At 70.6% G+C, this 112,264-nt stretch carries 108 protein-coding genes and 1 pseudogene (1 of these 109 running past the window's edge); 61 read left to right on the forward strand and 48 right to left on the reverse strand.

The genetic code is table 11. From position 1 onward, the window contains the following. Nucleotides 1-201: 201 nt before the first annotated feature. From ACIBK4_RS38600 to ACIBK4_RS38610, 3 genes are read right to left on the reverse strand one after another with little or no spacing between them, the layout of a single operon-like run. Entirely contained in the window at nt 202-2,763 is a 2,562-nt protein-coding gene (locus ACIBK4_RS38600; protein ID WP_399002686.1) for an ABC transporter permease, read from the reverse strand. Further along, nucleotides 2,760-3,512: an ABC transporter ATP-binding protein gene (locus ACIBK4_RS38605; RefSeq protein ID WP_399002688.1), complete on the reverse strand. Its 753-nt coding sequence runs from the start codon at nt 3,510-3,512 to the stop codon at nt 2,760-2,762. Before ACIBK4_RS38605 ends, ACIBK4_RS38600 begins: the two co-directional genes overlap by 4 nt. Continuing rightward, nucleotides 3,509-3,817: an SHOCT domain-containing protein gene (locus ACIBK4_RS38610; protein WP_399002690.1), complete on the reverse strand. Its 309-nt coding sequence runs from the start codon at nt 3,815-3,817 to the stop codon at nt 3,509-3,511. Before ACIBK4_RS38610 ends, ACIBK4_RS38605 begins: the two co-directional genes overlap by 4 nt. Nucleotides 3,818-4,045: 228 nt before the next feature. Here ACIBK4_RS38610 and ACIBK4_RS38615 point away from each other — a divergent pair, with 228 nt between their 5' ends. From ACIBK4_RS38615 to ACIBK4_RS38645, 7 genes are all read left to right on the forward strand, one after another. Beyond that, nucleotides 4,046-4,612 carry a TetR/AcrR family transcriptional regulator gene (locus ACIBK4_RS38615; RefSeq protein WP_399002692.1) on the forward strand — a complete coding sequence of 189 codons (567 nt, stop codon included), beginning with the start codon at nt 4,046-4,048 and terminating at the stop codon, nt 4,610-4,612. A gap of 12 nt (nt 4,613-4,624) precedes the next feature. Continuing rightward, the gene (locus ACIBK4_RS38620; RefSeq protein ID WP_399002694.1) at nt 4,625-5,020 is read left to right on the forward strand and encodes a cupin domain-containing protein; all 396 of its coding nucleotides are present in this window, start codon (nt 4,625-4,627) and stop codon (nt 5,018-5,020) included. An 11-nt stretch (nt 5,021-5,031) separates the two neighbouring features. Next, nucleotides 5,032-5,616 (forward strand): DUF4865 family protein, encoded by a 585-nt coding sequence (locus tag ACIBK4_RS38625; RefSeq protein ID WP_399002696.1) that lies wholly within the window; start codon nt 5,032-5,034, stop codon nt 5,614-5,616. Further along, complete coding sequence (locus tag ACIBK4_RS38630; RefSeq protein ID WP_399002698.1) at nt 5,610-6,524, forward strand: phosphotriesterase; 915 nt, start codon at nt 5,610-5,612, stop codon at nt 6,522-6,524. Before ACIBK4_RS38625 ends, ACIBK4_RS38630 begins: the two co-directional genes overlap by 7 nt. Nucleotides 6,525-6,603: 79 nt before the next feature. Continuing rightward, a complete protein-coding gene (locus tag ACIBK4_RS38635) occupies nt 6,604-7,011 on the forward strand; it encodes a tautomerase family protein (RefSeq protein WP_399002700.1) in 408 nt (135 codons plus the stop codon). 47 nt (nt 7,012-7,058) lie between these two features. Further along, a complete protein-coding gene (locus ACIBK4_RS38640; RefSeq protein WP_399002702.1) occupies nt 7,059-8,072 on the forward strand; it encodes a permease in 1,014 nt (337 codons plus the stop codon). After that, on the forward strand, nt 8,069-8,797 hold the full coding sequence (locus tag ACIBK4_RS38645) for a TIGR03943 family putative permease subunit (protein WP_399002704.1): 729 nt from the start codon (nt 8,069-8,071) through the stop codon (nt 8,795-8,797). Before ACIBK4_RS38640 ends, ACIBK4_RS38645 begins: the two co-directional genes overlap by 4 nt. A gap of 4 nt (nt 8,798-8,801) precedes the next feature. On the opposite strand, the gene ACIBK4_RS38650 is transcribed toward ACIBK4_RS38645, so the two are convergent. Continuing rightward, nucleotides 8,802-10,271: a ketol-acid reductoisomerase gene (locus ACIBK4_RS38650; RefSeq protein WP_399002706.1), complete on the reverse strand. Its 1,470-nt coding sequence runs from the start codon at nt 10,269-10,271 to the stop codon at nt 8,802-8,804. Nucleotides 10,272-10,359: 88 nt separating this feature from the next. On the opposite strand from ACIBK4_RS38650, the gene ilvY reads away from it, so the two are divergent. Continuing rightward, nucleotides 10,360-11,211: an HTH-type transcriptional activator IlvY gene (ilvY, locus tag ACIBK4_RS38655; RefSeq protein ID WP_399002708.1), complete on the forward strand. Its 852-nt coding sequence runs from the start codon at nt 10,360-10,362 to the stop codon at nt 11,209-11,211. 112 nt (nt 11,212-11,323) lie between these two features. On the opposite strand, the gene ACIBK4_RS38660 is transcribed toward ilvY, so the two are convergent. From ACIBK4_RS38660 to ACIBK4_RS38675, 4 genes are all read right to left on the reverse strand, one after another. Further along, entirely contained in the window at nt 11,324-12,505 is a 1,182-nt protein-coding gene (locus ACIBK4_RS38660) for an SPFH domain-containing protein (protein WP_399002710.1), read from the reverse strand. Between the two features lie 10 nt (nt 12,506-12,515). Then, nucleotides 12,516-12,767 carry a hypothetical protein gene (locus ACIBK4_RS38665; protein ID WP_366429201.1) on the reverse strand — a complete coding sequence of 84 codons (252 nt, stop codon included), beginning with the start codon at nt 12,765-12,767 and terminating at the stop codon, nt 12,516-12,518. Nucleotides 12,768-12,885: 118 nt separating this feature from the next. Further along, complete coding sequence (locus tag ACIBK4_RS38670) at nt 12,886-14,124, reverse strand: ROK family protein (RefSeq protein ID WP_399002712.1); 1,239 nt, start codon at nt 14,122-14,124, stop codon at nt 12,886-12,888. 138 nt (nt 14,125-14,262) lie between these two features. Continuing rightward, on the reverse strand, nt 14,263-14,904 hold the full coding sequence (locus ACIBK4_RS38675) for an alpha-ketoglutarate-dependent dioxygenase AlkB family protein (protein ID WP_399002714.1): 642 nt from the start codon (nt 14,902-14,904) through the stop codon (nt 14,263-14,265). Between the two features lie 77 nt (nt 14,905-14,981). Between ACIBK4_RS38675 and ACIBK4_RS38680 the strand changes: the two genes are divergently transcribed. Further along, a complete protein-coding gene (locus tag ACIBK4_RS38680; protein WP_399002954.1) occupies nt 14,982-16,115 on the forward strand; it encodes a methyltransferase in 1,134 nt (377 codons plus the stop codon). Here ACIBK4_RS38680 and ACIBK4_RS38685 read toward each other — a convergent pair. Continuing rightward, nucleotides 16,105-16,974 (reverse strand): ketose-bisphosphate aldolase, encoded by an 870-nt coding sequence (locus ACIBK4_RS38685; RefSeq protein WP_399002716.1) that lies wholly within the window; start codon nt 16,972-16,974, stop codon nt 16,105-16,107. The two genes, ACIBK4_RS38680 and ACIBK4_RS38685, sit on opposite strands and share 11 nt — an antisense overlap. Before the next feature lie 41 nt (nt 16,975-17,015). Further along, nucleotides 17,016-17,897: an SIS domain-containing protein gene (locus ACIBK4_RS38690; protein WP_399002718.1), complete on the reverse strand. Its 882-nt coding sequence runs from the start codon at nt 17,895-17,897 to the stop codon at nt 17,016-17,018. Between the two features lie 124 nt (nt 17,898-18,021). Between ACIBK4_RS38690 and ACIBK4_RS38695 the strand changes: the two genes are divergently transcribed. After that, nucleotides 18,022-18,801, forward strand: coding sequence for a DeoR/GlpR family DNA-binding transcription regulator (locus tag ACIBK4_RS38695; RefSeq protein WP_399002720.1), 780 nt, complete (start codon nt 18,022-18,024; stop codon nt 18,799-18,801). 37 nt (nt 18,802-18,838) lie between these two features. Here ACIBK4_RS38695 and ACIBK4_RS38700 read toward each other — a convergent pair whose 3' ends face one another. The 4 genes from ACIBK4_RS38700 to ACIBK4_RS38715 form a co-directional block, all read right to left on the reverse strand. Next, nucleotides 18,839-19,429, reverse strand: a complete 591-nt coding sequence (locus tag ACIBK4_RS38700) for a dihydrofolate reductase family protein (protein WP_399002722.1) — start codon at nt 19,427-19,429, stop codon at nt 18,839-18,841. A 122-nt stretch (nt 19,430-19,551) separates the two neighbouring features. Next, nucleotides 19,552-20,004, reverse strand: a complete 453-nt coding sequence (locus ACIBK4_RS38705) for a phospholipase (protein WP_399002724.1) — start codon at nt 20,002-20,004, stop codon at nt 19,552-19,554. Between the two features lie 218 nt (nt 20,005-20,222). Continuing rightward, on the reverse strand, nt 20,223-20,966 hold the full coding sequence (locus ACIBK4_RS38710; RefSeq protein ID WP_399002726.1) for a TIGR03943 family putative permease subunit: 744 nt from the start codon (nt 20,964-20,966) through the stop codon (nt 20,223-20,225). After that, on the reverse strand, nt 20,963-22,006 hold the full coding sequence (locus ACIBK4_RS38715) for a permease (protein ID WP_399002728.1): 1,044 nt from the start codon (nt 22,004-22,006) through the stop codon (nt 20,963-20,965). Before ACIBK4_RS38715 ends, ACIBK4_RS38710 begins: the two co-directional genes overlap by 4 nt. Nucleotides 22,007-22,055: 49 nt before the next feature. Between ACIBK4_RS38715 and ACIBK4_RS38720 the strand changes: the two genes are divergently transcribed. Further along, nucleotides 22,056-22,898, forward strand: coding sequence for a PhzF family phenazine biosynthesis protein (locus ACIBK4_RS38720; protein ID WP_399002730.1), 843 nt, complete (start codon nt 22,056-22,058; stop codon nt 22,896-22,898). On the opposite strand, the gene ACIBK4_RS38725 is transcribed toward ACIBK4_RS38720, so the two are convergent. Next, the gene (locus ACIBK4_RS38725; RefSeq protein WP_366429191.1) at nt 22,895-23,602 is read right to left on the reverse strand and encodes an FCD domain-containing protein; all 708 of its coding nucleotides are present in this window, start codon (nt 23,600-23,602) and stop codon (nt 22,895-22,897) included. The two genes, ACIBK4_RS38720 and ACIBK4_RS38725, sit on opposite strands and share 4 nt — an antisense overlap. Nucleotides 23,603-23,895: 293 nt before the next feature. Here ACIBK4_RS38725 and ACIBK4_RS38730 point away from each other — a divergent pair, with 293 nt between their 5' ends. The 7 genes from ACIBK4_RS38730 to ACIBK4_RS38760 are packed head-to-tail and all read left to right on the forward strand — an operon-like array spanning nt 23,896 to nt 31,149. Continuing rightward, nucleotides 23,896-24,792, forward strand: a complete 897-nt coding sequence (locus ACIBK4_RS38730; RefSeq protein WP_399002732.1) for a proline iminopeptidase-family hydrolase — start codon at nt 23,896-23,898, stop codon at nt 24,790-24,792. Between the two features lie 58 nt (nt 24,793-24,850). Further along, nucleotides 24,851-26,578: an ABC transporter substrate-binding protein gene (locus tag ACIBK4_RS38735; protein ID WP_399002734.1), complete on the forward strand. Its 1,728-nt coding sequence runs from the start codon at nt 24,851-24,853 to the stop codon at nt 26,576-26,578. After that, entirely contained in the window at nt 26,575-27,603 is a 1,029-nt protein-coding gene (locus tag ACIBK4_RS38740; protein WP_399002736.1) for an ABC transporter permease, read from the forward strand. The genes ACIBK4_RS38735 and ACIBK4_RS38740 overlap by 4 nt, the downstream gene beginning before the upstream one ends. A 5-nt stretch (nt 27,604-27,608) precedes the next feature. Then, a complete protein-coding gene (locus ACIBK4_RS38745; RefSeq protein WP_399002738.1) occupies nt 27,609-28,577 on the forward strand; it encodes an ABC transporter permease in 969 nt (322 codons plus the stop codon). After that, nucleotides 28,570-29,643, forward strand: a complete 1,074-nt coding sequence (locus tag ACIBK4_RS38750) for an ABC transporter ATP-binding protein (protein WP_399002740.1) — start codon at nt 28,570-28,572, stop codon at nt 29,641-29,643. The genes ACIBK4_RS38745 and ACIBK4_RS38750 overlap by 8 nt, the downstream gene beginning before the upstream one ends. After that, on the forward strand, nt 29,640-30,647 hold the full coding sequence (locus ACIBK4_RS38755) for an ABC transporter ATP-binding protein (RefSeq protein ID WP_399002742.1): 1,008 nt from the start codon (nt 29,640-29,642) through the stop codon (nt 30,645-30,647). Before ACIBK4_RS38750 ends, ACIBK4_RS38755 begins: the two co-directional genes overlap by 4 nt. Before the next feature lie 34 nt (nt 30,648-30,681). Then, nucleotides 30,682-31,149: a DUF5990 family protein gene (locus tag ACIBK4_RS38760; RefSeq protein ID WP_399002744.1), complete on the forward strand. Its 468-nt coding sequence runs from the start codon at nt 30,682-30,684 to the stop codon at nt 31,147-31,149. 6 nt (nt 31,150-31,155) lie between these two features. Here ACIBK4_RS38760 and ACIBK4_RS38765 read toward each other — a convergent pair whose 3' ends face one another. The 3 genes from ACIBK4_RS38765 to ACIBK4_RS38775 all read right to left on the reverse strand — a co-directional run bounded on the left by ACIBK4_RS38765 (nt 31,156) and on the right by ACIBK4_RS38775 (nt 35,836). Continuing rightward, nucleotides 31,156-32,889: an LCP family protein gene (locus ACIBK4_RS38765; protein WP_399002746.1), complete on the reverse strand. Its 1,734-nt coding sequence runs from the start codon at nt 32,887-32,889 to the stop codon at nt 31,156-31,158. A gap of 187 nt (nt 32,890-33,076) precedes the next feature. Next, nucleotides 33,077-34,831: a hypothetical protein gene (locus ACIBK4_RS38770; protein WP_399002748.1), complete on the reverse strand. Its 1,755-nt coding sequence runs from the start codon at nt 34,829-34,831 to the stop codon at nt 33,077-33,079. Nucleotides 34,832-34,966: 135 nt separating this feature from the next. Continuing rightward, nucleotides 34,967-35,836 (reverse strand): helix-turn-helix transcriptional regulator, encoded by an 870-nt coding sequence (locus ACIBK4_RS38775; protein ID WP_399002750.1) that lies wholly within the window; start codon nt 35,834-35,836, stop codon nt 34,967-34,969. Between the two features lie 145 nt (nt 35,837-35,981). Here ACIBK4_RS38775 and ACIBK4_RS38780 point away from each other — a divergent pair, with 145 nt between their 5' ends. Next, complete coding sequence (locus ACIBK4_RS38780) at nt 35,982-36,854, forward strand: SDR family NAD(P)-dependent oxidoreductase (protein ID WP_399002752.1); 873 nt, start codon at nt 35,982-35,984, stop codon at nt 36,852-36,854. On the opposite strand, the gene ACIBK4_RS38785 is transcribed toward ACIBK4_RS38780, so the two are convergent. From ACIBK4_RS38785 to ACIBK4_RS38795, 3 genes are all read right to left on the reverse strand, one after another. After that, a complete protein-coding gene (locus ACIBK4_RS38785) occupies nt 36,855-37,640 on the reverse strand; it encodes a DUF1963 domain-containing protein (protein WP_399002755.1) in 786 nt (261 codons plus the stop codon). 130 nt (nt 37,641-37,770) lie between these two features. After that, the gene (locus ACIBK4_RS38790) at nt 37,771-39,534 is read right to left on the reverse strand and encodes an esterase (RefSeq protein WP_399002757.1); all 1,764 of its coding nucleotides are present in this window, start codon (nt 39,532-39,534) and stop codon (nt 37,771-37,773) included. A 200-nt stretch (nt 39,535-39,734) separates the two neighbouring features. Further along, nucleotides 39,735-41,411 carry a serine/threonine-protein kinase gene (locus tag ACIBK4_RS38795; protein WP_399002759.1) on the reverse strand — a complete coding sequence of 559 codons (1,677 nt, stop codon included), beginning with the start codon at nt 41,409-41,411 and terminating at the stop codon, nt 39,735-39,737. A gap of 310 nt (nt 41,412-41,721) precedes the next feature. Here ACIBK4_RS38795 and ACIBK4_RS38800 point away from each other — a divergent pair, with 310 nt between their 5' ends. Continuing rightward, complete coding sequence (locus tag ACIBK4_RS38800) at nt 41,722-42,717, forward strand: serine protein kinase RIO (RefSeq protein ID WP_399002761.1); 996 nt, start codon at nt 41,722-41,724, stop codon at nt 42,715-42,717. A 66-nt stretch (nt 42,718-42,783) separates the two neighbouring features. Here the strand turns inward: ACIBK4_RS38800 and ACIBK4_RS38805 are convergent, their stop codons facing one another. After that, on the reverse strand, nt 42,784-43,659 hold the full coding sequence (locus ACIBK4_RS38805; protein WP_399002763.1) for a PhzF family phenazine biosynthesis isomerase: 876 nt from the start codon (nt 43,657-43,659) through the stop codon (nt 42,784-42,786). A gap of 682 nt (nt 43,660-44,341) precedes the next feature. On the opposite strand from ACIBK4_RS38805, the gene ACIBK4_RS38810 reads away from it, so the two are divergent. After that, nucleotides 44,342-45,448, forward strand: a complete 1,107-nt coding sequence (locus tag ACIBK4_RS38810; protein WP_399002765.1) for a sugar ABC transporter substrate-binding protein — start codon at nt 44,342-44,344, stop codon at nt 45,446-45,448. A gap of 72 nt (nt 45,449-45,520) precedes the next feature. Here the strand turns inward: ACIBK4_RS38810 and ACIBK4_RS38815 are convergent, their stop codons facing one another. Beyond that, a complete protein-coding gene (locus ACIBK4_RS38815; RefSeq protein WP_399002767.1) occupies nt 45,521-45,988 on the reverse strand; it encodes a hypothetical protein in 468 nt (155 codons plus the stop codon). 369 nt (nt 45,989-46,357) lie between these two features. Between ACIBK4_RS38815 and ACIBK4_RS38820 the strand changes: the two genes are divergently transcribed. Together ACIBK4_RS38820 and ACIBK4_RS38825 are read left to right on the forward strand one after the other, a co-directional pair. Beyond that, on the forward strand, nt 46,358-47,563 hold the full coding sequence (locus tag ACIBK4_RS38820; RefSeq protein ID WP_399002769.1) for an MFS transporter: 1,206 nt from the start codon (nt 46,358-46,360) through the stop codon (nt 47,561-47,563). 161 nt (nt 47,564-47,724) lie between these two features. Beyond that, nucleotides 47,725-48,540: an SAM-dependent methyltransferase gene (locus ACIBK4_RS38825; RefSeq protein WP_399002771.1), complete on the forward strand. Its 816-nt coding sequence runs from the start codon at nt 47,725-47,727 to the stop codon at nt 48,538-48,540. Between the two features lie 32 nt (nt 48,541-48,572). Here the strand turns inward: ACIBK4_RS38825 and ACIBK4_RS38830 are convergent, their stop codons facing one another. Beyond that, nucleotides 48,573-49,463 (reverse strand): helix-turn-helix domain-containing protein, encoded by an 891-nt coding sequence (locus tag ACIBK4_RS38830; protein WP_399002773.1) that lies wholly within the window; start codon nt 49,461-49,463, stop codon nt 48,573-48,575. 335 nt (nt 49,464-49,798) lie between these two features. On the opposite strand from ACIBK4_RS38830, the gene ACIBK4_RS38835 reads away from it, so the two are divergent. The 6 genes from ACIBK4_RS38835 to ACIBK4_RS38860 are packed head-to-tail and all read left to right on the forward strand — an operon-like array spanning nt 49,799 to nt 55,978. Beyond that, entirely contained in the window at nt 49,799-50,890 is a 1,092-nt protein-coding gene (locus tag ACIBK4_RS38835; RefSeq protein ID WP_399002775.1) for a sugar ABC transporter substrate-binding protein, read from the forward strand. Nucleotides 50,891-50,942: 52 nt separating this feature from the next. Continuing rightward, nucleotides 50,943-52,034, forward strand: coding sequence for a mandelate racemase/muconate lactonizing enzyme family protein (locus tag ACIBK4_RS38840; protein WP_399002777.1), 1,092 nt, complete (start codon nt 50,943-50,945; stop codon nt 52,032-52,034). Next, complete coding sequence (locus ACIBK4_RS38845) at nt 52,031-53,095, forward strand: ABC transporter permease (RefSeq protein WP_399002779.1); 1,065 nt, start codon at nt 52,031-52,033, stop codon at nt 53,093-53,095. The genes ACIBK4_RS38840 and ACIBK4_RS38845 overlap by 4 nt, the downstream gene beginning before the upstream one ends. Next, nucleotides 53,092-54,135: an ABC transporter permease gene (locus ACIBK4_RS38850; protein WP_399002781.1), complete on the forward strand. Its 1,044-nt coding sequence runs from the start codon at nt 53,092-53,094 to the stop codon at nt 54,133-54,135. Before ACIBK4_RS38845 ends, ACIBK4_RS38850 begins: the two co-directional genes overlap by 4 nt. Then, entirely contained in the window at nt 54,132-55,658 is a 1,527-nt protein-coding gene (locus tag ACIBK4_RS38855) for a sugar ABC transporter ATP-binding protein (RefSeq protein WP_399002783.1), read from the forward strand. Before ACIBK4_RS38850 ends, ACIBK4_RS38855 begins: the two co-directional genes overlap by 4 nt. After that, nucleotides 55,655-55,978, forward strand: coding sequence for an L-rhamnose mutarotase (locus ACIBK4_RS38860; RefSeq protein ID WP_399002785.1), 324 nt, complete (start codon nt 55,655-55,657; stop codon nt 55,976-55,978). The genes ACIBK4_RS38855 and ACIBK4_RS38860 overlap by 4 nt, the downstream gene beginning before the upstream one ends. Before the next feature lie 40 nt (nt 55,979-56,018). Here the strand turns inward: ACIBK4_RS38860 and ACIBK4_RS38865 are convergent, their stop codons facing one another. Next, complete coding sequence (locus ACIBK4_RS38865; protein ID WP_399002787.1) at nt 56,019-56,741, reverse strand: GntR family transcriptional regulator; 723 nt, start codon at nt 56,739-56,741, stop codon at nt 56,019-56,021. 91 nt (nt 56,742-56,832) lie between these two features. Then, complete coding sequence (locus ACIBK4_RS38870) at nt 56,833-58,407, reverse strand: MFS transporter (protein ID WP_399002789.1); 1,575 nt, start codon at nt 58,405-58,407, stop codon at nt 56,833-56,835. 569 nt (nt 58,408-58,976) lie between these two features. Between ACIBK4_RS38870 and ACIBK4_RS38875 the strand changes: the two genes are divergently transcribed. The 15 genes and pseudogenes from ACIBK4_RS38875 (at nt 58,977) to ACIBK4_RS38945 (ending at nt 73,406) form a co-directional block, all read left to right on the forward strand. Next, complete coding sequence (locus ACIBK4_RS38875; protein WP_399002791.1) at nt 58,977-60,050, forward strand: phenylacetate--CoA ligase family protein; 1,074 nt, start codon at nt 58,977-58,979, stop codon at nt 60,048-60,050. 4 nt (nt 60,051-60,054) lie between these two features. Continuing rightward, nucleotides 60,055-60,579: pseudogene (locus ACIBK4_RS38880) on the forward strand (prenyltransferase/squalene oxidase repeat-containing protein); the annotation flags it as partial. 92 nt (nt 60,580-60,671) lie between these two features. After that, entirely contained in the window at nt 60,672-61,790 is a 1,119-nt protein-coding gene (locus ACIBK4_RS38885; protein WP_399002793.1) for a prenyltransferase/squalene oxidase repeat-containing protein, read from the forward strand. A gap of 35 nt (nt 61,791-61,825) precedes the next feature. Next, nucleotides 61,826-62,191 (forward strand): hypothetical protein, encoded by a 366-nt coding sequence (locus ACIBK4_RS38890; RefSeq protein ID WP_399002795.1) that lies wholly within the window; start codon nt 61,826-61,828, stop codon nt 62,189-62,191. Continuing rightward, nucleotides 62,184-62,471, forward strand: a complete 288-nt coding sequence (locus ACIBK4_RS38895; RefSeq protein WP_399002797.1) for a hypothetical protein — start codon at nt 62,184-62,186, stop codon at nt 62,469-62,471. Before ACIBK4_RS38890 ends, ACIBK4_RS38895 begins: the two co-directional genes overlap by 8 nt. Further along, complete coding sequence (locus ACIBK4_RS38900) at nt 62,471-63,535, forward strand: AMP-binding protein (RefSeq protein WP_399002799.1); 1,065 nt, start codon at nt 62,471-62,473, stop codon at nt 63,533-63,535. Before ACIBK4_RS38895 ends, ACIBK4_RS38900 begins: the two co-directional genes overlap by 1 nt. Continuing rightward, nucleotides 63,535-64,776, forward strand: a complete 1,242-nt coding sequence (locus ACIBK4_RS38905; protein ID WP_399002801.1) for an AMP-binding protein — start codon at nt 63,535-63,537, stop codon at nt 64,774-64,776. The genes ACIBK4_RS38900 and ACIBK4_RS38905 overlap by 1 nt, the downstream gene beginning before the upstream one ends. Before the next feature lie 16 nt (nt 64,777-64,792). Then, nucleotides 64,793-65,557 carry an SDR family NAD(P)-dependent oxidoreductase gene (locus tag ACIBK4_RS38910; RefSeq protein WP_399002803.1) on the forward strand — a complete coding sequence of 255 codons (765 nt, stop codon included), beginning with the start codon at nt 64,793-64,795 and terminating at the stop codon, nt 65,555-65,557. Next, nucleotides 65,554-67,035, forward strand: coding sequence for an amidase family protein (locus ACIBK4_RS38915; RefSeq protein ID WP_399002805.1), 1,482 nt, complete (start codon nt 65,554-65,556; stop codon nt 67,033-67,035). Before ACIBK4_RS38910 ends, ACIBK4_RS38915 begins: the two co-directional genes overlap by 4 nt. Next, nucleotides 67,035-68,399 carry a hypothetical protein gene (locus tag ACIBK4_RS38920; protein WP_399002807.1) on the forward strand — a complete coding sequence of 455 codons (1,365 nt, stop codon included), beginning with the start codon at nt 67,035-67,037 and terminating at the stop codon, nt 68,397-68,399. The genes ACIBK4_RS38915 and ACIBK4_RS38920 overlap by 1 nt, the downstream gene beginning before the upstream one ends. A gap of 12 nt (nt 68,400-68,411) precedes the next feature. Beyond that, nucleotides 68,412-69,446 carry an aminotransferase class I/II-fold pyridoxal phosphate-dependent enzyme gene (locus ACIBK4_RS38925; RefSeq protein ID WP_399002809.1) on the forward strand — a complete coding sequence of 345 codons (1,035 nt, stop codon included), beginning with the start codon at nt 68,412-68,414 and terminating at the stop codon, nt 69,444-69,446. 31 nt (nt 69,447-69,477) lie between these two features. After that, nucleotides 69,478-70,821, forward strand: a complete 1,344-nt coding sequence (locus tag ACIBK4_RS38930) for a hypothetical protein (RefSeq protein WP_399002811.1) — start codon at nt 69,478-69,480, stop codon at nt 70,819-70,821. Continuing rightward, nucleotides 70,818-71,570, forward strand: a complete 753-nt coding sequence (locus ACIBK4_RS38935) for a gamma-glutamyl-gamma-aminobutyrate hydrolase family protein (protein ID WP_399002813.1) — start codon at nt 70,818-70,820, stop codon at nt 71,568-71,570. The genes ACIBK4_RS38930 and ACIBK4_RS38935 overlap by 4 nt, the downstream gene beginning before the upstream one ends. Next, complete coding sequence (locus ACIBK4_RS38940) at nt 71,567-72,040, forward strand: hypothetical protein (protein ID WP_399002815.1); 474 nt, start codon at nt 71,567-71,569, stop codon at nt 72,038-72,040. Before ACIBK4_RS38935 ends, ACIBK4_RS38940 begins: the two co-directional genes overlap by 4 nt. 370 nt (nt 72,041-72,410) lie before the next feature. Then, on the forward strand, nt 72,411-73,406 hold the full coding sequence (locus ACIBK4_RS38945) for a zinc-binding alcohol dehydrogenase family protein (RefSeq protein ID WP_399002817.1): 996 nt from the start codon (nt 72,411-72,413) through the stop codon (nt 73,404-73,406). A gap of 86 nt (nt 73,407-73,492) precedes the next feature. Here the strand turns inward: ACIBK4_RS38945 and ACIBK4_RS38950 are convergent, their stop codons facing one another. After that, nucleotides 73,493-73,807 (reverse strand): MerR family transcriptional regulator, encoded by a 315-nt coding sequence (locus ACIBK4_RS38950; protein WP_399002819.1) that lies wholly within the window; start codon nt 73,805-73,807, stop codon nt 73,493-73,495. Between ACIBK4_RS38950 and ACIBK4_RS38955 the strand changes: the two genes are divergently transcribed. The 4 genes from ACIBK4_RS38955 to ACIBK4_RS38970 all read left to right on the forward strand — a co-directional run bounded on the left by ACIBK4_RS38955 (nt 73,806) and on the right by ACIBK4_RS38970 (nt 77,463). Beyond that, the gene (locus ACIBK4_RS38955) at nt 73,806-74,894 is read left to right on the forward strand and encodes a hypothetical protein (RefSeq protein ID WP_399002821.1); all 1,089 of its coding nucleotides are present in this window, start codon (nt 73,806-73,808) and stop codon (nt 74,892-74,894) included. The two genes, ACIBK4_RS38950 and ACIBK4_RS38955, sit on opposite strands and share 2 nt — an antisense overlap. Before the next feature lie 286 nt (nt 74,895-75,180). Beyond that, complete coding sequence (locus ACIBK4_RS38960; RefSeq protein ID WP_399002823.1) at nt 75,181-76,392, forward strand: MFS transporter; 1,212 nt, start codon at nt 75,181-75,183, stop codon at nt 76,390-76,392. A 138-nt stretch (nt 76,393-76,530) separates the two neighbouring features. Continuing rightward, a complete protein-coding gene (locus tag ACIBK4_RS38965) occupies nt 76,531-76,734 on the forward strand; it encodes a hypothetical protein (protein WP_399002825.1) in 204 nt (67 codons plus the stop codon). 120 nt (nt 76,735-76,854) lie between these two features. Continuing rightward, nucleotides 76,855-77,463: a carboxymuconolactone decarboxylase family protein gene (locus ACIBK4_RS38970; protein ID WP_399002827.1), complete on the forward strand. Its 609-nt coding sequence runs from the start codon at nt 76,855-76,857 to the stop codon at nt 77,461-77,463. Between the two features lie 87 nt (nt 77,464-77,550). Here ACIBK4_RS38970 and pflA read toward each other — a convergent pair whose 3' ends face one another. The 4 genes from pflA to ACIBK4_RS38990 all read right to left on the reverse strand — a co-directional run bounded on the left by pflA (nt 77,551) and on the right by ACIBK4_RS38990 (nt 82,134). Beyond that, the gene (gene pflA, locus ACIBK4_RS38975; protein WP_399002956.1) at nt 77,551-78,288 is read right to left on the reverse strand and encodes a pyruvate formate-lyase-activating protein; all 738 of its coding nucleotides are present in this window, start codon (nt 78,286-78,288) and stop codon (nt 77,551-77,553) included. A 5-nt stretch (nt 78,289-78,293) separates the two neighbouring features. Further along, nucleotides 78,294-80,552, reverse strand: coding sequence for a formate C-acetyltransferase (pflB, locus tag ACIBK4_RS38980; RefSeq protein ID WP_399002829.1), 2,259 nt, complete (start codon nt 80,550-80,552; stop codon nt 78,294-78,296). 148 nt (nt 80,553-80,700) lie between these two features. Next, a complete protein-coding gene (locus ACIBK4_RS38985) occupies nt 80,701-81,624 on the reverse strand; it encodes a carbamate kinase (protein ID WP_399002831.1) in 924 nt (307 codons plus the stop codon). Nucleotides 81,625-81,627: 3 nt separating this feature from the next. After that, nucleotides 81,628-82,134, reverse strand: a complete 507-nt coding sequence (locus tag ACIBK4_RS38990; protein ID WP_399002833.1) for an amino acid permease — start codon at nt 82,132-82,134, stop codon at nt 81,628-81,630. Nucleotides 82,135-82,518: 384 nt separating this feature from the next. Here ACIBK4_RS38990 and ACIBK4_RS38995 point away from each other — a divergent pair, with 384 nt between their 5' ends. The 4 genes from ACIBK4_RS38995 (at nt 82,519) to ACIBK4_RS39010 (ending at nt 85,295) form a co-directional block, all read left to right on the forward strand. Continuing rightward, entirely contained in the window at nt 82,519-82,893 is a 375-nt protein-coding gene (locus ACIBK4_RS38995; RefSeq protein ID WP_390167723.1) for a hypothetical protein, read from the forward strand. A gap of 207 nt (nt 82,894-83,100) precedes the next feature. Beyond that, on the forward strand, nt 83,101-83,460 hold the full coding sequence (locus ACIBK4_RS39000; protein WP_390167722.1) for an ArsR/SmtB family transcription factor: 360 nt from the start codon (nt 83,101-83,103) through the stop codon (nt 83,458-83,460). A 177-nt stretch (nt 83,461-83,637) separates the two neighbouring features. After that, nucleotides 83,638-84,366 (forward strand): DUF4142 domain-containing protein, encoded by a 729-nt coding sequence (locus tag ACIBK4_RS39005; protein ID WP_399002836.1) that lies wholly within the window; start codon nt 83,638-83,640, stop codon nt 84,364-84,366. A 284-nt stretch (nt 84,367-84,650) separates the two neighbouring features. Further along, nucleotides 84,651-85,295: an FAD-binding oxidoreductase gene (locus tag ACIBK4_RS39010; RefSeq protein ID WP_399002838.1), complete on the forward strand. Its 645-nt coding sequence runs from the start codon at nt 84,651-84,653 to the stop codon at nt 85,293-85,295. A 102-nt stretch (nt 85,296-85,397) separates the two neighbouring features. Here the strand turns inward: ACIBK4_RS39010 and ppdK are convergent, their stop codons facing one another. Both ppdK and ACIBK4_RS39020 read right to left on the reverse strand, forming a co-directional pair. Beyond that, nucleotides 85,398-88,100: a pyruvate, phosphate dikinase gene (gene ppdK / locus ACIBK4_RS39015; protein WP_399002840.1), complete on the reverse strand. Its 2,703-nt coding sequence runs from the start codon at nt 88,098-88,100 to the stop codon at nt 85,398-85,400. A gap of 15 nt (nt 88,101-88,115) precedes the next feature. Further along, nucleotides 88,116-89,054, reverse strand: coding sequence for a universal stress protein (locus ACIBK4_RS39020; RefSeq protein ID WP_399002842.1), 939 nt, complete (start codon nt 89,052-89,054; stop codon nt 88,116-88,118). A 166-nt stretch (nt 89,055-89,220) separates the two neighbouring features. On the opposite strand from ACIBK4_RS39020, the gene ACIBK4_RS39025 reads away from it, so the two are divergent. Both ACIBK4_RS39025 and ACIBK4_RS39030 read left to right on the forward strand, forming a co-directional pair. Next, entirely contained in the window at nt 89,221-90,051 is an 831-nt protein-coding gene (locus ACIBK4_RS39025) for a universal stress protein (RefSeq protein ID WP_399002844.1), read from the forward strand. Nucleotides 90,052-90,319: 268 nt separating this feature from the next. Beyond that, entirely contained in the window at nt 90,320-90,784 is a 465-nt protein-coding gene (locus ACIBK4_RS39030) for a Crp/Fnr family transcriptional regulator (protein ID WP_399002846.1), read from the forward strand. 152 nt (nt 90,785-90,936) lie between these two features. Here ACIBK4_RS39030 and ACIBK4_RS39035 read toward each other — a convergent pair whose 3' ends face one another. The 10 genes from ACIBK4_RS39035 to ACIBK4_RS39080 form a co-directional block, all read right to left on the reverse strand. Further along, nucleotides 90,937-91,632: a hypothetical protein gene (locus ACIBK4_RS39035; protein WP_399002848.1), complete on the reverse strand. Its 696-nt coding sequence runs from the start codon at nt 91,630-91,632 to the stop codon at nt 90,937-90,939. A gap of 241 nt (nt 91,633-91,873) precedes the next feature. Beyond that, nucleotides 91,874-92,383, reverse strand: a complete 510-nt coding sequence (locus ACIBK4_RS39040) for a flavodoxin domain-containing protein (RefSeq protein ID WP_399002850.1) — start codon at nt 92,381-92,383, stop codon at nt 91,874-91,876. Between the two features lie 20 nt (nt 92,384-92,403). Beyond that, entirely contained in the window at nt 92,404-93,135 is a 732-nt protein-coding gene (locus ACIBK4_RS39045; RefSeq protein WP_399002852.1) for a CBS domain-containing protein, read from the reverse strand. A gap of 12 nt (nt 93,136-93,147) precedes the next feature. Further along, complete coding sequence (locus ACIBK4_RS39050) at nt 93,148-95,838, reverse strand: GNAT family N-acetyltransferase (protein ID WP_399002854.1); 2,691 nt, start codon at nt 95,836-95,838, stop codon at nt 93,148-93,150. 150 nt (nt 95,839-95,988) lie between these two features. Beyond that, entirely contained in the window at nt 95,989-97,002 is a 1,014-nt protein-coding gene (gap, locus tag ACIBK4_RS39055) for a type I glyceraldehyde-3-phosphate dehydrogenase (protein WP_399002856.1), read from the reverse strand. 43 nt (nt 97,003-97,045) lie between these two features. Then, nucleotides 97,046-99,427 (reverse strand): phosphoketolase, encoded by a 2,382-nt coding sequence (locus ACIBK4_RS39060; RefSeq protein ID WP_399002858.1) that lies wholly within the window; start codon nt 99,425-99,427, stop codon nt 97,046-97,048. Between the two features lie 222 nt (nt 99,428-99,649). Further along, nucleotides 99,650-100,522 (reverse strand): universal stress protein, encoded by an 873-nt coding sequence (locus tag ACIBK4_RS39065; RefSeq protein WP_399002860.1) that lies wholly within the window; start codon nt 100,520-100,522, stop codon nt 99,650-99,652. 5 nt (nt 100,523-100,527) lie between these two features. Continuing rightward, nucleotides 100,528-101,550 (reverse strand): zinc-dependent alcohol dehydrogenase, encoded by a 1,023-nt coding sequence (locus ACIBK4_RS39070; protein WP_399002862.1) that lies wholly within the window; start codon nt 101,548-101,550, stop codon nt 100,528-100,530. 31 nt (nt 101,551-101,581) lie between these two features. Further along, entirely contained in the window at nt 101,582-102,469 is an 888-nt protein-coding gene (locus ACIBK4_RS39075; protein ID WP_399002864.1) for a universal stress protein, read from the reverse strand. A 149-nt stretch (nt 102,470-102,618) separates the two neighbouring features. After that, a complete protein-coding gene (locus ACIBK4_RS39080) occupies nt 102,619-103,242 on the reverse strand; it encodes a hypothetical protein (RefSeq protein ID WP_399002866.1) in 624 nt (207 codons plus the stop codon). 205 nt (nt 103,243-103,447) lie between these two features. Between ACIBK4_RS39080 and ACIBK4_RS39085 the strand changes: the two genes are divergently transcribed. Further along, nucleotides 103,448-103,765, forward strand: coding sequence for a PadR family transcriptional regulator (locus ACIBK4_RS39085; RefSeq protein ID WP_399002868.1), 318 nt, complete (start codon nt 103,448-103,450; stop codon nt 103,763-103,765). After that, the gene (locus ACIBK4_RS39090) at nt 103,762-104,199 is read left to right on the forward strand and encodes a hypothetical protein (RefSeq protein WP_399002870.1); all 438 of its coding nucleotides are present in this window, start codon (nt 103,762-103,764) and stop codon (nt 104,197-104,199) included. Before ACIBK4_RS39085 ends, ACIBK4_RS39090 begins: the two co-directional genes overlap by 4 nt. A gap of 188 nt (nt 104,200-104,387) precedes the next feature. On the opposite strand, the gene ACIBK4_RS39095 is transcribed toward ACIBK4_RS39090, so the two are convergent. Next, nucleotides 104,388-104,588 carry a hypothetical protein gene (locus ACIBK4_RS39095; protein ID WP_399002872.1) on the reverse strand — a complete coding sequence of 67 codons (201 nt, stop codon included), beginning with the start codon at nt 104,586-104,588 and terminating at the stop codon, nt 104,388-104,390. Between the two features lie 196 nt (nt 104,589-104,784). Between ACIBK4_RS39095 and ACIBK4_RS39100 the strand changes: the two genes are divergently transcribed. Together ACIBK4_RS39100 and ACIBK4_RS39105 are read left to right on the forward strand one after the other, a co-directional pair. Next, nucleotides 104,785-105,249: a Crp/Fnr family transcriptional regulator gene (locus tag ACIBK4_RS39100; protein ID WP_399002874.1), complete on the forward strand. Its 465-nt coding sequence runs from the start codon at nt 104,785-104,787 to the stop codon at nt 105,247-105,249. A gap of 40 nt (nt 105,250-105,289) precedes the next feature. Beyond that, entirely contained in the window at nt 105,290-105,949 is a 660-nt protein-coding gene (locus tag ACIBK4_RS39105) for a CBS domain-containing protein (protein ID WP_399002876.1), read from the forward strand. A 76-nt stretch (nt 105,950-106,025) separates the two neighbouring features. Here ACIBK4_RS39105 and ACIBK4_RS39110 read toward each other — a convergent pair whose 3' ends face one another. Beyond that, a complete protein-coding gene (locus ACIBK4_RS39110) occupies nt 106,026-106,595 on the reverse strand; it encodes a hypothetical protein (protein WP_399002878.1) in 570 nt (189 codons plus the stop codon). Nucleotides 106,596-106,820: 225 nt separating this feature from the next. Here ACIBK4_RS39110 and ACIBK4_RS39115 point away from each other — a divergent pair, with 225 nt between their 5' ends. Both ACIBK4_RS39115 and ACIBK4_RS39120 read left to right on the forward strand, forming a co-directional pair. Further along, nucleotides 106,821-107,522 carry a response regulator gene (locus ACIBK4_RS39115; protein WP_399002880.1) on the forward strand — a complete coding sequence of 234 codons (702 nt, stop codon included), beginning with the start codon at nt 106,821-106,823 and terminating at the stop codon, nt 107,520-107,522. A gap of 132 nt (nt 107,523-107,654) precedes the next feature. After that, nucleotides 107,655-108,647 carry an Acg family FMN-binding oxidoreductase gene (locus ACIBK4_RS39120; protein WP_399002882.1) on the forward strand — a complete coding sequence of 331 codons (993 nt, stop codon included), beginning with the start codon at nt 107,655-107,657 and terminating at the stop codon, nt 108,645-108,647. A gap of 598 nt (nt 108,648-109,245) precedes the next feature. On the opposite strand, the gene ACIBK4_RS39125 is transcribed toward ACIBK4_RS39120, so the two are convergent. From ACIBK4_RS39125 to ACIBK4_RS39135, 3 genes are all read right to left on the reverse strand, one after another. Further along, entirely contained in the window at nt 109,246-110,088 is an 843-nt protein-coding gene (locus ACIBK4_RS39125; protein ID WP_399002884.1) for a universal stress protein, read from the reverse strand. Nucleotides 110,089-110,332: 244 nt separating this feature from the next. Then, nucleotides 110,333-110,578 (reverse strand): SHOCT domain-containing protein, encoded by a 246-nt coding sequence (locus ACIBK4_RS39130; protein WP_399002886.1) that lies wholly within the window; start codon nt 110,576-110,578, stop codon nt 110,333-110,335. Nucleotides 110,579-110,617: 39 nt separating this feature from the next. Continuing rightward, nucleotides 110,618-111,514, reverse strand: coding sequence for a universal stress protein (locus tag ACIBK4_RS39135; RefSeq protein WP_399002888.1), 897 nt, complete (start codon nt 111,512-111,514; stop codon nt 110,618-110,620). A gap of 342 nt (nt 111,515-111,856) precedes the next feature. Between ACIBK4_RS39135 and ACIBK4_RS39140 the strand changes: the two genes are divergently transcribed. Further along, on the forward strand, nt 111,857-112,264 hold the 5' portion of the coding sequence (locus ACIBK4_RS39140) for a DUF4389 domain-containing protein (protein ID WP_399002890.1). 246 nt of this gene lie beyond the right edge of the window; only the first 408 of its 654 coding nucleotides appear in the window; the start codon lies at nt 111,857-111,859; the stop codon falls past the right edge of the window.

The following is a 112,264-nucleotide window of genomic DNA, read 5'->3' on the forward strand; positions in this document are numbered from 1 at the left end:
GGGTGGGGGGGCGGGGGGGGGGGGGCCGCGGGGGGCGCCCCCCCCCCGGGCCCCCCCCGTGGGGCCCCCGGGGGGGGGGGCCCCCCCCCCCCGGCGCGCCCCTACGGCTCCCTCTCGGCCGTCCGCGTGGGGACAGTGGGACTTGGTGGGCCCGCACCGCTTGCTTGTCTCACGCCGTTCGCTTCTCTACCCCGGGTTGGGTCATTCGGTGGCAATCGCCCGTAGTACGTCCAGGCGTGCTGCCCTGCGGGCTGGGCGTAGGCCCGCTAGGGCGCCTGCGGCTACGCCTACCAGGGCTACCACCGTTAGTTGAAGCGGCGGGATCGCGAAGGCGAAGGCGCTGTCGCTCGCTCCGTCCGAGGCCTTGACCAGGACCCAGCCCAGGAAGGAGCCCAGGGCCAGGCCGCCGACGGTGCCGAAGGCGGCGACCAGGATCGACTCCCAGCGGACCATCGCCCGGAGTTGGGAACGGGTCTGGCCCACTGCCCTCAACAGGCCCAGTTCGCGGGTGCGTTCGTGGATCGCCAGGGTGAGGGTGTTGGCGATGCCCAGGAGGGCGATCAGGACGGCGAGGGCCAGGAGGGCGTAGACGAGGGTCAGCATCATGTCGATGCCGCCGGCTGAGGACTGTGCGTATTCGTGGCGGGTCTGGACTTGTGGGTTGCCGTAGTGGGCGGCGACCTTCTCTACCGCCGTCTTGCCCGTTGCCGTGCTGACGCCGTGCTTGAAGGAGACGGCGACGAGTGAGTCGGAGTCCTGGGTGCGGTGTGGGGCCCAGGCTGCGCGGGTGATGACGTAGTCGCCGGCGAGTTCGGACTCGCCGTAGACCGCGCGGACTGTGAAGGTCTTCTTCTGGCCGTCGGTGAAGGCCAGTTGGGCCTTGCTGCCGGTGGTCAGGTGTTGGCGGTCGGCTTCTGATGTGGTGATGGCGATGCCGTCGGTGCCGAGGGTGGTCAGCGAGCCGTGGATCGTGCCGAGGTCGAAGGTGCGGGCGAGGGCGGTCGGGTTCGTGACGGTCAGCGCCCGTCCCTTTCCATCTACTTCGGCTACGCCTTGTCCCAGTCCCACTGCCGTGCTCACCTCGGGCAACTTGCCGATGGCGCCCGCGAGTTGGGGGCTCAGGCCGCTGCCGCCCGCTCCGAAGGACGGGGTGCTGACTGCTACGTCGCCGGCGAAGGACCGGGACACCGTCTGGTCCATCGTGGCCTTCAACGAGGCGCCGAACACGGTGAATAGGGATACTACGGCCACTCCGATCATCAGCGCGCTCGCTGTGGCGGCCGTACGGCGGGGGCTGCGCAGGGCGTTGCGGCGGGCGAGGCCGCCGGTGACGCCGCGGAGGCGGTCGAGGGGGCTGCCCAGGACTCGTACCGCCGTGGAGGACGCGACCGGGCCGAGGACGACGAAGGCGACCAGGGCCAGTACCGCCCCAAGTCCCGCCAGTAGCAAGGACGGTGAGATCAGTACGCCGGTGAGGGTGGCGCCGATCGCCAGGGCGGCCAGTGCCATTCCCGTCACCGCTCGGACCGGGGACACGCCGGACTGGTCTACCGCCGTTTCGCGCAGCGCCGCGAGGGGTGCGGTGCGGCCCGCTCGTACCGCCGGCATGAGGGCGGAGCCCAGGCAGACGATGACTCCGACTGCGAGGGGGAGGATCATCGAGAGGGTTCTGATCACCAAGTCGCCTCCGGGGAAAGGGAATCCGATCGCCGGGAACAGCATCTTCAGGCCGGCTGCGATGCCGATGCCGCCCGCGAGTCCGGCTGCCGACGCGGTCACCGCTACGACGCTCGCCTCGGTGACGGTCGCTGCGGTGACCTGGCGGCGGGAGGCGCCCAATGCCCTCAACAGGGCGTTCTCGCGGGTGCGTTGGGCGATGACGATCGCGAACGTGTTGTGGATGGAGAAGGTCGCGACCAGGAGGGCGATGCCGGAGAAGACCAGGAGGAACGTGGTGAAGACGGTCAGGAACTGGGACGAGATCATGTCCGTGTTCTCCTGCGCCGACTTCTGACCCGTGATCGCCTCAACTCCCTTGGGGAGGAAGGGAGTCAGGCGGTCGACCAGTGATTGCTGGCTTACGCCCGGGCCGGCTCGGACCTGGATGCTTGTCGCCTCGCCCGGCCTCGCGGTGAGGTACTTCTCCGCGTCGGACTGGGTCATGCCGGTGAAGGTCACCTGGGCCATGCCGTCCTCGCCGCCGAAGGTCGCGAGGCCGACGATCGTCACCTTCACGGGGTCGGGGGTGCGCAGCGTTGTCGTGTCGCCGATCTTCAGGTGGCCCTTGTCGGCGGCACCCCGGTTGATGACAACCTCCCCCGGCCTGGCCGGAGTTCGGCCCTCGGCCAGGCGGTACGGGTTGAGTTTCGGGTCGGTGATCCAGTTGCCGGCGAGGGTGGGCGGGCCCTTGCCGCCGATGGCCTCGCCGTTGGCGCCGACCAGTTGGCCCGCGCCCTGGATGTTCGGGGCAACCGCCGCCACGCCGGGGACCCGGTCGATGCTCTTCAGCAGAGCCGTGGGCACCGGTTGCCGAACGCCCTGGCTCTCGCCGGGTGTTGTGATGGCGTCGGCGCTGCGGACGACCGCGTCCGTGCCGCTGGTCGCGTCGCCGAACATGGTGTCGAAGTTGGCGCGCAGGGTGTCGCCCATGACGAGGGTTCCGGCGAGGAAGGCGACCCCTAGGAACACGGCGAGGAACGTACCGGCGAAGCGCCTTTTGTGGGCCCGCAGGGAGGACATGCTCAGGCGTACGGACGCGTTCATGACCTCACCTCCTCGAAGGCCTTCAGGCGGTCCAGGACCCTTTCGGCCGTGGGGGCCTGCATGCGGTCCACGAGGTGTCCGTCCGCGAGGAAGACGACCTCGTCCGCGTGGGCGGCGGCGACCGGGTCGTGGGTCACCATCACGACCGTGCGGTCCGTCTGGTGTACGGCGCGGCGGAGCAGGCCGAGGACCTCGCCGCCGGAGCGGGAGTCGAGGTTGCCGGTCGGCTCGTCGGCGAAGACGACCTCGGGGCGGCCGGCGAACGCCCTTGCCACGGCGACGCGTTGCTGCTGGCCGCCGGAGAGTTCGGAGGGGCGGTGGTGGAGCCGGTCGCGCAGGCCGACGACGTCGACGAGTGCGTCGATCCAGTCGTGGTCGCCGCCGGCTCCGGAGAGGTCCAGGGGCAGGGTGATGTTCTCCGCGACGGTCAGCGTCGGGACCAGGTTGAAGGCCTGGAAGACGAAGCCCACGCGGTCGCGGCGGAGGAGGGTCAGGCGGCGGTCGTCCAAGGTGCCGAGTTCCGTGTCGCCGATGTACGCGGCGCCCGAGGTGAGCGTGTCGAGGCCTGCCGCGCAGTGCATCAGGGTCGACTTGCCCGAGCCCGAGGGGCCCATGATCGCGGTGAAGCGGCCGGCCGGGAAGTCGACACTCACCCCGTCCAGGGCCCGTACGGCGGTGTCGCCGACGCCGTACACCTTGACGGCGTCGACGACCCTCGCGGCCGTGCGGGTGGTGGTCGCGGTGGTCATGCCGGGCCGCCTCCCTTGCCGGTGCGGCCGAACTGCTCGTCCAGGACGGAGAGGCGGCGCCAGTACTCGTCCTCGTCGATCTCGCCGGTGGCGAAGCGCCGGCCGAGGATCGCGAGCGGGGAGTCGCCGGTGGGGCGGGTGTCGGTCATCGTGCGCCACGGGCCGCCGCGACCGATCCCCCGGCCGCGCCAGACGGTGCGGCGCAGGACGGTCACCACGCCGACCACCACGGCCGCCCAGATCAGCGGGAAGAACAAGATCCACGGGCCGGGGCCGCCGCCGTTCCAGTTCGCCAGTGTCTGCATGTCGATTCATCTCCACGTGATGCGGAGCCCTGGAGGGGGCTTCCTGTGAGTCCGGTGATGTATCGAGACTGGCTCCTGGGAGGGGTCCGGGTCGTCGTACGGCCAGCGGCAGTGTGCGTACCTCCCGGGGAGTACTCGGGGTTGTTCCGGCTGCTTCCCCTGGTCGCGCTCCCCCTGGTCGTCGATAACCTCTCGACTTCTGTAACTACTAGTATGTACAGTCAGTTCATGAGCACCCCGGAGCGACTGATCGAGTCCACCCGCGAGCTGTTGTGGGAGCGCGGGTATGTCGGCACCAGCCCCAAGGCGATCCTGGAGCGGGCGGGCGTCGGGCAGGGCAGCATGTACCACCACTTCAAGGGCAAGCCCGAGCTGGCGCTGGCGGCGATCCGGCGGACGGCCGAGGAGTTGCGGGCTACCGCCGAGGAAGTACTCGACGGGCCGGGCACGCCGTACGAACGGATCGAGGCGTATCTGCGGCGCGAGCGCGATGTGCTGCGCGGGTGTCCGGTCGGGCGGCTGACGATGGACCCGGACGTGATCGGCAGCGCCGAGTTGCGGGCGCCCGTCGACGAGACGCTCGACGCGATCCGTGAGCGGCTCGCCGGAATCGTCGAAGAGGGCAAGGAACAGGGGCAGTTCCGGCCGGAGCTGGACGGCGAGGAGATCGCCGCCACCATCCTCGCGACCGTGCAGGGCGGGTATGTGCTCGCCCGCGCGTCCGGGTCGCCGGCCGCCTTCGACGCGGGTGTCCGGGGGCTGCTCTCCCTTCTCTCGCCCATGTCCTCCCGATAGGAGTCCAGGTACGTGCGGATCAACAGGAATCACCCCGACACACAGCAGGGCCCGGCGGAGAACTTCACCGGCACGGTGTGGCTCGACGAAATCGCCGCGCCCGAACCGCCGTCCCGGATCAGGATGTTCAGCGTGCACTTCACGCCGGGCGCGCACACGGCGTGGCACACCCATCCGCACGGCCAGGTGCTGCACGTGACGGAGGGCGAGGGTCTGGTCCAGCGCAAGGGCGGTCCCGTCGAGCCGATCCGTGCGGGCGACACCGTGTGGATCGAGCCGGACGAGTGGCACTGGCACGGCGCGGCACCGCGCACGTTCATGACGCATCTCGCGGTCGTCGAAGCTGCGGAGGACGGTACGACCGCCTGCTGGTACGAGCACGTCGACCCTGCGAACTACCCGGCCTGAGGGGGCACTTGATGCACGCGATGCAGTACGAACTCACCCTGCCCGGCGACTACGACATGGGCATCATCCGGGGGCGGGTCGCGCGGGTCGGGCATCTGCTCGACGACTGGGACGGGCTCGGCCTCAAGACGTATCTCCTGCGTGAGCGTGGGGTGCACGGTTCGCCGGTCAACCAGTACGCGCCGTTCTATCTGTGGAACACGGTCGAAGGCATGAACCGGTTCCTCTGGGGCGGCGCCTTCCAGGGGCTTGTCAACGACTTCGGGCGGCCCGAGGTGCTGGGGTGGTCGGGGCTCGCGTACGAGGAGGGCGGCGCGGCAGGTTCCCCGGCGGTCGTTGCCGTGCGGCGGCGTCAACCGATCGCGGAGGGCGGGGAGTTGGCGACGGTCATGGAGGACGCGGTGAGTGAGACCCGGCGGCTGGCCGGGGAGGACGGCGCGGTGCTCGCGGCGGCGGCCGTCGACCCGCACAGCTGGGAGCTGGTCCACTTCTCGCTCTGGGAGCACGACACGCCGAAGGCGGAGGGGGACGTGTTCCAGGTGCTGCACCTCTCGGCGCCGGGGCGGGGCGCGTTGCCGCGGGGTCGGCAGTGGTAAGTACCCTTGTCCGTACGGTACTTGGGGATGTGGACCCGGGGCAGTTGGGTGTGTGCGACGCGCACGACCATCTCTTCCTCCGGAGCCCTCGACTCCCCGGGCAGGAACTGGGCGATGCCTCGGCCGCGCGGGCCGAGCTGGCCGCGTTCCGTGCCGTCGGCGGAGGCGCCGTCGCGCAGTGGACGCCGTACGGGATGGGTCGGCGGGTCGCCGATCTGCCGCGGCTGTCGCGGGACTCGGGGGTGCACGTGGTCTGCGCGACCGGGTTGCATCAAGCGGCGCACTACAGCCCAGAGTTGCTGGAGAGTCTGCGCGGCAGGCTCGCGGAGGTCTTCGTCTCCGAGCTGACAGACGGCGTCGGGCCGTCCGGGGTCCGGGCCGGGATCATCAAGGTCGCCGGCGGCTTCCACGGCCTCGACGCGCACGCCCGCTGGACGATGACCGCAGCGGCCGAGGCCCATCGTGCGACGGGTGCGCCGATCGCCGTCCACCTGGAGCTGGGCACGGGCGCGCTCGACGTACTCGACCTGCTGTGCGGCGAGTTGGGGGTCGCGCCGCACCGCGTGATCCTCGGCCACCTCAACCGCTCCCCCGACCTCACCGTCCAGCGCCAGGCCGCCGAATCGGGCGCCTATCTGGCGTTCGACGGCCCGTCCCGCGCCCACCACGCCACGGACTGGAGCATGCCGGACGCGGTTCGGGCGCTGGCCGAGGCCGGCTTCGGGGACCGGCTCCTGCTCGGCGGCGACACGGTGGTCGCCGGGGCGCGCTCGGTGGACGGTGGTCCGGGAATGCCGTATCTGCTGCGGCGGGTGGGGCCGCGGCTCGCGGTGGAGCTGGGTGAGGAGTTGGTGGGGCGCTTGTTCAGGGAGAACCCCGCCCAGGCGTTCTCCGTCGAGTGGCGTTGACGGAAATCCCGTGAGGCCGAACTCGCTTGCCGCCAGGGGCAGTTGAACTGAGAGCAGCTAAGAGGAACGGAGATTCCCCATGCCCTTCGTCCGCATCGACGCCCTGCGCGCCGACCCGGCTCGCCTCGACGCGCTCGGCCGTGCCGTGCACGACGCGCTGGTGGAGACGATCGGGATCCCGGACGACGACCGGTTCCAGGTCCTGGTCGGTCACGACGGCACGCACAGCACCCTCCGCTACGGCGGCTATCTCGGCGTCGAGCGCGACGACGGGATCGTGTTCGTCGCGATCACGATGCGTGCCGGGCGCGGCCCGGAGCAGAAGCGTGCGCTGTACCGGCGGATCGCCGAACTCGCCCACGCGTACGCGGGCACCGAGCCCCGGAACGTGTTCGTCACCGTGACCGAGAACGAGTCGGTCGACTGGTCGCTCGGCGACGGTCTCGCCCAGTACGCGCTCTCCCCGGAGCCGGTAGACGAGGGCTGACGAGGGACCGCTATGTTCGACGCGGACATCGAACATGTGGAGCTCGTGTGCAGACGACGACGGTGGAGCCGCCGAAAGCGGCGGAGGCGGATGTCGCGGCGTCCGGGTGGCCCCGGTCCTGGCCGCTCATGCTGCTCGGGGCGGCTGTCGTCCCGGGGCTGCTGCTGTTCGCCGTCGGACGGTGGCTGGACGCGCCGGCCGTGCAGGCCTGGCGGACGGTCTGCCTCGCCATCACCACACAGGCGCTGCCCTTCCTGCTCCTCGGTACGGCGCTGTCGGGGGCCATCAACGCGTTCGTACCGGCGCGGGTGTTCACGAAGGTGCTGCCCAAGCGGGCCGCGTTCGCCGTGCCGGTGGCCGGGATGGCCGGGGTCGTGCTGCCGGGCTGTGAGTGTGCGTCGGTGCCGGTCGCGAACAGTCTGATCGGGCGCGGGGTCACCCCGGCCGCCGCCTTCGCGTTCCTGCTCTCCGCGCCCGCGATCAACCCGGTCGTACTCACGGCCACCGCGATCGCGTTCCCCGCCAGCCCGGTCATGGTGCTGGCCCGGCTGCTCGCCTCGCTCGCCACCGCCGTGGTGATGGGCTGGCTGTGGCTCTGGCTGGGGCGTGAGGAATGGCTGCGCCCGGTCGCGCGCCACACCGGGCACCGGCCGGGACACAGCCGCTTCACCGAGTTCCGCACCGGCTTCCAGCACGACTTCCTGCACGCGGGCGGCTTCCTGGTCGTCGGCGCGATGGCGGCGGCGACCTTCAACGTCGCGGTCCCGCGCTCCGTGCTGGACACCTTCGCCGGCTCGCCCTGGCTGTCCGTCCTCTTCCTCGCCGCGCTCGCGATCATCCTCGCGGTCTGCTCCGAGGCCGACGCGTTCGTGGCGTCCTCCCTCACGGGCTTCTCCCCCACAGCCCGGCTCGCTTTCATGGTCGTAGGTCCCATGGTCGACCTGAAACTGATCGCCCTCCAGGCGGGCACGTTCGGCCGGGCCTTCGCGGCTCGCTTCTCCGCCGCCACGACGGTCGTCGCGGTGCTGTCCAGCGCGCTGATCGGAGCCGTACTGCTGTGAGACGCCCCCTCCAGGTGACCCTGCTCGTCCTCAGCGGCCTGGGCCTGCTGCACGCCTCGCTCTTCACCGACCTGTGCCTGCGCTACGTCAAGCCGAGCATGCGCCCGCTGCTCGTCGTCTCGGGGTTCCTGCTGATCGCACTGGGCATCGCGGAGGCATGGTCACGACGGACACCGGACGAAGGCGACGACCACGCGGGCCACAACCACTCCAAGGTCCCCCGCGTCGCCTGGCTCCTCTTCCTCCCCGCCCTCAGCCTCCTCTTCTACGCCCCACCCGCCCTCGGCGCCTACACCGCCTCCCGCGCCGCCACCAAGGCCGTCCCCGTACAGGACTCCTTCGATCCGCTGCCCGCGACCTCGCCGCTGCCGATCACCCTCACCGACTTCACGACCCGCGTACAGCAGGACCGCACGCGGGCCATCAAGGGCCGCACCGTCCAGATGACCGGCTTCGTCACGCCCGACAAAGGTGCCGTCTACTGGGACCTGACCCGGATCATGATCTCGTGCTGCGCGGCGGACGCCCAGTCCATCAAGGTGCGGGTCTACGGCATTCCGGCCCTGTCCGCCAACACCTGGGTGACGATCACCGGGACCTGGCACGCGAGCGGAACCCTGGGCACGAGTTCCGCCGCGGCCGCGCTCGACGGGGTCACCGTCGAGAAGGTCGCCAAGCCGGTGAACGCCTACCAGGACGCCCTGCCGTTCGGGACCCCACGGTGAGGCACTAGGCCACCGAGATGTCCACGGAGGGCCGCAGTTTCGCCGCCGCGGCCAGCGCCTCGTGCATGGGGTGGGCGTCGAAGGCCGTCAACAGGCCCTCGTCCGCCGGGAGTTCGGACGCCGGGTACGCGATCTGCTCGTAGGCCGCCTGGAAGCGCGGGCCCCAACGCCGGGCGCCCAGGCGGGCCGTGCGGGAGCAGTTGTCGACCATGTAGGCCACGTCGCGGGCGTGCATGTAGGGCAGCAGGGAGTCGACCGCCTCGATGACGGACTCGTTGACGATCTCCGACCAGGGGTGGCCGCGCTCGGCGAACTCGTCGACCTGGGCGGTCATCGTCGCCACGAACACCCCGGCGGTGAACGGCTCGACGGGCAGGGCGCGTTGGGCCCGGCGCTCCCGCACCTCCGCTCCCGCCGCCCACATCGGCGAACCGCCGATCCCGCTCATCTCCCGCGCCCCGAGCCGCCGTTCGGCCAGGACGACACTGCGCAACTCGGTGCCGTCGGCCACCTCGTCGTAGATCTCGGCGACGATCTCGCGGGCGGGACCGTAGGTCGCCGAGTACGCGCGGTCGAAGACCTCGCGTCCGGCCGGGTCCAACTCCTCGCGGACGGCACGGAGTCCGGCCTGGGAGATGGTGCGGGCGATGGGTCCGGTGACGTTCTCGCAGGACCGCTCGTACGCGGTCACCGCGTCGTCGCCGGCCAGGCGGTAGCGCGTGAAGAGGCTCTCGACGATGCCGTGCACGGCGCCGAGCAGGATGGCGCGTTCGCCGACGATGTCGGAGCGGTACTCGCTCTCCAGGGTGGTGCGGAAGGTGTACGGCGACCCGAGCGCGACCGACCAGCCGAGCGCGCGGTCGGTGGCCCTGCCGTCGGGGTCTGCGTGGACGGCGTAACTGCTGTTGATTCCGGCACCGTTGATCTCCGCGCCCTGTTCGTAGAGCCGGCGCACGGAGTCGCCCATGCCCTTGGGGCAGACGGCGATGACTCCGTGCCCGGACGGGAACTCCCCACCGGTGGCCCGGAGATGACCGAGCAGGAAGCCGTGCGAGAGACCGATGGTGGCCCCTGGCTTGAGGGCCGCGAAGATCTCCTCGTGGTGGGCGGCGAGGGCGGCGTCCGCGATGAGCAGGATCACCAGGTCGCTCTCGGCGGCGACGGCGAGCCAGTCGCCGAGCGAGCCGTCCTCCTCGGTGAACCCGTGTGCGCGAGCATCTGCCGCCGACGCCGAACCGGGACGCAGGCCGACGCTCACCCGGATGTCCGTACCGGCGAGGGAGTCGCGCAGGTTGCGCGCCTGGGCCCGGCCCTGCGGGCCCCAGCCGATGACGCCGATGCGGCGGACGCCGGCGAAGGCCTGCGGGAGCAGCGGGAAGAGATGCCGGCCACCGCGCAGGATGGTCTCCGTGCCGCCGGGCACGTCCATCGTTTCGAGGGCGAAGACGGCGGAGGTGTACGTGGTCGAGGTCATGGTGGAGTTGTAGGCTCCCGACGAGCGTTGCGGCAAGCGCAACCTGTGCAGCGGCCTGTTGCACGAGCTGAAAGGGCCAGGTCACGGTATGCGGGACGACCACCGGGAGCTACGGCTTTTCCTGCATCTGGCGCAGACACTGAACTTCGGACGGACGAGTCTCGACTGCCACGTCAGCCCGGCGACGCTGACCCGGACCGTGCAGAGACTGGAGGCCGACCTCGGACACCGCCTCTTCGACCGCGGCGCGCGCGGAGTCTCGCTGACCGCGGAGGGGCACCGCTTCCGTGAATACGCCGTCCAGTCCCTGGAGTTGTGGCGCGCCTACCGCGAGGAGCATCCCGACCCGGCCGAACTCACCGGCAGACTCGCCCTGTTCGCCACGGTGACCGCCTGCCAGGCCCTGCTGCCCGACCTGTTGGCACCCTTCCGCGCCGCACATCCGCAAGTCCGGCTCGATCTCCGCACCGGCGACGCGGCGGCGGCACTGGCCCGCCTCGACGAGGGCGAGGTGGACGTGGCCGTCGCGGGCATCCCGCCCCGGCTCCCGGAACCGCTGGTGAGCCGCACGGTCGCGGTGACCGAGCTGGTCCTGGTCACCGCGCTCGACCGCCCCGACCCGAACCTCGACGGCCCGTTCGTCCTCCCCCACCGGGGGCTGGTCCGCGAGGCGGCCGACCGCTGGTTCCGCACCCGGGGCACAACACCCGCCGTAGCCTGCGAACCGGACGGCCACGAAGGCCTGTTGACCCTGGTCGCCCTCGGCTGCGGCACGGGCGTGGTACCCCGCCTGGTCCTGGACAACAGCGCCGTACGGGAACGGCTGGCGGTTATCCCGGCGGACCAACCCCCGGAGCCGTTCCCGATCGGCCTGTGCGTACGGCGAGCGGATCTACGCCGCCCACTGGTGTCGGCCCTGTGGAGCCTGACGGCGCCATAGGGCAACGCCTCGTGCTGGAGCGCCCGATAGGGGCGCGGGGAACTGCGCGCCCAGCCACAACGGCGCCGCAGCCAACCGACGACGCAGGCCCCCGGTACTCCCAGTGGAGCGCCTAGTCCAGATCAACCGGCCCGTCGTTCTTCTTGTCGTCCTTCTTAGCCTGCAGCTGGAGCAAGTTCTTGACCTCGTCACCAGGCCGACGCCCGTCGGGGTCAGACCCGCTGAGATTCCCCCGCACCGAGTCCAGAATCGTCAGCCCCTGCGAGACAAGCCCCGCGGCAATCTCGCCCAGCCCATCCGCCCCGTTGAGGACATTGACGTTGGCCCCCGCGAGACCCCCCGCCGCTTCCTTGACGATCTGCGGAAGCTGGTCGATGAGCATCCGGTCCAGCGCGACGCGGTCGTACGACGCCGCCGCCTCCGCCTGGATCTTCATCCGATCCGCCTCGGCGATGGCAAGCAGCTTGATCCGCTGGGCCTCCGCCTCGGCCGGCTTGACGATCTCGGCGACCAGCTGCTGCTGACGCAACTCGGCCTGGCGCTGAGCCAGTTCGGTCTGCGCGGCCAGCACCTCCTGCTGGGCGTGCGCCTGCGCGAGCGGCCCGGCCTGCGCGGCCTGCGCCTGCGCGCGGTCGACCTCGGCCGAGTACTCGGCCTTGACGACCGCGGTCTGCCGCGCGTACTCCGCCTGGTTGCGGGCCGCGACCTGCTCCGCCTCGACGGAGGCCTGCGTGGCCTGGGCCTGGGCGATCTGGGCCTGCCGCTGGATGGCCGCCTTGTGCGGTGCGGACATGGCCTCGATGTAGCCGACTTCGCCGTCGTCGATCGACTGGATCTGCAGCGAGTCCACGATCAGACCGATCTTGGCCATCTCGACCTTTGACGTGTCCAGCACCTCCGCGGCGAGCTTCTGCCGCTCCGTGACGATCTCCTCGACCGTCATCGAGCCGATGATGGACCGCAGGTGACCGGCGAAGATCCGGCCGGTCAGCACCGACATCTGGTCCTGGTCGGAGAGGAAACGCTGGCCCGCGTTGATGATGCTCTCCGTGTCGTTGCCGACCTTGAACGCGATCACGGCACGGACGTGCAGCGCGATGCCCTGCCGGGTCACACAGGTCTCGGTGACCTCGGCCTCGCACATCGACAGCGTGAGAAAACGGGTCTTGCGGAAGACCGGCAGCACGAACTTTCCGTGCCCCGTCACCACTCGGAACGGCGCGCCCCCCAGTCCCCGCCTGCCACCCGAGATCAGCATCGCCTCATCGGGGGCGGGAACGCGGTAACCGAACATGTCTTGCTCCTCACTCTGCGCGGGCGGGATCGCCGCCCAGCGCGTCCAATGGATCCGCCCACTCGATGACGTGCACAGCACGACGTCCACGGGACTCGATCACGAGCACCCTGGCCCCCGTGGGCAGGGGATCATCCGACCAGGCCAGGAATGTCTCGGAGCCGCCCCGGACCCGCACGAGGATCTCGCCGGGCCCCGCACTTCCCCGGGTCTCGATGATCACCTCTCCCGTGCATCCGATCACGGGCTCGTCCTGCGGCATCACCGGCCGCCTCCATCCTCTGGCCTTAGGTTTCCGACGATAGACCCACTGGGGTCACGGACCCAACGGGCCCACGCACACCTTTTCCACGGCGCCTGCCGGGCGCCCTCGTCCGCTGTCAGGACAGTGCCGCCAGCGGGTCGTCGAGGACCGGCTGCCACGCCAACTCGGCCGCCCCGACCAGGCTGTTGTGGTCCAGGGTGCAGGCGAGGATCGGCACGCCTCCGCTCTGCCCCCACAGGCTCCGGTCGGCGACGACCGCGCGCAGCCGCTCCGGGTCGGCGTCGAGGAGCGTGCGGTGCAGTCCGCCGAGGATGATCCGGTCGGGGTTGAGGATGTTCACCAGGCCCGCGAGCCCCAGTCCGAGCCGGTCGATCAGCGCCTCGGCGGCCTGCCGGACGGACGGGTCGTCGTAGTGGTGGCGGATCAGGTCGTTGGACTCCTGGAGCAGCGACACCTCGGGGCCGGGCTCACGACCGGCGGCCGTGAGGAACGCGAGCGGGTCGGCCTCGACGTCGAGACAGCCCCGGCTGCCGCAGTAACAGGGGCGGCCCTCGGGGTTCACGGTGAGGTGTCCGACTTCGAGCGCGAGGCCCGAACTCCCCGTGTGCAGGCGCCCGTCGAGCACCAGCGCACCGCCCACACCCCGGTGTCCGGTCGCCACGCACAGCAGGTCACGGGCGCCCCGGCCCGCGCCGTGCCGGTGCTCGGCGAGGGCGGCGAGGTTGACGTCGTTGCCCGCGAACGCGGGTCCGGTGAGGCCGGCCGCGCGCACGCACTCGGCGAAGATCCGCCGCACGGGGGCGCCCGCGGGCCAGGCCAGGTGGAGGGGGTTGAGGGCCAGGCCGTCCGGCTCGGCCACGGCGGACGGTACGGCGAGTCCGGCGCCGACGCAGCGCCGGCCGGTCTCGCGCAGCAGATCGGCACCGGCCTCGACGACTGACCCCAGTACCTTCGCCGGGTCGGCGTCCACGGCCTCGCAGCCGGGGGCGGTCGCGACGATCTGGCCGCCGAGGCCGACCAGCGCAGCACGGAAACCGTCCGCGTGCACCTGGGCCGCGAGCACGACGGGGCCGTCCTCAGCGAGCGCGAGGCGGTGCGAAGGCCGGCCCTGTGAACCAGCTGCGGCGCCGGGCCTGGCGTCGACCCTGATCAGGCCGAGCGCCTCCAGCTCGGCGGCCACCGCGCCGGCCGTTGCGCGGGTCACGCCCAGTTCGGCGGTGAGTACGGCTCGGGTGGGGGCGCGGCCGGTGTGCACGAGTTCCAGTGCGGGGCCGAGCGCTCCGCGACCCCGGTCCAGTCGTGCCCTTGAGGTGGTTCCATCCCCCGCCGGCCGGGGGTCCGCCTTGCCACTCATGAGGGCGAGTCTCCCATGATCCGTAGAGAGAGACGTTGGGGGTCGTGTTCACAGTGACGGCCGGTGGGGGCTTGTCGCGCCCACGCGGCGGAGCCGCATATCGATACAGCCCCGCGCCCCTTCGAAAGGCACCCCCGCTTAGAAGCCACTGACCCTCAGCGTCACGTTCAGTCTCCCCCTCAGCCCCAACTCCCCTGGCCCCGTGCCCTCGTAGACCCTCGGCACCCCGTGATACGCCAGCCGTGACGCCCCGCCGAACACGAACAAGTCGCCGCTCCTCAACTCGACGTCCGTGTACGGCTTGGTGCGGGTTTCAGGGTTGCCGAAGCGGAAGACGCAGGTGTCGCCGAGGCTGAGGGAGACCACGGGGGCGTCGGAACGCTCGTCGGCGTCGCGGTGCATGCCCATGCGGGCGTCGCCGTCGTAGAAATTGATCAGGGCGATGTCGTACGACGGTGTCGGCGCCCCGAGTGCGTCGGTGACCGCCCGCTGGGCGAGTTCGTCGAGCCAGGTCGGGAACGGCTTCACCGGGGTGCCGTCGCCGTCGGTCGCCGTGCGGGAGTAGGCGTACGGGTACCAGTGCCAGCCGAGGCAGACCTGGCGGGCGGTCATCGTGCCGCCGCCGGGGGTGCGGACCGTGCGGAGGCCCGCGGGCGGGCGGGCCCACTCGCGGCAGGCCGTCAGGAGGTCGCGTTGGCGGTCCGGGGCGAGCCAGTCGGGGATGTGCACCGCGCCCGGCGCGATCTCCGTACGGGCCCTCGGAAACAGCTCGGCGTCCATGGCCCCATCCTGCCCCGACCGGCCATGAGCTGGCACTCGGTTAGCCTTGGCGCACGATGGACGACCATATCGACCGAATGACGACTCCGTGGGGCGACCGCGCCCTGGCCCGCTTCCCCGAGGACCCGCGCGACCGGCTGCGCGCCTGGGACGCCTCCGACGAATACCTTCTGCGGCAGCTCGCGGAACAGGACACCCCGCTGTCCGGCACGGTCGTGATCGTGGGCGACCGCTGGGGCGCCCTGGCCACGGCGCTCGCCGAGCGCGGGCCGGTGCAGATCACGGACTCGTTCCTCACCCAGGAGGCGACCAGGGCGAACCTCGCGCGCAACGAGGTCGCCGCGGATTCCGTACGGCTGCTCACCACCCAGGATCCGCCGCCCGAGCGCGTCGACGTGCTGCTGGTCCGGGTGCCCAAGAGTCTCGCGCTGCTGGAGGACCAGTTGCTGCGGCTGGCGCCTGCCGTGCACGCGGACACGGTCGTCGTCGGTACCGGCATGGTGAAGGAGATCCACACCTCGACGCTGAAGCTGTTCGAGCGGATCCTCGGCCCGACCCGGACCTCGCTGGCCGAGAAGAAGGCCCGGCTGATCCACTGCACGCCCCGGTCCTCAGGGGCACGTGGCACCAATCCCTGGCCGCACAGCTACGCCCTGCCCGACGGCATCGGTGTCGTCTCGGGGCGGACCGTGGTCAATCACGCGGGTGTGTTCTGCGCCGAGCGCCTCGACATCGGGACTCGTTTCCTGCTCCAGCATCTGCCCTCAAGTCGTGGGCTCGGCAAGGTCGTTGACCTCGGGTGCGGCAACGGTGTCGTCGGTACGGCGGTGTCGCTGGCCGATCCGGAGGCCGAAGTCCTGTTCGTGGACGAGTCGTTCCAGGCCGTCGCCTCGGCGGAGGCGACCTACAAGGCCAACGGCGCACCCGGGCATGCCGAGTTCAGGGTCGGGGACGGGCTGGTCGGGGTCCCGGCCGACAGTGTGGACCTCGTGCTGAACAATCCGCCCTTCCACTCCCACCAGGCGACGACCGACGCGACGGCCTGGCGGATGTTCTCCGGGGCGCGGCGCGCGCTGCGGCCGGGCGGCGAGCTGTGGGTGATCGGCAATCGCCATCTCGCCTACCACGTCAAGCTGAAGCGGCTCTTCGGCAACAGTCAACTGGTTGCCAGCGACGCGAAGTTCGTGGTGCTGAAGGCCGTCAAGCGATAACCCCACCGCCTCCGGTGAGTACGCCGATGATCCGGGCCACCGCCCCGGCCATCGCCTCCCGCCCCACGCTCAGGTACTTGCGGGAGTCGACCGCCTCGGGATGGTCGGCGAGGAACGTGCGGATCGCGCCGGTCATCGCCTGGTTGAGGGCCGTGCCCACGTTCACCTTGGTGATGCCGCCGGCGACGGCCGCGGTCAGTTCGTCGTCGGGGACTCCTGAGGAGCCGTGCAGGACGAGCGGGACGTCCAGGGTCGCGGTGAGCCGCTTCAGGAGGTCGTGGTCGAGGATGGCCGTACGGGTGGTCATGGCGTGCGAACTACCGATGGCCACGGCGAGCGCGTCGACTCCGGAGTCGGCGACGAAGGCGCGGGCCTGGGCGGGGTCGGTGCGGGCGCCGGGTGCGTGGGCGTCGAGGGGCGGCTCGCCGTTCTTGCCGCCGACCTCTCCCAACTCGGCCTCGATCCACAGGCCTTGGGCGTGTGCCCAGTCGGCGGCGGCGCGGGTCGCGGCGAGGTTCTCTGCGTAGGGCAGGCGGGCTGCGTCGTACATGACGGAGCTGAATCCGGCGGCCTGCGCCTGTCGTAGCAGGTCGTCGCTCTGGACGTGGTCGAGATGCAACGCCACTGGAACCGCGGCCCGTTCGGCGGCGGCTACGGCCGCGCGGGCGAGCGGGAGGAGGCGGCCGTAGCGGAACTTGACGGCGTTCTCGCTGACTTGGAGGACGACGGGGGCGCCGGTGGACTCGGCGCCGGCGATGACGGCCTCGACGTGTTCCAGCGTGATGATGTTGAAGGCGGCGACGGCGGAGCGGGCGGTGGCGGCGCGGGTGACGAGCTCGCCGGTGGTGACGAGGGGCACGGCCTGTCCTTTTCTGTCCTGGAATACCGGGAGTTCGGGCTTCAGGGGGCGAGGATCACCGAGCGGGTGAGGTGGCGCGGGCGGTCCGGGTCCAGGTCGCGGTGGGCGGCGACGGCGACCGCGAGGCGCTGGGCGCGGACGAGTTCGGCGAGCGGGTCGAGGCCGCCCTCGATCCACAACCCGCCGGTGGCGCCCACCTGTTGGGCGAGTCCCTCGGGTGCCTCGCCGAGCATCCAGGTGGCGGTGCCGTGGGTGGTGATGCTGATCGGGCCGTGCCGGTACTCCATCGCCGGGTAGGCCTCGGTCCAGGACAGTGAGGCCTCGCGCATCTTCAGCCCGGCCTCGTTGGCGAGCCCGACCGTCCAGCCGCGGCCGAGGAAGGTGAACTGGGTGCAGGCGACCAGCTGTTGGGGCAGTTCGGCGGTGAGCGCGGTGCGGGCGTCGGCGATGACGGCGTCGGTGTGCAGGCCCAGGTGGGCGCGGAGCAGGGTGACGGCGGTGGTCGCGAACCGGGTCTGTACGACGGACCGTTCGTCGGCGAAGTCGAGCACGACGATGTCGTCGGCGGCCGTCATGACGGGGGTGTGCGGGTCGGCGGTGATCGCGGTGGTGCGGGTGCGCCCCTTCAACTCCCTCAGGAGTTCGAGCACTTCGGTGGTGGTGCCGGAGCGGGTGAGGGCGAGGACCCGGTCGTACGAGCGCCCGTGCGGAAACTCCGAGGCGGCGAAGGCGTCGGTCTCCCCCTGGCCCGCGCCCTCGCGCAGGGCGGCGATCGCCTGGGCCATGAAGTACGAGGTGCCGCAGCCGACGATCGCGACCCGCTCCCCCGGCGTCGGCAGCGCGTCCCGGAATCCCGGCGCCTCCGACGCGGCGCGTATCCAGCACTCCGGCTGGCTGTTCAGCTCGTCCTCGACGTACGTCATGCCGTAGCCCCTCCCCGTTGATGCTTGTTGCTGCAAGATATAGCGAGCTTTCGAGCACAATCAAGCAATTCAACCAAGGGTGTGTGCGCTAGGGTCGGCGAGGATCGAGGAACGGAGAGTGCGGATGTCGCGCGACGCCCGCTGGAAGGCACTGCTGGACCTGCTCGTCGAGCGCGGTCGGCTCGATGTCGAGGAGGCCGCGGCCGACCTCGCGGTGTCGGCCGCCACGATCCGCCGTGACTTCGACCAACTCGCCGAGCAGCAGATGCTGGTGCGCACCCGGGGCGGCGCCGTCGTGCACGGGGTGTCGTACGAACTGCCCTTGCGCTACAAGACCGCCCGGCACGCCTCCGAGAAGCAGCGCATCGCCAAGGCGGTCGCCGAACTCGTCGCGCCCGGCGAGGCGGTGGGCCTGACCGGCGGCACGACGACCACGGAGGTGGCCCGCGCCCTGGCCGTCCGCAGCGACCTCACCTCCGGAACACCCGCGCTGACCATCGTGACCAACGCGCTCAACATCGCCAACGAGCTCGCCGTACGGCCCCAGTTCAAGATCGTGCTGACCGGCGGGGTCGCGCGCCCGCAGTCGTACGAACTCGTCGGGCCGCTCGCGGACGGGGTGCTCTCGCAGATCACCGTCGATGTCGCGGTGCTCGGTGTGGTCGCCTTCGACGTGACGCACGGCGCGGCGGCCCACGACGAGGCGGAGGCCGCGATCAACCGGCTGCTGTGCGAGCGCGCCGAGCGCGTGATCGTCGCGGCCGACTCCAGCAAGCTGGGCCAGCGGGCGTTCGCCCGGATCTGCTCGGCCCAGGCGGTGAACACGCTGGTGACGGACGCGGGGGTGGGGGCGGACATGGTGCGGCGGTTCGAGGAGGCGGGGGTCCGGGTCGTCGCCGTGTGACGGCAGGCCCGCGCCGACACCGCTCCGGAAAGCCCGATCAGCGCTTGGTCAGGACTTCGAAGCGCAGGTGGGTGATGTCCGGCGACTCGCGCGTCCAGAGCCGGCGGAGTTCGACGGGACCGCCGAGGTGGTCGAAGAGCCGCTTGCCCGCGCCCAGCAGCACGGGCACGAGCATGATGTGCACCTCGTCCAACAGACCGGCGTTCAGGGCCTGTTGGGCTGCGGTCGCACCGTGGACCCCGACGTCCCCACCGGCGGCGGTCTCCTTGGCGCGGGCCACCGCGGACTCGATGCCGTCGGTGACGAAGGTGAACACGTCGGGGGCGACGACGTCCGCCGGATCGGGGGCACGGTGGGTCAGCACGACACAGGGGACCTTCCCCACCGGCCCTCCGTCGCCCCAGCCGCCCTCGCCTTCGCAGACGTCGTAGGAGTGGCGGCCCATGAGGACGGCTCCGACGCCGTCGGCCATCTCGGCGAGGACCTTGGCGTCGGTGTCGTCCATTTCCCGGACCCATCGGTGCAGGCGGTCGCCGCCGACGCCGAGGGGGTGGGCGCGGGTGTCGTCCGGGGCGGTGATGAAGCCGTCGAGGGACATGGACATTCCGGAGATCACTTTTTCGCTCATGCCGGGTAGACCGTCCGGGCCGCCCGAACTCATCGGTCGTCGCGGACCCGCTTCCGGCCTGGCGGCGAGGCGCGGGACGCCGAAGGGCAACGTCCCGCGCCGCCATGCCGGTTGACGGTCCGTCAGCCGAAGACCTTGACGGCCTGGTAGTACGTCCACGCCGTGCTGTCACAGGTGGTCGCGGTGGCGCCGCTGTAACCCGCGCAGACGCGCTTGAGGTCCTCGTAGAAGGCGCTGTCGAGCCGGGACTTGTTGGCGTCGAAGGCGCCGGCGGCCTTGTAGTTGCGGTAGCCGAAGTCGTGGCGGGCGCAGGAGGTGGCGAAGGGGAAGCCGAAGGGGTTGTCGGGCGAGTCGGAGCAGTAGTCGGTGGACCAGTCGAACTCGTAGGCGGACCAGGCGACTTGGTTGGCGCGGGCCGCGGCCCAGAGGTTGTAGCTCGACGCACTGGTCTGGGTCCAGCCGGCGAGGACCTGGGGCTTGTCGGCGGGGGCTGCGGCGGCGGCTGTCGCGGTGGCAACGACGGCTGCCAGAGCCAGAGTTGAGGCGGCGAGACCGGTGGCGAGTCTGCGGTGCATTCAACACCTCCATGAGACCGCGATCCGCCCGTCGGATCGCAGGTTCATGACAAGATGATTGACACCCTGACCCCCTCTTCACACCGCATGTGCCCCAATGACCCGTTAACTCTCGGACATGCCAGGCGATCGGGACATGAACCCGGCGGGACAGAACCGGCAGAGGGGGTGCCCAATACCCCTGCTGCCGGCCGGAGTTCACGCCCACGCGACGGGGTTCAGGACGGGGTCAGGGGCAGGTCGTCCGTGAAGGCGTTCACCGGTTGGGCGATGTTCCGGGTGGCGTGGACGTCGAGGGCCGCCGCCGCGGTTCGCGTGCCGAGCGCGCCCTGCGTGTGCCAGGTTCCGGTGACGGCCAGCCAGGTGTTCGCGGGCGGGGCCGGGGTGCCGTACATGTGGACCTTGACCGTCTGGGCGTCCGCCGCGCAGCAGGTGAAGATGATCCGGGTCAGGTCCCAGCCGCCGCCCTTGACCGGCGTCGCGAACCCGGTCATCTCGACGCTGCGCCCCTTGATGGCCAGTTCCTTGTCCTGCTGGACCCGGGTGGTGAAGTCCGTGAGGGTCATCGGCAGGGGCGAGGTCGCGGGCAGTGCGGCGAACCCCTTCTGCTTCTTGACGGTCTCGCTGCCCGCGTGGGAGGCCGTGTAGGCGCCGAGGGCGGGCGGGGCGTAGAAGAGGAGGCTGAGTGCGGGGAGGAAGAGCAGCCAGGCGATGCGGGGGGCGGTGGAGTGGTCGTGTCCGTGGCCGTGATCGTGCTCGTGGTCGTGCTCCTCCGCGTCGCCGGATCCGCGGTCGAACATCGCGTGCGCCAGGCCTAGGAGCAGGAGCAGGGCGCCGGAGATGATCAGGAGCGGGCGCAGGCCTTCCTTGACGTAGCGCAGGTAGAGGTCGGTGAAGAGGGCGGTGTGGAGGAGGCCCAGGCCGGTGAGGACCAGGAGGAGTACTTGGGCGGTGCGCTTCACAGCAGGGCGCCTCCGATCAGGACGCTGGCGGCCACGGCCACGACGGTGGTCGCGGTGGAGAAGCGCACCGCGAACGCCCGGCCGAAGGTGCCGGCCTGAAGGGCGATCAGTTTGAGGTCGACCATCGGGCCTACGACCATGAAGGCCAGCCGTGCGGTCGGCGAGAAGCCGGTGAGCGAGGCGGCGACGAACGCGTCGGCCTCGGAGCAGACCGCGAGGACGACGGCGAGACCGGCCAGGAACAGCACGGACAGCCAGGGCGAGCCGGAGAAGGTGTCGAGGACCGAGCGCGGGACGGTCACGTTGAAGGTGGCCGCGGCCATCGCGCCCAGCACGAGGAAGCCGCCCGCGTGCAGGAAGTCGTACTGGAAGCCGAGCCGGAACTCCGTGAAGCGGCTGTGGCCGGACTGGTGTCCGGTGTGCCGCACGACGGGTCGCAGCCACTCCTCGCGTCCCAGCCAGAGCCAGAGCCAGCCCATGACGGCGGCGGTGGCGAGCGAGGCGAGCAGCCGGGCCAGCACCATGGCGGGGCTGCCCGGGAAGGCGACGGCGGTGGCGGTCAGCACGATCGGGTTGATCGCGGGCGCGGAGAGCAGGAACGCGAAGGCGGCGGCCGGGGTGACGCCCCGCCGGATCAGGCTGTTGGCGACCGGCACGGACGCGCATTCGCAGCCCGGCAGGACCACTCCCGCGACGCCCGCGACGGGGACCGCGAGCGCGGGGTGCTTGGGCAGCACCTTGGTGAACAGGTCAGCCGGGACGAAGGCGTTGATGGCCCCGGACAGGGCGGTGCCGAGGAGGAGGAAGGGCAGCGCCTGCACGGTGATGGCCAGGCAGACGGTCCGCCAGGCCGCCACGGCGGGGTCGTTCAGCCAGGGTGTGCCCGACAGCGCGAGGACGGCCGTCGCCAGGCCGAGCGCGAGGGCGAACGCTGTCGTGGGCGGGGGTCTGCGAAGAGCGCGGCGCCGTCGCTCGGGTGGATGGACGACGGCCGGGATCGCCGCCTCCGTCACATCAAGCAGCTCATCCGTTTTTTGCATATTTGCTCCGAATGTCTGATGTTGTGACAGAAGATAGTACGGTTCTCGTGTGATCAGCCGACTGTCCGTCAGCATCGTCCGCGCGTGTCTGCGCGAGGGCACCGGTGGGAGTCCCACCGCGGTGCTGGACGAGGTGCCGTTGAGCGACGACGAGCGGTGTCGGGTGCCGGTCCTCGCGGGGACCTCGCACGCCGTGTTCGTGTCGGTGCGCGCGCCCGAGGTCTCGCTCCGTTTCTTCACCGCCGGGGGCGAACTGCCCGCCTGCGGTCACGGCACGGTCGCCGCACTGGCCTTCCTCGCGGCACGTGCCGGAGGCTCGGAGTACCAGGGCGTCCTGCGCGCTGCCGGGCGTTCGTTCGCGGGCCGGGCCGTACGGGAGGGGGCGCGGTTCCGTGCCGTCTTCGAGCCGGGTCCGGTCGAGTTGCGCGAGCCGACCCCGGACGAGTGCGCGCTCGTCCTGCCCGCGTTGGGCGTCACCTCGGACACGCTCGTGCCAGGTGCCCGCGTGGCCTCCGTCGGGCGGGCACGTCTGCTCGTCCCGGTCGCCTCACGCGCCGAACTCGCCGCGCTGGCCCCGGACTTCGAGGTTCTCCGGTCGGCCTGCGACCGGTTCGGGCTCCTCGGTTGCTACGTCTACTCGGTGCCGTCGCGCTCCGGCCGGATCGCGGCACGCATGTTCGCGCCCTCGATCGGCGTCCCGGAGGACATCGCCAACGCCAACAGCACCGCGTGCCTCGCCGCCGACCTGGCCGGGCGGGGCATCACCGAGATCGCCGTCGACATGGGCGACGCGCTCGGCAGCCCGGCGACGATCACCGCGAGCGCGCGACCCGTGCTGCGGCTGGGCGGTGTCGCGGAAGTCGCCGATGCTGTACGGGAGTTGACCGCCTAACGGGCCCGTACCCGTTCCAGTACGTCCCGGATCAGGTCGGCGCTGATCGTGAAGTGACCCCGGGCGATCTCCTCGGCGCGTTCGGGTTCGCCGGCCGCGATGGCCTCGTACAGGGCCTTGTGGTCCTCGCCGCCCTGGTGGAAGTGGGTCTGTTCACCCTTGCCCCAGGGTTCGACCGGGAAGCCGAGGCTGATCCGGGCCAGCAGGTCCTGGCTGAGGTTGACGATCTGCGGGTTGCCCGTGGCGGTGCGGACGGCCTGGTGGAAGGCGCTGTCGGCGGTGTGGGCGTCGCGCTGGGTCTTGGCGGAGAGGTAGGCGGACAGGGCGTCCCGCATCGGTTCGAGGTCCTTGCCGCTCCGGCGCCGGGCCGCCGTCGCGGCGACCATGCCCTCGACCAGGCCCCGCAGGTCGAAGAGTTGCTCGAACTCCTCCCAGCGGGGCAGCAGCGTGTGCCGAACGGCAGCCGCCGTCGACTCGGTCCAGCTGTCGCGGACGTAGGTCCCGCCGTTGCGGCCGCGGCGGATCTCGACCACGCCGACGGCCTGGAGGCGGGCGACCGCCTCGCGGACGGTGGGGCGGCTGACCCGCAGCAGGCCGGTGAGTTCGCGCTCGGCCGGCAGCCGTTCGCCGGGCAGGAAGTCGCCGACGGCGATCGCGGTGAGCAGCCGGTCGGACACCTCGTCGACCGCCGAGGCCACTCGCACCGGGCGCAGAGCGGAGGACGGGGAGCCGCCGAGGAGGACACGGTCGAGGACGCGGGAGAACTCGCCCCCGGCCTCGGACGCCTCAGGTACGGATGTCAGTTGTCCTCCCCCTTCAATGCCGCTGCTGTAAACGCGGGCGGGCCACGTGAACGCGCCGTTACGTCTTGCCCAGCCCCCGCTAAAAGGTCTTGTGCGCTGACCTTTTACCCAATCACCATCACAGCCATCCGTCACTTCCTTTTCCGTTTCAGCCAGAGGCCGGTTCGCATCCGGCCCGACTGGGAGGCCCTCGCGTGGCGATTCCCGAACCGAATCACACCGGCACCGTCGACTTCAACGGGCATTCCACCTGGTACCGGATCACCGGCGAACCCGGCAGGACACCGCTGGTCGTCCTGCACGGCGGACCCGGCGCCGGCCACAACTACACGCTCAGCATCGCGGGCATCGCCGAACAGGGCCGCCAGGTGGTGCACTACGACCAGCTCGGCACCGGGCTGTCCACCCATCTGCCCGACGAGGGCGCCGACTTCTGGACCGTCCAGCTCTTCCTCGACGAACTGGACAACCTGCTCAAGGAGTTGGGCATCGCCGATGCCTATCACCTCCTCGGCCAGTCCTGGGGCGGCATGCTCGCCGCCGAGCACGCCGTGCGCCGGCCGGCCGGGCTGCGCGGGCTGGTCATCGCCAACTCCCCCGCGTCCATGGAGCTTTGGCTCGCGGCGGCGGCCGAACTGCGCGGCCAGCTTCCGCCCGAGGTCCAGCGGACCCTGCTCGCCCACGAGGCGGCCGGGACCACCGACCACCCCGACTACCTCGCCGCCGAGCAGGTCTTCAACGAGCGTCATGTGTGCCGGCTGATCCCCAACCCGCCCGAGGTGCAGGCCACTTGGGAGAACATCGCGGCCGACCCGACCGTCTACCACACCATGAACGGGCCGAACGAGTTCCATGTCGTCGGCACCATGAAGGACTGGTCCGTGATCGACCGGCTGCATCTCGTCGAGGCACCGACGCTGCTGGTGTCCGGCCGGTACGACGAGGCGACTCCCGAGACTCTGCGCCCGTTCGCCGACCACATCCCCGACGTGCGCTGGCACATGTTCGAGCGCTCCAGCCACATGCCCCACGTCGAGGAGGAGGAGCTCTACCTCCGGGTCGTGGGCACCTTCCTCGACTCCACCGACTGATCCTTCGGCCCCTCCCCCGGCCGTCCCGACAGCCCTTCCCCCGACGGGAGTTCCCTGGATGTCCCGCACCACGAGACGGAGCGCGTTCGCCGCCGCCACCGTCGCCCTCGCCCTGACCACCGCCGCCTGTTCGTCCTCCGACAGCGGCTCCTCCGACCCGACCACGTCCACGTCCTCGTCGGCGTCCGGCACCTCCGTGTTCCAGCCGCAGCACAAGGGCGGGACGTTGAAGCTGGTCGCCCACGCGGCCGCCGGCAGCCTCGATCCGCAGGTCAACTACACGCTCCAGTACTGGCAGTTGTACCAGTCGATGTACGACGGGCTGCTGTCCTTCAAGAAGGTCGGCGGCCAGGAGTCGTTCACGGTCGTCCCGGATCTCGCCGCGGCGATGCCGAAGGTCACCAACGGCGGCAAGACGTACACCTTCACGCTCCGCAAGGGCATCAGCTTCTCCAACGGCAAGGCGCTGACCACCGATGACGTGGTGGCGTCCTTCCAGCGCATCTTCAAGGTCTCCAGCCCCACCGCCGGCACCTTCTACAACGGCATCGTCGGCGCCACCGCCTGCCTGAAGACGCCCGCGTCCTGCACGCTCAAGGGCGGTGTGACCGGCGACGCGAAGGCGAACACGGTCACCATCAACCTGACGGCGCCGGACTCGGAGTTCCCGTACAAACTGGCCGTCCCGCACGCCAGCATCCTGCCCAAGGACTCGCCGGCGAAGGACGCGGGCACGAAGCCGCTGCCGACGACCGGCCCGTACATGGCGGCGTCCTACGACCCGAACCGTGCGCTGAAGCTGGTGCGCAACCCGCACTTCAAGGAGTGGTCGCGCGAGGCCGAACCGCAGGGCTACCCGGACGAGATCGACTACACCTTCGGGCAGACCGTCGAGTCCGAGGTGACCGCCGTCGAGAACGGCCAGGCGGACTGGATGTACGACCCGCCGCCCGCCGACCGCCTCAACGAGATCGGCACCAAGTACACGTCCCAGGCGCATGTGAACCCGCTGACGGCGTTCTGGTACGCGACGTTGAACGTCAACTCGGCCCCGTTCAACAACAAGTTGGCGCGCCAAGCGATCAACTGGGCCGTGGACCGGTCGGCCGTGGTGCGGCTGTACGGCGGCACCAACCTTGCCTCCCCCGCGTGCACGATCCTGCCGCCGGGCTTCCCCGGGCACGTCGACTCGTGCGACTACACCAAGGGCGGCGGGAAGACCTGGACGGCCGCGGACCTGGCCAAGGCCAAGGCGCTGGTGAAGCAGTCCGGTACGGCGGGGCAGGCGGTCGGCATCGTCGTGCAGGACGACGACGTCAACAAGTCGATCGGGCAGTACCTGCAGAGCCTGCTCACCCAGCTCGGCTACAAGGCCACGCTCAAGCCGCTGTCGGGGAACATCCAGTTCACCTACATCCAGAACACCAAGAACAAGGTCCAACTCGCCCTGACGTCCTGGTACCAGGACTATCCGGCGGCCTCCGACTTCCTCAACGTGCTGTTCTCCTGCGCCGCGTTCCACCCCGGCAGCGACTCCAGCATCAACATCTCGGGCTTCTGCGACAAGGGCGTCGACGCGAAGATGCAGACCGCGCTGAAGACAGCGCAGACCGACCCGACGGCGGCGAACAAGCAGTGGGGCGCGATCGACCAGTCGATCATGCAGCAGTCACCGGTCGTCCCGCTGATCAACCCGAAGATCATCGACTTCACGTCGAAGCGCCTGGGCAACTACCAGTTCAGCAAGCAGTTCTACATGCTCGTCGGCCAGACGTGGGTCAAGTGAGCACCGCCGCACCCGAGTTGGCCACCGTCGAGGCCCGGCGCTCGCCGGGCCCCTGGCGGACGGCCGGCGCCGACCTGCTGCACAACAGGTCGGCGCTGGCCGCGGCCGTCGTCCTCTTCCTGGTCGTGCTGGCGACCCTGTGCGCCCCGCTGTACGCGCACCACATCGCCCACACCGACCCCTTCCAGTCCCATGTCTCCGGCACCACGGTCGTCGGCGGAAAGACCGTGCCGGTGCTCACCCCGAGCAGCACCGGCCTCGGCCTCGGCGTCACCCCGATCGGCCCGACCTGGGACCCCGCCCACTACTTCCTCGGCGCCGACAACCAGGGCCGCGACGTCATGGCCCGCCTCCTCTACGGCGGCCGGACGAGCCTGTTCATCGGCTTCACGGCGGCCCTGCTCACCTGCGCCCTCGGTACGGTCGTCGGAGTCGTCGCCGGATACGCGGGCGGTGTCGTGGACGCCGTCATCTCCCGTGTCCTGGACGTCATTTGGGCCTTCCCGGTGTACCTGCTGGCGATCTGCCTCTCGGTCGTCCTCCTCACCGACGGACTGCACCTCGGCCCGCTCACGGTTGAGGCGGGAAGTCTCTGGCTGCCCGTCGCGATCATCGCGGCGATCTATGTGCCGTACATCGCAAGGCCGTTGCGCGGTCAGGTGCTGGTGCTGCGCAACAAGGAGTACATCCAGGCGGCCATCGGCTCCGGTGCGCCGACCGTGCGCATCCTGCGCCGCGAGGTACTGCCGAACGTGCTGCCCACGGCGATCGTGTTCGTCCCGCTGATGACCGCGCTCGCGATGCTGACCGAGTCGGCCCTGTCCTTCCTCTCCGTCGGTGTCCAACCACCGGACGCCAGTTGGGGCACGATCATCGAGGACGGCCTCGGGCTGCTCTACACCCGCCCCGCCGTGACGATCGCGCCCGGCCTGCTGATCGCGCTGACCACGGCGGCCCTCAACGTCCTCGGCGACGGCGTGCGCGACGCGCTCGACCCGGGCGCCCGGCTGCGCGGAGGGGTGTGACTCCGATGCTCCGGTTCATCGTGAAGCGCTTCGCGTCCGCCCTGCTGGTGATGTTCGCGATCAGTGTGTTGGTCTTCCTGATCTTCTTCGCCACACCGGGAGTTGATCCCGCCGCCCGTATCGCGGGTCGCAACGCCGACCCGGCCACGCTCGCCCAGGTCCGGCACTCGTTCGGCCTCGACCGCCCCATGCCGATCCGCTACTTGCTGATGATGCGGCACCTGCTCATCGACCGTGACCTGGAGTCGTTCGTCAACCGCGGCTCCCGCGTGATCCCGCAGATCGTGCAGGCAACCCCAGTGACGCTGTCGCTCGTGATCGGCGCCGCGCTGATCTGGATGGTGGCCGGCATCGTCATGGGCACGGCTGCCGCGGCCCTGCGCGGCAAGGCGGCCGACCCGCTGATCATGCTCGTCGGCGTGGTCGGGGTCTCGCTGCCGGCCTACTGGCTCGGTGAGGTCGTCAACCTCATCACGCAGAAGCAGTTGCACAGTTCGGTCTTCTCCTGGGTGCCACCACCGGGTTACGTCGACCTGAGCCACGACCCCGGCCAGTGGGCCCTGCACCTCCTCTTCCCCTGGCTGACCCTCGCGCTGCTGTACGCCGGGATCTACGCCCGGCTGCTGCGCGGCGAGGTCGTCACCGCCCTGAACGAGGACTACGTCCGCACCGCGCGCGCCAAGGGCCTCTCCGAGCGGCGCATCCTGATCCGCCACGCCCTGCGCTGCTCGCTGATCCCGATCGTGTCGCTGTTCGGCCTGGACTTCGGCGCGTTGGTGGGCGGCGCGGCGCTGCTCACCGAGGTGGTCTTCGGCCTCCCCGGCATCGGCAAGCTCACCTTCGACGCCCTGCAGAACCTGGACCTGCCCGTGATCATGGGCACGGTCCTGTACGCGGCGTTCTTCGTGGTCCTCGCCAACGCGCTGGTGGACATCCTGTACGCCCGACTCGACCCGAGGGCCCGCCATGCCTGACCAACCCCTGCTGGACGTACGCGACTTGAGGGTGTCCTTCCGCACCCGCCGAGGCTCCGTCACCGTCGTCGACGGCCTGTCCTTCTCGGTGTCCCCCGGCGAAATCCTGGGCGTGGTGGGTGAGTCGGGCTCCGGCAAGAGCGTCTCGATGCTCGCCGTACTGCGCCTGCTGACCAGTCCGAACGTGACCGTCGAGGGCCAAGTGCACTTCCGTGGGCGGGACTTGCTCACCCTCCCCGACAAGGAGATGCGGGCGGTACGGGGCCGGGAGATCGCCATGGTCTTCCAGGACCCGATGACCGCGCTCACCCCTGTGTACACCGTGGGCTGGCAGATCGCCGAGCAGATCCGGGCGCACGAGAAGGTGTCCCGCAAGGAGGCCCACGCGCGTGCCGTCAGTCTGCTCTCCGACGTCGGCATCCCGGACGCGGCCTCCCGCGCGAACGCCTACCCGCACGAGTTCTCCGGCGGCATGCGCCAGCGCGCGGTCATCGCGATGGCCCTCTCCTGCGGCCCGGCACTGCTGATCGCCGACGAGCCGACCACGGCGCTGGACGTCACCGTCCAGGCTCAAATCCTGGACCTGATGCGGGAGTTGAACGGGCAGGGCTCGGCGGTCGTCCTCATCACGCACGACATGGGCGTCATCTCGCAGATCGCCGACCGGGTCCTCGTCATGTACGGCGGCCGGGCGGCCGAGGAGGGCCCGCGCCGGGCGGTGTTCCACGGACCGCGACACCCGTACACCTGGGGGTTGTTGGACTCGGTGCCCCGGGTGGGCGGGCCCCGGCTGCGGCGGCTGCCCACCATCGCGGGGATGCCGGTGGCGCCGGGGAGCCTGCCGGAGGGGTGCGCGTTCGCGCCCCGGTGCCGGTTGCGGCACGAACGGTGCGAGGAGCGGCCGGTGTTGAGGACGGGCTCGGTCTTCGACTACGGCGCCGACCTCGGTGACGGCGCCCATCGCGACGCCTGCTGGCTGCCCGACGACGACCGCACCTCGCTGCGCCTGACCTCCCGCGCGGCGGCGACGGACGTACCGGACAAGGAACGAGAGGCGACACCATGAGCGCGCTGACGACATCGACCGAAGTGCTGCTGCGCGCCACGGACGTCACCAAGCACTACGCCCTGCGCGCGGACGGGCTCTCCGCGCGCCGCAAGGTGCTGCGGGCCGTGGACGGTGTGTCGTTGGAGGTGCGCGCCGGTGAGACGCTCGGCATCGTCGGCGAGTCGGGCTGCGGCAAGTCCACGCTGGGCCGCTGTCTGGTGCGGCTCACCGAACTCACCGGCGGGCGGGTCGAGTTCGACGGCCGGGACATCAGCACACTCTCCACGCGGCGACTGCGTCCCGTCCGTCCGGGCATGCAGCTGGTGTTCCAGGATCCGCAGGCCTCGCTCAACCCCCGCCGTCGCGCCGGGGACATCGTGGCGGAGCCGCTGCTCGTGCACCGCTACGGCGACGGGCGCGCGGTCCGCCGTAGGGTCGCCGAGCTCTTCGACGTCGTAGGGCTGGCGGCGGCCCATCTGGACCGGTATCCGCACGAGTTCTCGGGCGGGCAGCGGCAACGGATCGGGATCGCGCGGGCGTTGGCGACGAACCCGAAGTTGATCGTGGCGGACGAACCGGTGTCCGCGCTCGATGTGTCCATCCAGGCGCAGGTGTTGAACCTGTTCGCCGACTTGCAGGAGGAGTTCGCGCTCACCTACGTGTTCATCGCGCACGACCTCGGGGTGGTCCGGCATGTGTCGGACCGGATCGCGGTCATGTATCTCGGGGAGATCGTCGAACTCGCCGAGACCGAGGCGCTGTACAAGGAGCCCGCACATCCGTACACGCAGGCGCTGTTGTCGGCCGTGCCGGACATCGACGACGGCACGCTCACCGACGAGGTCCCCCGGGAGCGGATCGTGCTCACCGGTGAGGTGCCCAACCCGGTGGACAAGCCGACGGGGTGTCCGTTCCGGACTCGGTGCCCGTACGCGCGTGAGCTCTGCGCCGTGGAGCGGCCCCGGCTGACGAGGACCGCCTCCGGTCGGTACACCGCCTGCCACTTTCCCTTGATCGACTGAGGGTGCTGCGGCCGGACCCTGCATGATGGCCCGTATGCACCTCCGCATCGACGCCGTCGACCTGCCCGGCCGTACCTTCCCCGCCCCCGCCGACAAGCCCGTCGCGACGTACGACAACGTCCATGTCGCCGTGCAGCGCCGGGACCGGCCGGCCGAACTCCTCGACCCGCAGCCGGGGGACGCCGTGTCCGCGAGCTGGACGCTGGAGTGCGCGGCGGAGGTCACGCCGGACGGGGTCGTGGTCACGGGCCCGTATGTGCAGCACCGGATGGGGCTGCGGTTCGTCTATCTGTCGTGGGGGACGGTCGACGCGGCCGGTCTCTTCACCATGTTCCGGCGGGCCAAGCTCATGCTCGACTCCGTGCCGGACGACGTCCTGGCCGCCGCCGCGTCCGAGGGTCTGCTGGTCGGGCGGCTCGGTCTGACGGACGCGAACGGCGGTCCACTGTGCGCGCGGGTGGATCCCCCGCACATCACCTGGACCGCCGAGAGCGTCGTGTAGCGCCCGTCAGGACGCCGAGTCCTTCTTGTTCGTGGCCAGCCGGTAGGCCTGGGTCGGGGTCATCGCGACGCCGTTGAGGCTGACCGTCTTGTAGGTGCTGACCTTGGCGCAGGACTTCGACTGGTCGGCGGTCGAGGCCTGGGCGTTGGACGTGGCCGCCTTGGTGTCGGCGGGGGCCGGCGACGAGGTGGAGCCGGGGTATGTCGTGCCGCTGGGCCAGTCCGTGCCGATCACCAGGGTCAGGCCGGTGCCGGTGCCCTGCTTGAGGTGCGAGGAGGCGAGGCCGATCGCCTTGGCCACCGTCTGCGCCTCGGCCTTCTGACCGGTGCCGTAGGTGAGCGTGGTCGTGGTCGCGCTGACGGAGGCGTTGCCCGTGGTGGTGCCGGAGCTGAAGCCGCCGTCTATCAGCGAGGTCGCGACCGTGGAGGCGCGCCCGCTGATGGTGGTGCCGTTCTCCACCGTCACGGCGATCTGCGCGGCGGGGACGGCCACCGCCGTGGCGGTCGCGGTGGCCGCCGAGGACTTCTTGCCCGAAGAGGTGGTCAGCGACTGGTCGTTGGCGATGGTGGCGAACAGGCTCTTCGCCGCCGTCGCGGGCACGACGCGGTCCGCGTTGTTCGGGTCGGCGCCGGTCTGCATCGTGGTGAACGTCATGCGCTTCGTGGGGACCTTGTCGAGGTCCGCGGCGAGCCCGATGAGCTTCTTGACGGTGCCGAGGCCGGTGTCCACGGTGAGCGCCTTGGTGGCGGCGTCGGCCAGGTTGTAGACCGCCTGGGGGTCGGTGAGCGTGCCGGCGCTCTTGAACTTGCGGATCATCGCGCTCAGGAACAGGTGCTGGGAGACGGTACGGCCGAGGTCGCTGCCATCGCCGAAGCCGTGCCGGGAGCGGACGAACTCCAGCGCCGCGTTGCCCTTGAGGGTGTGGGTGCCCTTGGCGAGCTTCAGGTGCGAGTAGGTGTCGTAGACGTCGGCATCGACGCACACCGAGACGCCGCCGACCGCGTCGGACATCTTCACCACGCCGGAGAAGTCCATCTGCACGAAGTGGTCGATGGTGATGCCGGTGAGCGCGTGCACGGTCTTGACCTGGCACTCCTGGCCGTACTGCAGCGCGCTGTTGATCTGGCCGTAGTAACCGGCCGTCGACTGGCTGCTGTCCGGGTCCTTGCAGGCCGGGACCTGGGTCATGGTGTCGCGCGGGATGCTCATCACGGTGGCGTTCGAGCGGTCGGCGGAGATGTGGACCACCATCTCGACGTCCGCGTTGCCGTTGCCGGTCTGCACGCCGGTCGACGAGCAGCCGCCGCCGAGCTTGCAGTCGGTCGCGCTGCTGCGGGCGTCGCTGCCCATCACGAGGAGGTTGATCGGTGTCCGGCCGAAGGCGTCGGCCTTCTCCTTGCCGCCTGCGCCGTCGTCGATCGCGATGCTGTTGATGTTGCCGTTCAGGTGCTCGTAGAACCACCAGCCGCCGCCCGCGGCCGCCAGGATCAGCACCGACAGGGATATCGCGCCGACCTTCAGCACCTGCTTGCCGCGTGGCGTGGGCTTGGCGCGGCGGCGGGTGTCGGCGCGGCCGCGTGCGCGGGATCCGCCGCGCGGGGCCTGGCGGGCCGCGGCGCGTGCGGCGGCCCGGCCGCCGGTGGGCAGCGGTTCGTCGATCTCGCCGTCACGCGGCCTGGGCACCCCTCGTGTGCGGCTGCGCGTGGCGTGTCGCACGGGGCCGTCCCCGAGGTCGGTCATCTGGCACTCCCACAAAACGGTCGGGCCGTTCAGGCCGTCGAAGCTGCGGCCAGAAGCGCGCGGCCGTGTCGGGTCGGGCGAGGCGGGGTTCCCGTCTCTCTTGCGTGGTTGCGCAATATAACAATCTCAGATGAGAACACCGCAGGGCCTTTCTCATTTACGGGATATCCTTTTACGTCAAACTCGGTCAACTGATCGGAATCCGTGCGGTCGTGATGGTCATCGGGGTACCGGTCACGGCGATGAGGTAGAAGCGCGGATGCGACCCTCCGGGCACCCGCCGGACACCGCCGGGCGGTCGTACGACGTAGGTCGCGGAGGCGTGCGGGGCGAGCGTCGCCGGGCCGTCGGAGGCGGTCCACCAGTCGGAGGCGCCCTGTCCGAGGCGGCTGGCGAAGTGCGGGGTGAGCCGGGTGCCGGTGATGTTGACGACCCGGACCGTGAGGCGGGTGATGTCCCGGTGGCCGGCCCGCTCGACGAAGCTCGGTGTGACGTTCATCCTGAGCGGCGGCGCACTGGCCGCGGCGACCGTCGCGCACAGCACGGCGGGCACGACGAGCCCCGCCGCGAGGACGGCCTTGGCCCGGTGTCCGGTCACGTGCGGGATGCGGGGCTGCCAGGCCGAGGCGAGCGCGGCGGCGGGGACGGTGGCGGCCGCCGCGAGCCACAGCGGGGTCATCATCAGGAAGTAGCCGTCCTGGGACCGGGTGGCGAGGTAGAAGCTCAGCCACGGCAGCACGGTGAGCGCGGGGCCGAGCCGCCGTACGAAGAGCACGGTGGCGGCGAGCAGGCCGAACAGGAGCAGCAGGCTGGCGTAGGAGTAGTAGTCGAGGTGCCTGCTGCCCGCGGTGAAGTAGTACGAGATCCCCATGAGGCCCTGGCCGTGCAGGATCGCCTTCTGGGTGAGTGGCAGCAGCAGGCCGTGCAGCCAGGTGGGGAAGTCCTGGGTGGCGAAGTAGGCGTTGATCGCGGCCCACATGAGGGCCGCGGTGCCGGTGTAGCGGGCGACGACGCCGAGGGCGGGCCGGGCACCGAGGTCGCCGCGGCGGACGGCGTAGAGGCCGACGAGGAGGAACGGCGTGAGGAACCAGGCGAGTTGCTGGGTGGCGCAGGCCGCGCCCAGGCAGAGGGCCTGTGCGACTCCGGGGAGTCCGAGCCGGCCGCCGGCGCCGGTGTCGGGCCAGCGGACCACCACCGGGATGAGGAGGACCAGGGCGAGGACGGCGGGGTAGCCGGAGTAGGCGTAGCCGGGCAGGAAGCCGAAGCCGAGGCACACGGCGGTGGCGCCGGACCGCCAGGGGGCCGGGAGCAGCCACCACAGCAGGACGGCGCCCGCGAGCAGCGCGCCGGTGGTGACGAGGGTCGCGGCGGCCGTCGAGTGGATCACGGCGTGGACGGGGGCGGCGAGCAGCGCGGTCAGGGGCGGATAGCCGTAGGTGTAGTCGGCGCCGCCCGCCATGGTCTTGGTGATGCCGACCGACGAACGGTCGAACAGCCATGGCCAGGGCTGGCCGTAGATCGGGTGCCCGTGCAGGATCTCGTGGGCGGCCTGCGCGGTGAGGACGCCCTCGTCGGTGCCGGCGTGGTTGAGCCAGTAGCCGCACAGCACCAGGACGACGGCGAGGAGCAGGACGCCCGCGTCCACCCGGGTCAGGGCGCGCCGGGTGCGGGTGGTGAGGGCGAGGACGCCCGCGATCAGGATCCCGGCGTAGCAGACGGAGATGATCCCGGCGACGGGCGGACGGGACGTCATCGCCCTGGTCCAGGCGTCTCGGGTGCCGATGAAGAGGCTGATCGCGGCGATGAGGGTCATGCCCCGGTGCAGTTGCTGCGGCGCCGCGGGCTCGGTCGCGAGCGGCCGGGCCCACAGGGGTCCCGCCGTGGCGGGCGCGTCGCGCCGCCTCAGCCGCAGACCACCGCCGGTGCGGGGACCCTCGTCCATGGCGTCCTTCTCCTCGCTCCGTCCCCGTCGGTCGGCAGTTCACGCGGGGGCTACCTCCACTACATGTCGTAGAGGTGAATGGGGGCGACGGGGTTCACCGGTGGAAGGGAAGAGCTGGGGAAGAATCGGGTGAAGTCACTCGGTGTCGGTGGCGAAGTGGTCGGTGCCCAGGACGGTGAGCAGGGCGAGTTTCTCGTGGTTCTCCGTGCCCGGGGTTGCGGTGAAGACGAGGAGTGACTGGCCCTGGTCCGGGTCCAGCAGGAGCTGGCAGTAGAGGTCGAGGCGGCCGACCTGGGGGTGGACGAACCGTTTGGTGCCGCTCCAGCGCAGGCCCACCTCGTGGCGCTCCCACAGCCGGGCGAACTCGGCGCTGACGCCCAGCAGGACGTCCGCCAGGTCCGCCGCGGGAGAGCCGGGCCCGTCGCGGGTGGTGGAGGCGCGCAGCAGGGCGGCGTTGGTGCGGCTGTTCTCGTCGTGCTGCTCGGGGTCGTAGCGCTCCCGCTCGGCCGGGTCCGTGAACCAACGGAACGTCGCACTGCGGGAGTTGCCGGTGTACTGGGTCTGCTCGCCGAGCAGGGCCACGGCGGACGGTGTCTGCAGGAGGGTCTCCCCCAGCGGGCCCATGACCTGTGCGGTGGTGTCGGCCAGGCCGTCCATGACCCGCATCAGCCCGGGGCTCACATGTTGGAGGCGCAGATCGCGGCGGGCGGTGCGGTAGCCGGCGAGCAGGAACAGGTGGTCGCGTTCGTCCGGGGTCAGCCGCAGGCCGCGGGCGATGGCCGAGAGCATCTGCTCCGAGGGCTGCGGGCCGTCGCCGCGCTCCAGCCGGGCGAAGTAGTCGGCGGACATGGTGCACAGCTCAGCCACCTCCTCGCGGCGCAGGCCCGGAGCGCGCCGGCGGTGTCCCCGGCGCAGTCCGACGTCCTCCGGTTGCAGGGCCGCGCGGCGGGTGCGCAGGAAGGTGCCGAGGGACATGCGGTCGAACGTGTGGTCCATGGTTCTCATCGTTGGCCATCCGGCGCGGCTTATCCACGACCTGCCGTTCAGTGGTTGCGGAGGTCCTTCCGGCGCCTGTGGCGGGGCGAGTTCACTGACGATGCGATCAGCGGTCGCGCCCCACTACACACCATCGAGCCAGGAGCCAAGTCCCATGACTAATAAGGCGAGTTGGACAGCGAACGACCTCCCGGACCTGACCGGCCGTACGGTGGTGATCACCGGCGCGGGGCGTGGCCTCGGCCTGATCACGGCACGCGAACTCGCCCGTGCCGGTGCCCGGTTGGTGCTGGGGGTGCGCGACACCGGCAAGGCCCGCAGTGCCGTCGCCGGGCTGCCCGGCACCTTCGACATCCGCCCGCTCGACGTGTCGGACCTGACCTCGGTGCGGGCCTTCGCCGACGCCTGGTCCGGCGATCTCGACATCCTGATCAACAACGCCGGCGTGATGGACATCCCCGCCGCACGCACCGCCGACGGCCTGGACCTCCAGACCGCCACCAACTACACCGGCCCGTTCCTGCTGACCACCCTGCTGCTCGACCACATCACCGACCGCGTGGTGCACGTCACCAGCGAGTTGCACAAGCAGGGCCGGCTCGACCTGGCCGACCTCGACTGGCGGACGCGCAAGCACAACGGGATGCAGGCCTATCAGGCGTCGAAGCTCGCGGTCGTGCTGTTCTCACTGGAGTTGCAGCGCCGCCTGACCGCCGTCGGCAGCCCGGTCCGCTCGGTGCTCGCCAGTCCGGGTATCGCCCGCACCGCGCTGGCGGCCCACTCCCGCGCGAACATCGTCAACCACTTCACGTTCCTCACCAACGCCCCCGAACGCGCCGCCCTGTCCCTGCTCTACGCGGCGACCCAGGACGTCCCCGGCAACTCCTACATCGGCCCGGACGGACTCGGCGGCTTCCGCGGTTCCCCTGCCGTACGGCGACAGAGCAAGACCGGCCTCGACCAGGCCCTGGCCGGCCGACTGTGGGACACGACCACCGACCTCGTCGGGGCGGTCGCCCGGAAGTGATCAGCACTGCTGCTCGTAGCCGAGCCCGGTGTACTGCCGGGCGGCGAGGTCCTCCCGGGTGCCCACGACGAGGTTCATGGTGAAGACGTCGTAGTCGATCGCCTGGCCTGCCATCTGGGCGATGAGCACGAGGTCGCCCGTGTCCGGTGCCATGTCCCACGGATCGGAGAACCCGCCGAGCTGGACGCAGACCCCGGGGCGATGCCCGCCGAAGGCCAGGTCCCGGACGGCTTCCTCGAAACTGTCCAGCGCGTCCTGGGCGCCGTCACCGTCGCCGTCGAGGAACGCGTTGATCTGCGGGCCCCCGCCCCCCTCACCGTCGAAGGTCAGGCCGGGCACGGGATACAGGGTGCGCGGTTCGTAGACCCTGATCTCCCCAGCCTCACCGTCGAGTTGGTACGACGCGGGGCGTTCGGTGGTGCGTACCCCGGCCGGTATGTGCAGCACCGCCGAGCCCTCCGGCGGGTACTCGATCTCCGTGAAGAACAACAGGTGCCCATCGGCGGGCAGTTCGATGTCCAGGACGCCCTGCGGCAGGGCCGCGCAGTCGACGCTCAGGACCAACGGCTCTTTCCCGTCGGGCCAGTTCACCCCGTCCGGCAGTGCGGGGAGCCCGCCCGTCCGTGCGGCGGGACGGGCGTTCTCCCGCAGGGACTCGGGCACTTGGTCGTACGGCACCAGGTAGAGGCAGGGTCGCGCCCGGGCCATCAACTCCCCTACGACAGGCTGGGGAACGCCGTATTTGGCGGCCGTCTCAAGAAGGAGCGGTTCGTCGATCGATGTCATGCCCGGGATCGTGCCATGGGCCACTGACACCGGGACCGGGTCCGGGACTTGGCAGCGGGTGACCGACGAAGCCGCGCCAACTGGGCCATGGTCAGGTCCAGTTGGCGCGGCGACGGCCTGCCGAGGATCCCTACTTGATGATGGACTCCACCCAGCTGATGAAGTTCGCCGTCGGGTCGCCCGTGCGCTCGGCCATCGTGTGCGCCTCGGCCCACACGGTGGCGAAGTCGACGTCACGGATGCCGTAGTTCCGCAGGGCCAACTGGAGGTTGATCTCAGTGGTGTTGGCCGTGTCGCCCTGCATGATGCCGGTGCGGATGCGCCAGTGCCGCGCCACCTGGGACTGCCGGTAGCCGGCGAAGGCGGGCGAGAGGAAGTACAGCGGGTTGTACGCGTCGCCGCGCCAGGCCATGTCCTTGCCGACGCTGTCCTTCTTGGCGAAGTCGCCGTCGTACGCCGAGACGCCGTAGTCGGCGTTCCAGTCGGAGTACGTGGCGTACGTCGTCTGGTTCGCCTTGATGACGTCGCGCGTGAGCGGCGCGAAGTGCGACGGGGCGTTGAGGCCCATCGCGAAGACGCTGTTCTCGCCCTGCCCGCGGGAGTACCCGTCGAACGCGCCGACCGGCTTGTTCGCGTTCTTCTGGCTGTTGACGAAGCCTTCGAGGCCGGACACCGTCGCGGTGTTGGTCGTGGCGTCGTACGTGACCCAGGCGCTGTCGGTGTTGAGGTAGGCGATGTAGTCGGCGACCGTCTCGTACGTGGTCGAGGTCCCCGTCTGGCCCGATCCGGGCGGCCCGCCCTGGGTCGTGATGGTGTACGGGAAGGTGTTGTCCGACAGGAAGTTGTTCAGCGAGGTGGTGATCACCCCGATCAGGTGGTCGTAGTAACTGCCGGACAGGTACGTGCCGTTGCTGGACCTGGTCAGCTCAAGGCGCCTGCCCTTCTCGTCGCGCAGGCCGAGGCGGTTGAGGTACTTGGGCCAGGCCTTCGCGAGGTCCGCCGAGTAGGCGCTGGTCCACGTGGTGGACGCGCGCGTGCCGGTCGAGGCGAACTGGCCCATGTTCCACTCGTAGGACAGGTTGGCCTCGGCCAGGTTGGTGATCGGGCACCAGGCCATGACGCCGGCGACCGCGTCGCTGAGGGGGCGGCCCTGGGCGTCCTCCATCGCCGCGCCGATCGTGCGCAGGTAGGGGTCGTACAGAGGGCTGTCGCCGGACGTGCCGGCCACAGTGTCCTGGGCGCCGCCGCCGCTCATGCCGAACAGGACGATGTCGTCCGTGCTGCCGGGCAGGACGCTGCGGTTGTACCGGAGGAACCGGACCGCGGCCTTGAGGTCGGTCACGCCCCAGGGCGCCGCGTCGGAGCGGGTGCTGGTCGAGCTGTCCCGGCCGCGCAGACCCGGCCACACGTAGACGAGCCCGGCCTCCAGGTACTCCGACACGCTGGTGTAGCTGTAGGACGTGGCCGGCGCCTGCTGGGCGTACCCGGGGGTGTTCACCGGGATCACGATCGGCGCCGTACGTCCCGAGTACTGGCCGACGGTGCCCTTCGGGTTGGCCTTCGCGGTGTACGTGGTCCCGTCGCTGTTCGCGGTCGCCGTCAGATAGGCGCCCGGGACGTAGATCGACAGGTTCTCGTAGTCCGTCGCGGCCGGGTTCGTGACGTACACCTTGCCGACCTGGTAGTACACGTCGTTGGTCGCGTCGTACGACCAGGCGGTCGGGTCGAACTCCAGCGAGTACGCCGAGGACGTGCTCGCGGAACTGCTCGACGAACCGCTCGACGACGAGGTGGCGGCGTAGGCCGCGCCCGCCGTGCCCTCGGCGATTCCGAACGTGGCCAGGGCTGCGACGCCCGTGGCGCTCCGGATCACAGTTCTGCGGTTGATGTCCACCCGTAGGCCTCCTTGTACAGCGAGTTGCGTGGTCACAGCCGTACCTGGGCACCATCCCGGCGGTCATCGCGGGCAGGTCGGACTGTGCGGCTCATACGAGTCCCAGACTGTAGGCCTGGATCATGTGCCGGAGCCCCAAGATTGTTAACAATTTCGATGATAATTTTGTTAGAACAGACCCGTCGCCGGCCAGCCGCTGGTCAGGGCGCTGCCAGCTCGGTCGCGGTGAAGCGCTCGAACCCCGCGTGATAGGCCGTGCCCTGCGGATCGGTCGCGCTGTAGTGGAAGGCGGCCACACCACAGCCCCGCTCGTCGAAGGCGGCTCCGGTGTAGGCGGCGACCCGGGTGCCGTTCACGGCGAGCTCCACCTTGATCCGGCCCGCGCCGGCCGAGGAACAGGTCATCGACATGTCGATCTGCCGCTGACTCGCCACCTTCAGGCCGAGGTCCGCGAGATCGACCTCTACGACCCGGTCGTGCTGGAACTTCCCCTTGAACCGGAACTCCCGCACGATCAGCGCTTCCTGATCGGTCGTCAGATACGTCGCCCAGCGGGAGCCCTTCGCGTAGTTCCCCGAGCCGTCGCACCACAGCCCGACCCCGCCCTCGCCTCCGTACCACTCCGTCTGGGTGCTCAGCCGTACCGCGAACGAGGACGGCTCGAAGGGCGCCTGCGGCCACACCTCCAGCTCGGGCCGGGGATCCACCAGCATGGTCCCGCCCTTGTGCGTGATCCTCGCCAGGGCCGGGTCCTTGTCCAGCCAGTCGCCCGAGTCGGTCAAGTCATCGGTGTACGAGAGGAGTTGGGGGCTCGCTGATCTCGTGGACCGCGTGGGTCCTCCGGACGCGCCCTCCGTCGCCGATCCCCCCGAGGTCGTACTGAGCACGACGGCGAGCAGCACGGCCACCGCGGCGCTGCCGGCCGCGACCGCCCACAGCCGCAGCTGCTTGGCGTTCAGGCCGGAGCCCGCGCCGCCGCTCCCAGGCCCGGTGTTCCCTGGTCCGGTGTTCCCGGATCCGCCGCTTCCGCGTCCGGGCAGTCGCGACGGTGTGCGCGACTCCGTCCGCGCGTTCTCCGTCGCCGTCGCGAGCCGGGTGACGATCTGGGCGGCCGTAGGACGTTCCGCCGGGTCCTTCCGCAGGCAGTCGGCGATGACCGAACGGACCGGTTCCGGCACCTCCGTGAGATCCGCGTCGCGGGTGCACACGGCGACGAGCACCTCGTAGTCGCTCTCCCCGGCGAAGGGATGGCGCCCCGTGGCCGCGAAGTACAGCGTGCCGCCGAGGGAGAACACGTCGGAGGCGCTGGTGACTTGGAGCGACCGGGCCTGCTCGGGCGACATGTACGCGGGCGAACCGAGGACACCGCCCGGCGTGGTCAGCGCCGACTCGTGCGACCGGTCGTCGCGGGCGATACCGAAGTCGATGATGCGCGGTCCGTCCGGGGAGAGCAGGATGTTGGACGGTTTGATGTCCCGGTGCACGACGCCCACCGTGTGCACCTGCGCCAGCGCGTGCGCGACGGTCAGCGCCAGTGACTGGAGCCGCCCGGAGGGCAGCGGACCGGTGGTCCTCACATGCTCGTGGATTGTGGGCCCTGGGACGAACTCGCTGATGATGTACGGGTGTTGGCCGGTCAGGTCGGCGTCGAGGACCCGCGCCGTGGCCAGTTCGCCGACCCGGCTGGCCGCACCGAACTCACGGCGTACGCGGGCGAGCGCCACCGCGTCGTACTCCTTGCCCGGCAGCAGGAACTTGACCACGGCCTGCCGTCCCGCCCCGTCCCGGGCGAGCCAGACCACACCTTGCCCGCCCCGGCCGAGCACACGCTCACAGACGTATCCGCCCGCCGACAACTGCATTCGCGGATCATCCATGCCCCGCCCCCAGCCCGCCCCCGGTCCATGGCCGCCCCACAGCGTATCGGCTCCCGACGCCCCGGGCACCGTGCGCGATCGTGAACGAAGCCTGTTCGAAAGCGCGTTGACGGCCGGCGGGACCCCGACGGCAGGGACGGGCGACGCGGGCCGCCTTAAATCAGTTGTCGCTCCCCGTGTCCGCCCCTCACCATGGGCGGGACATCGGGACCTGCCCGGTGCTCCACGAGAGGAGGCACGACCGTGACGACGACTGTTTCCGGCCTGCCCGCAGACCGCCTCACTCTCACCTCATGGAGCACTCCCAGCGATGTCTCGCGACAATCTCTCGCAACACCCTCAGCACCCCCAACACCCGTCGTTTCCTGACGACTTCAGCACCGACGCCCACCGCCGCGTCCCTCCGCCGGACGGCCCGGGCGGACCGGGCGACCCTGGTGAACCGGGCGGCCCTGGCGAGCCCGGTGACATCGACGACCGGTTCGTCTTCGAGTTCCGTGCCTACGACGACGACCTCGCCGACGGTCAGCGCTGGTCGACGTGGCTCAGCGTCGAACCCCTGTCCCGAGGCCCCGAGCCGCTCCCGGACTGGGTGGTGACTTCGCAGGGCGCGATCGACACCGAGCTCGGCGTTCTCAAGACCGGTAAGGAGGCCGACGTCCACCTCGTCGAGCGCGCCGACCCGCTCGACCCCGACGCCGGTGTGGTGATGGCGGCCAAGCGGTACCGCTCCTCCGAGCACCGGTCCTTCCACCGCGCCGCGTCCTACACCGAGGGCCGCTCGATGAAGCGCTCGCGTGACGAGCGGGCCGTCAAGCGGAAGAGCACGTTCGGCCGCCAGGTCGCGGCGGGCGAGTGGGCGGTGTCCGAGTGGGCCGCGCTGGTGCGGCTCTGGAACCTCGGGCTGCCGGTGCCCTACCCGGTCCAGATCGACGGCACCGAGATCCTGATGGAGTGGATCACCGTCACCGACGAGGACGGCACCGTCGCGACCGCGCCCCGGCTCGCCCAGACCCGCCCCTCACCCGAGCTGCTGGCGTCCTACTTCGAGCAACTCACCAACGCGCTCGCGACGATGGTGCAGAACGGCCTCGTGCACGGCGACCTCTCCGCTTACAACATCCTGGCGGCGGGCGAGCGCCTGGTCGTCATCGACCTCCCGCAGATCGTCGACCTGGTCGGCAACCTCAACGGGATGACCTTCCTCCAGCGCGACTGCGCCAACATCTGCGGCTGGTTCCGTGCCCGGGGCCTGGACGTCGACGAGCACGCCCTGTTCGGGGAGTTGATGGCACACGCCTTCTGAACCACCGCACGATGCGCTACGACGGCGGGGCGGACCGGCGCCCGCACCGCCGCCGCGGCCGGCCCGTCAGCCGATGCGTGCCCCCGCGCCGCCGACCCGGACGCGGGGGTCGCCCGTGCGCAGCGTCACGGTGAGTTCGCCGGGGCGGCCCAGGTCCTCACCCTGGTGCAGGGTGAGGACGACGGCCTCGGGGACGAGGCCCAACTCCCTTACGTACGCCCCGAATGCGGCCGCCGCCGCGCCGGTCGCCGGGTCCTCGACGACACCGCCGACGGGGAATGGGTCCCGTACGTGGAAGACGGTGTCCGACTCCCGCCACACCAACTGGACGGTGGTCAGGTCCAGTTGGTGCATCAAGGCTTCGAGGCGAGCGAAGTCGTAGGCCAGATCGGCGAGTCGGGCGCGGGTCGCCGCCGCGAGGACGAGATGGCGGGCACCGGCGAAGGCGATCCGGGGCGGGAAGGCGGGGTCGAGCTCGGCCTCCGCCCAGTCGAGCGCGGCGAGCGCCTCCGCGAGGTCGGCGTCGGCGATCTCCTCGGTGTGCGGTTCGACACTGGTGAGCGTGGCCCGTAGCGTCCCGCCCTCCTCGACGACCTCCACCGGTACGACGCCGGCGCGCGTCGCGAAGACCAACTCGCCCGGGCCCACCCGCTCGGCGAGCGCGACGGCGGTCGCCACGGTGGCGTGCCCGCAGAACGACACCTCGGCCTTCGGACTGAAGTAACGGATGCCGAACGCCCGCCCCTCCTGACCGCCGAGCCCCTCCGGCGGCGCGATCAGGAACGCGGACTCCGAGTATCCGAGGTCGGCGGCGATGGCCAACATGGCACTGTCGTCAAGGGCGTTGGCGTCCAGGACGACGCCCGCGCGGTTTCCGCCGTCGGGGTCGCTGGAGAAGGCGGTGTAGCGGAGTACCTCGGGCCGTGATTCGCTCGTCGTCATGATCGTGGCAACCGGGGCGGACGCGGGACCATTCCCGGACGTGAGCAGGACGCGGGACCATTCCCGGACGTGAGCGGGCGGGGTTGACTCGCCGGGGCGACGGCAGAACCGACGGCGGGCCACTCGCCGTACTCATCGCCGAGAGGGCCGCCCACCTCGGGCACTACCGCGCCGAGACCGCCCTCGCCCCGGCCCCCACCGCCACGCGCCCTCGCCGCCGCCACCGTCTCCAACACCCGCCACAACACCCGGGGTTACGACACCCGACCGGAACCCCTCGGCCCCCGCGCCGGCATCACCCCCAGCCCCGAGGACAAGCTCCCGCCCCCTCAATCAACCCCGGCGACACCTTCCCCCCGGTTATCCCGCACACCTTCTCCATGAACCGCCGCCCGCACACCTCTCGCCCCAAAGCCGCCACAACCTCTCTCCCTGAGCACCACACCCTCCACATCGAGGAAGTGCAACGGTGACGGTCACCCACAGAAGTCGCACAGGCGAAGGAGCTCCCCCGGCCGCGGAGGCCGTATCGCAGCCTCCCTGCGCCCGCAGACGTAAGGGCAACTCCCCCTGCCCGGCGGCTACTTCCCACCGCGCTTCAACGACCACCAAAAGCAAACCGCTCCACCCGCACACTCGAAAGGCGCCAGACGTGAGCGCTCCTGTCCTTTGTGGAATCCCCGTGCGTCGTCTCGCGACAGCCCTCACCGCCTCCGCGTCCGCGCTGACGCTCACCGCGTGCGGCGTCGTCAACGGAGTCGGCGGAGGCGACAGCTCCGCGTCCCCGAAGAAGGGCGACGACATCACGGTGGGGCTGCTCCTGCCCGACAAGGACACCGCACGCTTCGAGGATTTCGACCATCCCGTCATCAAGAAGGAGGTCGCCACCCTCACGCACGGCAAGGGCAAGCTCGTCTACGCCAACGCCGAGGCCAGCCAGGCCAAGCAGAGCCGCCAGTTCCAGCAGATGGTGGACCAGAAGGTCGACGTCATCCTGGTCGACGCACTGGACTCCAAGGCCATCGCGCCGGACATCCAGAAGGCGAAGGACGCCGGTATCCCCGTCATCGCCTACGACCGGCTCGCGGAGGGCCCGATCGCCGCGTATGTCTCGCACGACAACGAACTCGTCGGCGAGATCCAGGCCCGTGCCATCCTCACGGCGCTCGGCAACAAGGCCGCATCCAGCAAGATCGTCATGATGAACGGCGACCCCGCCGACACGAATTACGCGAAGTTCAAAGAGGGTGCCCTCGGCGAACTTGAGGACAGGGTCGTGATAGCCAAGGAATACGACACCGCCAAATGGTCGCCCGCGGTCGCCAAGGCCAACATGAAGAACGCGATCAAGGCCATCGGCCTCGACAATATCGCCGCCGTCTACGCGGCCAACGACGGCCTGGCAGGCGCCGTGATCGAGGCCTTGAAGGACGCGGGTGCGACAAAGATCCCGCCGGTGACCGGCCAGGACGCGAATCTGGACGCGGTGCAGCGGATCGTTTCGGGCGATCAGTACATGACCGCGTACAAGCCGTTCATCGAGGAGGCCACCCGCGCCGCGGAAATGGCGGTGTACAAGGTCCAGGGCCGCGACATCCAGTTCGACGCACTGACCCGGGACTCGGTCGACAGCCCCACCGAAAAGAAGATCCCCACGATGCTGGTACCGGTGGTCGCGCTCACCAAGGACAACATCGAGGACACCGTGATCACGGACGGCGTCTACTCCGTCAAGGACATCTGCACCCCGAAGTACGCGGCGGACTGCACCGCGATCGGCCTGAAGTAACAACCGCCGGCCGACCACCGCACAGGACAGCTGTCTCTCGCGAGACAGCTGTCCGTGGAGCGCGGCCATGCCCTATTGCAGGAGCCAAGTCGTAGCCTTGTACCCGATGTTGGGTGAGCTCGTGCAGGTACTGGATGTGGAGACCTCGTACCAGCCACCCCAGGTATTGGTCGCGTAGTCAAGGTAACTGCAGTAGGAACTGCTCGTCGTGACGACCTTTACGGCTTTTCCAATGTTCTGAGCGTTCGAAATGCCGTCGTAGATGTCGTAGGCGCTTGCGACATACGAAGCACGGCCGTTGCCCGGCATCTCGTACCACGTGTCGGCAGTCTGCCACGTGTGCCAGATACTGCCGGACGGCGCGACGCCGAAGCATTCGCTTTCGCCCCGGTCCCAGTCCACCAGAAGAAGCCAGTTGTCGTTGAAGTTTCCCGTCTTCCCGTAGCAGGTGCGCTCCACGGCCGAAGCGGGCGATGCGAGAGTTCCCAACAGGGCCGCCAATGCAATGGCGAGGACGAACGGCAGGCGAAGTACCTTCACGCGTTTCTCCCGTATTCGGAAACCACGGATACTGGTTCTCGTCGTCTTATGGTCGTCGTTCCGAGTGCACGCCAGACAGTAACGGCAGACACCCCAACAGGAATCGAACGAGAAATGAACAGCCTTGCCCAGAGACGACCGCCGCCCCCCTGAGATGCGGCCTGGCCCGCGATGAAGTCCGGCCCGGACAGCCACCTCGGCACACGCAGCGCGCAACGCGCGGAAGTGACGAACGGCGTCCGGACTTCCGTCGGCCACGCCCGCGGCCGGCCGGCAGTTCCGGTTCCCGCTCCGGCCTTGCCCCTACACCTCTCCCCCACCTAGCCTGACTTTGTGCCGCAAATAAACAAACCCCGAACGCACAACGTCGTGCCGGGCACCCGTTCCGACCTCACCCGGCTCCGGATCACCCTCACCGCCTTCTTCGCCCTCGACGGCTTCATCTTCGCCGGCTGGGTCGTCCGCATCCCCGCCATCAAGGAACAGACCGGCGCCTCGGCCAGCTCCCTCGGCCTCGCGCTCCTCGGCGTCTCCGCCGGCGCGGTCATCACCATGATGCTCACCGGCCGCCTCTGCCACCGCTACGGCAACCACCAAGTCACCGTCGTCTGTGCCGTGTTGCTGTCCCTGAGCGTCTCCCTGCCCCCGCTCACCCACTCACCGCTCACCCTCGGCCTCGTCCTCCTGGTCTTCGGCGCGGCCTACGGCGGGATCAACGTGGCGTTCAACAGCGCGGCGGTCGACCTGGTCAGGGCCATGCGGCGGCCCATCATGCCCAGCTTCCACGCCGCGTTCAGCCTCGGCGGCATGGTCGGCGCCGGGCTCGGCGGGCTCGTGGCCGGGGTCCTCACCCCGACCCAGCATCTGTTCGGCCTCACCCTGATCGGCCTGCTCGTCACCGCGCTGGTCGGCCGCAGCCTGCTACGCCTCCAGCCCCCGATACCCGCATCGCCCCCAGCGCCCGCAACACCCCCGACGCTCCCCGACGACCCGCCGAAGCACGAGCCCACCCCCCGCCGCCTCACCCCCCGCACCCGCGGCCTCGTCTTCACCTTCGGTCTGATCGCCCTCTGCACCGCCTTCGGCGAAGGCGCGCTCGCCGACTGGAGCGCCCTGCACCTGGAACAGGACCTCGACGCCACCGCCGGCGCGGCAGCGATCGGCTACTCCTGCTTCGCGCTCGCGATGACCGCGGGACGCCTCTCCGGCACCCGCCTCCTCGAACGGCTCGGCCGTACCCGCACGCTCGTGTCCGGCGGCACGACCGCCGCCGCCGGCATGCTGCTCGGCGCCCTCGCCCCCACCCTGTGGGCGGCCGTCCTCGGCTTCGTGATCACCGGGCTCGGTCTCGCCAACCTCTTCCCTGTCGCCGTCGAACGCGCCGGTACCCTCGCCGGCCCCGACGGAGTCGCGATCGCCTCCACCCTCGGCTACGGCGGCATGCTCCTGGGACCGCCCGCCATCGGCTTCATGGCGGACTGGTACTCGCTCCCCGCCGCCCTCACCAGCGTGGCCGTACTGGCCGCCGTCGCGGCCCTCACCGGATTCCTCACCCGGCACGCGGCCGAGGGCTGATTCCACGTCACCGGGCGCAGCGAACAAGCCAACGAGCGTGCCGGTACGGGCAGTTGGGGCCGACGAGGCGCATGAGCCGAGCCGCGGGGGAATAACGTGGGTGTCCACGGCCGATCTTCGACGGTTCCGTGGTTCACACCGCCGTAAGCACAGGAGCGTCCATGACCGAAGCGGCAGACAACTCCGAGCAGGATGCGCTGGCCAGGTTCGACACCACCGTGCCGCAGTCGGCCCGGATCTGGAACTACTGGCTGGGCGGCAAGGACAACTACGAGGTGGACCGTGTCGCCGGTGACGCGTTCCGCGAGATCTTCCCCGGCATAGAGACCGGCGCCCGCGCCGCCCGCTATTTCCTCGCCCGCGCCGTCCGGCACCTGGCCGGCGAGGAGGGCATCCGGCAGTTCCTGGACATCGGCACCGGACTGCCCAGCGTGGACAACACCCATGAGATAGCCCAGCGTGTGGCACCCGACTGCCGCATCGTCTACGTCGACAACGACCCGCTGGTGCTGGCCCACGCCCGCGCGCTGCTCACCAGTTCCGCGGAGGGCGTCACCAACTACGTCGACGCCGACCTGCGCGACCCGGCCACCATCGTGCGCGAGGCCGCCAAGACCCTGGACTTCGACAAGCCCGTCGCCCTCATGCTGATGGGCATCCTGGGCCACATCGAGGACTACGACGAGGCACGCTCGATCGTACGGCGGCTGGTGGAGGCCCTGCCCGCCGGCAGCTACCTCGTGCAGTACGACAGCACGGACACCAGCGAGGCCTACGTCGACGCCATCCGGCAGTACAACGAGGGCGGTTCGATCCCGTACATCCTGCGCAGCCCCGAGCAGATCGCGGGCTTCTTCGAGGGCCTCGAACTGCTCGAACCGGGTGTCGCGTCGTGCTCCCGCTGGCGCCCCGACGACAGCGCCTGGGGTCTGCCGGCGGAGGTGCACCAGTACGGCGGCGTCGCCCTCAAGCGCTAGTACCCGCCCGGCAGTTCAGGTCTTGTGACGGATCACGTCTCCTGAAGGATGCGATGCAGGATCGTCGGAGTCTCCTCCGGCGATTCCGCCTCCACCACCAGGCGGTTCATGACGTCCCAGTAGCACTCGATCTCGGTCGGCTTGTCGGGATACAGGGCGGTGACGCGCTGTTCGAGGTAGACCATGTCGGGCAGCCGGCCGCCGGGCAGCCGCAGGATCGTCACCGGACCGGCCTCCGCCGCGTGTCCGCCGGCGAGGAACGGCATGACCTGGACGGTGACTTGGGGCAGCCGGCAGATCTCGATGAGATGCCTGAGCTGGGCGCGCATCGTGCCGAGGCCGCCCACCGGGCGCCGTAGCGCCGCCTCGTCGATCACCGCCCAGAGCTGGGCCGCCGGCCGCCGCCGGAGAATCCGCTGCCGTGTCATCCGCAGCTTGACCCGCCGGTCGAGTTCCGCACCTCCGGCGCCCGAGTGGGCGAGCCGGAGGGAGGCCCGCGCGTAGTCCGGGGTCTGCAGCAGGTGGGGAACGCGCTGGACCTCGAAGCAGCGGACGAGGCTCGCCGCCTGTTCGGCCCCGAGGTAGGCCCGCGTCCAGGTGGGCACGACATCGTTGAAGTGCTGCCACCAGGCAGGGGAGTTGGCCTCCTCGGCGAGGGCCAGCAGGGTGGCTCGCCCGGCCTCGTCCGTGACGCCGTAGAGCGTGAGCAGGTCGGCCACGTCGCGCGTTTTGAAGCGGTGGCGGCCCGCCTCCAGGCGGCTGATCTTGGAGCGGGAGGCGCGGATGGCCTCACCGGCGGCCTGGCGGGAGATGTCCCGGCCCTCGCGCAGTTCGCGCAATCGTGCGCCCAGTACCAGCCGCGGCACCACGGGGCCTGCCGACAGCCCGTCCAGCGGCGTGGTTAAGACCTCGTCGGAACCCATGCGCATTCTCCCTGCGGTGAACTGCCCCTGCACGCCCGCGACTTGTCCGCCCGCGACCGCTGAAGCCAGTCATCCTAGGGGGCCGCGGGCCACGCGATCTTCGACTGGCGGGAATGATCCGTACCTTTACGGCCAGGCCGACACGTGCACATTTCCTATACGATTTCGCGCGCGGCCGGGTCGCAAGAGAGACCCGGGAGCATGCCCTCAGAGTCACAAACTCCCTCTCCACCAGACGTGTTCGTGCCGCAAGTCTTGACGGGCGCTGGTTCCTCCCCCACGATCGCCGCATCGATTTCCTATCTGATTCCTATCTGAATCCGCAGGGGTGGGTCATGCGCTTCCCAACCAGATCTGTCCTGCCCGGAGTTGTCGCGGCCGTGTTGCTGGCCTCGGGGACAGCGGCCTGCACCTACAAGAACTCGGGTGCGCAGTCCGGCGGTCAGGCCGCGCCGGCCGCGCACACGGGCGCCGGCGCCGACCTCGTGGACGGCTCCAAGACCAAGGTCGCCCTGGTGCCCGGCGGCGCCCACCCGTACTTCCAGCCCTGGAAGACCGCGGGCGCCGCCGCGAAGAAGACGTACGGCCTCGGAGCCGTCGCCTTCGACGAGACGGCGGAGTGGGACCAGCAGAAGCAGAACAACCTGCTGTCCACGCTCGCGGCGCGCGGCTACAACGCGTTCGGGGTGTTCGGCGTCTCCCCCACCGACATCAACTCGACCTTCGCCGACCTCAAGTCCCAGGGATTCCCGGTGGCTTCACTGGGCTCGTGCCCCGCCGGCACCAAGGACGAGGCCGACTTCTGTCTCTCCACGGACGTCCAACTCGCCGCCTACAAAGCCGCGAAGGCGGCGATCGCGGCCATGGGCGGCAAGGGCACCCTGGTCCATCTGACCGGCAACAACGTTGACGCCAATACCCAGTTGAGGATCAAGGGCGTCGCCCAGGCCGTGAAGGAGTCGGGCGGCAAGGTCAAGCTGCTGCAGACCATCACCGACATCGACACGGACCTGCAGACCGCGCAGAAGGCGGTGTCCGACCTGATGGCGGCAAAGGGCGGTCAGATCACGGGCATTGTCGCCACCGCCTACAACCCGGCCGTCGCCGCGGCCGACGTCGTCAAGTCGTCCGGTTCGAAGGCGAAGGTCATCGCCATCGACGACGACGCCAAGATCCTCAGCGGCATCAAGCAGGGCACGGTCACCGCCACCGTCGTACAGAACCCGGTCGGGCAGGCCGAGATCGGCACGTGGGCGCTGGCGCTGCTCCAGACGAAGCAGTGCACGGTGCGCTCCCCGGGCGTGGAGGTGGACTCGGGTTCGTTCGTCGTCACCAAGGCGAACGTCTCCGGCTACGACAAGGCGCGGCAGGCCAAGACCGCCCAGTTGAAGCAGGAGTTCGCCGACAAGGTCCTCTCCTGCGGCTGACGGCCGGCCACCGCTGATGGCCAACCCCCACGACAGAAAGCGGAATTGCTGAATGAGCAGCATCATCACGGCCGCGACCGCGAGGCTGGCCGACATCGCCGTCGAGCAGGACCGTACCGACGCGGTGCAGTCGTTCGTGAAACAGGAGACGGTCCTGGTCGATCTGGAGACGGCTGACGGCCTCGCGGGAACCGGCTACTCCTACACGATCGGCACCGGCGGCAGCTCCGTACTCGCCCTGCTGCGCGACCACTTGCTGCCCGTGCTCGTCGGACAGGACGCCCGCAACGTCGAGGCGCTGTGGCAACGACTGTTCGCGCTGACCCGCTCCACCACCACGGGGGCCATCACCTCGCTCGCCCTCGCCGCCGTCGACACCGCCCTGTGGGACGTGCGGTGCAAGCGCGCGGGCGAACCGCTGTGGCGGCTGGCCGGCGGTCACCGCCAGGAGGTGCCGGTCTACGACACCGAGGGCGGCTGGCTGCACCTGAGCGCCGAGGAACTGGTCAAAAGCGCCCTGCGCGCCCAGGAGTCGGGCTGGGCGGGCGTCAAGATCAAGGTGGGTCGGCCGCATCCCGCCGAGGACGCGGAACGCCTGCGCGCGGTCCGCGAGGCCGTCGGTCCCTCCCTCCACATCATGACCGACGCCAACCAGTCCCAGACGGCCTCCTCCGTCCTCCGGCTCGCGGCGGCGCTGGAGCCGTACGACCCGTACTGGCTGGAGGAGCCGCTGCCCGCCGACGACATCAGCGGACACGCGCGGCTCGCGGCGGCGACCCGAATCCCCGTCGCAGTAGGCGAGTCGATGTACTCGCTCATGCAGTTCCGCAGCTATCTGGAGGCCGGTGCCGCGTCCGTCGTGCAGGTCGACGCCGCGCGGATCGGTGGCATCACCCCGTGGCTGAAGGTCGCGCACCTCGCCGAGAGCCACAACGTCATGGTCTGCCCGCACTTCCTGATGGAACTGCACGTGAGCCTCGCCGCCGCCGTACCGAACGGCCAATACGTCGAGTACATACCGCAGTTGAGGGCGGTCACCCGCACCGAACTGACCATCCGCGACGGCAGGGCCGTAGCCCCGGACGCACCCGGCATCGGCATCGACTGGGACCCGGACGCGCTGGACGACCGGAGGGTGGCATGACGACCTCGATCAGCCCACCGGACACGGTCCCGGAGGAGAGGACGGCACCGCACCGCATGCCGTTCTGGGTCAACCAGCGGCTCGGCCTGCTGGTGCTGGTCATCGCGCTCAGCGTGCTGTTCGGCGTGCTCCGACCGGCGTTCCTGGACCAGCAGTTGGTGCTCTTCCCGCTCCTGCGCGACATCGCCACACTGACCGTGGTCGCGCTCGCGCAGATGGTCGCCCTGTCCGTCGGCCACATGAACCTCGCGGTCGGCCGCATGGCCGCCTTCGGCGCGATGTTCGCGGGCCTGGGCTACGACCGTCTCGGCGTCCCGATGCAGGTCGGGCTGCTGATGTGCCTGGCCGCCGGGGCCGCGATCGGCGCGGTCACCGGCTGGCTCATCGCCCGTACCGGAGTGAGCTCCTTCGTCGTCACCCTGGCCATGGACTTCGCCCTGCTGGGCCTGGTCTCCCTCCTCTACTCGTCCCTCACCGACGACGCCGCCTTCACCACCCACCCCTCCGGCATCGACGCCCTGCGCTCCTACTCCCTCGCCGACATCTGCGCGGGCCCCATCTGCGGCTCCCCGGCCATCCCGCAGATAGCCCAGTTCACCGTCCTCGCGATGCTCGCCCTCGGTTTCCTCTACGGCTGTACGCGCATCGGCCGGGAACTGCTGCTCACCGGTGCGAATCCGGCCGCCGCGGAGCTGTCCGGCATTCCCACCGGACGCCGGGTGCTGCTCGCGCACACGCTGTCGGGGCTGCTCGCCGCGCTCGCCGGGTTCATGGCGGCGGCCGGGACGGGTACGTTCCGTGCCTCCATCGGCGACGACTTCATGCTGCCGTCCTTTCTGGGCGCGGTACTTGGCGGCACCCTGCTGACCGGCGGGGTGGTGTCCGTGCTGGGCACGCTGCTCGGCACCGCCCTGGTCGGGGTGATCCGCAAGGGCCTCGACCTGCTCGGCGTCGGGCTGGAGAGCCTGAACATCTATCTCGGCTGTGTCCTCCTGCTGGCCCTGTCGGCCGACCGGATCCGCACGGTGGTGTCCTATCGCAAGGTGGTGCGCTCCACATGAACCGCTTGAACGTGACACTGGGTCAAGGGAGTTGGGGCGGCGAGGCACTGCGCCGGTTCTCCCGTTCCACGGCGGCGATGCTGCTGTGCGTGGTCGTGGTGGGCTATGTGGCACTGGGCATCGCCTCGTCGGGCTCCTTCTTCGAGGGTCCCTCGGTGCGAGTCTTCCTCCAGTACCTGGCGACGCCCATTCTCATCGGGCTGGCCCAGATGGTGGCGCTGTGCGTGGGTCAACTCAACCTGGCGGTGGGCGCGTTGGGCGGCTTCACCGCCTGCCTGATGGGCGTCCTCATGGCCGATCACGGGGTACCCGCCGGAGTCGCCGTGATCGTGGGCCTGTTGACGGCGACAGCCATCGGGCTCGCGACCGGCATTGCGATCGTGGCCACCCAGATCAACGGGTTCATCGTCACCCTCGCGACGATGACGATCCTCCTGGGCGCGCAGTACCGGCTCACCGGCACCCGTACCGTCGACGGCTACTCGCGCACCCTGCGCGACTTCGGCACGTCGGCGCCGCTGAACATCCCCCTCGTCTTCGTCACCGCGCTTGTCGCGGCGGCGCTGCTGGCGGCGTTCATGTACCGCACGGTCGCGGGCCGTCGGCTCCTCGCGGCGGGCGGCAACCCCCTCGCGGCCCGGCTCTCCGGCATCTCCACCGACCGGCAGATCGTCGCCGCGCACACGCTGTCCGGGCTGCTGATCGGCGTCGCCGCCGTGACCGCCACGGCCTCGCTGCCCGGCGTCAACCGCAGCGTCGGCGGCGACTGGCTGCTGCCGAGCTTCGCCGCGCCGATCATCGGGGGCGTGGCCCTCACCGGCGGCTCAATCGCCGTACTGGGTACGGTCCTTGCCGCCTTCGTGACCCGGCTGATCGACGCCGCACGCGCCCAGTTCTCGCTGGACCCGAGCTGGGTGAACCTGCTGATCGGCCTGGTCGTGCTCGGCACCGTCGCCGGCGGCCGGCTGCACCAGACCCGCCTGGAGAAGTCCGCGACGACCGACGGTGCCGTCCTGCCGCAGACCGGAGGTGTCCAGTGAGCGACACGGTTCTCCTCGAATGCCACGACCTCGTCAAGGTCTTCCCCGGTGTGCGGGCGCTGGACGGCGTGGGGCTACGGCTGACCGCCGGGTCCGTGCACGCGCTGCTCGGCGAGAACGGCGCCGGCAAGTCGACCCTCATCAAGGTCCTCACCGGCGTCCACTCCCCCGACGGCGGCGAACTCACCTGGAACGGCCAACTGGTCCATCTGCGCTCGCCGTTGGAGGCGACCCGCACCGGCATCGGTGTCGTCCACCAGGAACGCAACCTGATCCCGGGCTTCTCGGTGGCGGAGAACATCACCCTGCAGAACCCGCCCTCCCACCACGGCTTCGTCGACCGCGAGGCGATGACCGCACCGGCCGTCGCCTGCCTCGCGGAACTCGGCGTAGACCTCGACCCGCAGCGCCCGGTACGCGAACTCTCCGTGGCGCAACAGCAGTTGGTGGAGATAGCCAAGGCCCTCTACACCGAGAGCCGGGTCCTGCTGCTGGACGAACCGACCGCGTCCCTCTCCCCACAGGAGACGGAACGCCTCTTCGAGGTGATCCGGCGCCTGGCCGCGCGCGGCGCGTGTGTCGTCTTCGTCAGCCACAAGCTGGAGGAGGTCTTCGAGGTCTGCGACACGGTCACCGTGCTGCGCGACGGCAAGTCGGTCCTGGAGTCCTCGCCCCTGTCGGACCACACCCACGACGACATCGTCGGCCTCATGGTGGGCCGCGCCCACGCGGCGACGGAGATGCGCCCCCGCACGGTCGACCGCACCGCCACCCCAACTCTCGTACTGGACAAGGTCTCCACGGCCGGCGGACACCGTGACATCAGCCTGGAGGTCCGGCCGGGCGAGATCGTCGGCCTGTACGGCCTGGTCGGCGCCGGGCGCAGCGAACTGGTCAAGGCGGTGCTCGGCCTGGACCGCATCACGGGCGGCGAGGTCCGCGTGCACGGCAGCCCGGTCCGCATCACGTCACCGCGCCAGGCCCTGCACGAGTTCGGCATCGGCTACGTCACCGAGAACCGCAAGGAGGGGGGCGTCTTCCTTGAGCAGCCCATCGTCCGCAACATCACGGTGACGGTGTGGAAGCGGCTCGCCAAGGTCCTCGGGTACGTCTCGGCGCGCGAGGAACGGGACGTCGCGCAGGACCTCGTCGACCGGCTCGGCATCCGGGTCTCGGGGCTCGGGCAGAACGCGGGCGAGCTCTCGGGCGGCAACCAGCAGAAGGTCAGCCTCGCCAAGTGGCTTGCCGCGGACACCAAGTTGCTCGTCATCGACGAACCGACGGTCGGCGTCGACGTCCGCACCAAGCGCGCTTTCCACGAACTGATCTGGGACCTCGCCCGCGACGGCCTCCCCATCCTCCTCATCAGCAGCGACCTCGCCGAAATGGTCACCCTCGCCGACCGCATCGTCGTCATGACGGACCACCGCATCCGCGGCGAACTCGACAACGACCGCGACTACGACCGCATGAGCGGCCGGGTGATCCGCCTGATCCACGACCGCGACACGGTGCGCTCGTGAGGCGCGTGGCCAAGGTCATCGCCGTACGCCCGGAAATGCTGGACGAATACCGGGAGTTGCACCGCGACGTGCCCCGGCCGGTGCTCGACCGGATCCGGCGCAGCCACATCTCCAACTACTCGATCCATCTGCTGGGCGACCGTCTGTTCAGCTATTTCGAGTACCACGGAGAGGATCTCGCGGCGGACCTGGCCCTGATGGCCGAGGACGAGGCCACCCGGCGGTGGTGGCAACTCACCGCGCCGTGTCAGGTGCCCGTGCCGGAGGCGGCGCCCGGCGAGTGGTGGGCCCCGGCGGAGCAGGTGTTCCTCATGGAGTGAGGGGGGACAGGACCCCAACTCCGGCTTCAGCAGCGGCCGTTCAGGACCCGGACCCCTCGCCGTCCTCGATCTGCCGTTCCAGGCTGCGCGTCAGGTGCTCCGTCATCGCCTCGGCGGCCCGCTCGGGGTTGCGGCGGAGCACCGCGCGGACGATCCGCTCGTGCTCGGCGACGGTCGGGCCCCAGGCGCCAACCACCTTGCTGAGCCTGAAGATGTGCAGATGCGCGTGGAGCCGTTCCACCGCGTCCGCCAGCAGGGGGCGGTGCGCGGCCTGGCCGATCGCCTCGTGGAAGCGCTGGTCGAGGGCGGCGAAGTCGCGGTACGACGCGTACCGTTCGTTCGGGCTCGGGTGGGCCTGCATCTCCTCGACGATCCGCTCGATGCCGTCGAGTTGGGACTCGGTGGCGTTGACGGCGGCCAGTGCGGCGGCCCTGGGCTCCAACAGCAGCCGCATCTCGAAGAGTTCATTGAGACCCTGACTGGTGAGCAACTGCGTGGCCCGGTATCCGGAGAGCGCCCGCTTCACCACCAGGCCGTCGGACTCCAGCCGAGCGAGCGCCTCCCGTACGGGAGTTGGCGAGACCTTGAGGGTGCGGGCGAGCGCTTCGATGCCGACGCGGGCGCCGGGGGCGATCTCGTGGTCCATGACCATCGCCTTGATGCGCTCGTACACGCTGTCCGACAGCGCCTGCCGGACGGGGGGCCCGCTCGGCTCGTCGCCCTCGTCCGGGACTCCGGCCGCGGAAGGACTGTGCGGCGGCATCCCGGCTCCCCCTCAAGGCACTTGGCGTTCCCGACAGTTTACCCAGGTAGACGGGTTGAGAGGGGCTCCCGCGGAGGATTGGTCCGGCTCGTCATCCCGCCCCCGCGGCGACCGTCGCCGCTCCCCCGCTCTTCTCGGTCAGGTCGAGGCTGCTGCGCAGGCTGACCGGCTTCAGCAGGATCGCGGCGACCACCGCGAGGACGGCCGCGGCGGCGGAGAGCAGGAAGATCTGCGCTGTGGCGTCGCCGTAGGCGACACGGATGATCTCCTGTACGGCGGCGGGCTGCGCGGCGATGTCCGTGGTGGCGCCCGTGGTCCGTAGTCCCGTCGAGGCGAGGCCGTGCGCGATCTGGTCCTGGACGTGCCGGGCGAGCACGGCGCCGAGGACGGAGACACCGATCGTGCCGCCGAGGGACCGGAAGAACGACACCGTGGAGCTGGCCGCGCCGATGTCCTTCAACGGTACGGTGTTCTGCACGACGAGCACCAGGTTCTGCAGCGTCATGCCGACGCCCATCCCGACACACAGCATCGCAACGCCCAGGAGCGGCATGGGCGTTCGGGAGTCGATGGTGCCGAGCACGGCGAATCCGACGGTGAGCAGGACGGCGCCGGTGATGATGAACGGCTTGATCGTCCCGGTCCGGCTGATCAGTCGGCCCGCGACCGTGGAGGCGATGAGAATCCCGGCCATCATCGGAATCGTCAGCAGCCCCGCCCCGGTCGGGCTGTGCCCCCGGCTGAGCTGGAAGTACTGGCTGAGGAACACGGCGGCACCGAACATCGCCGTACCGACGGCGAGGCTTCCGACGATCGCCAGGGCGGTCGTGCGTTGCTTCACGATAGTGAGCGGTACGACGGGTTCGGCGGCCCGCGACTCCACCCACACGGCCGCGCCGATCAGCGCCAGCCCGCCGGCCACCATGGCCGCGGTCTGCCACGAGGCCCAGCCGAAGGAGTTGTCGACGAACGACACCCACACGAGCAGCACGCTGACACCGGAGGCGATGAGGGTCGCCCCGAGGTAGTCGATCTTGACGTTCTCACGCCGGAGGACGGGCAGGTTCAGCGTCCGCTGGAGCAGGAACAGGGCTACGGCGGCGATGGGCACGCCGATGAAGAAGCACCACCGCCATCCCAGCCACGAGGTGTCGACGATGACGCCGCCGAGGAGTGGCCCGCCGATGGTCGACGTGGCCGTGACGCTGCTCAAGTAGCCGCTGTAGCGGCCGCGTTCGCGGGGCGGGATCATCGCCGCGAGGGTGATCTGGACGAGGGCCTGCACACCGCCGACGCCGACGCCCTGCAACGCCCGCGAGGCTATGAGCTGCCCCGCGGTCTGGCTGATCCCGGACGCGACGGCACCCAGCACGAAGACGGCGATGGACACCTGCACGAGGGTCTTCTTGCTGAACAGGTCGGCGAGCTTGCCCCAGATCGGCGTCGTCGCCGTGGTGGTGAGCAGGGTCGCGGTGACGACCCATGTGTACTGGGTCTGCGATCCGTGCACCGCGCCGATGATCTTCGGCAGCGCGCTGGAGACGACCGTACTGCTGAGGGTGGAGACGAACAGCGCGAGCAGCAGCCCGCTGAGCGCCTTCAACACCTTGCGACGGGCCGCGGGAGACGTCTCCGCCGGACCCGACTCGTTCACTGCCGTGCTCATACGCCGGACTCCAAGCAACCCCGTTCGCTATACACCGCGTATAGCGACATCGGTTCACCATACATGGCGTATAGCGGCGGGGCACAGAGCCGCAAGGTGGCCCGCCTCGGCGTCCCGGGTTCGGCTCGCGTCGATTCACACGTGCGATACACGGCCGCAATGGAAATACATTTTGTCCTGTACGCCCCGATATGATGTTGATCAATCGTGTAAGTTTTATTGCCTACCGTTGCGATTCCACTGACACCTTGCCCCTGGTCATTGGTACATGCAAAGATTTTTTCAACCCCGGAATCGACCCTTAATCGAAAGGGTTCTTCACCTTGTTCACATCCGGCCTTTCGGAAAATTCCCACCTGTCTGACGCACACGCGGAGCGATTGCGGTTGATCGACGGAGGATTCGCCGCGGAGTTAGTTTCCGAGAGTCAGCAGGGAAAGTTACGGAACCTGTGGGAGCGAGCACATCGGAGCCCCTACTACGCTGCACAGCCGGCGCTGAGGAAGCAGCTCCTTGCTGATGTTCCCATAACGTCGAAGGCTGTACTCAAAGAAAACCCGACTGCATTCTTGCAGTGCACGGATGCCCCTTATCACAAATACTACGAGACATCGGGGTCGACCGGTGTGCCCACCCCGACTCCGAGACTGCCGGCGGACACGATCTGGAATACCGTGTCCGTGGCCACGATCTGGAGCCGTGTTCTCCGTCCGGGCGATCGGGTCGCCGCACTTCTGCCGTCCGACGTGGCGCCGGTGTGCGACCTGGTGGCGGGCGTGACGGAATACCTGAACTGCACGATGCTGCGCGCCTATCCCTTCACCCAGGGCATCTGCGACTGGGACCGGCTGGAGTCGCTGTTCACCACCTACCGGCCTCAGCACGTCTTCGCGGCCCCCGGCGTGATCCTGCAGTGGACACGCCTGCTCAAACGGCGTGGACGACTCGACGAGATCCGCGACGGCGTGGAGTCCCTGATGCTGCTGGGCGAGGTGAGCAGCCGGTCCCTGCGGGCCCGCCTCGCGGAGATCTGGGGTGCGCGGGTCATCGACGTCTCGTACGGCAGCACGGAGACGGGGACCATCGCCGCCGGGTGTGAAGAGGACCGGCTTCACCTGTTGCTCCAGAGCCATCTGGTGGAGGTGCTGGCCGACGGCCGTGCCGTTCCGGCGGAGGCCGGACGGACCGGCGAGCTGGTGGTGACGACGCTGAACAACTTCGCCCGGCCGCTCCTCAGGTACGCGACCGGCGATCTGGTCACGCTGCGGAGTGGACAGGAGTGCGGGTGCGGTCTCGGCCTGCCGGTGATCACCGTCCACGGCCGGGACTCCGAATCCATCACGGTCGGCGGTGTTCCGCTCTCCGCGGGGGCTGTCGAGGAGATCGTCTACTCCGTTGCCGGGGTGACGGGCTACCTGGTGCAGCTCAAGCGCCCCGACGGCGCCTCCGCACGGCTCGTCGTGGAACGGGACGTCGACTTCTCGGGGGATGCGTCAGACCTCCACGACCGGCTCCGAAAAGAATTCGCCGGCATCGGCGTCGAATGGACTCAGATCACCTCCGTGGAAGAACTTCCGCAGCTGAACAAGTCCGGCGGCAGCCAGAAGAACTGGAAACGAACCAACATCCAGTGGGTGGGATGAAGAAGTGCCTCTCGATGTTCTCCCCTTCAGCGAGTTACGGACGTCCGACGGCGGAGCCCGGCAAGGCACGGCCGACCTGTGGTGCACGTACGCCGCTGTCCGGACGCTGACCTGGCTCGGTGAAAAGCCGTCCGATCCGGAAAAGACCGTACGATTCCTTCACGCCGCCCAGAACAACGACGGTGGTTTCGCCTGGCAGAAGGGTCTGACCTCGGACGTCTGGGCCACGTACTACTGCACCCAGGCACTCGCCGACCTCGACGCGGAGATTCCGCACCGGGCGGAACTGGAGGAATGGATCACCACTACACGGGATCCCTCCGGCGGGTTCTCCATGACCCCCGGACAACGACCCGATGTGTGGGCCACCTATTACACCGCCCGTACGTATGCCGAGATACTCGGTACCGAAATACCGCAGCCCGAGGAGCTGAAGTCCTGGCTCGGTGCGCTGCAACGGCACGACGGCGGTCTCGGCTGGTATCCGGGGGCGAGCGAGTCGGACGTACGTGCCTGCTACTACGCGGCGACGGCCTGGCGTTCGGCGACGCCCCGCGGCCGTGGAAGCATCCCGCGCTGGTCGGATGGCTGGACGACCGGCAGACCCCGGCGGGCGGTTTCGTGTTCGACGAGTCGGCCACGGCGGACGACCTGTGGGCCACGTTCCGCGCGGTACGCGCGCTGGCGGCGCTCGGTGAGCGGCCGGACCGCGAGGCGGACTGCGTGGACTGGATCACCGGCAGACAGGCCGCCGCCGGCTCTTTCACCCGCTGGGACGACTACCCGGACGCCGATGTGTGGGCGGCCTTCAGCGCGGTCGGCGCCCTGCTGACGCTGGGGCGCTCGCCCCGCGACACGGCAGCCGTGGTCGCCTTTCTGAAACGGTGCGAACTGCCCGAGGGCGGTTTCACCTATCGTCGCACCGACGGTGCCGGGGACAGCCTGGCCACCTCCGCCGCGCTGCTGACCGGGACGGCGAACGGCAGCGGTGCGGAGCAGGGGCCGGACGGTCTGGCCCGCTGGCTGCACGCGGCCCATCTGCCGTACGAGGGCGGCGTGATGTACATGCCGGGCCGGGGTGCCGAGGTCCGGTGCACCCTGTGGGCCGTCTCGGCACTGGCCGCCGCGCGGCGGGAGCAACTGGACGCCGACCGGATCGTCGCCTGGCTGCGGCTGTTGCATAACACCGACGGCGGCTTCGGCTACTGGCACGGACGCGCCTCGGACATGGTGGCGACGGCTTCGGCTCTCGACATCCTCGCCTGCCTGGGCCGCCGCGCCGACGCGTTGGACACCGTGGCCCTGCGTTCCTTCACCGACTCGTGCCGGGCGGACACCGGCTACCGCTACTCCCCCGGCGCCGCCGTGACCGCGGCGAGCACCGCGCAGGCCCTGCGGGTGCTGCACCTGCTGGGAGCCGACAGGGAGGACCACGACGCGGACGGCCTCCGTGCGGTCGCCGACCGGCTGCTGCTTCCGTACGCCTCTCGCCTGGGCGGCTTCGCCGCGCATCCGCGCGGAATCCCGGACCTGGTCTCGACGTACCAGGCCGTCCTGACCCTGCAGACCCTCGGCCTCCCCGTCGACGGTCCGGAACTGAGCCGGTTCCTGGACCGGGTCCGGCTGCCCGACGGTACGTACGCCTGGAGTCCGCTCGGCCGTCGTGACGGCGGCCCGCTCGCCGGAGCCCTCGGCACGCTGCTCACGCAGACGTCCCGGCTGCCCGCGCTCAATCTCTGACGGTCACTCACATCGCTGAAGCCTGAAGGACTTTCATGCCTACCATCACGGTCGACACCTCTGTCGACGACCCCGCGTTGCGGAAGACGTTCACCAAGAACCTCAGTCTCTGGCTGCGCACCCAGGGAGTGGACATCAACCACGTCATCACCCGGTTCAACCAGGTGAACGACCAGGACGTCTTCAGCGGCCCGTTCCCTCTGACGTCCGCATTCGCCTTCGTACGCCTCACCGTCGACCACGCGCGCACCGACACCTTCCGCCGGGAGCTGGCGGAACGCGTCGTGCGGGAACTCGGGCCGCGCGTCGCACCCGGACGCGTCTTCGTCCAGTTCGACCCGGTCGACCCCCGGCTGCACTTCACCGGGGCCTCACTCGCCGAGGCCGTACCTCATGAGTGACTCCGAGCAGGTGCTGCGCGAGGGCATCCGGAACGTCGTGGGAGAGGTGCTCCGCGTCACCCTGGACCCGGCGCAGGACGACCTCCCGCTCACCACCCTTTACGAGCAGTACGACAGTCTCGCCGTCATCGACTCCGTGGGCGGGGTCGAGAAAAGGACCGGCGTCGTCATCGACCTCGTCGAGGACGACCTGCGGGTGACCTTCGCGAGCGTCACGTCCATCCTGCGACTGGTACAACGCAAACAGGCCGCGGCCTCGGTGTTGGAGAGCGGATTCTGATGGCCGGCGAGATCGTCCGGCAGACGCCCCAGGACTGCCTCGAAGGAGTGCTCACCCGTCAGGAGACGCCCGTCGGCACCACCGTGGACTGGGCCGGGCTGCGCGTGGTCGATTCCACCGACCTGCTCGCGCTCCTGCCGGCCGAAGTCCCCTTCGCCACCTCGGGATCGACGGGGTCGCCGGCCGTGTGGCTGCGCACCCGCGATCAACTCGTGGCCGAAACCGTGGCGTTGGCCCGTGCACTGACCGCCGCCGAGCCGGACGCGTTGGTCGTGCACGCGCCTCTGCACCATCTGTACGGCATGCTGTTCGGCGCATTGCTGCCCGCGCTCCTCGGCCGACCCGCCCACTACACGCGCACCGTCGATCCACTGCCCCGCAGCCGTGGCCGACTGCTGGTCGTCGCCGTGCCGTCGTCCTGGTGGCTGCTGGAACGGTCCGCCGCTCAACTCGGCCGATACGAACGGCTGGTGGTCACGCACAGCACCGGTCGGCTGCCCTCCGCCGCCCGCCGGGTCCGTGAACTCCGGCCCACCATGGGCCTGTTCGAGGTGCACGGTTCGACCGAGACCGGCATGGTCGGTCTGCGCGAGGACGACCGCCATGAGTGGACGCTCGCCCCCGATGTGTCCTTCGCCGAGCCGCCCGTGCCCGGTCGCCGGGAACTGCTGGCCGTACGCAGCCCCCGGCTGGCCCGGCCCGCCGGCGGTGGCTTTCCCGCCCGGCACGTCCTGGACGACGTGGTGGAGCCGACCGGCGACCGCACCTACCGGCTCGTCGGCCGGGGCGGGCGCATCGTGAACATCAACGGCCGCAGGGCCGACCTGCGGGCCATCGAAGAGAGCCTGCGCGCCGCGGTGCCGGCCGCCTCACCCGTCTGTCTCCTCGTCGACGACCCGGTGCGCGGCGAGTGGTACGAGGTGCTCACGAGCGGCGACCCGGGGGCCCAACAGGCCGTCGAGGAGGCCGCGTTGCGGCTGCTGCCCCGCTGGCAGGCACCGCGCGTGATCCGAGCGGCCGAGTCGCCGCAAACCGTCCCAGCCATGCGTAAGGAAGCACACTGATGACACTCGTCGCCTCCGGTCTGCCGTCCGCCACGCTGCGGGAGGTCCTCGGCAGGGTCACGGCCATTCCCGAACTGCGCCCCGCCTACGAGCAGTTCCTCACGGACGACTCCGTGACGCTCACCGATCTCCCGGTGCTGACCAAGGAGAAGCTCGCCGACGCGCTGGAGGGCGTGGTGCGGACGGCCCGCGCCCGGCCACACGGCGCGTACGTGTACGGCAGCGGCGGGACGACCGGCACGCCCCGCCTGAGCCTCGTGCCGACCGGCATGTTCGTCCCGGAGATCGTCCGGCACTGGCAGCCCCTCACGGCCGACGACATCCTGGTCAACTTCAACACACCCGGCCGTATGTGGTCCTCGCACAACTTCTTCAACGCCGTCGCCCATCACGCGGGTGCCGTCACGGTCCCGCTGGGTTCGGTCGAGAACGACGAACTCGCGGACTGGCTGGACTTCGTCGACCGGCTGGGCGCCACCGCACTGGACGCCCCCCCCAGCCAGATCGCCCGGATCCTGGAGTTCTGCGCATCCGTCGGCAGGCCCCTGCCCGCTTTCCGCAAGCTGCTGTGGACCGGCGAGGGCTACAGCGGGCGCGCGGCCGAGATCACCCGGCGCCTGATGCCGGACAGCCGGCTGTACGGCGTGTACGGCTCGACGGAGAGCTGGGTGATCGGGGTCAACGAACCCGACTGCCCGGTCGACACCTTCCATGTGCTGCCGTACCAGCACGTGGAGATCCAGGACGGCGTCGTCCTGGTGACCAACACCCATCCGGAGTGCGTCAACCCCATCCTGCGCTACCGGGTCGGCGACCTCGGCCGCTTCGTCGACTGCCCCTGCGGGCGCTCCGACCGTGCGCTCCAAGTCCTCGGCCGCGACGATCCGCAGCTGAAGTTCGTGAGCATTCTTCTGCTCCCGACCGACATCACCGAGGTGGCCCGCGCCGTACCCGGCGTCCGGGACGTCCAGCTGGTGCTGTTCCGCCACGGCCGCCCCGACGAGCGCATGGAAGTACGGCTCCTGGTCGAGCCCGGCACCCCGCGCGAGGCCACCGAGGACCTCGCCCGCCGGCGCGTCCTCACCCAGGTCTACAAGCTCGGCTGGGCCGTCGGATCGTCCCCGGACCGATTCACCGTCCGGGTCGTGGACGAACTCGTGGTCAACCAGCAGACGCAGAAGACCCCCCTGGTCGTGAAGACGGAGACCGTCCCCGACCCCGCGCACAGCAACGAGAACTGAGAGAGAAGAGAGCCATATGTCACGCGTAGTCGTCATCAGCGGGGGCGGTACCGGCATCGGCCGGGCTGTCGCCGAGAAGTTCGCCCGGGACGGGGACCAGGTGGTCGTCGTCGGCCGGCGCCCCGACGTACTCGACCGTACGGCGGCGGAGATCACGGCGGCCGGGGCCGAGGTCAAGGTGGCGGCGCTGGCCGCCGATCTCGCCGAGGCCACCGAGGCCGACCGGGTCCGGGACGTCCTGAGCGAGCGGTACGGCAGGGTCGACGTGCTGGTGCACAGCGCGGGCGGGAACACGGCCCTGGACGTCCCGCCGGCGCAGGCGAGCCCGGCCGAACAGGCCGCCGCCCACTGGACCGGCAACTTCCGGGCCAACGTCCTGACCACCGTGCTGCTCACCGAGTCGCTGCGTGACCTGCTCACCGCGCCCGGCGGACGGATCGTCCTGCTCAGCTCGATCGCCGCCTACCGGGGCTCGGGCTCCGGCTCCTATGCCGGAGCCAAGGCCGCGCTGCACCCGTACGCGTACGATCTGGCAGCCGCGCTCGGCGGTCGGGGCATCACCGTCAACGTCGTGGCCCCCGGGTACATCGCCGGGACCGAGTTCTTCCGGGGCGCCCTCTCCCCGGAACGCGAGCGCACCCTCGTCGGCCAGACCCTCAACGGGCGGGCCGGAACCCCGCAGGACGTCGCCGAGACGGTCCACTGGCTGGCGTCCCCGGCGGCCGGCCACATCACCGGCCAGATCCTGCAGGTCAACGGCGGCGCGGAGCGGGGACGTTGACCTCCGCGACCTCGGCCACCTCGACTTCGGCACCGTACGACATCGCGCGCACGGTCCGGGATCCCGATCCCGGGAAGGCACCCGGGGCTCCACCGCATCCCGGTCTCCCGCACGCCGAGCCCCCGGCGGAGCTGCGGCTCCCGCTCGCCGAGCGGGCCCGGCTGCTGGCCTCGGGGCGGCTCAACACCGTGGCATGGCGCGCCGCGGCCCATCGGTGGGCCACGGCTGCCGACCACATCCACCGGGCCACGACCGAGCTGCGCACCGTCCCACCGACCGGGCACGATGTGCGGGTCGGGGTGAAGGACACCGTGGACGTGGCCGGCTTCGCCACCCGGCTCGGGCTCCGGCGCTACCGGCACCACCCCACCCGCTCCGCCGCGCCGCTGCGCGAGCTGCGCGGCGTGTCGGTCGTCGCCAAGCTCGTGACACCGGAGCTGAGCATCGGCCAGGACCACGGGTGCACGAACCCGCTCTTCCCGGCCGTCGATCCGTCCGGTTCCAGCACCGGCAGTGCCGTGGCCGTCGCCGCGCACATCTGCGACGTGGCACTGGGCACCGACACCGTCGCGTCCGTGCGCTACCCGGCCGCCGCCTGCGGGGTCGTCGGGCTGCGGCTGACGCATCAACCCCGGCTGCTCGACGGGGTGTTCCAGCTCTCCCCCTTGCTGGACGCGCCCGGCTGGCTGGCCAGGACCGCCGACGACCTCGCCTACTTCTGGTACCGCGCGGGGCTCGGCGGTCTGGGCACACCGCCCCCGGCGCGCGATCCGCGACTCCCCCAGAACGACACCGGTCTGCGGATCGGCATCGTCCGCGAGGCCCTGGAGAGCACCCTCGCCCCCGAGATCCGGGCCGGGCTCGACACCGTGACCGATCGGCTGGCGCGGGCCGGCCACGACGTCGTCCCGGTGCGGCTCGGCGAGCTGTGGCGGCACCGGGCGACCACGTACGAGCTGTGTGTGCGGACGGCTTGGGATGCCTACCAGACCGTCCGCGACCGGCTCGACGACCACCTGGACGAGTCGACCCGGCTGGCCCTGGAAGCAGGCGCCGACATCGGGGCGGCGCGCTACGACGAGATACGTGCCGCGCTCGACCGGACCCGCGCCCGCGTTCCCACGCTCTTCGCGGACCAGGGTGTGGATCTCTGGCTCCTCCCGGTGGACCCCCGGCTGCCCCGGGCCCCCCAGGAGTCGTCGGCGTCCACGTCCACCATTCCGCACCCGGCCGAGCCCGACTTCGACCAGCGCGTCGGCTTCTCCCCCGTGGCCAGCTTCGCCGGACTGCCGGCGATCACGTTCCCGGTCGCGGTGACCTCCGCACCACGCGTTCCCGTACCCCTGCAAGCGATGGGACCGGCCGGCAGCGAGCCCCTGCTGATCCGCTTCGCGCAGGAGATCGCCTCGCTCGTCGACGACCTCGGCATCTTCCCCGGACCGCCCAGTGCCCCGGACCCGCTCGGAAGGACCGCGTGATGACGTATCAACAGGAACAGCCGAAGGCCACCGCGCCACCCGATGTGACGGCCGTGCCGGTGGACGGCCCCTTGGGCGCCGGCCCCTTCATAGGGGTCTGGGTGCCGAGCGTGGTGACGGTCATCGGCACCGGCCTCGCGGTCTTCGGGCTAAGCTGGTGGATCAGCCGGGCCCCGGACGGCGGCGCGCATCTGGGCGTCGTCGTCGGTGTGGCCAGTGCCGTCTCGCTCGTCAGCGTCCTGCTGCTGGCCGGCGTGATCGACTCCGCCGACCGTCGGCGCACCGTCGTCACGATCCTGCTGACCCTGCTCATCCCGCTGGCACTGCTGTTGCACATCCTCGGTCTGAGTCCGGGCGGCACCGTCGCCCTGCTGGCCGCGGGCGCCTGCTACGTCCTCGTCTACTCCCTGCAGCAGATCTACATGGCCGCCGTCGAGAACATCGGCGCCGACCTGGCACCACCCTCCTGGCCACCCGCCCGGACCGCTCTGCTCACCCAGATCCATCCCCAAGTAGCGCGCGTCATCGCCCCGTTGACCGCCGGCGCACTGCTTGCCTACGGCAGCCTGCGCTGGGTGTCGCTGGCGGCGCTGGCCTGCGCGCTGCTCGCCCTGGGAGCGGTCCCGCTGCTCGGCCGGGCCGTCACGTCCGGGGCCGTACCGCAGCCGCGCAAGGACACCGCGACGGCATCCGGCACGCACGCGCTGAACCCGGTGAACCTCCTGCGGAACGTGTGGCGGGACGCCACCGGATCGGTCCGGCTCATCCGCAGCTACCCGGAGCTGGTGTTCCTCGTCTTCTTCGGCGCGCTCGGCAATCTGATCGTCTTCCCCTTCTACTCCGTCCTGCCCGCCTTCAACGCCGAGTACGGGATCTCCACGAGCCAGCAGGCCACCCTGTACAGCACGGCTTCTTCGGCTTACGGCCTGGGCATGCTGGTCGGCTGTCTGGTGCTGGTCCGTGTCCCGCCGCCGGCCGACACCCGGGCGAGTCTGCGGCTGGCGAGCATCGCCTTCGCGCTCATCCTGACCGTGCTGCTCGCCACCACGATCGCGCCCTGGCCGGTGACCGTCGTCGTGGCGATGGCCGCCTCCGGCGGGCTGTTCTCCATCCTCGTCGCCGTCGGCGGTGCCGTCTGGCTGCGCCTGACCCCCGCGGCGATCCGCGTCCGCGTCTTCAGTCTGCGGCGGCTGACCGTCTTCTCCACCATTCCGCTCGGCTCGATGCTCATGGGCATCGGTGGCTCGGTCCTCGGATACCGGGTGTTCATCCGCGGCATGGTCGTCTTCACCCTGGTCGCGCTGGCCGTGGTCTGGACGCAGTACCGCCGCGCCGTACGGAACCCGTCACCCGTCCCCGCTTGAGGAGAACAGACCGTGCAGACCTTGTTGGAGTCACAGGGCGGCGACCTCCGGAGTCTTCCGGCCGGGCCGTATCTGGACCTGGGAACGTGCGTCAACCGGTACGGGCCGCCACCGTCCGTCGCGGCGGCGTTGCGCGACATCGACCCCAAACACATCCTCGCCCACCCCTACGGCTCCGAAGAGGCGTTCACCGAGGCCTACGCCGCCTTCATGGGGGCGGACCCGGCACAGCTCGTACCGGGTCGCGGCATCACCGAGTTCATCCGGGTCCTCGCCCAGCTGCTGCCGGCCGATCGGGTCGCCGTGATCACGCCCGACTACACGGACACCATCCGCTGGTTCCCCACGCATCTGCCTCCGCCGCCCGGGGTCACGGAGACCGTGCGCACCCGGCTGGAGCGGGTCGGCGAAGCGCTGAGGACCCATCCGTACGTCTTCCTGTCCAACCCGAACAACCCGCTCGGTCTCTATCTGCACCGTGACGATCTGGTGGCCCTCGCGCGTGCCAACCCCCGGTCCGTCCTCATCGTCGACGAGGCCTACATCGAGTTCGTCCCCGAATACCGCGAGCTGTCCATGGTGCACAGCGGGCTGCGCAACGTGGTGGTCCTGAGATCGCCGAACAAGCTGTTCGGCATCGCGGGCACCCGCACCGGCGCGCTGTGGACGCTCAACGAGGACATCGCGCGGCGCGTCGCGGAGCGCAAGCTCAACTGGACGCTGTCGCACATCGACAGCGTGCTGGCCACCGCCGCGCTCACCGATCTCGCCTGGGTCGAGCGCACCCGCTCGGACCTGCTGCGCAACGCCTCCGAACTGGAGGAGATCCTCGCCGCGCGGTTCGACGGCGTGGTGCGCGGGGTGCCGATCCACTACCGGTTCGTCGCGGTCGACGACCCGCTCGCCGCCCATCGGTTCTTCCTGGACCACGGCGTGGTCGTCCGCGCCTTCGACGGGACGGCTCCCGGCCGTGTCTCCGGCGTGAGGATCACCGCCCCCACGAGCGGCGAGCTGGCGGAACTACGGGCCTCCCTGCGGTCCGTCTGATCACCACCCCTTCAAAAGAAAAGGCAGACAGGTGCCAGAAACCGCTCTGACGCTCGACGACATCCTGCGGCTCCTCGCCGAACACGAGGAGGAAGCGGGACGGACGCTGAGCATGGTCCCCTCCGAGAACGCGACCTCGGGCCTCGCGAAGCTCCCCCTGTTACTCGACCCGTACCACCGCTACTTCTTCAACGAGAGCGGCCACGACGAACGGTGGCACTTCCGCGGCGCCGAGCGGCTGCGCGACCTGGAGACGGCACTCACCGTGCCGCTCCTCGAACAGTTGGGGCGGGCCCGCTATGCAACGGCCCGACCGCTCAGCGGACTGAACGCCATGACGCTCGCCCTCGGCACGCTCGGCGGGGAGCCCGGCTCCACCGTGGTGACCATCGCCCCCGAGAACGGCGGCCACTATGCCACCCCCAGCGTCGCCCGGCGGCTGGGACTGCACGTCGAATACCTGCGCGGACCCGACCCGCACAGCCTCGACCTGGACCACGCGGCACAGTTGCTCGGCCGGGTGCGGCCCGCGCTGGTCTACGTCGACCAGTCGCACTGCCTCTTCCCGGTCGACGTGGCGAGTCTGGTGACCACCGTGCGCGAGGTCTCCCCGGAGACCCTGGTGCACGTGGACGCCAGCCACTGGTTCGGCCTGATCCTCGCCGGAGTGTTCCCCAACCCGCTCGACCTGGGCGCCGACAGCTACGGCGGCTCGACGCACAAGACGTTCCCGGGGCCACAGAAGGCGGTACTGCTCACCAGGGACCCCGGCATCGAAAAACGCATCCGGGACACTCAGGACTACTTGATCAGCAGTCACCACTTCGCCGCCACGATCAGCCTCGGCATCGCTCTGCTGGAGTTCCGCGACTTCGGCGGAGTCGAGTACGCCCGGGCCGTGGTCGCCAATACCAAGGAGTTCGGCCGGCTGCTCACCGAGCGCGGCCTCACCGTCGTAGCGGCCGACCGGGGTTACTCCGCCGGCCACCAGCTCTGGCTCGACACCGCGGCCGACGGGATACCGCCGAAGACGGCCAGTGACCGGCTCGCCGCGGCCGGTATCAAGGTGAATTTCCTGGACGGGCTGCCCGGGTTCGCCGGTCAGGGAGTACGGATCGGCCTGAACGAGCCCACATATCAGGGCCTGTCGAGTGCCGATCTCGTGGAGCTCGCCGACGTGTTCGCGGCTGCCGTGCAGGGCGACGGGCCGTACGAGGAACTGGCCGACCGCACCGCCCGGCTGCGCCGCCGCCCCCGGATCGGCGCTCGCCTCGACGAGGACTCCCCGCTGCTGCGCACGGCGCTGGCCCTCGCCTCGGACTCCCTGCGCACTCTGCGCCGGAGCAGCCTGGACAGCGTGGGTGCGGCCTCATGAGCCGACGCCCCGTCATCGGCATAGCCGGCTATCGGGAACAGGCCCGATGGAACATCTGGGACACCGACGCCACCGTCATCCAGCAGTCCTTCGTCCGAGGTGTCACCCAGGCCGGGGGAAGAGCCGTCGTGCTGCCGCCGGACTCCCAGGACTCCGACGTGCTGGACCGGCTGGACGGTCTGCTCCTGCCCGGAGGCGCGGACATCGACCCGGCGCACTTCGGCCAGGACCGCCACCCCACCACGGACCAGCCCCGCCCGGACCGCGACGCGGGTGAACTCCTGCTGCTCCGCGCGGCCCTGGACCGGAACCTGCCCGTACTCGGCGTCTGCTGCGGCCTCCAACTGCTCGTCATTCTCTACGGCGGCACCCTGCACCAGCACCTGCCCGATCTCCTCGGCCACACCGGGCACCTCCCCAGTGAAGGGGTCCTGGGCGAACACGAGGTGACGTTCAGCGCGGGGAGCAAGGCAGCCGCTGTCTACGGACGGTCCGCCCGCGTCAACTCCCACCACCACCAGGGCGTCGCCGAGCCCGGCGGGCTCCGGGTCACGGCGCGCAGCGACGACGGCCTGCCCGAAGCCGTCGAGGATCCGGACAAGCGGTTCGTCGTGGGCGTGCAGTGGCACCCGGAGCTGTCCGGCGACGCGGCACTCTTCGCCGCCTTCGTGGCCGCGTGCCACGACGCACCGCTCCCGACGCCGACCGGCCTCTCCGCCGGTTCCCGGACTCCTGTGCGGCCCGGGTGATCATTCCGCGCAGGCCGACGGAGCACTGGGTCCGGCTCGTCGCCGTCGACACCGACGACCGGTTGCTCCTGGTCAAAAATCAGCAAGCCGGCTCCGCACCGCGCTGGGTCCTGCCCGGCGTCCGACGACAACAAGGCGTAACGGCCCGGTCGACGGCAGACGCCCTCGTGACCGACCTGACGCTTCCGACGACGGAGCCCGGGCCACAGCGCCTGTGTCGCCGGTCGGCCTCGTCCGTCGTGGCGGGTGAACTGGCCCGAACGGAGGAACTCCTGTTCCTCGTCCGGCTGGACGTCCCCGGACCACCCGGCGACGCGGCCCGCTGGTACGCCCCGTCGGACCTCGCGGCGCTCGACGAACCGGTTCTCCCACCGGACCTGGCCGACCTCGTCGCCGAACTCCTCAACGGCGCTCCGGACCCGGACCGCACGGACGACGTACTGCCCGGGCGCGTCACGCCCCTCACGTAACCGCCGAGCCGAGCACCACTCACCTGGGCAGCGGTGCTCGGCTCGGTGGATCCAGGCTTGGCGTGTCCTCGCACCTGCCGTAGGCGAACGCGCCCCGCATATCGGGGAGTTGTACCCGCCGGCCTCCAGGAGGGCACAACCGTGCGGTCGTTGACGTGCGTGAGTCCACCGTGTTTGCATCGCCGCATGCCGCGCCCCTCGCTGACCTGCCGCCGCTGCGTCGACCTGGTACGGGTCGCAGCCGCGCTCTGTCGCGCCGGCGCCCGCTGAACGGCTCGCGTCTCAGGCCGAGTTCCTCACTCATCTCACCACCACGGACGTGGCCCCCGAACACGTCCGCAACCGTCGGACGACCACAGAAGGACACGTCATGCGCGCGATCGGATTCGACGAGATCGGCGGCCCCGAGGTCCTGCGCACCGTCGAGGTGCCGACCCCGCGGCCCGGACCCGGAGAGGTCCTGGTCCGGGTGGCCTACGCGGGAGTGAACTACGCCGAAGTGCAGCACCGACTGGGCGACTTCGGCCCGCCGAGCCCACTCGACATCCCCGGCATGGAGGCCTCCGGGCAGGTCGCCGCGCTCGGCGAGGACGTCAGCGGGCTCGCCGTCGGCGACCCGGTCGCCGTGTACCTGCCCGACGGCGGCGGCTACGCCGAGTACGCGGTCGCCCCGGCCCGCTTCACGTTCCCGCTGCGCACCCCGTCGGGCGAGATCGGCCTGCGGACCGCCGGCGGCTCCGCTCTCGTCCTGCCCACGGCCTACGGCGTCCTCGCCGCGGCGGCCCGGCTCCGCGCCGGCGACAGCGTGCTCATCCACGCGGCGGCCGGCGGCGTGGGCTCCGTGGCCGCCCAACTCGCCCGCGCCCTCGGCGCGGACACCGTGTTCGGCACCGTCGGCAGCGCCGACAAGGCCGAGTACGCCAAGCGGTTCGGATACGACGCGGTCTTCCCGAGGGAGGACTTCCCCGACGCGGTGCGTGACGCGACCGGCGGGCGAGGCGTGGACGTGGTCCTCGATCCCGTGGGCGGCCCCACCCGCCTCGCCAGTCTGGACGTGCTGGCGCCCTTCGGCCGTATCGCCTTCTACGGCGAGGCCGCTCGCCACCCCGACCTGAACCTGCCGCTCCTTCCCCTGTGGAAGAACAATCGCGGACTGACCGGCTACAACATCGGTGACGTCTCCCGACGCGCCCCAGACCTCCTGCGGGCCCACGCCCTGGCGGCCCTGGAACTCGTCGCCTCCGGAGGCGTGCACATCGATGTCACCGACGTCCTTCCGCTGGCTGCCGCCGCCCGGGCGCACGAGCGGATGCAGGCCGGGCTCAACGTGGGGAAGACCCTGCTGGCCGTACGAGGGGAGGAGTGACCGGCCGCTGACGCCACGGACACCCGGCCGGGAACGGCGGCACCCGGAGGAGTGGGCTCAAACCCCGGACCCTCGCGACGAGTTGATCAGTCCTGGAAGTCCTGGATGAGCTGGACCCGCTCCAGGGCTTCGTCGGGATAGTCACGCTGCCCACCGGCCGTCCGCGCCGATAACAGGAGCCGCTGTTCCTCGTAGTGGCGCAGGCCCCCATCTCGCCACCCGACCGCGTACGTGAGCCGCGCGTCATCCGGGCGAGCAGCCCGCGTAACGGTCCACGCCCCAAACCCTCGACAACGCCGACGGGAAACAGAGAGGTGCTTTGCCGCGACCGTGTCAGGGCATAACGGCCATCGGGCCTGGTGCCAGGTCCGTGCGGTCGAGTACACGGAGGCAGGAACCATGACCACTCCCCCGGCGGGCGAGAGCAGGATGCCGGACCGTGAGGAGGAGCTTCGGCGTGCGGCGCAGGGCGACGATCCCGGGGCCTGGGTCACGTTCGGTGGCTGGCTGCTCCTGAACGGGAGACCCGCCGACGAGTACCGTCCCTGGCTCCGCAAGGCGCGGGGCAGCAAGCTGAGTTGGCAACACGTCAGCATGCACTTCGTTCTGGACGATCTCATCGACGCGGGCCGACCCGACGCCGCCTTCGAGGTGCTCGTCCTGTCGGAAGCGGCGTCCGAAGGCGAAGCCGCCCTGGTCGTGGCGGAGCGATGGGGCGGCCGTCACCCGCGTGAGGCTGAGGCGTGGTACCGGCGGGCCGCCGAGAGCGGAGAGCCCGCCGGTCTCGTCGCCTACGGGCGGTGGTTGGAGAAGGCAGGACGCGGCGACGAGGCAGGGCCCTTCTACGAGGAGGCCGACGCCCTGGGCGACCGCGCCGGCGGTCTCTTCGCCGCCCGCTGGTACGCCACCCGTGGCCGGCGCGAGCAGGCCCTCGAAGCCGCGGCGCGCGCGGTGCGCAGGGCCGAGGAGGCGGAGACGGAGAAGACGTTCGGCCAGAACCTGCTCCGCCAGACCCTGTTCGAAGCGGGGGACATCGCCTTTCTGTGCGGTGACGCCGACGGGATGGCCGAGTTGTACGCGCGGGCCGAGGCGGTTCCGTACCAGTGGTCGATGCAGTCCACGGACTGGACGACCGCGGTGACCACGATCACGGTCAGCGTCGCCCTGATCCCGTTCATCCAGGCCCTCGTGGGCCAGGCCGCGCAGGATGCCCACGAAGTCGCCAGAAACGCTCTGCGCAGGATGGTCCGGCGGCGCGAGGATCCCGATGCCAGGGTCGCCGATCACGGTCAACTCGTCCTGGTCGCCCAGGACTTCAGCCGCGACCTCGCCCTGCACATCCCCACGGAAGCCGCCGACGAGGCCTTCGACGCACTGGCCCGGCTCGATCTCCCCTCGCCCGCGTCGACGGCACCGTCCCGGCCGGAGGGACAGCCGGGGACACTCCATTGGAATGCCTCCCTTCGCCGATGGGAGTTCCGCTCCTGAGCTCGCCGGGAACAGGGACGTGATCGTCCGATCGCCCGCTCGACTCCCTCCGAGGACGGCGCCGAACCGCCTGGACGCGGCCCGTGGGCAGCGCCTAGGCTCGGTCCTTCTTCTCCACACCCGAGACCACTTGAGAGACCTCTGCCCGGTGACGGAGTCGGCGTGGGGCACGCGTCCCTGCTCCACGCCGGCACTGGACGGCTCCAGGCGTTGACCACGGGTCGGCACATCAGGACGCCGACGACCCCGTGTGGTCCGCCCCGCCGGGCAGCGAAAGGGACGCGCCGTGTCGTCGGCGACCTATCGCACCCTGCTCCGCACCCCCGGTGCCGCAGCCTTCTTCCTCACCGCCACCACAGCCCGCGTCGGCATCGCCATGACCAGCCTCGGCATCGTCTGGCTGGTCCACGGCCGAACCGGCTCCTACGCCGTGGGCGGCCTGGTGACCGGCGGTTTCGCCGTCGCCGAGGCGCTGGTCGGGCCCCAACTCGCCCGGCTGATCGACCACTTCGGGCAGACCCGCGTGCTGCCACCGATCCTCCTCGCCCACGCCGCCGCCGTGGTCTCGCTGCTGGCCCAGGTCGAGAACGGCAGTCCCCCTTGGCTGATGACGGCGGCCGGAGCGCTGGTGGGCGCCACGATCCCGCAGCTCGGCGCGCTGTCGGCGGCCCGCTGGTCGGCGCTGCTGCACGGCGAGCGGGCGGCGGCTCTGCCCACCGCCTTCGCCCTGGAATCGCTCGGCAACGGGCTGTGCTACCTGGCCGGACCGGCCCTGGTCACCACGGTCGGCGCGAACAGCGGCCCGGCACAGGGCATGGCGCTGGCCACGACCTTGGTGGTCGGCGGCGGACTTGCCTTCGCCGCGCAGCGCCGCACAGCGCCGGTACCGGTGCCGGCCGGCACCGCCGGGCGCGAGCGCGCGGGCCGTTCGCTGCTGCGGTCGGGGTTCGCGACGCAGGTCGGCGTCAACCTCACCCTGGGCCTGTACTTCGGCGCCATGCAGGTCTCGGTGACGGCCTTCGCCGTAGAGCACGGCGCGGCGGACGCGGCCGCGCCGCTGTACATGGTGTCGAACTGCGCGGGCCTGCTGGCCGGCTGGCTCTACGGTCTGCGCCGACGGCGCACCCCGCCGCAGGCACAACTCGCGCTCGTGGCCGCCGGGTTGGCACTGGCCTGCCTGCCCCTCCTCATCGCCGACTCCTTTCCGGGACTGGGGCTCACTCTCGCCGTCACCGGTCTGGCCGTCCCCCCGATCCTGGTGCTCTCCTCGGTGCTCGCCGCGGCATCCGTACACCGGGCCGCTCTCACCCAGGCGTTCACCTGGCTGAACTCGGCAAGCGCCGCCGGCTCCGCCACGGCGGCAGCGCTGTCCGGCCGCGCGGTGGACGCGTACGGCGCACACGGCGGCTTCGCGATCGCCGCGGCGGCCGCGTCCGCGATGGCGGTCCTGACAGCGCCCCATGCGCGCGCAGCGTGGGTCCGTCGCACCGGCTCTTAGACGCCAAGACACCCGACCGTCACGACGTTCCCGTTCCGTAAGGTTTTCGGTCGCCCCCGGTGCACCGAACCAGAGGAGGCTGAGCGATGAACTGGCGGGTACCGCCGGGGACTTACCGGTGCGGGGAATGGAGTGGGCATGTTGGTCCGCGGAATCGGCGGGATCATCCTGGTCGTGCTCGGCGCGGTCTGGATCGCGCAGGGCGCCGGCGCGATGAGCGGCTCGGCCATGTCCGGCCACGGCCAGTACGCGGTGCTGGGCGTGGTGGTGGCCCTGATCGGACTCTTCCTGCTGGTGCGGGCCTGGCGCGTACGGAACCGCGACGTCCGCCAACGCCCCTGATACGCACACCGGCCGATTCCACGAGGATCCGTGGACGGGGGCGGCCGGGGGGCGTATCAAGGGGAGAGGCCGACGTCGTGAACGGGCGGCCCGGCGGATCTACGTAGGGGGAAGGGTCCGATGGCCTTTATACGTACGGTGCCCGAGGAAGCCGCCGACAGCGCGGTTGCCGAGATCTATGAGGGGGACCAGAAGTCCTGGGGGTACGTTCCGAACTTCACGAAGACGTTCGCGCATCGCCCCGACGTCTACCGCGCCTGGCAGCAGCTCAACGCGACGATCAAGTCGTCCATGGATCTGCGCCGGTACGAGCTGGCGACCGTCGCGGCGGCCGGCGCTCTGCGGTCCAGTTACTGCACGCTGGCGCACGGACGGATGCTCGCGGAGCAGGTCATGGGTTCCGAGGGCGTGATCCGGCTCCTGACGGACCGTGAGACCGCGCCCCTCGATGCCGCCGAGCGTGCCGTGGTGGCCTTCGCCGAGAAAGTGGCGTTGGCGGCCGACCAGGTGATGCAGGCGGACATCGACGAGCTGCGGGCGCACGGTCTGACCGACGAGGAGATCTTCGACGTGACGCTCGCCGCCGGGGCCCGGTGCTTCTTCTCCAAGGTGCTCGACGCCACGGGCACGGAACCCGACGCGGCGTTCCAGGACCTGGAGCCGGGACTCCGCGAGGCACTCACGGTGGGCCGGGCCATCGAGACCAAGCCGCAGGAGAAGCCGTCGTAGGCGGGTGGGTGGGTCCTGGCGCCGGGCCATGGGGACGGACCATTGTGGCTGTTGGCCGAGTGACTCCCATCGGATACGGCGCGGCACTCAGTAGGCCGGAACTCCACGCCTCCTGAAGCATTCGCGGACGCTCTCGATCAGATCGGGGTCGGGCACCGGATTGTCGAGCAGCGGGAAGGGGACGCCGAGAGCTTCGTACTTCGCGGCGCCGAGTTTGTGGAAGGGCAGCACGTCGACCCGCTCAACCGCGCCGAGGCCCGCCACGAAACCGGCCAGGGCGTCCACGGACTTCAGGTCGTCGGTCCAGCCGGGGACCAGGACGTACCGGATCCACATCGGGATGCCGAGCCGGTCCAGCCGCGTCGCGAAGTTCAGGGTGGGGGCGAGTTCGCCGCCGGTCAGTTTCCGGTAGGTGGTGACGTCGAAGGACTTGATGTCCAGGAGCACCAGGTCGGTGTCGGCGAGGAGTTCGTCGGTGGCGCGGGCGCCGAGGAAGCCGGAGGTGTCGAGGGCCGTGTGCAGGCCGGCCTCCTTGCAGCGGCGCAGGACTTCCGCGGTGAACACGGGCTGGAGCAGGGGCTCGCCGCCGGTGAGGGTGACCCCGCCGCCGGCCGTGGTGACGAAGCCCTGGAACTTCCCGATCTCCGCCATCACCGCGTCGACGCTCATCTCCTGGCCATCACGCATGTGCCAGGTATCGGGGTTGGCACAGTACTGGCAGCGCAGCGGACAGCCGTTGACGAAGAGGACGAACCGGGTCCCGGGCCCGTCCACGCCGGTGGACAGGTCCCAGGAGTGGATCCGGCCGGTGGTCGCGGTGCGCACCCTGCTCACAGCGATCCGTGGAAGGTACGGCTGATCACGTCGAGCTGCTGCTCGCGGGTCAGCCGGACGAAGTTGACCGCGTAGCCGGAGACGCGGATCGTCAAGTCCGGGTAATTCTCCGGGTGTTCCATCGCGTCTTCCAGCGTGGCCCGGTCCAGCACGTTGACGTTCATGTGGAAGCCGCCCGCGGCCGTGTAGGCGTCGAGGATCCCCACCAGGTGTCCGGCCCGCTCGTCGGGCGCGTGCCCCAACCCCTCGGGCGTGATCGTCGTCGTCAGCGAGATCCCGTCACGGGCCTGTTCGTACGGCAGCTTCGCGACCGAGAGCGCGGAGGCGGCGACCCCGTGCCGGTCACGGCCGTTCATCGGGTTGGCGCCGGGTGCGAAAGGCTGTCCGGCGAGGCGGCCGTCTGGGGTGTTGCCGGTGTGCTTGCCGTAGACGACGTTCGAGGTGATCGTCAGCACCGACTGGGTGTGTTCGGCGCCCCGGTAGGTGGGGTACTGGCGCACCTTCTCCATGAAGGACTCCACCAGCCCCACGGCGATGCCGTCGGCGCGGTCGTCGTTGTTGCCGTACGCCGGGAAGTCGCCCTCGGTGCGGAAGTCGACCGCGAGGCCGCTCGCGTCCCGGAACACCTTCACCCGGGCGTACTTGACGGCGGACAGGCTGTCGGCGGCGACCGACAGACCGGCGATGCCGCAGGCCATGAAACGGTGCACGGGATAGTCGTGCAAGGCCATCTCGATGCGCTCGTAGGCGTACTTGTCGTGCATGTAGTGGATGACGTTGAGCGCGTTGACATACGTCCGGGCCAGCCAGTCCAGGACGTGGTCGTAGGCCTTCGACAGTTCCTCGTAGTCCAGGTACTCGCCGGTCAGCGGGGGCGTCGGCGACGCGATCTGTTCGCCGGTCATCTCGTCCCGGCCGCCGTTGACCGCGTACAGGAGTGCCTTGGCGAGGTTGACCCGGGCGCCGAAGAACTGCATCTGCTTTCCGACCTGCATCGCCGACACGCAGCAGGCGATGGCGGTGTCGTCGCCGGTGCACGGGCGCAGCAGTTCGTCCGACTCGTACTGGACGGCGCTGGTGTCGATCGAGACCTGGGCGCAGAACTCCCTGAAGGCGAAGGGCAGTTGGGGCGACCACAGGACCGTCAGGTTCGGTTCCGGGGCGGGGCCGAGGTTGTACAGGGTCTGCAGGAAGCGGAAGGACGTCCGGGTGACCAGGGTGCGGCCGTCGGCGCCCATGCCGCCGATGGACTCCGTCACCCAGGTCGGGTCGCCGGAGAACAGGGCGTCGTACTCGGGGGTGCGCAGGAACCGTACGATCCGCAGCTTGATCACGAAGTCGTCGATCAGTTCCTGGGCGCGGGACTCGTCCAACACGCCTTCTTCCAGGTCCCGTTGGAGATAGACGTCCAGGAAGGTGGAGGTGCGGCCGAGTGACATCGCGGCGCCGTTCTGCTCCTTCACGGCGGCGAGGTAGCCGAGGTAGAGCCACTGCACGGCCTCGTGGGCGGTGGCGGCGGGGCGGGAGACGTCACAGCCGTACGTGGCCGCCATCCGCGTCAGCTCGCCCAACGCCCGTGTCTGTTCGGCGAGTTCCTCCCGGTCGCGGATGACCTCGACGGAGGAGGCGCAGGCGTCGAGCAGGGCCCGCTCGGCCTTCTTCGCCTCGATCAGCCGGTCCGTGCCGTACAGCGCCACGCGCCGGTAGTCGCCGATGATCCGGCCGCGGCCGTAGGCGTCGGGCAGTCCGGTGATGATGCCCGCCTTGCGGGCCGCGCGCATTTCGGGGGTGTACGCGTCGAAGACGCCGTCGTTGTGGGTCTTTCGGTAGGTGCCGAAGACGCGCGAGACGAACGGGTCGGCCTCGTAGCCGTACGCCCTGAGGCTGTTCTCGACCATGCGCAGGCCGCCGTTGGGCATGATCGCGCGCTTGAGCGGGGCGTCGGTCTGCAGGCCGACGATCAACTCCCGTTCGCGGTCGATGTATCCGGGGGCGTGCGAGGTGATCGTGGAGGGGGTGCGGGTGTCGACGTCGAGGATGCCCCGGCTGCGCTCCTCGGGGAACAGGGCGCTGACCTTCTCCCAGACGGCGCGCGTGCGGTCGGTGGGGCCGGTCAGGAAGGTGGCGTCGCCTTCGTACGGGGTGTAGTTGGCCTGGATGAAGTCGCGCACGTCGACGCGTTCGCGCCAGGCGGTGCCGGCGAAGCCGCGCCATGCCTCGGACGAACGTGTTCCGGCCGCCGCTGTGATGGTCATCGCCGGTTCTCTCCCTCGCTTCGCACTGGAATGCCTCACTACCGATACTCGTGCGGCTCCTCCGCCGACGGGAGGGCCGGTCAGGGGCCTGACCTTGGCCGTTGGACCCCCGGGGTGGGCCGAACGGCCCTCCCCCGTCGGGACGCGTTCATACGACGGGCAGGTCGGGCCGGACGAGCGTGCCCGACCTGCCGTGGACGATCTCGTACGCCGCGTCCAAGGCGCCGATCGCGGCCAGTCCCCCGGTGCGTTCGACGAACCGGGCGGCGGCCTCGGTCTTCGGTCCCATGGAGCCGTCCGGGAAGTCACCGCCGCGCAGCTGCGCGGGGGTGGCGCCGAGGACGGGCTGCTGGTCGGGCGTGCCGTAGCCGGAGTACACGCAGGGCACGTCCGTGAGGATGAGCAGGAAGTCGGCCTTCAGGTCCTCGGCGAGCAGCGCTGCCGTGAGGTCCTTGTCCACGACCGCCTCCGCACCGGTGAGCGCACCGGTGTCGTAGTCCGCCGTGACGGGAATGCCTCCGCCGCCCGCGCAGATGACGAGCGTGCCGCAGCCCAGTAGTTCGTGGATCGTGTCCGTCTCCAGGATCCGTTCGGGTGCCGGGGAGGGAACCACGCGGCGCCAGCCGGTGCTGTCGGCGCCGATGAGCCAGCCTCGTCGGCGGGCGAGCGCAGACGCGACGTCGTGGGAGTACACCTGACCGACGAACTTCGTGGGGTGCTCGAAGGCCGGATCGTCGGCCCGCACGAGGGTGTGGGTGACCAGGGCGGCGATCCGGCGGCCGGGCAGGGCGTCGTGCAGGGTGCGCGCCAGCAGGGAGCCGATCATGCCCTGGGTCTGGGCACCGAGCAGATCGAGCGGATAGGGCGCGCTGAGGGCGGGATCGGCGGCGCTCTCCATGGCGAGGAGGCCGATCTGGGGGCCGTTGCCATGGGTGATGACGATCTCGTGCTCGGTGGCCAGAGCGGCGATCGCGGTGGTCACCCGGTCGATGTTCGCCAACTGGACGGCGGCGTCCGGGCGTTCGCCGCGGTGCAGCAGGGCGTTGCCGCCCAGCGCGATGACGATGCGCATGGCTCAGTCCTCCAGGGTGGCGACGAGTACGGCCTTGATGGTGTGCAGTCGGTTCTCCGCCTGGTCGAAGACGATCGCGGCGAGGATCCACAGCCCGATCAGCGCGATGAGGATCGAAATGGCCGTCTTGTGGCCGGTGTTGACGAACACCTCGACATAACCGACCCAGGCCACCACGATCGCGGCGTTCCCCGCCCAGGCGGTGATCCAGTACGACCAGGCGTTGAGGAATCCGGCGAACTCACCGAAGGCCTCACGGGCGTAGACGTACGGTCCGCCGCTCCCCGGGACGCGCTTCGACAGCGCCCCGAAGGTCACTGCCAGCGCGAGGCCGCCCAGCGTGACGATCCCGAACGCCACGAGCGCGATCGGCCCGTACGGTGCGAGGGCCGAGGGAAGGGCGAACACCCCGGTCCCGATGATGGTCCCGACCACGAGCGCGGTCGCACCGGAGAGGCCGAGTGCCGCCTTGGGCATCGCCCCTTCACTACGTCTTGGCGTCCTGGCCATGGTGGTACTCCTTGCGCGCGTCGCTGCGGGGGAATCGATCCGTGCCTGATCCTTCTCGGCGGCGGTCACCGTGGTCAGTGGCCGAATATCCCCACCCGGGGCCATTGGTCCCGGCTGTCAGGTCCCGAACGGCCCACCCACACGCCTCGTGGACGGGCCCCAGAATGTGCAACCGGCGTTCCGCTCGCGCCGGAACGGGCGTCAACTTCCGTACCGGTCGGACCAGTTGTGGACCATCAACAGGTCCCGTCGTGGCGTTGTCCGGTCGTCGCAGATCAGTCCCGAAGAGACTCCCCGGACGCGAGAGCCACCTGCGTACGGTCCCGGCACCGAGGCGGATCGGCACCGGTCCGCCGCAGCCGACGGAACACAAGGGGTGGCGCAGTGGCGAATGTGGAAGTGTCGCTGAAGGAAATGACGGCCGGGATCGAGGGGGCGTTGGGGGCCGCGGTCGTCGACTACACCAGCGGGATGGCGCTGGGCACGCTCGGCGGCAGCAAGAGCCTGGACCTGACGGTCGCCGCCGCCGGGAACACGGATGTGATCCGGGCCAAGGTGCGCACCATGGAGCAACTGGGCCTCAAGGGCCAGATCGAGGACATCCTGATCACGCTGGACAGCCAGTACCACCTGATCCGCCTGGTCACCGGCCGCAACGGCAACGGCCTGTTCCTGTACCTCGTGCTCGACAAGGGCCGCTCGAACCTGGCGATGGCCCGCCACCAACTCAAGCGCGTGGAGGAGGCGATCGAGATCTAGCCCGGCCCGACGTGCAGGGATCACGCCTGCCCTTGATGTGAAGACTTCTTCAACTCATCACATCAGCATGGTCACAAGGTGCGCCCGTGCAGGGCCACGGGCGTGAAGGATCGGCTTCCGAGGGCGGCCTGTGGTGTGACGCCGCCCTCGGAAGCCGCCACGTCCCGCGAGCCGCATTCCCACCCACCCGGCAAGGAGCGAGCATCCATGCAGGTCCCCCTTTACCAGGTCAAGGCGGACTTCTTCCGCATGCTCGGGCACCCCGTGCGCATCAGGGTGCTGGAACTCCTCCAGCACGGGCCGGTGTCCGTGCGGGACCTGCTCGCCGACATCGAGATCGAGCCGTCCAGCCTGTCGCAGCAACTGGCCGTCCTGCGCCGCTCCGGCATCGTCGTGTCCATGCGGGAGGGTTCCACGGTCCGCTACGCGCTCGCCGGTGGAGACGTCGCCGACCTCCTGCGCGCCGCGCGCCGCATCCTCACCGAACTCCTCACCGGACAGAACCAGATCCTCGCCGAACTCCAGCAGGCGGACACCCCGGAGCAACCGCTGCCCACATCTCGGTGACGCCGGGACGCCGTTCGCGACGTCAGCGAGCGCAAGGCCGCAGGGAGAGGTTCTGCGCGGCCTGAGCCGGAATGCCGAACGCAGATCGGCATTACGAACCCGTTGCGAGCCCGAGAGGTTCCGCGGGACCCCGCATCCGTACTCCCGTACGTGCGGTTTCCGAACCGGACAGGAGACATGGTGCTCGTTTCACGCAACGCGGCGGGAACTCTCTTCGTGGGTGGTGCGCTCAGCCTCACCCTCGGATCGCTCCTCTACCCCGCCGTGCTCGGAGTCCAGAAGGTCCACAGCGCGCCCGAGCGGGTCATCGCCACCCCGGCCACCGGACCGCTGACGGAAGCCGACCGGGATTTCGTGGTCGAGGTGCGCTCCGCCGGACTGTGGGAGTACCCCGTCGGTCAGATGGCGTTACGGAAGGGCACGACGAAAGCGGTCAGGACCGCAGGGGAGCATCTGATCGACGGGCGTGCCTCGCTGGACGCCGCCAGCCGCGAAGTCGCCGGCCGGCTGGACATCACCCTGCCCAATCGGCCGTCGCCCCAACAGCGGGGCTTCGTGGCCACGTTGAAGGCGGACACCGGCAAAAAGTTCGACACCGACATGGTCACCCTCCTGCGCGCGGTGGACGGCCAGGCCCTCTCCACGATCGCGAGCGTCCGCACGACCACGAGGAACTCACTGGTCCGCGCCCTGGCCGACCGGGCCAACGACACCGACCTGGACCACCTCACGGTCCTGGAGAAGACCGGCCTGGTCGACTTCGGCCAGGTCCTCCCCCAGGAGACCACCGCGCCCACGCTCCCGGCTCAGGACATGACCCCGCCGCCCCCGGCCGCGACACAGCCGCAGGTCGTTCTCACCCCGCAGGCGACCAGCACGCTCTCGCCAAGTCCGTCGGTGCGCTGAGGACAGGGGCCGAGCCGTCCGCATCGACCAGACCGCCGCGTCCTGCCCAACCGGGGGCAATCGGCAGGTGCGCAGGGACCTTCGGCCCCTGCCCTCGCCAACATCCCGCGAGTTGGCTTGGTGGCATGGCCGCCACGCTCGTCCCGAGCAGCCCGGCGCCACCCCGCGGCACACACCGGAGAACCACCTCGGGTGTCAGGCGCGCAGGATCCCGAACACTGTCGGCCGTCCGTACAACCCGGGCGGCAGAACGGAGGGAGGTCGTACGCAGCGGCGGGAAATACGTGAAGACCAGCACCGGCTACGACCTGACGCAGTTGATCGTCGGCTCCGAGGGCACCCTCGCCCTCGTCACCGAGGCGACCCTGCGTCTCAAGCCCCGCGCCGGGCACGGCGCGACAGTGCTGGCGCCGTTCGCCACGGCCGAGGAGATCGCGCGGGCCGTGCAGCACCTGCTGACCGGAGGCCTGGACCCGCCGGCCCTGGAGTACGTCGACACGCTCACGACGGCCGCGATGACGGCCCAGCAGGATCTCGGGCTCGGCATCCCCCAGCACGTCCGCACAACCGCGCTCGGCTATCTGGTCGTGGTCCTCGAAGCCGATGTGGAAACCCTGGGCGGGCAGTTGCTCGACCTGGGCGCGGCCGACGTCTACGTGCTGCCGACAGCGGCGGCACGCCCACTGATCGAGGCGCGGGAACGGGCCTTCTGGGCGGCCAAGTCGGCCTGCGCCGACGAGATCATGGACATCGTCGTACCCCGTGCGTCCCTCCCCCGGCTGCTCGCCGAGGCGGACGTGATCGCCCGGGACAGCGCGTCGATCGTCACCGGCTGCGGGCGCGCGGGAGACGGCAACGTGCATCTCGCGGTCTTCCAGCCGGACGAGAAGCTGTGGGACAAGGTCCTACGGAGTCTGTTCCGCGCGTGAGTTGACCTCGGCGAGGCCGTCGTACCGGCCCTGTTCTGAGACGCTGAGACGGCGGGTGCACGGTCCTCAGGGACCCCCCACCCGCCGCCCACGGCGCCCCTTCTACCTGCTGTCACTCCACCCGGTGATGTCCATCAGGGCCGCCCGCCCCGCCTCCAGCCGTGCCGCCGGGATACGGAACGGCGAGCAGGAGACATAGTCGAGCCCCACCCGGTGGAAGAAGTGGATGGACTCGGGGTCTCCGCCGTGTTCGCCGCAGACCCCGGTCTCCAGGCGGGAGTTGACGGCTCGGCCCGCCTCGACGGCCATTTCCACGAGTCGGCCCACGCCCTCCTGGTCGATCGTCTCGAACGGCGACACGGTGAAGACGCCCTTCTCCAGGTACAGCGGGAAGAAGGAGGCCTCGGCGTCGTCGCGGGACAGGCCCCAGGTGGTCTGGGTCAGGTCGTTGGTGCCGAAGGAGAAGAAGTCGGCCGCTTCGGCGATGCGTCCGGCGGTGAGTGCGGCGCGCGGCAGCTCGATCATCGTGCCGATCGGGCAGTCGAGGGTCGTGCCGGTCTCGGTCTCGACCTCGGCGAGGACCGCTTCCGCCTCGGTGCGCGCCAGGCGCAGCTCCTCGACCGTGTCGACGAGCGGGATCATGATCTCGGCGCGTGGCCGGCCGCCGGCCCGCAGTCGCGCGACCACGGCTTCGGCGATCGCCCGCACCTGCATGGCCATCAGACCGGGTACGGCCAGGCCGAGTCGGACGCCGCGCAGTCCGAGCATGGGGTTCTGCTCGTGCATGCGCTCGACGGCGGCGAGGAGTTCGCGGTCGTGCGGGTCGGGGTGCTCGGTGCGGGCCAGGCGTACGGCCAACTCCGTGCGGTCGGGCAGGAATTCGTGCAGTGGCGGGTCGATGAGCCGGATGGTCACCGGCAGGCCGTCCATCGCCGTGAGGATGCCGGTGAAGTCCTCGCGTTGCAGCGGCAGTAGGGCGGCGAGAGCCTTCTGGCGGGCGTTGTCGTCGCGGGCCAGGATCATCGCCTCGACCAACGCCCTGCGCTCGCCCAGGAACATGTGCTCGGTGCGGCACAGGCCGATGCCCTGCGCGCCCAGGCTGCGGGCGCGTACGGCGTCCTCGGGGGTGTCGGCGTTGGCCCGGACTTCGAGGCGTCGTACGGAGTCGGCGTGAGCGAGGGCGCCCAGGACCGCCTCCGTCAGGGGACCGCTCGCAGTGCCGGTCTCCAGGGCGCGGCCGACGTCGGACGCGGTCAGCGGGAGTGCGCCGAGGTGGACGGTGCCGGCGGTGCCGTCGACGGAGACGGTGTCGCCCTCGTGCACCAACACGCCCGATTCCGTGGTGAATTGGCGTGCCACCGGGTCGACGGTGAGGGCTTCGGCGCCGCAGACGCAGACCTTGCCCATGCCGCGTGCGACGACGGCCGCGTGGCTGGTCTTGCCGCCGCGGCTGGTCAGGACGGCCTGTGCGGCGATCATGCCGGGGAGGTCGTCGGGGGTGGTCTCCCGGCGGACCAGGACCGTGTCCTCGCCGGCCGCGGCCCGTCGTACGGCCTCGGCGGAGTCGAAGACCACGACGCCGACCGCCGCCCCCGGGGAGGCGGGGACGCCGTGGGCGAGAGGTACGTCGGCGGGGGTGGTGTCGAAGCGGGGGAACATCAGGCGGGTCAGTTCGGCGCCGTCGACGCGGACCAGGGACTCGTCCGGTGTGATCGTGCCCTCCACGCGCAGGTCGTGGGCGATACGGAAGGCGGCCTCGGCGGTGCGCTTGCCGACACGGGTCTGCAGGATCCACAGCTTGCCGCGCTCGACGGTGAACTCCACGTCACACAGGTCGCGGTAGTGCTGCTCCAACGTGCGCAGGTGATGGGCGAGTTGGACGTACACACGCGGGTTGAGCCGCTTCAGCTCGCTCAGCGGCAGGGCGTCGCGGACGCCCGCGACGACGTCCTCGCCCTGCGCGTCGGGCAGGTAGTCGCCGTACATGCCGCGTTCGCCGGTGGCCGGATCGCGGGTGAAGGTGACACCGGTGCCGCTGCTTTCGAATGTCACCGGGGAACGGAGGTTGCCGAAGACCATCGCCTGGACGTTGACGGCGGTGCCGAGGTCCTCGGAGATGTGTTCGCGGCGGCGGTAGATGCGGGCGCGTTCGCCGTTCCAGGAGTCGAAGACCGCGCGGATGGCGCGGGTCAGCTGCTCGGCCGGGTCCTGAGGGAACTCCTCGCCGGTCTCCTTGCGGATGATGGCCTTGAACTCCTCGGTGATCAGGGCGAGTTCGGCGGTGTCGAGGTCGTGGTCGCCGGTCACCACACGCTGTGCCTTGTGCGTGGCGATGGCCTGCTCGAACAGGTCGCCGTCCACGCCCATCACGGTGTGCCCGAACATCTGGATGAGCCGCCGGTAGGAGTCCCACGCGAACCGCTCCTGCCCCGATGCTTCAGCGAGCCCGGTGACGGACTGGTCGTTGAGGCCGATGTCGAGGATGGTGTCCATCATGCCGGGCATGGAGAAGCGGGCGCCCGAGCGGACGGACACGAGCAGCGGATCGTCGGGGGCTCCGAGGGTGCGGCCCATGGTCCGCTCCAGTGCGGCGAGCGCGCGGGCCGTCTCGATGGACAGCTCGGGCGGCTCCTCGCCCGTCTTGAGGTAGGCCTTGCAGGCCTCGGTGGTGACGGTGAATCCGGGCGGCACGGGCAGCCCGAGCCGGGTCATCTCGGCCAGGCCCGCTCCCTTGCCCCCCAGCAGGGCGGCCATCTCGCGGCCGCCTTCGGCGAACGCGTACACGTACTTGGTCGGTGCGGTCATCACGACTCGGGCCTCTCACTCGTGGGGTACGACGGCCACGGGGCAGCCGACGATGGGGGTCCCCCCGCTCGAGCGAAGCCGAGAGTGGGGGCGGATGGCGGCGTGGGTGACGGGCCCGATGCGCGGTCCCGCCGGACGGTCGGTGAGGTGCCGGCCGACCACGAGGAGGCTCGCCCCGGAGGCGGCCCGGAGCAGCGCGGAGCGGGCCCGGCCCTCCACGACCGTCTCGGCGACCTCGACGCCGGGGTACTTGTCGCGCCACACCTGGAGCACGGCGGACAGGAAGCCGAGCCATTCCCCGGCCCACTGTGGTCCGCTCACCAGGCCGATCTCACCGGGGCCGAGCCCCAGTGGGGACGGCGGCTGCCAGGCGTGGACCACACGGAGGCGCGCGCCGCGCAGCCGGGCCGCCTCGAAGGCGAATGCGATCACCGTGTCGCAGGGATCGCCCAGGTCGACGCCCAGGATCACGTCCCGGTAGCCGGTCAGGATGGACGGGCGCCCGCCGGGCGCAGGGAGGTGTTCGTCGGCAGGTTCCTCGCCCGCCCGGACGAGGACCACGGGACGGGTGGCACGGGCCACCACCCCCTGCGCGACCGAGCCGACCAGGAATCCGGTGACCCCGCTCAGGCCGCGTGAGCCGAGTACGAGCAGCTCGGACTCCTCGGCCGCCTTCAGCAGGGCGGCCGTCGCGGGACCCTCCATCTGCTCGTCGTACGGGCGGATGTTCGGGGCGACGGCACGGACCCGCCCCCTGGCCTGTCGCAGGACGCGCGCCGCCTGATGGCGCTGCGCGGCCGTGACGGGCTCGCCGTCGTCCTGGCGCGGGTGCCAGTTCCAGACGTGGGTCAGCCGCAACGGCAGGTCGCGGCGTGCCGCCTCGCGGGCGGCCCACTCGGCGGCGGCGAGACTCTCGGCGGAACCGTCGACTCCGGCGATGACGGGCGGCAGCATGATCCGCACCTCCTGCGCTCGGTCTGCTCCTCCCCTCCAGGGTCGTCCCGGGGTCTACCGGCAGGTATGGGCCGCCAGGTCTCCAACCGGGGTCCGTTCGGCCCCAGCGCTCGCCCGCCCCGCACGGTCAGAGTGGTAGGGCCACGGACCTGGAGGGCGGCACACCATGGAACGAGTGATCATCACCGGCGTCGACCGGTCGGCGCGCAGCCGCGTCGCCGCGGACTGGGCGGCACGCGAGGCGCTGCGGCGCGGACTGCCGCTGCGGGTGGTGCATGTGGCGCCGCCCGAGAACCTGGACCCGGTGGAGCAGTGGCCCTACCGCCCGGACACCGTGGCGGACCACGTGGTCGCCGAACTCGCCGCACGGCACCCGTCGTTGACGGTCCGGGCGGTGAGCCTCACCGGAGCGCCCGTCCCCGAGCTGCGGGCGGCGAGCGCACATGCGGAACTCGTCGTCCTCGGCCTGCGCGGCGAGGGTCAGCACACCCGGATGCCCCTGGGCTCGACCGCGGCGGCACTCGCCGCAGGCTGCGCCCGGCCCCTGGTGCTCGTACCCGGGACCCTCGCGGGACTCGATGTGCCGGGCCACACCGACGCGGTGACCGTGGGTGTCGACGCCCGGGACCCGGCGGGCGGCGCGCTCGGCTTCGCCTTCGAGGCCGCCCGGCTGCACGGCGTCCGGCTGCACGCGCTGCACGCCTGGGCGCTGCCGGCGGGCGCCGCCGCGTCGCCCGTCCCCGTGTCGGAGACGGATCGTGCCACCTGGGAGGACCGCGAGGAGGATCTGCTGTCCGACGCGCTGCGGCCGTGGCGCGGGAAGTACCCGGAGGTGGAGGTCCGGGAGGACGTGCTGCTGTTCCCGCCGGCCGAGGCCCTGGCCCACGCCTCCGAGGCATCCGGGCTGGTGGTGATCGGACGCCACACCGCCCCGGGTGCCACCGCCCAGGCCCTCCTGAAGCACGCGCACTGCCCGGTCGCCGTCGTGCCGTCGTAGCCCGCAGGGGAGGTTCGGCCCCGCCGAACAGGCCGTTCGGCCCCTGTGGGCCGGGGTGAGCGCGACGCACGGTGAGAGGTATGGCGAGGCCTTCCCACGACTGACCGGGCTACGGCAACGCGCTGCGCTCACCGTGGCCTGCGACAGCCCGCGGACTTCCGGCCTCCCTGCCCGCACCCCCCCGCTCGAAGCCGACGCCGGGAACCCGCCCCTGGCACAAACCCCCGGTCGTCGCGCTGGAAGCCGAACACGAAACAGAGGCGAACTGATGCCCCCGTCAATGGCACTCCGTGTGAACCACGCACTGCCCCAGGTGCATCGCGAACGGCTGCTCCACTTCGGCCGCGAGGTGCGTTTCCCGCCGGACACCCGGCTGTTCGAGGAGGGCGGGCACGCCGACCGGTTCTGGATCATCCAGCACGGCACCGTCGCCCTCGACATGCAAGTGCCCGACCGTCGGCCCCCGGTCGTCGAGACCCTCGGAGTCGGTGATCTCGTCGGCTGGTCCTGGCTCTACGAGCCCTACGCCTGGCAGTTGGGCGCCGCGACGGTGACCCAAGTGCAGGCCTACGAGTTCGACGCGGTCGGCGTCCGGCTGCTGTGCCTGGACGACGCCGAGTTCGGCCGGTCCGTCGAGCACTGGGTCGGCCGGGTGCTGGCCCACCGGTTGACCGCCGCCCGGGCCCTGTTGGTCTCCCTTCACACGCCGCACGAAACCGAGGGACCGCGATGACCGCCATACGCACCGGCCCGACCCGGAGTTCCACTCGCTTCCTCGACTGAAGGTCCTCGGGCGAGTACCGGGATCCCGCTCGCCCGCCAACTGCCGGATGGACTGGGGGAGATCGCTGCTCAAGGTCGACTGCACCACTTCGGCGAAACCGATCAGCTTGCACCCGCTGCGGCACTCCGCGCCCGAGCACGTGCGAGATTGGTACGTGCGATCCGCGCCGGCACGCTGTTTTCGCCACAGACTGCTGCTACCGAGGTAAGCATGGCTTCGGCATTCGGGACGTCCGCGTTCTCCCCGTAATACTTCATCACACCGGCCAGCATGGCCTCGGTGTCCGCCGCCGGTTCCGGCTGTGCCGGCGTCCAGGTCCGGACCCGTCGACGCCGTCGCTCCGCCGGGGTCTCACTCGCCCGTGCGCGTTTCTCCCGCTCCGCCCGCTTGTCCCTCTCCCGCTCGACACTTCGATCCCTCATGCGCGCCTGCTTTGCCGCCTCACGTTCCCGGCGCTCTGCACGTCGCGCTTCGAACGACTCCAGTTCTTTCACCCGGCGGTCACGCTGAGGCTGCTCGATATCCGGGCGGGCTGCCCGTGCCTGGGGAAATCGGACGCCAGCACGTCCACGGCGCGATCCACGATCTGCCCATGCGGAAGCCGCCACAGAAAAGTCCGTCGTCATGGCCTTCTCTGCGAGAAAGCGGCCCGGATGGTCGACCGCGTCACACGAGTCCCAGATGTGCTTCGCCGGCGGACACACTTCCGCGACAGCACGCTTGAATAATGGGGTCAGGTCACCATGGATGATCCGGGCCACATCCACGCAATTCCTGATGACTGCGGTGATTCGCACGCTCTTACCCCCGATGGCCGCCGTCCCTGGCCAGTTACCCACCTGCGCAGCACGTGAGACCGGGTGGTCGATTCGTTCCCGCCCATGGGTACGTACTGCTCCTGAAGACGTTCCCGATGAGGACAACGGTTGCGGAAGCGCCACCAAGCTCTCCGGGAAAATCCTGCCGTACGCCCGGAACAACCCCGGCGCATCGGTTCCGCACCGGAGCTGTTCCCTGCCAAGGAGAGGTCCGGCAGCTTCAGTCCTCCCCCCGCTCTTTCAGCAGCTCGTCCGCGATTCGTGTCGCCCATTCCTCGATCGCGCCGAAGTCGCGGAAGTCCCCGCCCTTCCCGTTGCGCACGATCGACTGGGCGATCCGTCCCTTGGCCCCTTCCTCCAGGCAACCGCCGAAGGTGGCATGGCCCCTGACGTCGAGCCGGGTGACGGCACGCCGTACGCCGTGCACGGGCGGGATGTCCCGCTCCGAGGCGGAGGGATCGAGCGGTCCGCTGCTGAAGAACCACACCGGGCGCGCGGCCAGTTGGCGACCGTGCCGACTCAGGAACCGGCGGGCGTCGCGGTGCCAGCGGGCGGCGTACAGAGCGCCGCCGACCACCACGGCGTCGTACGGCGTCACGTCCACGACGGACCTGGCTGGCAGCAGGTCGGGAACGAGCCCCGCCTTGCGCAGGACCTCGGCCACGGTCTCGGCGATCTGTGCGGTGGATCCGTTGGTGGTCCCGTAGGCCACCAGCACACTGGTTGGCATGGCGTTCGTCTCCTCTCAGTTCACAGGTGGCGCACCCAGGTGTCGGTGACACCGCGGTAGGTCTGCTCCTCGGGGTGGATGCGGGAGTCGTCCGTCCGGTAGGAGAGCTTCTCCACGACCGCGACGACCCCGTCGATCTGCCGGACCATGGAGACGGCGATCTCCGTCTCGCTCTTGCGCTCCATGTGGCCGGAGAGCGTGACGACGCCCTCCACCACGGAGACGTCGACGGTGCTCGGCGCCAGCCACAGAGCACGGACCAGGACCTCGTCGACGACCTCGTCACGGATCTCCGTGTCGGGCCGCAGGAAGACCTGGAGCACGTCGCGGCGGGTGACGATGCCGACGAGCCGATGCTCCTCGTCGAGGACCGGCAGCCGCTCCACACGGTGCTGGGCCATGGTCCGGGCGGCCTCGACGATGGTGTCCTCTGCGTGCACGGTGACGGGCGGCGCGGTCATCAGCCGGCCGGCGGTCCGGGCGGTCGCCTTCGCGGCCCGCCGCTTGGCGCTGCGCGTCAGGTCGGCGAACCGGAACCGCTTCTTCGGCTCGTACGGGTCGGGTGCTTCGGCCTGGTGGGCCATCAGGTCCGTCTCGGAGACGACTCCGATGACCTGGTCGTCCTCGTCGACGACGGGCAGGCCGCTGACGCGGTGTTCGCCGAGCAGGCGTGCCACCTCTTTGAACGGCGTTCCGTACGTGGCCCGGACGACCTCCGTGGTCATCACGGAGCCGACCTTGTTGTGCTTCATGGTGTTCCCTCCTCAGCGAAGTCGGCGCAGATACGGGTCCTGCGGCCTGGTGGGCAGCAGGCGGACGCGGGCATCGAGGACGGAGACGCCGCCCGGTGCCGCGAGTACGGGGTTGAAGTCGGCCTCGGCCAGCTGCGGCAGGTCGCTCGCCATCCGGGAGAGCCGCAGCAGCAGTTGTTCGAGGCCTTCGAGGTCGACGGGCGGGCTGCCGTGCGCGCCGAACAGGAGCGGGGCGCAGCGCGGGGCCGTGATCAGGTCGTGCACGTCGTGGTCGGTGAGCGGGGCGAGCCGGGCGGTGTGATCGGCGAGGATCTCCGTGGCGGTGCCACCGAGGCCGAAGAGGACGAGCGGTCCGAAGACCTGGTCCTGGACGACGCCGGCGAACAGCTCGGTGCCACGCTCGGCGAGCGGCTGCACGACCACGCCCGTCATGAGTCCGGCGAACCGGGTCCCCAAGTCCCGGAAGGCGGCGCGTACTTGGGCGTCGCCGCGCAGGTCGAGGTGGACGGCGTGCTGTTCGCTCTTGTGCAGCAGGCCCGGCCAGTGGGCCTTCATGACCACCCGGCCGTCGGCGCCGCGCAGCCGGTCGGCGGCGAGGACGGCGTCGTCCTCGGTCTCCGCCCAGGCCCAGGCGAGCTGGGGAATGCCGTAGCAGCCGAGGAGTTCGGCGCACTGGCGCGGGCCGAGCCAGCCGCCGTCCGGGTTCGCTTCGAGGTAGGCCTCGACGACGGTGTGGGCGCGCACCGTCTCGACTCCGTCGAGGTCGGGGATCGTCCCGGCGGGCCGGGCGAGCCAGGCCGCGCGGTGGGCGGCGTGGGCCAACGCCCTTGCCGCCGCCTGGGGTTCGGCGTAAGCGGGGACGGTTCGCAGGTCGGTCGTGGGCAACAGCTCGACCGGCAGGGCCTGTTCGAGCCGGACCACGGCAACCGGCTTGGGCCTGTGGCCCGTTGCCAAGGTCAGAGCGCGCACGAGGTCGTCGCCGGTCGCCGCGGCGACCGCCGTGGGGACCAGCGCCACCAGGACGGCGTCGATGCCGGGGTGCCGCATGACGCGGTCCACGCAGTCCTTGAGCTGCTCCTCGGAGACGGCCGCGGTGGCGTCGACGGGGTTGCCGATCGCGGCGCCCTCGGGGAGTACGGCGAGCAGGTCGTCGACGAGTTCGGGGGTGGGGGTGGGCAGGCTGAGCCCGGCCTCGGCACAGGCGTCGGCCGCGAGGACCCCGGCTCCCCCGGCGTTGGTGACGATCAGGACGCGGGATCCGGTCGGCAGCGGCTGGGAGTGCAACAGGGCGGCTGCTTCGAGGAGTTCGCCGACGGAGCGGGTCGCGGTGATGCCTGCCTGGGTGAACAGCGCCCCGCGTGTCATGGTGCGGGTGGCGGCCGCCGCGGTGTGCGAGGCGGCGGCGCGGCGGCCGGCGTCGGTGCGGCCCGCGTCGACGGTCAGGACGGGCATCCGGCGCGTCACGCGGCGGGCGGTACGGGAGAACGCCCGCGGGTTGCCGAAGGACTCCAGATGCAGCAGGGCCAGGTCGGTGGTGCCGTCGCTCTCCCACCACTGGAGCATGTCGTTGCCGCTGACGTCGAACTTGTCGCCCAGGGACGCGAAGGTCGAGACGCCGATGCCGAGCCGGGACAGCCCGTCGAGCAGGGCGATGCCGATGCCGCCGGACTGCACGGCGATGCCCGCGGTGCCGGGGCGGGGATGGTCGGCGGCGAAGGTCGCGTCGAGGTTCAGTTCCGGGTCGGTGTTGGAGACCCCGAGGCAGTTGGGGCCCACCAGCCGCATGCCGTACGTCCGGCAGGCCGCCGTCAGCGCCTCGGCCTGCGCGGGGTCGAGTCCCGCGGTGACGACGAGGAGGGCGCGTGCGCCTGCCTTGCCGCACTCCTCGGCGGTGGCCGGGACGGCGGCGGCGGGGACGGCGACGACCACGAGGTCGGGTGTCTTCGGCAGCGCGCCGACCGAGGGGTAACTGGGCACGCCGAGGATCGAGGTCGCGGCGGGGTTCACCGCGAAGAGGCGACGGGTGAAGCCGCCCGCCTTCAGGTGGTGCAGGATCGCCCGGCCCACGGAACCGGCCCTGCGTCCGGCACCGACGACGGCGACCGCGTCGGGGCGCAGCAGCGGTACGAGACTGGCGACATCGGCCGCGCGGCCCCGTGCCTCGGTGGCCGACAGGTAGTTCTCGTCCTCGTCGAGTTCGATGGTGCAGCGCATCTCGGGGCCCTCGAAACGACGTGCGATGCGCAGGCCGAGGTCGGCGAAGAGCCGGAGGATCTCGTGGTTCTCGCTGAGCGCGTCGGCCGTGAACGTGGTGATGCCCTCGGCGCGGGCGGCGGAGACCAGGTGCTCGACGAGGAGGGTGCCGACGCCCCGGTGGTGCAGTCCGTCGGCGACCGCGACGGAGATGTCGGCCGCTGTGCCGGTGCCGCCGTTGTCGTACTCGGCGAGTCCGATCACCTGGCCCTTGGCCTCGGCCAGCAGGGCACGGTATCCGGGGTGCGGCCGGCAGGCGCGGTCGGCGGCCATCTCGGCGGACCGGCGGCTCACTCCGAAGAACCGCAGCCGCAGGTTCTCCGGGGACATCTCCTCGTAGAGTCCCTCCAGTTGGTCGTGATCGCCCGCCACCACGGGACGGATGCACACGGTGGTGCCGTCCGCCAGCAGCGCATGGACGGTGGGTCGGCTGAGTGCGTAATCCGTCATCACGGGTCTCCTCCAAGGTTCTTCGACACTTCGAGCGTCCCGCGGAACGGAGAAAGGCCCCATGGGCTGCCTGGGGGCGGACCATGGGGCCTTTCGGCCCTCGGAAACCAGCCGCACAGGCCCACCGCACGGGGCCTCTCGCGGTCGTGCTCAGTCGTCGGCGACCAGTGCCGTCAGGTCGAGGAGGCGGTTGGTGTAGCCCCACTCGTTGTCGTACCAGCCGAAGACCTTGGCCAGGGTGCCGTGCGCCTGGGTCAGGGCCGGGTCGAAGATGCACGACGAGGGGTCGCCGATGACGTCGCGGGAGACGATCGGGGCCTTCGAGACACGGAGGATGCCGTTGAGCGGGCCCTCGGCGGCCTCGTCGAAGACCGCGTTGATCTCCTCGGTCGTCACCTCGCGGCGCAGCACCACCGCGAGGTCGGTGAGCGAGCCGTCCTCGACGGGCACGCGTACGGCGATGCCGTCCAGGGCGCCGGCCAGCTCCGGCAGCACCAGGCCGACCGCACGCGCCGCGCCGGTGCTGGTCGGGATGATGCTCAGCGCCGCCGAGCGGGCCCGGCGCAGGTCCTTGTGCGGGCCGTCCAGCAGGGACTGGTCGTTGGTGTAGCCGTGGATGGTGGTCATCATGCCGCGCTCGATGCCGAAGGCGTCGTGCAGCACCTTGACCATCGAGGCGACGCAGTTGGTGGTGCAGGAAGCGGCCGAGACGATCCGGTCCTGCCTGCGGTCGTACGTCGAGTCGTTGACGCCCATGACGATGGTGGCGTCCGCGTTCTTGCCGGGCGCGGACAGCAGCACGGTGTGGGCGCCCGCCTTCAGGTGCAGGGCGGCCGAATCGCGGTCACGGAAGCGGCCCGTGGACTCGACGACGATGCCGGCGCCGTAGTCGGACCAGTGCAGGGCGGCCGGGTCGCGTTCGGCGCTGACGGCGATCCGCGTGCCGTCGACCGTGATCGAGCTGTCGTCGTGGCTCACCTCGCGTCCGATGCGCCCGAACGTCGAGTCGTACTCCAGGAGATGGGCGAGGGTGGCGGGCGAGGTGATGTCGTTGATCGCGACCACCTCGACGTCCTGGGTGCCCGCCTCGGCGCGGTCGAGTGCCGCGCGCAGATAGGTGCGGCCTATCCGGCCGAAGCCGTTGATGCCGACGCGTACGGTCATGGCGGCGAACTCCTTTGCAGAGCAGGGATGTTGTGGCGTGAGGTCAGGCGCCCCAGGTCCAGTCGGCGACCTCGGGCAGGTCGGTGCCGTGCTCGCGGATCCAGGCCTGGTGGCGGGTGCGGGCGTCGGCCATGGTCTGGCGTACGGCGGCGGCGCGTACCGCGAGGCCGGGGACGCGGTCGATGACGTCCATGACGAGGCGGTAGCGGTCGAGGTCGTTGCGGACGACCATGTCGAAGGGCGTGGTCGTGGTGCCGGACTCCTTGTAGCCGCGCACGTGCAGGTTGGCGTGGCCGGTGCGGCGGTAGGCGAGGCGGTGGATGAGCCACGGGTAGCCGTGGTAGGCGAAGATGACCGGCTTGTCCGCGGTGAAGAGGCCGTCGTACTCGAAGTCGCTCATGCCGTGCGGGTGTTCTTCGCGCGGCATGAGCCTCGTCATGTCGACCACGTTGACCACGCGGACGGCGAGGTCGGGCAGGTGCCTGCGCAGCAACTGCGCGGCGGCCAGCACCTCCAGGGTGGGAACGTCACCGGCCGCGGCGAGCACGACATCGGGTTCGCCGCCGTTCTCGGTGCCGGCCCACTCCCAGATCCCGGCGCCGCGCGCGCAGTGGGCGCGGGCCTGGTCCATGGAGAGCCAGTCGAAGCAGGGCTGCTTGCCGGCGACGACCACGTTGACGTAGTCGCGGCTGCGCAGCACGTGATCCGCCACCGAGAGAAGGGTGTTGGCGTCCGGCGGAAGGTAGACCCGGACGACCTCGGGGCTCTTGTTGAGGACGTGGTCGACGAAGCCGGGGTCCTGGTGCGAGAAGCCGTTGTGGTCCTGGCGCCACACATGGGACGTGAGCAGGTAGTTGAGGGAGGCGATGGGTGCGCGCCACGCCAACTCCCTCGATGTCTTCAGCCACTTGATGTGCTGGTTGACCATCGAGTCGACGATGTGCACGAACGCCTCGTAGCAGGAGAACAGTCCGTGCCGGCCGGTGAGGAGATAGCCCTCCAGCCAGCCCTGGCAGGTGTGTTCGGACAGGATCTCCATCACCCGGCCGTGCCGGTCCAAGTGCTCGTCGACCGGCAGGAACCCTGCCTGCCAGGCCTTGCCGCTGGCGTTGAACACGGCCTGGAGCCGGTTGGAGGCGGTCTCGTCGGGGCCGACGACGCGGAAGTCGCGGCTCGCCGAGGTGTCGTGCATGACCTGTTCGAGGAGGTCGCCGAGGATGCGGGTGGGCTCGTGCAGGGTGGTTCCGGGCTTGTCGACCGGGACCGCGAACTGGTCCAGGGAGGGGATCGGCAGATCGCGCACGAGGAGACCGCCGTTGGCGTACGGGCTGGAGCCGAGGCGCTTGGTGCCCTCGGGCAGGCAGGCGAGGACGTCCGCGACGGGCCGGCCCTCGGCGCCGAACAGCTTCTCCGGGTGGTAGGAGCGCAGCCACGCCTCCAACTGCCGTAGGTGCTCCGGGTTTTCGCGCACTTCGGACAGCGGGACCTGGTGGGCGCGCCAGGTGCCCTCGACCGGGACGCCGTCGACCTCGGCGGGACCGGTCCAACCCTTCGGGGTGCGCAGCACGATCATCGGCCAGTGCACGCGCTCGGTGGCGCCGTCCTCGCGGGCGGTCCGCTGCATCACGGCGATGCGGTCCAGCGCGTCGTCGAACGCGGCGGCCATCGCGCGGTGCACCGTGAGCGGGTCGTCACCGGTGACGTGGATCGGCTCGTGGCCGTATCCCCTGAGCAGTTCGTCGAGTTCGGACTCGGGGAGGCGGGAGAGCACGGTCGGGTTGGCGATCTTGTAGCCGTTGAGGTGCAGGATCGGCAGGACGGCACCGTCGTGGACCGGGTCGAGGAACTTGTTGGAGTGCCAGGCGGCGGCCAGCGGGCCGGTCTCCGCCTCGCCGTCGCCGATCACGCAGGCCACGAGGAGGTCCGGGTTGTCGAAGGCGGCGCCGTAGGCATGGGCGAGGGAGTAGCCGAGTTCGCCGCCCTCGTGGATCGATCCAGGCGTCTCCGGCGCCACATGGCTCGGCACCCCGCCGGGGAAGGAGAACTGCTTGAAGAGCCGCTCCATACCCGCTCCGTCACGCGAGACATTCGGGTAGGTCTCGCTGTAGCTGCCTTCCAGCCACGAGTTGGCGAGTACGGACGGGCCACCGTGTCCCGGGCCCCACACGCACAGCGCGTCCAGCTCACGCGCCTTGATCACCCGGTTGAGGTGGGTGTAGACGAGGTTGAGACCGGGCGAGGTACCCCAGTGGCCCAGGAGCCGGGGTTTGATGTGCTCCGGCTTCAGGGGTTCGGTGAGGAGCGGGTTCGCCATCAGGTAGATCTGGCCCGCCGCAAGGTAGTTGGCGGCTCGCCAGTGGGCGTCCAGGGTGCGCAGTTCGTCGTCGGAAAGTCCGGTCGCGGCGGGTTGTTCGGCCTTCTTCATCAAGAGCTCCGGGAGTCATCGGCATGGACAAGGGCGGGAGAAACGGCATGGCAGGCAAAGGACTGCGGGGCTGCCGCGCCGGACGTACGTGGGACAACTGCGTTGCTTACAAGTGAAGTTGGTGATCCGCCGCGGCGCCGAGAGCGCCGGGCGTCCGCCGCGCGATCAGTGGACCTGCGTCCCCGATCACGCGGCGGGTCTCCGAGCGGCCGGCCACCCCGTTCATGCGTGCTCGGGCACGATGACCACCGGGCAGGCGGAGTGGTGCAGCACGCCGTGTGCCACCCGGCCCAGCTGGAGCCCGTAGTGCCCGGGGCGGCGCTTGGCACCGACGACCAGGAGGTCGGCCTCCCGGGAGGCGTCCACGAGGACGGGCCGGGTGTGGCCCTCGACCGTACGGCGGCGCGAGGCGACATCGGTGGGAGCGTCCCGGAGCGCCGCGTCCAGCGCCTCCACCGCCTGCTGCTCGTGCAGCCGGGCGGGTTCGCCGGACATCAGCGGGTGGTCGGTGGTCTCGTGGGCGGGCCAGCGCCAGGCCCTTACGGCGTCCACCTGCACCCCACGCCGTCGTGCCTCCTCGAAGGCGAAGCGCACCGCCGCCGAGCCCGCCGGCTTCTCTCCGACGCCCACGACGACGCGGCCGTGTGTGCCTGCCTGGGCCTGGTTGTCGTGGTTGCCGCGCACGACGACCATCGGGCACTGCGCGTGCCCGGCCACGATCAGGCTCACGGAACCCAGCAGCGCCTCGGCGATACCGCTGCGGCCGCGGGTACCCGTCACCAGCATCGAGGCGCTGCGGCTCTCCCGCACCAGCGCGTACTCGGGCTCCTCCGCCAACACCTCGACGCTCACGTCGAGTTCGGGATGACGGCGCCGGGCCCGGCGTGCGGCGTTGTCGACGATGTCCTCGGCCATCACCTGCTCGTCGGGCTTGGCGAGGTCCTCGGCGATCGAGGTGCCCTCGTAGCGCTCCCACAGCGAGGCGTACACCAGCCGCAGCGGGACCCCGCGCAGCGCGGCCTCGTCGGCCGCCCAGTCGACGGCACGCAGGCTGGGCTCGGAGCCGTCGACACCGACGACCATGGGGAGTGTCATCGTGGTCACCGCCCCGCCGCGAGATCGAAGACGATCCGGGCCTTGACGTCGCCGCGCAGCACGTCCTCGATGGACTCGTTGACGGAGTCCAGCGGGCGGGTCTCGCAGATGACCTTGGTCTGTCCGGCCGCGTGCAGCTGGAAGACCTCGGTGAGGTCCTGCCGGGTGCCGACGATGGAGCCGATCACCGAGGTGCCGTTCAGCACGGTGTCGAAGATCGGGACCTGGATCGTGCCGTGCGCGGGCAGGGCGACCATCACGAGCTTCCCGCCGCGCCGCAGGCCGGAGTTGACGGCGGCGAACGCGGCCTCGTTCACGGCCAGGGCGATCGCCGCGTGCGCGCCGCCGTGCCGCTTGAGGACCTCTCCCACGTCGTCCTTGCGGGCGTCGATGACGAGGTCGGCGCCGAGCGCGGTGGCGAGTTCGAGCTTCTCGTCGGTGACGTCGATCGCCGCGACCGTCGCCCCCGCGATCTTCGCGTACTGCACCGCCAGGTGCCCGAGCCCGCCGACCCCGGAGATGGCGACGAGCTGCGCGGGCCGGACGCCCGCGACCTTGAGCGCCTTGTAGGTGGTGACGCCGGCGCAGGTCAGCGGGGCGGCGTCGACGGCGCTGACGCCGTCCGGCACCGGCTGGGCGAAGTCGGCCCAGGCCAGCATCTTCTCGGCGTACCCGCCGTCGCAGCCGTATCCGGTGTTGATCTGCTGCTCGCACAGCGTCTCCCAGCCGGACAGGCAGTGCTCGCACCGTCCGCAGGCCTTGCCGAGCCACGGCACGGCGACGCGCTGGCCGATGCTCAGGTGGGTGACGCCGTCGCCGAGCTTCTCGACGAGGCCGACGCCCTCGTGGCCGGGCACGAACGGCGGGTTCGGCTTGACCGGCCAGTCACCGTGCGCGGCGTGGATGTCGGTGTGGCACAGCCCGGACGCCTCCACCCGGACGCGTACCTGCCCGGGACCGGGCTCGGGATCCGGACGCTCCTCTATGACGAGGGGCTCACCGAACGCTCGTACAACGGCTGCCTTCATGACTGCTGCTCCTCAGGGGGACGGGGGTGGGTCAGTCGTGTGCGACGACGGCCACGGGGGCGGTGGAGTGGTGCAGGACGCCGTGCGCGACGGGGCCGATGTGGGCGCCGAGCGCGCTGCGGCGGATCCGGCGGCCGACCACGACGAGGGAGGCATCGCGGGAGGCGTCCACCAGGTGATCTGCCGCGCTGCCGACACGCGGTTCCAGGGCGACCTCGATCTCGGGGTGCTTCTGGCGCCAGGGGCGCAGGGCCTCGGTGAGGGAGTCGGTCTCCTCGCGGGAGAGCTCGTCGTGCAGGCCCGCGTCCAGCGCGAGGCCGTAGGCGTAGTACGGCGGGAGGTTCCAGCCGTAGACGACGCGCAGGCTGGTGCCGCACCGGGCGGCCTCGGCGAACGCGAACTCGATCACCGCGTCGGCGGGCACGTCGGCGTCGAGGCCGAGGACCACGGGCCGGTCCGGGGTGTCGGACACGGGGCTCGTCCCGTCGGCGGCCTGTTCGTCGGCCCGGACCAGGACCACGGGCAGTTCGGCGCGTGCGACGACGGAGAGGCCGACGGAACCGACGAGGAATCCGCCGACACCGCTCAGTCCACGGGAGCCGAGGACCAGCAGTTCGGCGTCCTTCGCGGCATCCACCAGCGCGTCCGAGGGCGTGCCCGTCACCTGCTCCACGGTCACCTCCAGGCCGGGGTGGCGCCGGCGCAGATCCTCGCCCGCCTCGCGCGGAATCCGCTCGCTCCAGTGCTGCTGCGTCTCGGCGCCCATCAACGGGGCCTGGGCCAACGGGTCCGGGACGGGCTCCCAGACATGGACGATCTTCAGCGGCAGACCGCGCAGTTCCGCCTCGCGGGCCGCCCATTCCGCGGCGGCACTGCTCTCGGGGGAACCGTCGAGACCTGCGACGAGTGTGCGGACCATGGCTCTTCCTCCTGAACGGATGTCTGATTCCAGCTTGGTGACGTAGGGGTTCCCGCAGCAGGGGCCGCAGGTCCCCGATGGGGGCCGATCGGCCCCATGGGCAGCCGGAGGGTGGGCCCCTCGCGAGGGGCCCACCGTGTCTCCCGCGGTCAGCGCAGCCAGTTGTGGTCGCGGACGATCGGGAGCGTGGCCCAGAGCTTGCCGAGACCCCAGGTGACACCGGCGCCCGCCGCCGCGAGGGCGATCAGGACGATCGCGTAGATGAGGTGGTAGTCGGCGAACGGGTTGGACGACATGCTCAGCGTGCCGTCGGACAGGTGCCTGGCCGGCGGCCACTCGGCGATCCACATCAACGCCATCATCGCCGTACCGGCCACGGCAGCCAGCCGCAGCGCGACACCGGCAACCAGCGCGATACCGACGCCCAGCAGACCGAGCATGAACAGCCAGTTCGCCCAACCGGCACCGGCCCAGTCATGGAACGTCGACTCCATCGGACCCGCCGCCACACTGCTCAGGAAACCCTTCGTGGGCGAACCTCCGTCGATCCAGCCCTTGCCCGACGGAGTCGCATAACCGAACCCGAACGTCTTGTCCAGGAACGCCCACAGAAAGACGAACCCCGTCAGCAGACGCAACGACGCGAACACATAGGCACGCGCCGCCGTGGTCGCCGCGGTGGCCGTGGTGGCGCCGTCCGACGCCGAGCCGTTCCTGCGGAAGGTGGGCAGGTGGAAGCCGGAAGTGCGGTGCGGGTGCTCGTGCACGGCCATGATCGTGGTCCTTTCGAGGTGTCAGGTCGTTCGTTGCACCCCTGACTCTCGTGCGCCGGGCCGTCGGTCACCTGATGCCGTTGGTCCGTCGGCGCCGGGCTGAACGACCCCTTCCACAGGGCCGGTTGGACCTCCGACTCGACGGTGCCAAGACCGACCGAATGTCGTACTCGACACATGGTCGGCGTGCTGCTTCACTAGTGACATGGCATCAATTCGTCTTACGCGCCCGACACTTGAGGTCATCAAGGTGCTTCTGACGTCCACTGCCGACGACCCCGCGTGGGGGCTCAAGATCTGCGAGGAAGCCGACCTCGGGTCCGGAACGGTCTATCCCATCCTTGAGCGACTGGTCGACGCGGGATGGGCGACCCGGTATGCGGAATCGGGCGAGCATCCGGGACGGCCGAAGCGGTACTACTACGAACTCACCGCCGTGGGTCAACAAGCGGCCCACCAGGCCAAGGAGCGGAAGCCTCGGCTCTTCGGGCTGCGCTCAGCGGCTGAAGGAGGTGCGGCGTGAGCACGGACGAGGAGCGCGCCGAGACCTCCGGCGCCGGACCGGTGGCCGTTGTCGCGGTGCTGGCGCCGGTATTGTCCGGCGCGTTCGCAGCGATCTGCCTACTCGTCGGCTACGTCCTGAAGTTGCTCGATCCCGAACCCGCGTTCGCGCAGACCTTGCGGCGGAACGAGAACCCGCGACCAATCCGAGCACGGATACCCCTAACGCCCGGGCAGGCCTTCGGACCCTGGACCTCGCTTCCTTCCTCGCCGGAGAGCACAGGTCACACCTCCGCGAGGAATGGGCCTCGGTCCTGGCCGGTGATCCCGGCAACGGCATCGTCCTCTCCGGGCGCCGCCGGCTGCGGTATCGCCCTTCGGTTGTTCGTCGGCCGGCTCCGCAGAATCCGCGGCATCGAACTCGCGTCAGCACACAGCGACTCCAACGACGTCTAGCACCCGGTCACGACAGGGCCGGAACGCAGCTGCGCCCGCCAGTCCCTTCCATGGACTGGCGGGCGCCACCAGGAACGCGGCCTCGATGTCCTGCTCAACGATGGGACGCATAGCAACTAGCGCGGCGTGAAAGGGCGTTGCCGCCGAGGGCGCCGAGCAAGCGCGGGGTCTGCCCTTGTCGAACGGCGTCAGTGGTGGACGGGAGTCCCCCGGGTCGGCCGATGTGTGCGGACCACGTGGGTGGCCGACGACCCCTGCGGTGCCCGATGGGCGCGCATCCGCAGCACCAGCGCGTCGAGCGCCGCGCTGAGCACGGCGGTGGCCACGGTCGCGATCACCAGCAGGACGGTGAACTGCCTCCAGAACTCCGGTGTCAAGGTCGTACCCACGGTGTCCACCCCCTCATGTCGGTCGAGAACCTCTCTGGGTTTCATCGAAGCGCGGGCAGCCCGGTGGCACAGGGTGCCGTACGGCTCTCCCGGGGCACCGGTCGGCCCGGCCGGCGGGCCGGGTGGCCCATGGTCCGTCGGGACGCACGGGCGGACGCTGGAGGTGGTAGATCCGTACGCTTTCCGGAGGTACGCCATGAACGCTTCCCCGACCATGAGCATGCCGCGGGCCCTGCCCCCGGAGCACCGCGAACAGCTGATGAAGTTCGCCCGCGAGGTGTCCGTCCCGCAGGGTGTCCGGCTCTTCGAGGAGGGCGCCCGCGCGGACCGGTTCTGGATCATCCGCACCGGCACGATCGCCCTCGACATGCACGTGCCCGGCCGTCAGGCCGCCGTCATCGAGTCGCTGGGGCACAACGAACTCGTCGGCTGGTCCTGGCTGTTCGGCCCGCACACCTGGCACCTGGGCGCCGAGGCGACGACCCCGGTGCGTGCCTGGGAGTTCGACGCCGCGGCCGTACGCGCGCTGTGCAAGGACGATCCCGCGTTCGGCGTGAACGTCTTCCAGTGGGTGGGCGACATCGTGGCCCACCGGCTCCGCTCGGCCCGCACCCGGCTGCTGGACCTGTACGGCCCCTACGGCAGCGGCGGCATGCGGTGACCTGACCGCTCCGACCGATCGTGAGGAGTGAGGAGTGACCATGCATGGATCACCGCACATCGTGAGCGACGTGATGACCCGTACCGTCGCCACCGTCGGCCGCGGGGCCGCCTTCAAGGACATCGTGCGCACGATGCAGGAGCGGAAGGTCAGCGCCCTGCCCGTGCTGGACGCGGCGGAACGCGTGATCGGGATCGTCTCGGAAGCCGACCTGCTGCCCAAGGAGGAGTTCCGCGACGACGACCCCGACCGGCATACCCAGTTGCGCCGCCTGTCCGACCTCGCGAAGGCCGGTTCGGTGACGGCGGGCGAGCTGATGACAGCGCCCGCGCTGACCGTGGGCCCGGGCGAGACGCTCGCACGGGCCGCGCGGACCATGGCACGGGCCAAGGTGAAGCGGCTGCCCGTCGTCGACCACGCGGGCCGGCTGGAGGGCGTGGTCAGCCGGGCCGACCTGCTGAAGGTGTTCCTCCGGGACGACGAGGAGATCGCGGAGGAGGTACGGCGCGAGGTGGTGGCGTATCTGTTCCCCGGTCCGGCGTCCACGGTGCGGGTCGAGGTCCGGGACGGTGTCGTACGGCTCGGCGGCCGGGTACGGGACACGTCCCTGGTCCCGGTGGCAGCGCGGCTGGTGCGAGCCGTGGAGGGGGTCGTGGACGTGGAGTTCGGACTCGACGGGCCCGACGATCGCTCGGCGTAGCGAGAGCGCCGGAAGGGCCCTGAGTCCGTAAGCCGTTGCCCCGTCGGCCACCGACGACCGGCGGAGCAACGGCGTCTCAGCCGGTCCTGCGCCCCCAGCGCGCACCGGTCCGCTCCCACTCCTCGCCCCACCGCTCGGTGGCCCGCCGCTCCACCCGCAGCCGGATCAGCCGTCCGCCCGCGAGCACGAACAGCCCACCCGCCAGGCCGACCCCGGTACCGGCCAGCACCACACGTGCCGTCTCCACCGCCGGGCTCGCGGGCTCGTCGACCAGGTGGCCGTGCCCGTCCGTCCACACCGGTACCGAGTTACCGACGGTGGTTCCGGCCTTCACGTCCGCCGTGGCGGTACGGACGGTGCCCTGCGCATCGGTCCAGCGCACGTTCGCCCGCACACGGTTGTGGTCGTCCGCACCGCGCGGCACGGTGCCGAGCAGCACGGCGGTGGCCGGTCGAGGCTCTGCTCCGCTCCTCGCCTGCGTGGCCTCGAAGGCCTGAGCACCCGCGACGCCGGCGACGGCTCCCCCGGCTGTCGCGATCGCCCAGGCGGCCAGGACGATCCACGCCTCGACCGCGTCGCTGTGCCGGCGCAGTTCATTGCGCCGCCAGCGCCACCCCAGGACCTTCACGCGCTTGGTCTTCCGCATCGGTCACACCCCCTCACGGGCCTCATGGAGACGAGAACAACAGGAAGATCTCAGCGGGTGATCGCCGCGGGGAGGGGCCGCCGGACCTTCGCACGAGGGCCGGTCGGGACAGGCCGAAAGGGCCGGTTGGGCCGGTCGGCCCTAGTGCTTCGGGGCCGGGCGCGTGATGATCGAGGTCACGGACGGCCCGCAGTCCGTTCATACTCCGGGGAACGAGGGGTCGAGATGACCGAGGCACGCACCTTCACCGCGCAGGACCCGATCCGCGTCTTCCTGCTGGACGACCACGAGGTCGTACGACGCGGTCTGTCCGACCTCCTGGACGCGGAGGAGGACATCTCGGTGGTCGGCGACGCCGAGAACGTCGAGCACGCCCTGGTGCGGGCCCCTGCGGTGCGCCCGGACGTCGCCGTCCTGGACGTACGCCTTCCCGACGGCGACGGCATCACCGTCTGCCGCGAACTCCGCGACCAGATGCCGGAGTTGGCCGTGCTGATGCTGACCTCGTTCGACGACGAGGACGCCCTGCTCGACGCCATCATGGCCGGAGCCTCGGGCTATGTGCTCAAGCAGATCAAGGGCTCCGACCTGGTCTCGGCGGTACGCACCGTCGCCTCCGGCCAGTCGATGCTCGACCCCGCGACGACCGCCCGCCTGATGCGCTCCCTGCGGGCCGAACCGGCCCAAGCCCCGGAGATGGCACCGGAGTTGGCGAGCCTGTCGCCGCGCGAGCGGGAGATCCTCGCGCTGATCGGGGACGGACTCACCAACCGCGAGATCGGCAAGAGGCTGTACCTGTCGGAGAAGACCGTCAAGAACCACATCTCCCGGCTGCTCGCCAAGCTGGGCGTCCAGCGCCGGGTGCAGGCCGCGGTCCTCGCCTCACACCTGGAACAGCCGGAGTCCAGCGGCCGTTCCGGCACCTGAGCCGCGCGCCGGGCCGATCGGCGCGCCCCGGGGCCGTACGGCCCCTCCCCCGGCCCTCCTCACGCCACCACGCTGGACAGGAACAGCCAACGGCCCGGCCGCCTTTCGGGCGCGGGGCGGGGAGGAGACCTCATGTCCAGCACGGTTCTCGACGTCCCGACCCTGGAAACGCTGATCGCGGCGTCCGTCGCCGCGCCCTCGATCCACAACACCCAGCCCTGGCGCTTCCGGCTCGATCCGGACACGGTCACGCTGGAGATCCGGGCGGTCGCGGAACGCGGTCTACGGCACACCGATCCGTCGGGACGCGCCCTGCACATCTCGGTCGGCTGCGCCCTGTTCAACCTGCGCGTGGCGGTCGCCCACTGCGGCTGGGAGCCCGTGGCCCGCCGCCTCCCCCGACCCTCCGAACCCGACCTGCTCGCCACCGTACGACTCGCCGGAACCACCCGGTTCTCAGCGGCACCGGAGCTGTACGACGCCGTGTGGCGCCGGCACAGCAGCCGCTTCCCGTTCGCCGACCGGCCGGTGCCCGCCTCCGTACTGACCGAACTGACCGAGGCCGCCCACGCGGAGGGCGCCGTACTGGACCTCCCCGGACCCGCGCGGACCGACCGTCTGCTGCGGCTGACGCGGGAGGCGGAGCAGCGCAACACCGCCGACTCGGACCGGGCCACGGAAAGCCGCCGCTGGGTCCACTCTCCGAACAGCGAATCCCTCGGCATGCCACCGGAGACGGTCGGCCCGCAGGACTTCCGGGACCAGATCCCGATGCGGGACTTCAGCGCCCGTCCGCACCCCGCGTCGCTCCTCGCCCGCCCCTTCGAGAAGCGACCCTCCATCGCCGTACTGTCCACCCTCCACGATCGCCGGACGGACTGGCTGCGCGCCGGCGAGGCACTGGAACGCGTCCTGCTCGTGGCCACCGCCCACGGCGTGCGGGCATCCCTGCTCCATCAGGCGCTGGAATGGCCCGACCTGCGCGAGCACCTCGCGGACGACCGACGGGAGCACGCGCAGATGGTGCTCCGCCTCGGCTACGGACCGCAGGGGCCCGCCTCGCCCCGCCGTACGGCACGTCAGGTGCTGACGAAGGATGCACGGCTCGCTCCTACCACGAGCTGAGGGCGGCCGTGGACCGTCCGGCATGGAGCCTCCGCATGCGCCTGTCGCGGAACCGGCATTTCCCCTCCACAGATTCCGGCCGCCTCCCTACGGTGGGTCGGCGGGCCCGCTGCTCACTCCGCTCGGCTTCCAGGATTTTCCCGGACGTCCACTCGTGTTCCACGGCGGATTCAGGAGGCGCGGCATACCCGAAAGCAAACAGGCCACCACCCTCGACCAGCCCAGTCCCTGCGCGGCGACCAGGCCGGGCGGCTGAGGCTCATCGGCAAGAACAGCGGATGGCGCACCAACGGGGCCCAGATGGTTCCGGGCAACTACGGTGGCGCGACCCAGCGCACCGACCTGCTCTTTCTACGACTCCGACGCGGCGGAGGGCTCTTTCCATCCCGGCCACTTCGGCGGCGGCACCGGCCTGACCGACCCGCTGGTCTACGACGCGACACAGCAACAGATGGATTTCTTCTCCACGAACGGCCGACCTCTAGCTTCCTCCGCACAGTTCGGGGCGCCCCGGGAGGAAGCGGTGGAACGGCGGGTGACCGGTGGAACACCAGGTGGTGTTCCACCGGTCACTCCTTCCTGCGGCCCTCCATGAGGGCTAGCAGCGGACGAGGGCGACGGGGCAGTCCGCCTCGTGGAGCGCCGTCTGGCACACCGGGTCCAGCGGCAGGCGCACGAACCGGAACCGGTCGCGCACCCCGACCACCAGGAGCTGGCTGTCCGCGCTGGCCTCGACGAGGCCCCGGCGGGAGCGGCCACGCAGCCGGCGGCAGCGCAGGGTGACGTCCGGGTACCGCTCGCGCAGCTCGGACAGCGCCTCGGCGAGCACGACGTCCTCCTCGTCGCCGGTGTCGGCCGGGGCGGACCCGCCGTAGGGACGGGCGGCGGAGATGTTCCGCAGCTGCACGGACACCAGGTCCGCCCCGCGTGCCGAGGCCTCGGCGAAGGCGAATTCGGCGGCTCCTCGCAGCGTCGAGGTGCCGTGGACCACGAGCAGCACCGGGCCGACCGGGTTCGGCCGGCCGCGCACCACCAGCAGCGGCCCGGACCCACACGCGGACAGGTGCCCGGCGAGCGAGTCGTCGCGCAGGGTGCCGCGTGCGCCGTTGCTTCCGACGACGGTCAGCGAGGCGGTGCGCGACTCGCGCTCCAGCACGGTCCCGGGCTCACCGACGAGGACTCCGCGCGAGATCCTCACGCTCGGTGCGGCGTCACGGGCGCGCCGCTCGGCCCCGGCCAGCACGCCGTTCATCGGCGCGCGCACGCCGGTCCCGCCCACCTCCCACGAGGGAATTCCGAACCGGCCGGCCCCGGACGGCCAGCCGACCGCCTGCGTCAGCTCCAGACCGACGCCGAGCCGCTCGGCCTCCAGAGCGGCGACTTCCACCACCGTCAGATTCGACCGCGAACCGTCCACTCCCACGACCACCGGGCCACTCATCACAGTCCACCCCTCTCCAGGCACCCTCCCTGGACGGAAGAAGCGCTCCACTGGCTCCCAGACTCGTGCGGCCGGCCTCAGTCCCACAGGGGCCGGACGGCCCTCACCGGCACACCGACCGGCCCCCGACCCGGGCCCGTCGGACCCGGCCGTTCCCCGGACGGCGCACCGGCCATGTCCACAACGCCGAAGGGTGGGGCGACGGACGGGCCTCTGCCGTCGATCGTCGCCCCACCCTTCGGCCTCAGCGCTCGGTGAGCCTGGAGCCGTCCGTGCGCAGTACGGCCAGGCGGTTGCGGTACTCCTCCTCGTCGATCTCCCCGTGCGCGAACCGGTCGGCGAGCACCTGCTCGGGCGGGGGCGATCCGACGGTGTGCGGACGCTGAGAGGTGTGACCGAGGTTGCGGATGAGCAGGACGGCGACGGTCAGGAGCACGGCCCACAGCAGGACCGAGCCGATCGACATCGCGAACAAGTCCCAGCCGCTCATGGCGTGTTGGTTCCCATACATCATCACAGCGGTTACTCCTCAGTCGTGCGGGACCACGGCGACAGGGCAGTCGACGTCGTGGACGGCCGCGTGGGTCACGGGGCCGGTTCGGCGGCCGAGCGGCCGCTCGGCGACGCGGTGGCCGACGACGAGCAGACCCGCTCCGGAGGCGGCCCGGACCAGCGCGGTCCGGGGCCGGTCCTTGGTCACGGTCGCGACGACCTCGACGTCGGGGTACTTGTCGCGCCACAGCCGCAGCGCGCCGGTCAGGAGGTTCTGCCGTTCCTCGGCCCGGTGCGCGTCGTCGAGCAGGTCGACCTCACCGGGACCGAGCCCCAGGACCGGCGTCTGCCAGGCGTGGACGACACGGAGCCGGGCGTCACGCAGCCGGGCCGCCTCGAAGGCGAACTCGATCACCGCGTCGGCGGGTGGGTCGAGGTCGGCGGCCAGGACCACGTCCCGGTACGCGGTCCGCGGGCCGGCGTCGGTCTCGTCGGTCGGCCGCCGCTCGTCCGTCGCGGCCTCGCCGGCCCGGACGAGGACGACGGGACGGGTGGCACGGGCCACCACACCCTGCGCGACCGAGCCCACCAGGAACCCGGTGAACCCGCTCAGCCCGCGCGACCCCAGCACCAGCAGTTCGGCATCCTCGGACGCCTTCAGCAGCTCCGCGATCGCGAGACCCTCCACCAACTCGTTGACCAGGCGCACGTCCGGGTACACCGCCCGGACCCGGTCCTGTGCCTGCCTCAGGGCGCTCCGCGCCAGATGCCGCTGGACCGCGCTGTCGAACTCCTCCTCCGGACGCGGATGCCGGTCCCAGGCGTGCACGAGCCGCAACGGCAGGCCGCGGCGCAACGCTTCCCGGGCCGCCCATGCGGCGGCGGTCAGGCTCTCCGCGGATCCGTCCACTCCGGCCATGACGGAGGCAAGCATGATCCGCACCTCCCCTTGCTCGGTGTGTTCCTCGATGCCAGCGTCGTTCCCCGGTCGGCGGGGTGGGAGAGGCCGCCGGGCCTCCCTCAGGACCAACCGGCCCCATTTCCCCGTCGTCGACGGCCAGTTCACGAGCCCGCGGAACGAGGGCCACTCGGCCCGGCCGCCTGCCCGTTCAGCCCCTGGGCCGCCGAAGACCGGAGCGGGACGCTGGCGCTGATGCCGGCTGAAGGATGCCGCCGGCTGCCTGGTTTTCGGCTACAGCTCGCTCGTCGGCTTCCCGCTGATGGCCACCGGAACTACCGGAGTCGACCGCCTTGTTCTCCGAAAGGATCGTTCGCCATGAATGAAGCGATGCCCGCGGTCCACCCCGCCCGGTTGACCGCGAGCCTCGATCCGTCCCTGTCGCGCTGGCTGTGGCTGGTGAAGTGGCTGCTCGCCGTCCCCCACTACGTCGCCCTGTTCTTCCTGTGGGTGGCCTTCGTGGGGACGAGCGTGGTGGCCTTCTTCTCGATCCTGTTCACCGGCCGCTACCCGCGCCCGCTGTTCGACTTCAACACCGGTGTGCTGCGCTGGAGTTGGCGCGTGGCGTACTACGCGTACGGCGCCCTGGGCACCGACCGCTACCCGCCCTTCACCCTCGCCGACGTGCCCGACTACCCCACGCACTGGGACGTGGCGTACCCGGAGCAGCTGTCCCGAGGCCTCGTCCTGGTGAAGTGGTGGCTCCTGGCCGTTCCGCACTACCTG

This window comes from Streptomyces sp. NPDC050528 (assembly GCF_044457795.1).
Classification (GTDB): domain Bacteria; phylum Actinomycetota; class Actinomycetes; order Streptomycetales; family Streptomycetaceae; genus Streptomyces.

Excerpts from the sequence above, each read along its gene's own strand:
- ACIBK4_RS38600 (WP_399002686.1), bottom strand. The coding sequence starts at position 2,763 with ATGAACGCGTCCGTACGCCTGAGCATGTCCTCCCTGCGGGCCCACAAA.
- ACIBK4_RS38605 (WP_399002688.1), bottom strand. The coding sequence starts at position 3,512 with ATGACCACCGCGACCACCACCCGCACGGCCGCGAGGGTCGTCGACGCC.
- ACIBK4_RS38610 (WP_399002690.1), bottom strand. The coding sequence starts at position 3,817 with ATGCAGACACTGGCGAACTGGAACGGCGGCGGCCCCGGCCCGTGGATC.
- ACIBK4_RS38615 (WP_399002692.1), top strand. The coding sequence starts at position 4,046 with ATGAGCACCCCGGAGCGACTGATCGAGTCCACCCGCGAGCTGTTGTGG.
- ACIBK4_RS38625 (WP_399002696.1), top strand. The coding sequence starts at position 5,032 with ATGCACGCGATGCAGTACGAACTCACCCTGCCCGGCGACTACGACATG.
- ACIBK4_RS38635 (WP_399002700.1), top strand. The coding sequence starts at position 6,604 with ATGCCCTTCGTCCGCATCGACGCCCTGCGCGCCGACCCGGCTCGCCTC.
- ACIBK4_RS38650 (WP_399002706.1), bottom strand. The coding sequence starts at position 10,271 with ATGACCTCGACCACGTACACCTCCGCCGTCTTCGCCCTCGAAACGATG.
- ilvY (WP_399002708.1), top strand. The coding sequence starts at position 10,360 with ATGCGGGACGACCACCGGGAGCTACGGCTTTTCCTGCATCTGGCGCAG.
- ACIBK4_RS38660 (WP_399002710.1), bottom strand. The coding sequence starts at position 12,505 with ATGTTCGGTTACCGCGTTCCCGCCCCCGATGAGGCGATGCTGATCTCG.
- ACIBK4_RS38665 (WP_366429201.1), bottom strand. The coding sequence starts at position 12,767 with ATGCCGCAGGACGAGCCCGTGATCGGATGCACGGGAGAGGTGATCATC.
- ACIBK4_RS38670 (WP_399002712.1), bottom strand. The coding sequence starts at position 14,124 with ATGAGTGGCAAGGCGGACCCCCGGCCGGCGGGGGATGGAACCACCTCA.
- ACIBK4_RS38675 (WP_399002714.1), bottom strand. The coding sequence starts at position 14,904 with ATGGACGCCGAGCTGTTTCCGAGGGCCCGTACGGAGATCGCGCCGGGC.
- ACIBK4_RS38680 (WP_399002954.1), top strand. The coding sequence starts at position 14,982 with ATGACGACTCCGTGGGGCGACCGCGCCCTGGCCCGCTTCCCCGAGGAC.
- ACIBK4_RS38690 (WP_399002718.1), bottom strand. The coding sequence starts at position 17,897 with ATGACGTACGTCGAGGACGAGCTGAACAGCCAGCCGGAGTGCTGGATA.
- ACIBK4_RS38695 (WP_399002720.1), top strand. The coding sequence starts at position 18,022 with ATGTCGCGCGACGCCCGCTGGAAGGCACTGCTGGACCTGCTCGTCGAG.
- ACIBK4_RS38700 (WP_399002722.1), bottom strand. The coding sequence starts at position 19,429 with ATGAGCGAAAAAGTGATCTCCGGAATGTCCATGTCCCTCGACGGCTTC.
- ACIBK4_RS38705 (WP_399002724.1), bottom strand. The coding sequence starts at position 20,004 with ATGCACCGCAGACTCGCCACCGGTCTCGCCGCCTCAACTCTGGCTCTG.
- ACIBK4_RS38715 (WP_399002728.1), bottom strand. The coding sequence starts at position 22,006 with ATGCAAAAAACGGATGAGCTGCTTGATGTGACGGAGGCGGCGATCCCG.
- ACIBK4_RS38735 (WP_399002734.1), top strand. The coding sequence starts at position 24,851 with ATGTCCCGCACCACGAGACGGAGCGCGTTCGCCGCCGCCACCGTCGCC.
- ACIBK4_RS38745 (WP_399002738.1), top strand. The coding sequence starts at position 27,609 with ATGCTCCGGTTCATCGTGAAGCGCTTCGCGTCCGCCCTGCTGGTGATG.
- ACIBK4_RS38750 (WP_399002740.1), top strand. The coding sequence starts at position 28,570 with ATGCCTGACCAACCCCTGCTGGACGTACGCGACTTGAGGGTGTCCTTC.
- ACIBK4_RS38755 (WP_399002742.1), top strand. The coding sequence starts at position 29,640 with ATGAGCGCGCTGACGACATCGACCGAAGTGCTGCTGCGCGCCACGGAC.
- ACIBK4_RS38760 (WP_399002744.1), top strand. The coding sequence starts at position 30,682 with ATGCACCTCCGCATCGACGCCGTCGACCTGCCCGGCCGTACCTTCCCC.
- ACIBK4_RS38765 (WP_399002746.1), bottom strand. The coding sequence starts at position 32,889 with ATGACCGACCTCGGGGACGGCCCCGTGCGACACGCCACGCGCAGCCGC.
- ACIBK4_RS38770 (WP_399002748.1), bottom strand. The coding sequence starts at position 34,831 with ATGGACGAGGGTCCCCGCACCGGCGGTGGTCTGCGGCTGAGGCGGCGC.
- ACIBK4_RS38775 (WP_399002750.1), bottom strand. The coding sequence starts at position 35,836 with ATGAGAACCATGGACCACACGTTCGACCGCATGTCCCTCGGCACCTTC.
- ACIBK4_RS38780 (WP_399002752.1), top strand. The coding sequence starts at position 35,982 with ATGACTAATAAGGCGAGTTGGACAGCGAACGACCTCCCGGACCTGACC.
- ACIBK4_RS38785 (WP_399002755.1), bottom strand. The coding sequence starts at position 37,640 with ATGACATCGATCGACGAACCGCTCCTTCTTGAGACGGCCGCCAAATAC.
- ACIBK4_RS38795 (WP_399002759.1), bottom strand. The coding sequence starts at position 41,411 with ATGGATGATCCGCGAATGCAGTTGTCGGCGGGCGGATACGTCTGTGAG.
- ACIBK4_RS38800 (WP_399002761.1), top strand. The coding sequence starts at position 41,722 with ATGTCTCGCGACAATCTCTCGCAACACCCTCAGCACCCCCAACACCCG.
- ACIBK4_RS38805 (WP_399002763.1), bottom strand. The coding sequence starts at position 43,659 with ATGACGACGAGCGAATCACGGCCCGAGGTACTCCGCTACACCGCCTTC.
- ACIBK4_RS38825 (WP_399002771.1), top strand. The coding sequence starts at position 47,725 with ATGACCGAAGCGGCAGACAACTCCGAGCAGGATGCGCTGGCCAGGTTC.
- ACIBK4_RS38830 (WP_399002773.1), bottom strand. The coding sequence starts at position 49,463 with ATGGGTTCCGACGAGGTCTTAACCACGCCGCTGGACGGGCTGTCGGCA.
- ACIBK4_RS38835 (WP_399002775.1), top strand. The coding sequence starts at position 49,799 with ATGCGCTTCCCAACCAGATCTGTCCTGCCCGGAGTTGTCGCGGCCGTG.
- ACIBK4_RS38840 (WP_399002777.1), top strand. The coding sequence starts at position 50,943 with ATGAGCAGCATCATCACGGCCGCGACCGCGAGGCTGGCCGACATCGCC.
- ACIBK4_RS38845 (WP_399002779.1), top strand. The coding sequence starts at position 52,031 with ATGACGACCTCGATCAGCCCACCGGACACGGTCCCGGAGGAGAGGACG.
- ACIBK4_RS38850 (WP_399002781.1), top strand. The coding sequence starts at position 53,092 with ATGAACCGCTTGAACGTGACACTGGGTCAAGGGAGTTGGGGCGGCGAG.
- ACIBK4_RS38865 (WP_399002787.1), bottom strand. The coding sequence starts at position 56,741 with ATGCCGCCGCACAGTCCTTCCGCGGCCGGAGTCCCGGACGAGGGCGAC.
- ACIBK4_RS38870 (WP_399002789.1), bottom strand. The coding sequence starts at position 58,407 with ATGAGCACGGCAGTGAACGAGTCGGGTCCGGCGGAGACGTCTCCCGCG.
- ACIBK4_RS38890 (WP_399002795.1), top strand. The coding sequence starts at position 61,826 with ATGCCTACCATCACGGTCGACACCTCTGTCGACGACCCCGCGTTGCGG.
- ACIBK4_RS38895 (WP_399002797.1), top strand. The coding sequence starts at position 62,184 with ATGAGTGACTCCGAGCAGGTGCTGCGCGAGGGCATCCGGAACGTCGTG.
- ACIBK4_RS38900 (WP_399002799.1), top strand. The coding sequence starts at position 62,471 with ATGGCCGGCGAGATCGTCCGGCAGACGCCCCAGGACTGCCTCGAAGGA.
- ACIBK4_RS38905 (WP_399002801.1), top strand. The coding sequence starts at position 63,535 with ATGACACTCGTCGCCTCCGGTCTGCCGTCCGCCACGCTGCGGGAGGTC.
- ACIBK4_RS38910 (WP_399002803.1), top strand. The coding sequence starts at position 64,793 with ATGTCACGCGTAGTCGTCATCAGCGGGGGCGGTACCGGCATCGGCCGG.
- ACIBK4_RS38920 (WP_399002807.1), top strand. The coding sequence starts at position 67,035 with ATGACGTATCAACAGGAACAGCCGAAGGCCACCGCGCCACCCGATGTG.
- ACIBK4_RS38935 (WP_399002813.1), top strand. The coding sequence starts at position 70,818 with ATGAGCCGACGCCCCGTCATCGGCATAGCCGGCTATCGGGAACAGGCC.
- ACIBK4_RS38945 (WP_399002817.1), top strand. The coding sequence starts at position 72,411 with ATGCGCGCGATCGGATTCGACGAGATCGGCGGCCCCGAGGTCCTGCGC.
- ACIBK4_RS38955 (WP_399002821.1), top strand. The coding sequence starts at position 73,806 with ATGACCACTCCCCCGGCGGGCGAGAGCAGGATGCCGGACCGTGAGGAG.
- ACIBK4_RS38950 (WP_399002819.1), bottom strand. The coding sequence starts at position 73,807 with ATGGTTCCTGCCTCCGTGTACTCGACCGCACGGACCTGGCACCAGGCC.
- ACIBK4_RS38965 (WP_399002825.1), top strand. The coding sequence starts at position 76,531 with ATGTTGGTCCGCGGAATCGGCGGGATCATCCTGGTCGTGCTCGGCGCG.
- ACIBK4_RS38970 (WP_399002827.1), top strand. The coding sequence starts at position 76,855 with ATGGCCTTTATACGTACGGTGCCCGAGGAAGCCGCCGACAGCGCGGTT.
- pflB (WP_399002829.1), bottom strand. The coding sequence starts at position 80,552 with ATGACCATCACAGCGGCGGCCGGAACACGTTCGTCCGAGGCATGGCGC.
- ACIBK4_RS38985 (WP_399002831.1), bottom strand. The coding sequence starts at position 81,624 with ATGCGCATCGTCATCGCGCTGGGCGGCAACGCCCTGCTGCACCGCGGC.
- ACIBK4_RS38990 (WP_399002833.1), bottom strand. The coding sequence starts at position 82,134 with ATGGCCAGGACGCCAAGACGTAGTGAAGGGGCGATGCCCAAGGCGGCA.
- ACIBK4_RS39000 (WP_390167722.1), top strand. The coding sequence starts at position 83,101 with ATGCAGGTCCCCCTTTACCAGGTCAAGGCGGACTTCTTCCGCATGCTC.
- ACIBK4_RS39005 (WP_399002836.1), top strand. The coding sequence starts at position 83,638 with ATGGTGCTCGTTTCACGCAACGCGGCGGGAACTCTCTTCGTGGGTGGT.
- ppdK (WP_399002840.1), bottom strand. The coding sequence starts at position 88,100 with ATGACCGCACCGACCAAGTACGTGTACGCGTTCGCCGAAGGCGGCCGC.
- ACIBK4_RS39020 (WP_399002842.1), bottom strand. The coding sequence starts at position 89,054 with ATGCTGCCGCCCGTCATCGCCGGAGTCGACGGTTCCGCCGAGAGTCTC.
- ACIBK4_RS39025 (WP_399002844.1), top strand. The coding sequence starts at position 89,221 with ATGGAACGAGTGATCATCACCGGCGTCGACCGGTCGGCGCGCAGCCGC.
- ACIBK4_RS39030 (WP_399002846.1), top strand. The coding sequence starts at position 90,320 with ATGCCCCCGTCAATGGCACTCCGTGTGAACCACGCACTGCCCCAGGTG.
- ACIBK4_RS39040 (WP_399002850.1), bottom strand. The coding sequence starts at position 92,383 with ATGCCAACCAGTGTGCTGGTGGCCTACGGGACCACCAACGGATCCACC.
- ACIBK4_RS39045 (WP_399002852.1), bottom strand. The coding sequence starts at position 93,135 with ATGAAGCACAACAAGGTCGGCTCCGTGATGACCACGGAGGTCGTCCGG.
- ACIBK4_RS39050 (WP_399002854.1), bottom strand. The coding sequence starts at position 95,838 with ATGACGGATTACGCACTCAGCCGACCCACCGTCCATGCGCTGCTGGCG.
- gap (WP_399002856.1), bottom strand. The coding sequence starts at position 97,002 with ATGACCGTACGCGTCGGCATCAACGGCTTCGGCCGGATAGGCCGCACC.
- ACIBK4_RS39060 (WP_399002858.1), bottom strand. The coding sequence starts at position 99,427 with ATGAAGAAGGCCGAACAACCCGCCGCGACCGGACTTTCCGACGACGAA.
- ACIBK4_RS39065 (WP_399002860.1), bottom strand. The coding sequence starts at position 100,522 with ATGACACTCCCCATGGTCGTCGGTGTCGACGGCTCCGAGCCCAGCCTG.
- ACIBK4_RS39070 (WP_399002862.1), bottom strand. The coding sequence starts at position 101,550 with ATGAAGGCAGCCGTTGTACGAGCGTTCGGTGAGCCCCTCGTCATAGAG.
- ACIBK4_RS39075 (WP_399002864.1), bottom strand. The coding sequence starts at position 102,469 with ATGGTCCGCACACTCGTCGCAGGTCTCGACGGTTCCCCCGAGAGCAGT.
- ACIBK4_RS39080 (WP_399002866.1), bottom strand. The coding sequence starts at position 103,242 with ATGGCCGTGCACGAGCACCCGCACCGCACTTCCGGCTTCCACCTGCCC.
- ACIBK4_RS39085 (WP_399002868.1), top strand. The coding sequence starts at position 103,448 with ATGGCATCAATTCGTCTTACGCGCCCGACACTTGAGGTCATCAAGGTG.
- ACIBK4_RS39100 (WP_399002874.1), top strand. The coding sequence starts at position 104,785 with ATGAACGCTTCCCCGACCATGAGCATGCCGCGGGCCCTGCCCCCGGAG.
- ACIBK4_RS39105 (WP_399002876.1), top strand. The coding sequence starts at position 105,290 with ATGCATGGATCACCGCACATCGTGAGCGACGTGATGACCCGTACCGTC.
- ACIBK4_RS39110 (WP_399002878.1), bottom strand. The coding sequence starts at position 106,595 with ATGCGGAAGACCAAGCGCGTGAAGGTCCTGGGGTGGCGCTGGCGGCGC.
- ACIBK4_RS39115 (WP_399002880.1), top strand. The coding sequence starts at position 106,821 with ATGACCGAGGCACGCACCTTCACCGCGCAGGACCCGATCCGCGTCTTC.
- ACIBK4_RS39120 (WP_399002882.1), top strand. The coding sequence starts at position 107,655 with ATGTCCAGCACGGTTCTCGACGTCCCGACCCTGGAAACGCTGATCGCG.
- ACIBK4_RS39125 (WP_399002884.1), bottom strand. The coding sequence starts at position 110,088 with ATGAGTGGCCCGGTGGTCGTGGGAGTGGACGGTTCGCGGTCGAATCTG.
- ACIBK4_RS39130 (WP_399002886.1), bottom strand. The coding sequence starts at position 110,578 with ATGAGCGGCTGGGACTTGTTCGCGATGTCGATCGGCTCGGTCCTGCTG.
- ACIBK4_RS39135 (WP_399002888.1), bottom strand. The coding sequence starts at position 111,514 with ATGCTTGCCTCCGTCATGGCCGGAGTGGACGGATCCGCGGAGAGCCTG.